The sequence below is a fragment of the Sphingobacterium humi genome (genome assembly GCF_009768885.1).
Taxonomy (GTDB): domain Bacteria; phylum Bacteroidota; class Bacteroidia; order Sphingobacteriales; family Sphingobacteriaceae; genus Sphingobacterium; species Sphingobacterium humi.
Map to the genome: position 1 here is coordinate 173,015 of NZ_WSQA01000006.1, position 115,343 is coordinate 288,357.

The following is a 115,343-nucleotide window of genomic DNA, read 5'->3' on the forward strand; positions in this document are numbered from 1 at the left end:
GATCTACCCACTATCAAAAGAGACCTTAAACTCTATTTACACAAAAGAGCACGCTATATAGATCAGTACCTGAGTACCTTAAAATAACAATAAAAAAAAGAAGGGGGGCCATGCCCCCTTTCCTAATTAAATTCGATCAGCACCTCCTTATCCCATGCTTCAACTAACTTGATCTCAAATCCAGCAACAGCAGTAGTTCGCGGTAGTAATTGCCCCCGAAAAACCAATTGCATATTATTTTTGGCTTCACCTTGCACATCAATTGTCCGCAATATCTTGTTGTCATCCCACACCTCCAGGATATAATGCAGCTTTTTACCCTGCACCTGTAATCCTAAAAACTGATTAAACACAATTTCCTTGTGCACATTAAAATCCTGCTCCACTTCCAAGCTATGGCTAGGTTCTTCGGCAGCTTTGCTTTCCCCAACAGGGCTGAAAGGGCGCCAGCGAACCGGCGGATGCTGGGGTTTTATTAACACACGCTTCACTTCCTTCAAGTCCCGACTGTCCGTAAATTCAAAACGAACTTGCCCATAGGCTCGACGTAAAGCAATTTCCTTCGCAAAAGATTTGCTCACCTCAATGGTATCGCAGGAAGCAAACATACGCCCCTCAAAACCGATATCATCAGGAAAGTGCAAATCTTCCAGCCGGCTAATCTGCCCGGTCCTTATGACGTCTTTATTGACATAATGATAAGTACTCATCAAGATATACTCGCCTAAGGGCAACTCCAGATTTAAGTGAGGATTTGCATCCTTCAACAGCACCTGCCCCGAGTCTACCAAGGCATGTGTCCCCTTCTGGAATAAGTAATACCTTAATTTACTTTTCATCCGTACATCCAGCGCCTTCTTGTAGCCCGTTAAACGGACATTATCAAACCTATAGGTCCCAAATTGCATCCGTCCGACTTCCTTATCCTCCTGACTCCGTCGGAAATGGACTTCAACCAACATCATCTGCTCCTGCTCGACAGGCAGACTGGATAGGTCAAATTTTATCCGAGTCTTCGCAAAATCATCCTTTTTATTTTCCATATCGATACGCACCGGAAAATTGGTTCTTTTGATGCCATCAGCAAAGCGATATTGAAATTCAACGGTCTTTCCGGCGAGGGAATCACTGCCCAAATCAAAGGAGAAGATTCCTAATTTTTTAAGCTCCGCAATCGGAAATTGAAGGCTTAAAAAAGTCATATGCTTCAATTGCAAGGCTTTATCGCCGAAAAAGCTGTTTTCAAAACTGGGAACAAAGGTTGCAGGGAAAGCCTTGGGAAAATGATCAAAACTAACCACAGGACCAAGCTGATAATCGCTTATTAACTTACCCGAATTGAAGTTCCAATTTAATACCGTTACAGGCGATTCATCGCCGGTTCCTAAGGAGCGAGCAGGGGAAGGTGCCGATATGCTGGGGGAGGCAGTTTCTTTCAGGGGCCGCAGGATGGTTTCAAATCCCGCATAGCCAATGTTCACCTGATATTTTTTCCCCGACTCTGCTTGCTGTTCCGGGAAACGCTTGCAAGCAAAAGTCAGTGGTATAAGCCAGATAAGGGCAGTTCCGACCCTCCATGCTTTGCTGAAAAACTTTTTCATATTCATATTCTTTGAAGCATATGCTTATGAAAAGATACAGGAAGCAGGGAAAATAAAGGCCTATTCAAAACCAATAAGCCTCCACAAAAAAGCCCGGTTTGTTCGGGAGTACCATACCGAACAAACCGGGCCATGCGGCGTTTGTAACAAATCTTATCGTCGACTTGCCACGATGTCTCTAAATTCACCGTTCAGCAAAACCTTAACAGGCTTTGCATCGGCGTTGAGCACCTTATAATGCTGCACTTTCCCATCCTTCCATTGAATATCTACAGTAAAATTACCACGGGCTTTTAAGCCCTTCACTTCGCCGTTTGGCCAATGACTTGGCAAGGCGGGCAGTAAATGAATATAACCATCATGGCTTTGCAACAGCATTTCAGCAATACCTGCCGAGCCGCCGAAATTCCCATCTATCTGAAAAGGAGGATGCGCACAGAATAAATTCGGATAGGTTCCGGCGCCAGCACCTGCATAGCTATTGGCACCAATGGCGGCCGGGCGCAGCAATTGCCGCAATATTTCTAAGGCATGGTCGCCATCGTGCAACCTGGCCCAGAATAACACTTTCCATGCCCGCGACCAGCCCGTTCCCTCATCCCCACGTACGGCCAAGGTTTTCTTCGCCGCCTCCGCCCATTCCGGACTACTTACCGGCGAGATAAAGGCCGCCGGATATAAGCCATACAAATGGGAAACATGGCGATGCTGCGGATCGGTTTCCTGGTAATCTTCCAACCATTCCATCACCCGCCCCGAAGGACTAATTTGAACCGCCGGAGGAACCTGCGTTAAATCCGCCTTTAACGAAGCCGCAAAATCAGCATCCGTATTCAATACCTGCGCGGCAGAAATCACCGACTCATACAATTCCCGAACAATCTGATTATCGATGGTAGGGCCCATCACCACCGAGGCACGCTTGCCGTTGGTCATAATAAAACCGTTCTCCGGTGATACAGATGGCGAAGTAACCAGCCATCCCGTTTTCGGATCTTTCACCAAAGTGGCTTTATAAAATGTGGCTGCACCTTTTAATATGGGGTAAATCTCTGCTAAATAAGTCTTATCCTGCGTAAATTGATAATGTTCCCAAAGGTGGTTGCACAACCATCCGGAGGCTGTGCTGGCGCCCCAAGACGCATGCTCGCCAGGAGCCGTATAGCCCCAGATATTTGTAATCATGTAAGACACCCATCCCGGCGCATTATAATAGGCTTTTGCTGTTTTCTTGCCCTCCTTCGCTAATCGTTTGATCAGCTCAATAAAGGGTTTATGATATTCTGAAAGATTACTCACCTCCACGCCCCAATGGTTCATTTGGGCATTGATATTCAAGTGATAGTCACCATTCCATGGGGTTTGAATTTCATGCGCCCATAAGCCCTGTAAATTTGGAGGCAATGCTTTGGCCACTTTTGGCGCGGTAGAGGCTAAACTCAAGTAGCGCCCAAACTGATAATACAAGGTCGCTAAGCCCGGATCGGAACTTGGCTTCTCGTAAAAATTAGCCAAGCGCTTGTCTGTAGGCAGCTTACTATAGCTTTGATCGCCTTCCAGTTTCAGGCTTACCCGATTGAAGAGGGGTTGATAGGCCTTTAGATGCGCCTTCGACAGGTTTTTAAAAGTCTTGGCGGTTAATTGTTGCATTTCCTTAGCCACATAAGCTTCCGGATCATGCCCATAATAATCGGTACTGGCCACAAATAAGATCGTCGCCTCATCCGCCTTCTTCAGTAAAATCTGATTATCGTAATTACTGATTTCCCCACCTTTGGCAAGCACTTTAATCTTGGCGGCAAAACGTATGCCCTGCCCGTCTTTGCCATCCGGTAACCAGCCCGAAATGCTAATTTCATTGCCATTAATACGATGCGATTTCACCTGCTCATCTCGGTAAAAATGAAGCGCAAAGCCAATGGACTTCCGTTTATCTGCCTGCAGCTGAATGACGCCTGCATTTTCCGCAAAGGATGTAAAATAGGTCCGCTCATAATTTACCCCATCCGATCGGAACCGGGTATGGGCTTGTGCCGTTTCCAAATCCAAGGTCCGCTCGTACTGCTCAATATCGCCCAAATCAAAATGCAGGATATTTAAAAAGCCAAAATTCTGATAACAGCCATAGGGCGCATTGGCACCCTTGCCACCAGCAGAACCAAGACCGGTACATACGAAGTTTTTATTCACCAAGGCTTCGGCCTGATCGTTTTTCCCCGCAAATAAAAGCGATTGAATTTCCGAAACACTGCGATGTGCCTGGTAATTATTGGCGTCTTGCGGACTGCCCGACCACATCGATATTTCATTTAAAATCACTTGTTCTTCCCCGGGGCCACCATTGGGCATCATACCGATTTGTCCATTCCCCAAGGGCATGGACTCCTCCCAGTATTCGCCATAATTATCGTACCTCAGCTTTAAGTCCTGCCCCAAAAGTGTACTGCTTAAGCCGAGTGCTAGTATTGTGCAAAAAATCCTCATATTAATCCATCAATAAATCAAACTCTGCCACTGAGAATTGCTTATCCCCACTTAAAATTTCCAAAGGTTCAAAACGGATGTAATGCGCCTCTATGGCTTTCGGAAAAGCAATCGTCTGTACCGTAGCATTTGCTTTAATATTCGAAAACTCACCGCTAGCCATCAACTCCCATTGCTTGCCGTCTACACTGGTATACAGCTTAAACTTCGTCGGGATGCCCTGCAATTTTCCATCTTGCCGAGGGACGTATTGCAACCCGGAAATCAATTGCGTTTTCGCCAAGCGCAATTCAATATACTTACTGCGACTAAGGCTACTTTGCCATATCGTTTGCAGGTTATCATCCAGCGCAAAATGGGCTTGCTTATCGGCCGAAATCAAAGTCAACTCTTTTTTGGCAACTCTTTTTCTGTCTATCGTTTGGCTCGCAAATACCGCATCGGCCTCTTTAAATAGGGCAAACTCACTTAAAGTCGGTGCTACCGGCGCAAAGAGCTTCACTTTTAAACGTTGCGCCGTCACCGGTTCTGCTAGCTTCAATATTCTATTAGCGCCGATGCTGCTAGCCTTCGCTAAGGACTGCCAACCTTGCCCATCCCAACGATAAACGGCTACACTATCCAGGCGTTGGCCAAGTTTAATGTTCTCTCGAATACGAATAAGATCAAATGTTTGCGACGAGCCCAAATCAATTTCCAGTTCCGGTTGCAATTCCAAATCGTCTGCCGCATAATAAGAATAGCGATCGGCATCGAACAGATTTGCCGTTCCGAAACGCTGATTATTGCCACGTACATTACTGGCTTTTGCTGTAGCCTGTGCCGCCAGGTTAACGCTAAATGTTTGTTTCAGTTTTTGGCCAAAAGCCTTCAGCGATAGGATATCGTTATCATGCAGGTATCCCTCCGGCATAGGTGCCAGCCCCAGGTTCATGCCTCCTCCGCGGCCCACCGATTTTAAATAGATCTCAAATAGCTGATCGGGGGTTTTCACTTTATCGTTCTCGCGTTCGTGGTAAAACCATCCTGGTCGCAGGGGCACGTCACATTCCGCCGGAATCCAGAATTTGCCATTACGGTCGCCCGTTCCGAGGTTGGCATTATCCACCTGTCCCGGCACCGGTTTCTGCCCGTCTAAGGTTCTTGGCGTAATGGTTGCCCAGCTGGTTTCCGGGGCAAATCCTTTCTCATTGCCTACCCAACGCATATCGGGACCCACATCCGAGAAAATCATTGCCATAGGCTGTAATTCTCGAACAATGGGCCATGTTTTTTCGTCCCATTCATAATAGCTGGTCCGGTCTATGGTTCTTTTTTCATTTTTACCCCCATAATAGCCATCGCCGCCATTGGCACCATCATGCCAAGAGGTAAACAGGTCGCCATAATTGCTCATCAATTCCCGCAACTGCGTGCGGTAAGCATCCGCATAGGCTTTGCTGCCATAGCGCACATCGTTCCGATCCCAGGCAGAGAGGTAAAGCCCAAATTTCAAACCCTGATCGTGCGATGCTTGCATAAATTCTTTAACCATATCGCCCTTGCCCTGCTTCCATGGCGAACTGGCCACAGAATAGTTAGTCGTGCTTGTTGGCCATAAACAAAACCCATCATGGTGCTTGGCCACGGAGATTAATCCTTTAAATCCACCAGCAACGCTGGCTTCCGCAATTTGGCGCGCATCGAAATGGCTCGGATTAAAAAGCTTCGGATCCGCGTCGCCAAATCCCCACTCTTTATCTTGAAAAGTGGTTGGCGTAAAGTGAATTAAGGTATACATTTCCATTTCGTGCCATTGCAGTTGTCTGGCGCTAGGCAAAGCTCCATAAGGAGCAGGTTCGCTCTGCGAAAAACCCAAAAATGGAGTTAAAAGTAATAAAGAAAATAGGCTTGATCTTTTCATAATGCAAATTGAAGGTTCAAGATAAAGATTATGTAAAGGATTTATGGAAAATAGAGGATGCTTATCATGTGATTTTGAATAGTTATAAAGGATTTATCCTTGGTTAGTAAAAGAAATTATCATTGTGTTATCATCATATTATAAAGTGTTGTCATCGTCTTGTCATCGTGAGCGGAGTCGAACGACTGGTACGTCAGTGCAATCCACCCTACTTAACAACTTTGTTACCAGAACTTTACAAAAATATTTTATTGGTAATTGTCATCAACTTCCAATAAGTTTTACAAACATTTTACCTGCTCACGATGACAGCATGTACCACAACTTTAAACAATGCGTGCCAACGCCTACAAATGACGAGCATTTATAAAGCGTTGTTAATAAAGTTGTGAAATAGGGTGGATTGCATTGACGTACCAGTCGTTCGTGGTTCGACTCCGCTCACCATGACAAATTGATGACAAAGTATTCTAACTACTAAATACTCCATACTAACTACTACGCTACCCCCTTCCTCACCCCTTTCTCACCCCTTTCACACCCGTATCAATCCCCTTTACAATTGGCTGTACAAGGGAACAGCAAGGAAATACCAAAGCCAAAAGAATGGCTAAAATAAAACGAATACCCCTTGAATTGCTGCGCATTACCCTTCGCTACAAGGCGGAAAAAAAATCTAAAATAAATGCTACAAGATTAGTAGTTTATCCATAAAAGTGAATAAATTTGTTTATCATGAATAACGAACAATCCAAGATTATCCGCGAACAGGCCGATCGTTCGGCACTTCGGGAACACTCGGTACCACTATACCTCACCTCTAGTTTTATTTTTGACTCTGCTGAACAAGGCCGGGCCGTTTTTGCCGAAGAGGAAGAAGGCATGGTCTACTCCAGATATGCCAATCCGAATACCACGGAATTTATCAACAAGGTTTGCCTGATGGAAGGTGCCGAAGCGGGCTTAGCCTTTTCTTCGGGCATGGCTGCCGTTTTTGCCTCCTTTGCGGCATTTATGCAAAGTGGCGATCATATTGTTTCCTCGCGTGCTATTTTTGGATCCACCCATCAGTTGTTTACCCAGTTATTTCCACGTTGGGGAGTAACCTGCACCTATGTAGATGCGATTCATCCGGAAGAATGGGAACAGGCCATTCAGGAAAATACGAAGTTTATCTTTTTAGAATCGCCTTCCAATCCGGGCTTAGAATTGGTAGACTTAGCGTGGTTGGGTAGCTTAAAACAGAAGTATCCGCATATCATTTTTGCAATTGATAATTGCTTTGCAACGCCTTACCTGCAAAAACCATTGCCCTTAGGATTTGACTTATCCATCCACTCGGCCACCAAGTATATGGATGGTCAGGGCAGGGTATTAGGCGGTGTTGTGGTCGGAAAAAAAGAATTGATGGATAAAATGATGTTCTTGATCCGGCATACAGGGCCATCGATGTCGCCATTTAACGCTTGGATTTTATCCAAGAGTATTGAAACCTTGGGGCTTCGCATGGATCGTCACTGTTCCAATGCCCTGGCCTTAGCGAAAGCTTTGGAAGCACATGCCGAAATTGCCGATGTTAAATATCCATTCCTCCCCTCGCATCCGCAGTATGAACTCGCGAAAAAACAGATGAAGGCTGGGGGCGGTATTGTGACTTTTGAAGTGAAAGGTGGCAAAGAAAGAGCTTTCCAATTCTTAGATGCCTTAAAGATGATTAAATATACCTCCAACTTGGGCGATGCGCGTAGTATTGCGACCCACCCGGCCACCACCACGCACTCGAAGCTGTCGGAAGCCGAGCGGGAAAAGTTAGGTATTCGCCAAGGTACCGTAAGGCTATCGGTTGGCATTGAAGAACAAGAAGATATTATACAAGATATTTTACAGGCCTTAGAAGCCAGTAAGTAAACGCATGTATAGCAAAAAAGCCTAAGTTGACCTTAGGCTTTTAACATCTTTATTTATCCGAGTGGCTTATAAACTAGCCAGAGCAGCCTCATAATTCGGCTCTTCTACGGTCTCTGCAACCTGCTCGTTATAAATTACTTTTCCGTTTTCGTCAATAACCACTACGGAACGGCTTAATAAGCCGGCTAAAGGGCCATCGCTGAACTTCACCCCATAGGCATCAGCAAAGCTATTATCCTTGAAGTCAGATAAGCTGACCACGTTTTCTAAGCCTTCGGCAGCACAAAAACGAGATTGTGCAAAAGGTAAGTCTTTGGAGATACAAAGCACCACGGTATTGTCTAATCCCGATGCTTCTTCGTTGAACTTACGTACCGATGCGGCACATACGCCAGTATCGATACTAGGGAATATATTTAAAATAACTTTCTTACCTTTGAAGTCGCTCAAGGACTTTGCGGAAAGGTCTCCGGATGTCAATGTAAAGTTTGGAGCAGTATCACCAACTTGAGGTAAATTCCCTTCGGTATGAACTGCATTTCCTTTAAATGTTATTTGTGCCATAATAATGAATAAGATTGTCTGTCCTAAAGATAACCAATAAATCGGCAAATATGTTTGGATGAAAATCAAATCCTTCATTATTATTAAAAATTGACAAAAATTTAAAAATTTAATAAAAAAATGCTATGTTAGCATATTAAATCTAGATTTGAAAAAACGCTAATCAATATTTATATGAAACGATTATTACTCAGTTTGTTATTAGCTTCCCCGTTGCTATTGCATGCTCAGGGTTCACAAGTGAATACGCAAAGCCAGAAAGCTGTTGGTATGGCCGGTGCGGGTTCAGCCTTGTTCATAGATGAAACATCTATATTCTACAATCCTGGAGCCTTAGTAAAGATGGATCATAATGCTGTACAAGTGGGCGCCAGCGCGGTGATGTACCGCTCGGCCTTCCGTGAAGCCGGAAGCAACCAAGTACACGATACTAAATTTCAAATATCGCCTCCATTTGGCGCATACGCGACTTTTGGCCCCAAAAATGCCTGGTGGAAAGCCGGTATTGGGGTTTATACACCTTTTGGTGGCGGCGTAGATTGGGGTAAAGAATGGCCAGGACGCTTTTCTTTAACGCATCTTTCCATGCGTGCTATTTACATTCAACCGACCTTAAGCTTTAAAATCACCGAGCAATTTAGTGTGGGTGGTGGTTTTGTCTATAACATCGGTTTGGTTGATTTGGGGCGTGCCCTTCCTGTCTTCTATCCAGATGGCTCGGCCGGTCAAGCAACCTTAAAAGGAACCGGAACAGGCATGGGATATAACTTAGGAGTACATTATAACCTGGAAGATCAGTTTGCTATTTCCTTGAGCTACCGTTCCAAAGTTGTTACAAAGTTGAAAGATGGCGATGCAACGTTTGAGGTACCCGGATCTTTAGCTGCTAATTTCCCGAATGGTAAATTTGACGCAGAATTACCCCTTCCTTCCACCTTTAATGTGGGCATCAGCTTCCCATTATCCGAGAAAGTAGATGCCGCTATGGATGCATCTTTCATTAATTATGACATCTACAAGGAACTGGTATTTGACTACGCAAACAACACCCCGGTATTGCAAGACACGCGTTCGGCGAAAAAATATCAGAATGCCTTCTCCGGAAAAGTAGGTGTCAATTACGATGTGAATGATAAATTGGCATTACGTGCAGGTGTGGGTTATGTATATACGCCGGTTCAAGGAAAATACGTATACCCGGAAACACCAGATAACAACCGCGCGATGGCGGCTGGAGGTGTAACCTATGCCTTCTCGCCAAAATGGGAAATGTCGGCCGCTTATGTATTCCAACATATCTTAGCCCGTACAACAACCAATGCGGAAACGCAATTACGCGGAACGTATCAAACCAATATTCACGCGCCAGGTATCTCGGTATCCTATAAGTGGTAAGCCTTAATTGAAAAACAATGAAAAAGAATTTTAAATACTATATAGGACTTGCAATTTTAGGAATTGTAAGTTCATGTAAGCCGGAACTTGAAACCAAAACATTCAGTAAAGGATCTGCCGATTTCTCCAGCTTTATTGCCGTGGGAAACTCCTTAACTTCTGGCTTTGCCGATGGCGGTTTATACCTTGAAGGTCAGCAAGTGGCTTTCCCGAACCTGATGGCGGCACAAATGAAAGCTGTTGGTGGCGGCGAATTTACCTCGCCATTCTTTAGCGTAGAGCAAGCAAACGGTTCAGGTTATATTCGTTTAGTTTCTTTAAAAGATGGCAACCCGGTTACTGAACCTGTGACCGATAAAGTAGCTGTTCGTGGAGCGAATCCGGCTGGAAAACCATTATACACGAAATTCACGAACCCGATTCAGAACTTAGGCGTACCAGGCATGCGTTTGGATATGGCCTTTGCGCCAGGCATTGGTACGGTAATGGGTAACCCCTATTTTGAGCGTCTTTTACCAGATAATACCCCAGCTACCTTAACCTATCAAGCTTATGCAGCTGGACATGCACATACCTTCTTCTCCTTTTGGTTAGGAAACAATGATGTATTGGGTTATGCCACAAATGGTGCGGTGAGTACCATAGACGTGAATGGTGTTCCTGTAGAGGACCCAACCAAAGCGTTAATCTCCCTACCGGTATTTACAAACCTGTATACCAAGTTTATTGAAAGCTTAACCCTTAAACAAGAAAAAGGAGTTGTAGCAACAGTGCCCGATGTAACAGCGGTTCCATTCTTCAATACGGTGACCACGGCACGTTTAAGCGCAGCCATTCAAGCGGGATCGCAGGGAAAGGCCAAAGATGTTTACATTAAAACGAAAACAACCGTACGCGCAGCTACAGATAAAGATCTATTCCCATTAACCTTCAATACAGCTATGCTGATGCAAGGCGTAGGTACTTCGCCTTTAAATCCGGTTCCGGATAAGGATGTATTGGATGCTGACGAGGTGAAATTGGTAGCCCAGCGCGTTGTTGATATCAACAAAGAAATCAAACGCATTGCCGCCAGCAAATCGCTTGCCGTAGCGGATGTTTATACCTTCTTAAACAAAGTGAAAACAGGCTATGTCTATAATGGCATCCTGATCAGTTCGGCCTTTATTACAGGAAATGCCTTCTCTTTAGATGGTATTCACTTAACGCCGATGGGAAATGCAATTGTAGCAAACCTATTTATCGATGCGATTAATAAAACCTATAGTTCATCGCTTCCAAAGGTAGATATCTCTTTATATAGAGGTGTGAAATACCCGAACTAAACATTAAAAATCATATAGGAATAGGGCTGCCCATTGGTAGCCCTATCTTTTTTTATTCGTATCTTTGACTATGCTGAAAAAAGATAGGTACAAAGCTTTTGTGGCGTATTTTTCGACCCATAACCCAGATGCCCAGACGGAGTTAAATTACGGGAATCCCTATGAATTACTCGTGGCGGTGATCTTATCGGCGCAATGCACCGACAAACGGATCAACCAGGTGACCCCGGCTCTTTTTGCGCGCTTTCCAGATCCGGAATCGCTGGCGGCAAGCTCGGTGGATGAGATATTTACCTACATCCGATCGGTGAGCTATCCGAACAATAAAGCCAAGCACTTACATGGCATGGCCCAGAAGCTATTGGCTGAATTTAATGGCGTGGTTCCAGAACAGGTAGACGATCTGATTAAACTTCCGGGGGTTGGGCGCAAAACAGCCAACGTTATTTCCTCCGTTGTTTACCATAATCCGGCGATGGCGGTAGATACGCATGTGTTTCGGGTGAGCAGACGCTTGGGCCTAACCTCCCGCGCCACGACGCCCCTAGCTGCGGAAAAACAATTGGTTAAAAACCTACCCAAAGATACCATTGCCATGGCCCATCATTGGCTGATTTTACATGGCCGCTATGTATGCTTGGCCCGCAAACCCAAATGTGAGGAATGCAAAATCAGTTATTTTTGTAAATACTATGCACAAACGCATAAAATTGTGGAGGTAGCAGAAGCCAAAGAAGCCTAGGCCTCTTTGAGATAGCGAACTAAGAAGACAAGCTAAAAACAAAATAAACTAATTTTTTTAGCATAAAATTTGGAGATAAGCAAACTATAAATTACTTTTGAATACGATATACTAAAAATATGAGCAACGCAGATAAATTAAAAGCATTACAGCTGACCTTAGATAAGCTAGAGAAATCCTACGGAAAAGGAACCATTATGAAATTGGGTGATTCAGCGGTTGAACCGATAGAATCTATTTCCACAGGATCTTTAGGCTTAGACATCGCCTTAGGTATTGGCGGTGTTCCTAAAGGACGTGTTATCGAAATCTATGGCCCTGAGTCTTCAGGTAAAACTACTTTAGCGACTCATATTGTTGCAGAAGCACAGAAAAAAGGAGGTATCGCCGCTATTATTGATGCGGAACATGCCTTTGATAAATATTACGCACAGAAATTAGGAGTTGATATCGAGAACCTTTTGATCTCGCAACCGGATAATGGTGAGCAAGCCTTAGAAATTGCCGACAACCTAATCCGTTCAGGTGCTATTGATGTAATCGTGATTGACTCGGTTGCCGCATTAGTACCTAAGGGTGAGATTGAAGGAGAAATGGGTGAGTCTAAAATGGGGCTTCAAGCACGATTGATGTCACAGGCGCTACGTAAATTAACTGGTACGATTGCAAAAACAAACTGTTGTTGTATTTTCATCAACCAGTTGCGCGAGAAGATTGGCGTGATGTTCGGAAATCCGGAAACCACTACCGGTGGTAATGCCTTGAAATTCTATGCTTCCGTTCGTTTAGACATCCGTCGTACTTCGCAGATTAAAGAGGCTGATGAAGTTGCCGGTAACCGCGTGAAAGTGAAGATCGTGAAAAACAAGGTCGCTCCTCCTTTCCGTATTGCTGAATTTGACATCATGTTTGGCGAGGGTATTTCCAAAGTTGGTGAAATCATCGACTTAGGTGTAGAATACGGCATCGTGAAAAAATCAGGTTCTTGGTTTAGCTATGGCGATACCAAATTAGGACAAGGCCGTGATGCAGTGAAAACCCTCTTGCTTGATAATCCGGATTTAATGGATGAATTAGAAGGGAAGATTCGCGCACAAGTATCAGGGGTTGATTTAGATCAGGCTCAAGTACAAGGAGAAGATTAATCTTTTTACAATCATATTCCCGCTAGGTTTCATAAAAAGGGAGAAAAACAGCAGTCGTTTCCGACTGTTGTTTTTTTTTTGCATAAAAAAAGGAGGCCGAGCCTCCTTCTTATAGGGTTAATTCTTAACGCCTTATTCAGCGGATAAGAAAGGATATCTGTAATCTGTATCTGGATTAAAGGTTTCTTTAATCGTTCTTGGCGATACCCAACGTAAAAGGTTGATCATCGATCCGGCTTTATCGTTTGTACCGGAACCACGTGCACCACCAAATGGTTGCTGACCTACCACGGCACCTGTACATTTATCGTTAATGTAGAAGTTACCTGCAGCATGACGTAAAGCTTGGCTAGCCTCTGCAATGGCGTAACGATCTTGCGAAATGATGGAACCTGTTAAGGCGTAGATGGATGTGCTATCTACCAATTTCAAGGTTTCTGCCCATTTCTTATCTTCATATACATAAACCGTTAATACCGGGCCAAATAACTCTTCCGATAGGGTTTCGTAATCACCAGTCTTGGCTTCAATAACCGTAGGCTCGATAAAGTAACCTGTCGATTTATCATAACCTCCACCAATAATCACTTCTGCATCTTTAGAATCTTTCGCTCTATCGATGTATTTGGTAATTTTATCAAAGGCTTTCTCGTCGATTACGGCATTGATAAAATTGCTGAAGTCTTCGGTTCCGCCCATTTTGAAAGATTTAATATCTTTCTCCATCATGGCTTTCAACTCTTTCCATAAGGACTTAGGCACATAGGCACGGGAAGCCGCTGAACATTTCTGACCTTGGAATTCGAAAGCACCACGCACTAGCGCAGTATTCAATACATTTAGATCAGCAGATGGGTGAGCTAAGATAAAATCCTTACCTCCTGTTTCACCAACAATACGTGGGTAAGTTTTGTAAAGATGGATGTTCTCGCCAATGGTTTTCCAAATGTCCTGGAATACGCCGGTAGAACCTGTAAAGTGGATACCTGCGAAATCAGGGTGTTTAAAAATTACATCGCCGGCATCAGGACCAGAAACATACACCAAGTTGATAACACCATCAGGTACACCTGCTTCTTGGAAGATCTCCATCAACACATTAGCCGAATAGATTTGTGCGTTGGATGGTTTCCATACCACCACATTCCCCATCATAGCTACCGAAGTAGGTAAGTTTCCGGCAATAGCGGTAAAGTTGAATGGCGTTAAAGCAAATACGAAACCTTCTAATGGGCGTTGCTCCACGCGGTTCCATACATTTTTAGGGCTGATTGGCGGTTGTTGTTCGTAGATTTCAGACATGTATTTCACGTTGAAACGTAAGAAGTCTGCAATCTCACATGCCGAGTCAATCTCTGCCTGGTAAGGGTTTTTCGACTGACCTAACATGGTCGCCGCATTCAATTTATAACGGTATTTGCTGGAAATTAATTCCGCAGCTTTTAAGAAAATAGCAGCACGTTGCTCCCACGCTAGGTTTTCCCAGTCTTCTTTGGCCGCTAATGCCGCATTGATGGCATCCGTCACATGAGCTTTTGTACCTTGGTGATAGTAACCTAATACATGTTTATGATCGTGCGGAGGGGTGATTTTCACTTTTTTATCGCTTCTCACCTCTTTCCCAGCAATATACATAGGAATATCAATTTCCGTTGCTCTGGCAGCAGCGATTGCTTCTTTCAACAAGCTTCTTTCTTTGGTTCCAGGAGCGTAGCTGTATACAGGCTCATTGGTAGGAACTGGAACATTAAAAAATCCTTTTAACATAATTAAATCTATTTTATGAGCTGGCTAACATTGCTTAAAAACCAATAGGGTTTAGGCTTAACCAGCGTTTCAATTACAAATTATTTCTTGGTAGCAGCACGTTCTATGGCGAAAAGGGTATTGGAATAACCTGGTCATAGTTAACGCATTTTATACCAGCACGAAATTACTTATTTTCCACAGGAGAATTAAAACTTATCTATCCCATTTACAAACATATATTGTCGTATTCGGGGCGGCTTACGCAGCATAAAACTTAATATCAGCATATAAAAAAAACGAACAAGGTTGCCCAAGTTCGTTTTTAATTAATTTTTAAAGCTAAAAAGCGAGTTGCTTATTTTGCTTGGGCGTAACGCTCAGCAACAGCATCCCAATCAATCACATTGAAGATGGCGTCTAAGTAGGCTGGGCGCTTGTTTTGGTATTTTAAGTAATACGCATGCTCCCAAACATCAATACCTAAGATTGGTGTTCCTTGTACTTCGGCCACATCCATTAATGGATTGTCTTGGTTTGGCGTAGATGTTACGGCTAATTTACCATCAGCACCAACAATTAACCAAGACCAACCTGAACCAAAGCGCGTAGCGCCTGCTTCTTGTAGTTTTTTCTTCAATTCATCAAAGGAACCGAATGTTTCATTAATTGCTGTTGCTAATTCACCCGTTGGCTCACCGCCTTTATTTGCACCTAACACCGTCCAGAACAATTTGTGGTTGTAGTGACCACCACCGTTGTTGCGAACTGCTGCTGGGTATTTGCTAATGTTTTTGATAATGTCTTCTAGAGAAGCATTTTCAGCATCAGTACCGGCAATAGCTTTGTTCAAGTTATCTACGTAAGCTTGGTGATGGCGATCGTGGTGGATTTCCATGGTTGCTTTATCGATATGTGGTTCTAATGCGTCTGCTGCGTAGGGTAACGCTTCTAATTGAAATGCCATAATTATATATATTTAATGAATGTTTATGATCATAAATAAGATACACGAAGATAACAAAATTGATAGAGTATAGTTTGGTAATTACGTAAAAATGTTAGTAATATCAGCGTTTATTACGAAAAAAAGACTTTATCAAGTTTGCACATTCGGCCTCTAAAACTCCGGGTACAACCGTGGTCTTGGGATGGATGATGGAACTGCCAATCGCGGAGTATCCTCGTTTCTCATCCCGGGCGCCATAGACGATTTTACTGACCTGCGTCCAGTAAGAAGCGCCGGCGCACATCACGCAGGGCTCAACGGTAACATAGAGGGTGCAATCTTTTAAATATTTGCCACCTAAGAAATTGGCTGCCGCCGTAAAGGCTTGCATTTCCGCATGCGCGGTGACATCGTTCAGGCGTTCGGTTAGGTTATAGCCTTTGCCGATAATTTTGCCTTGCGCAACGATGATGGCTCCTATGGGCACCTCATCTTCATCAAAGGCTTGCTGGGCCAGCTTTAGGGCTTCCCGCATATAGAGCTCATCTTGGTTGACCGGAAGTCCACCTGTTGACTCTTCAAATGTGTAAATCTTCATTATTTTAATTTGCAGCCATTGGGAACTGCGCGCTCTACTGTCGCTAAGACAATATCCCCATGCTCATCCTCATACCCGGTGACCAGGCATTCCGACATGAAATTGGCAATTTGCTTTTTCGGGAAGTTGACCACGGCCTGCACTTGCTTGCCGAGTAGTTCTTCCTGGGTATATAAGGCTGTAATTTGTGCACTGGAGCGAAGGATTCCGATTTCAGGACCAAAATCTACCTCCAATTGATAGGCGGGCTTGCGGGCCTTGGGAAAATCTTGAACCCCGACAATGGTGCCAACACGAAGATCGACTTGTTCAAAATCAGCCCAGCTGATCAACTGTTCCGACATGTTACAAACGATTAGAACTTAGATCGGCCATTTCTTTGGAGAGAGTAAACAATACATAGTCTACCTTACGATGCAGTCTTTTGGCTAAACGCTGCAATAATTCCTCTTCCTGGCCCTCGTTGAATTTCAAATCTTCATCCGTCAGGTGATTATATTTACGTTGTAATTTTAGTTTTAATACGGGCCAATCTTGCGATTGAATCTTGAAATTAATCATCTATCTTACGCTTTATGAATAAAAACTTCTAATTTAGTGCTTAGAAATAGTAAATATATAAATTTTTAACATGAAAAAAATTCTACTAGCTTTCGCTGCATTATTTCTTATGGTGCAGGCTTCACAAGCGCAATTGCTTCCTAGCTTTAAATTGGGGGTAAAAGGTGCATTAAACTTCTCGAGCTTGAAATCAGAAGGAAAATGGTTAAACTCTGACACCAAGACAGGTTATCAATTAGGCGTATGGGGTCGTATTGGCGCAGCTGGTTTCCACGTTCAGCCGGAGCTTTACTATTCACAGAAAAAAGCAGGTTTCGAACCGACCGAAGACAACGAGTCAGGTGAAGCAACTATCAAAAGTATGGACTTGCCTATCCTATTAGGTACGAAGATTGGATTAGGTCCTATCGGCTTCCGTATCCAAGCGGGTCCGGTGTTCTCTTTTGCACAAGACGGAAAAGTAACGGTAAAATCGGCAACGGATTTTGAAAACTATAAAAAATCATCGACTGGCATTATTGGCGGTATCGGTGCTGACATCCGCAACATCACTATCGATTTGCGTTATGAACACGGTTTAAACAATATTAGCAACAATAGCAACCAAAACCAAAAGATCAGTATGTGGTCTATTGGTGTAGGATATGCGATCCTGTAAGTACTAGAAAATAAAAAGATTAGGCCTGATTGAATAACAATCGGGCCTTTCTTTTTTAGGGACAGCTTAGAAAGATTCTAAATTAGCCATATTTTGTAGTTAAATCTCATAAAATTGTCATCAAATAGATAGATTTGCGGAACTAAATTAAATTCATAGTAATAATGAGTAAATCAAAGCCAGTATTAACATCTTCACTAGGGAAGAAACTAATCATGAGCTTGACAGGATTGTTCTTATGTACGTTCCTGATTGTTCACTTGATTGGAAACTTACAGCTCTTTAAAGATGATGCGGGGTATGCGTTCAACAATTACGCTTATTTTATGACCCACTTTACGCCGATAAAGGTAGTATCTTACTTACTTTACCTTTCCATTATTGTTCACGCGGTTTATGCTTTAATTTTAACGACGAAGAACAAAGCGGCCAGACCTGTTGGATACAACCAATACGATGGCAAAGCAAACAGCGCATGGAACTCTCGTAACATGGGAATTTTAGGTACCGTATTATTAGTTTTCATTGTTACCCACATGCAAAACTTCTGGTACCAGTACAAGTTTGGTTCTACGCCTTATGTAGAGTACCACACGGAACTTGCCACCGGCAATCAAGAAATCATTTCCTTGGATGAAATTCCGAATGACTACATCGGATATCAGTCCTTGAATGACGGCACCATTGAAACGGTGAAATCAAAAGATTTATACAGACAAGTTGCTGTAGCCTTCAAAAATCCTTTATTGGTTGGTTTATACCTATTGGGTATGGCAGCCTTAGCATTCCACTTAATCCACGGTTTCCAATCGGCCTTCCAAACCATTGGTTTCAACCACAAACGTTATGTTGGAATTATTAAATGGATCGGTATCTGGGTTTTCGGAATCCTGATTCCTATTGCCTTCGCCGCAATGCCATTGTATTTTTATTTTGTTAAATAGTTATTTACAGATTGAGCTCCGCGAGATCTACTAAATAAAAAAAGGATATGTTAGATTCAAAAGTACCTGCAGGCCCATTGGCCGAAAAATGGTCAAAACATAAATTTGATATGAAGCTGGTGAACCCAGCCAACAAACGTAAATTCACCATTATCGTTGTTGGAACTGGATTAGCTGGTGCATCTGCAGCTGCATCTTTAGCAGAACTAGGTTATAATGTAAAAACCTTCTGCTACCAAGATTCTCCGCGTCGTGCGCACTCCATCGCAGCACAAGGGGGTATCAATGCGGCAAAAAACTACCAAAATGACGGTGACTCCGTGTTCCGTTTATTTTATGACACCATTAAAGGTGGTGACTACCGCGCGCGTGAAGCGAACGTTTACCGTTTAGCGGAAGTTTCTGTAAATATTATCGACCAATGTGTGGCACAAGGTGTGCCTTTCGCACGTGAATACGGTGGTCTATTGGATAACCGCTCTTTCGGTGGTGCCCAAGTATCCCGTACTTTCTATGCACGTGGTCAAACAGGACAACAATTGTTGTTAGGTGCATACTCTGCACTAAACCGTCAGATTCAAAAAGGAAAAGTAAAATCTTACACCCGCCATGAAATGTTAGATCTTGTGAAGATCGATGGCGAAGCACGTGGTATCATTACCCGTGATATGGTAACCGGAAAAATTGAATCACACGAAGGACACGCCGTACTTTTATGTACTGGTGGTTATGGAAACGTGTTTTTCCTTTCTACGAATGCCATGGGATGTAACGTTACGGCAGCCTGGAGAGCGCACAAACGTGGTGCTTACTTCGCAAACCCTTGTTATACGCAAATTCACCCGACTTGTATCCCGGTTACCGGCGATCACCAGTCGAAATTAACCCTGATGTCAGAGTCATTACGTAATGATGGCCGCGTTTGGGTTCCTAAAACTATTGAATTAGCCGAGAAATTGCGTAAAGGTGAAATTAAACCGAAAGACATCAAAGAAGATGATCGCGATTACTTCCTAGAAAGAAAATACCCTTCATTCGGTAACTTAGTACCTCGTGACGTGGCTTCTCGTAACGCCAAAGAAATGGTAGACGAAGGTCGTGGTGTGGGAAAAACAGGTGTTGCTGTATTCTTAGACTTCGCTGAAGCCATCAACCGCTTAGGTAAAGATGTGGTAGAAGCGAAATATGGTAACTTGTTCGATATGTACTACCAGATTACCGACGAGAACCCTTATGAACAACCAATGCGTATCTACCCGGCCGTTCACTATACCATGGGTGGTGTATGGGTTGACTACAACTTAATGACTACAGTACCAGGTTTATACTGTTTAGGAGAAGCAAACTTCTCTGACCACGGTGCTAACCGCTTAGGTGCATCGGCATTGATGCAAGGTTTATCGGATGGTTACTTCGTAATCCCTTACACGGTAGGTGATTACCTAGCGAAAATCGGTAACTTCAAACCTGTCGATAAAAATCACCCAGCATTCGAAGAAACGCGTAAAGAGGTAGAAAATAAAATCAACCAATTATTAGCTTTAAAAGGTAGTAAAACCGTTGATGATATCCACAAGAAACTTGGCCACATCATGTGGGAGTACTGTGGTATGGCTCGTACTGCTGAAGGATTGACCAAAGCGAAAGGATTAATCCAGGATTTACGTAAAGAGTTCTGGTCTGATGCTTGTGTATTAGGTGAAAACGAAGAGATGAACATGTCGTTGGAAAAAGCAGGTCGTGTGGCCGACTTCCTAGAATTAGGGGAGTTAATGGTAGACGATGCCTTGAACCGCAACGAATCATGTGGTGGTCACTTCCGTTTGGAATCACAAACTGAAGAAGGAGAAGCAAAACGTGACGATGAAAACTATACATACGTAGCAGCTTGGGAATACAAAGGGGATAACCAACCGGAAGTATTGCACAAGGAAGAGTTAGTATTCGAAAACGTGAAGTTAACACAAAGAAGTTATAAATAAGCAATAGGCTAGCAATAGCCTATTGATACTCAATATTACAATTATGAGTGGACATATGAATTTAACGCTGAAAGTTTGGCGTCAAAAAAATATAAACGATAAAGGTCAATTCGTTACTTACCAAGCGAAAGATATCGCTGATGATATGTCGTTCCTAGAAATGCTTGACGTGGTAAACGAGGATATCACCCGCAAAGGTGAAGATCCTATTTACTTCGACCACGACTGTCGTGAAGGTATTTGTGGAATGTGTTCCTTGGTAATCAATGGCCGTCCTCATGGTCCTAAATACGGAATTACGACCTGTCAATTGCACATGCGCTCTTTCCACGATGGTCAAACCATCGTAATTGAACCTTGGCGTGCAGCTGCATTCCCGGTATTGAAAGACTTAGCGGTAGATAGAACTTCTTTCGACCGTATCCAACAGGCTGGTGGTTATGTAAATATCAACACAGGTGGTGTTCCTGATGCGAACACAATTCCTATTCCTAAGCGTGTTGCAGATGAGGCTTTCGAGTCGGCAACTTGTATCGGATGTGGTGCTTGTGTGGCGGCCTGTAAGAATGCTTCTGCGATGCTATTCGTATCGGCTAAGATTTCTCAATTCGCCTTACTTCCACAAGGTCAAACCGAGCGTTACGAACGTGCGCAAGCAATGGTTGACCAAATGGATGCAGAAGGTTTCGGAAACTGTACCAACACCGGTGCTTGTGAAGCAGAATGTCCGAAAGGAATTAAATTGACTAATATTGCAAGAATGAACCGCGAGTACTTCACGGCGAAATTCTTCCGTCAAGAAGATATCCACGCGTAAGCAAATACGCAAGCATAGAAAGTCCTCGTAATGATTAGTTGCGAGGACTTTTTTTTGTTTATATTTACTGCTATAAACTATTTTTAATGGGCAATAGGATCCGAATTCTTCTACTAATTCTTACTGTATCGTTTTTGGCAACCGCCATTACGATTAATAATATCGTCACGAAAGAGGATATGTTGGAGTTAGACACCAAGACGCTTTCTAACAATATCCATGACCATGAACAAATCGTCGATGAGATCTTTGCTGACTCCTCCTTAATGAAGGCTTTCAACAATGTGGAGATCTATTCCAGCCAAGTCCTCGATATCACCAAGAAGATTGCCGCTAAGAACAGGATTTTCTTCTTCATTTATAAGAATCACCAACCGATCTTCTGGAGCACCAACCTCTTTGTTCCCTTAACTGATGAGGGTTATCAATCGGATGTCAATTACATTAAAGAGGATAATCGGCATTTAATCGTCAAGAAGAAGCAGCTCAACGATGACACTTCTATCTTGGTGATTATCCCGGTGAAAGCCGACTTCCCCTATACCAACCAGTATCTCGAGAATATCTTCTCGACAACGCTTATGAAGTCGCAGAACTTGGCGATAGCGAACTATACCGATACAGAAAACATCAAGAACATCTATAGCCAGAACGGCACCTACCTCTTTTCGGTTAAATTAAGCGAAGGAAAACACGATAACATCTTTATCAATATACAGTTTATCTGCTGGATATTCGCTTCCTTCTTCTTCCTGCTTTTTGTGCATAATATCTGCTTTATGATGGCCAAGAGTGGTAAACCTTGGTTATCGATTGCCTTCTTTGCTTTTATCCTGATCCTGACGCGCTATGTGGATCTGCAGACCAACTGGCTGGCCAACCAGTCGAGTCTGGGTTTGTTCAATCCGAAGTACTATGCCTTCAGCCCTATCCTACCGAATCTCTGGGCCTTTATGATGACGACCTTCTTCGTCATCTGGCTGGTCTTTTACATTCGGTCGGTATTGAGCTACTTGCATATTCCGGCAGCCTTTAAGAAACCTAAGGTGGCTGGGATGCTATCCCTCTTGGCCATCCTGAGTATATACTTCATCAGTAACTTATTATTTTACCATCTCTCCACGCTGATCACCAACAGCTCGGAGGTCAGTCTGGATTTCACTCAGCTCCTCTCCTTTGATACCTACAGCTGGATTGACACGCTTATTTTCTGTGTCAACATGGTGGTGCTCTTGTATTTCATCGACACGATTGTGGGCTTCTTAAAGAGCTTACTTCCGAATACGACTTCCTTCCTGAACCTTCAACTGATAGCCTTGGTATCGGCTATTATATTGAATGCGCTATTGATTGGGGAGAATACCTTTTTCAATATCTTTCTGGCCGGTGTAATTATGCTCAGGGCATATAGCAATATGCGCCTTAGCCTGAATCTACCTACCTTTATCCTGACCTTGGTCTTCCTTGCGTTTATGGCCACATCGGTGTATATGCGGAGCATCCACGATAAAGAGGAGCGGGAAATGAAGATTACCCTCAACCAGTTGGAGGCAGAAGACGACCTTAATGCCCTCGCCTTATTTGTAGATATTGAGGATAAGATTGCCAAGGATCAACAGCTGAAGCAGCTTTTTGCCATCAGCTTGCCCAAGACGCAAACCAGCATCATCAATCAGTACCTTAAAACGAATTACTTCAGTGGCTACTTATCGAAGTTTGAGTTCAGTGGCTATTACTATTATAACGATTTGCCATTGGATAATTACCCCACCGATAAAATAGAAGAGTATCGGGAAAAGGTAATCAGCAAATCGACGAAGGTTCCCCAGACACAGAACTTCTACCGGGTAAGAAGCGACCTCGGTACGCACGAGTACTTCCTGCAGTTCGAAATACCTATTGGCGGCGCGGAGGACAACCTGGTGCAGGTTTTCTTAAACTTTAAAAACAAAGCCTTTGGCACATCTTTACATTATCCGGTGATCTTAGCCGATAGCAAGTCTGAATTTATCAATAAACAGAAGCGAAAGGAATCTACCTTCGCCTTATATCGCGATGGCTATCTTGTCACCCAGAATGGCGCATTTACCTATCCGAACCGAGATGACAGCTTTGCTGGGGAAATCGGTGAGTATATCAGCATTGATAATCTGAATGGTTATTTCCACATGCTCTACCGTCCGGATAGCCATACCAGCCTCATCGTAAGCTCGCCGCAGCTGAACATCTGGCAATCCATCGCCATCTTCTCTTTTCTGTTTTTAAGCTTGTACATCTTCATGATGTTCTTCAACGTCATCCGTTATTTTATCAATACGGTGACACGTCGCTCTTTTAACTTTACGGGTATAAAGTATCATTTCAAGCTTTTAGTCAATAGAATCCAATACAGTACGCGTATCCAGACAATGATTATCGGGGTGGTAATCTTTGCCATCATTATCTCCGGCTTGATTACCTTCGTGAGTATAAGCTACCAGTTAGAGAAAACAAGTATCGAGCAAAGACAAGCCTATATCCTAGATGTGGTGAATAAAATAGAGAGTTTGATGCAGGAAGCACCGGACCTTAACGAGACGAAGATTGCAGAGATTGTGCAGAAACTCTCGGAGACCTCTGTTACGGACTTTAACCTCTACAATAAAAACGGAAAGCTGGTCTACACCTCGCAGCCTCGTATCTATGACATGGGTTTAGTATCCACCTTCATCAACCCCTTTGCGTTCAATAACCTTAATATCCTGAAGAAAACGGATATTTTCCTGAAGGAAAAGCTGGTGAAGTTTGAATATAACTCCAGCTTTGCAGCCATTCGTAATAACGACTATAATACCTTGCTCTTTCTGAACATCCCCTACTTCACTTCCCAAGAAGAAGAAAATGCCAGCCAGAACCTCTTGCTGAATACCTTATTGAATATCTATACGATTATTATCCTAGCCTTTGGATTCTTTACCGTATTGGTGGCAAACTCGATCACCAAGCCATTGAATCTTATCGGTCGGAAATTATCTGAAACCATTTTCAGCAATAAGCCGAATGAGCCGCTCTATTGGGAGCGTGATGACGAGATTGGCGCATTGATTAAGGAATATAACTACATGATCGTCAAACTGGAGGAGAATGCCAAGCAGCTGATGAATGCGGAGCGGGAATATGCCTGGCGGGAAATGGCCAAGCAGATTGCCCATGAAATCAAGAACCCATTGACCCCGATGAAGCTGGGCATCCAACAGCTTTCACGTAGTTACCGCGAGAATGACCCACGCTTTGAAGAACGCTTCTTTAAGTTCTCCAACTCTTTTATTGAGCAAATCAACAGCTTATCGAAGATTGCAACGGAGTTCTCCAATTTCGCGAAACTACCGGATACCAACCTCGCCAAGATTAATATCATTGAGAAGATCAATAAGTCGGCGAACGTCTATCACAATACCCATAACACCTACATCAAGGTCATTAACAACACCGACCAGGAGAAGATATATGTATTGGGCGATAAGGATCAACTCTTGCGCACCTTTAACAACCTGATCAAGAACTCGATTGAGGCCTCCATCGGGCGTAAAAAGCACTTGATCTCCATCTTGGTAGACTATGCCGACGATAGCCATGTCCGTATCTTATTAAAAGATAATGGAATGGGGATCCCTGCAAATGTTCTCCCTAAGATATTCCAGCCTAACTTCACCACCAAAAGCTCCGGTACGGGCCTAGGCTTAGCCTTTGTGAAGAAAACCGTGGAATCCTTAAAAGGAACGATCAGCTTTACCACCTTCGAGGGAATAGGCACCACATTTACCATTATCCTGCCTTTGTATAATGAAGAGCAGATTCAAGAAGAGATGTTGTAAATCTCTTACAAGAACGATAGCAATGCGCTGCTTACAGGACTTCATTAAGGATGAGGACACCCATATACTCTTAAAAGAATTCATAGCCTATAAAGCGCTAAAACTAGCCCATAAAAAAAGACGTTGTTGCCAACGTCTTTTCTTTTATAGCTTATCGCCTGTTTTCGGCGCTTATTTCAATACAATAGAGGATCTACCCATAATGGCATTATCAGCGTATAACAACACGGTATAAGCGCCTTTTTGAAAGCGTTGACCATTATTGTCCCAAACCATTTGATATTCCTGCCCGTTATTCGTGAAGTTGATATCTTGTTTAAAACTGTACTGCAATTTCTCACCATGTACATAAAAAATATCCTCAGAGTTTGCTTCTAGATTTCCTTTCGGATTGATGATACGCACAAATACATTCTTCTTACCCATTTCTGCTAAAGGATTATCAGCGATGGTGAAGTTGATGTATAATTTATCAATACGTTTTGCTTTGGTTTCAATTTCCGTTGCCCCATTCTTCTTCTCTTCAATAGCGGCAATATGGATATTGGACACTTTAATAGAAGAAGCTTTGGCAATCTTATCGCTCAACACTTTGCGTTCTTTCGCAATCACTTCCGTTTTCTGGCGATTCTCTACAACTTCATCTTTTAAGTTGCTATTTGCTTCTGCCAGCAACTCATTCTTTATGCGAAGTTCCACCACCTCATCTTTCATTTTAGAAACCTGCGTCTTCAACTGGTAAACCTGTTGTTTCGCATTTTCCATTTGCTGATCGGTGATTTCACCATTTTCTAAGCTTGTACGTAATTCCTCGATCTGATGTCTGGCCTCCAATTCAGCGGCTTGGAACGTTTCATTAGCACCCATATTCTGGTTCTTAATGTTATCCAACTCCGCTTCAATGCGGTCAATTTCCGATTGAAGACTCTCCTTCTGCAACGTAACAGTATAAAGTTTCTCGCCGGAAGACTTAAACTTCACGTAGAAATAGATGTTCGTAGCCAATAAGGCTGCAATGGCTATAATGAAAAAATAAATCTTCGAGCTATCGCGTTTCACCGCAACTAACTCTTGATCTTCGTTCATTCCTGTATTTTGTACATTCGTTTTCATGATTCTAGCGCATCCGTTCCTAGCTAATCCCTTCTCAACCTGCAATAAGGCAACGTATGCTTAATATTGTATTAACATTTATTAAAATGCTGACGCAAAAACTGTTCCAAGTAATTATTACTCAAAGTAATTTAATATATCAAAGCCCCCTTTTTTCAGGTATTCTTCTTTTTGCATGAGTTTCAAATCAGACAATACCATCTCATTAACGAGCATTTCAAGGGAGTATTTAGGGGTCCACCCTAACTTTTCGTTTGCTTTTCTAGGATCGCCAATTAACAGGTCAACTTCTGTAGGACGATAATACTGCGGGTCAACTTTGACAACTGTTTGACCAAGTTTAATGTTTTCTGGGTTTAAACCCAATGCTTTTAAGCGTTCATCATCACGATCGATAATCACACCTTTTTCGGCTTCGCCCTTGCCGGAGAACTCAATTTCTACGCCCAATTCAGCAAAGGCCATACGTACGAATTCACGCACCGTAGTTGTTACGCCTGTTGCAATCACAAAATCTTCGGCTTGCTCTTGCTGCAGAATCAACCACATGGCTTCCACATAATCTTTCGCATGCCCCCAATCGCGTTGCGCTGAAAGGTTTCCTAAGTATAATTTATCCTGAAGGCCTAAGGCAATCTTTGCTGCAGCACGAGTAATCTTCCGGGTCACGAAAGTTTCTCCACGTACAGGGCTCTCGTGATTAAATAAAATACCGTTGCAAGCATACATGCCGTAGGCTTCCCGATAATTTACGGTAATCCAATAAGCATACATTTTAGCAACAGCATAAGGGCTACGCGGATAGAAAGGAGTCGTTTCACTTTGAGGCACTTGCTGCACCAAGCCATACAGCTCGGAAGTAGAAGCCTGATACACTTTACAATGATCGACCAAACCCAATAAGCGGACAGCTTCCAAGATACGCAAGGTACCCAAGCCATCGGCATTCGCTGTATATTCAGGCGTGTCGAAACTAACCTTCACATGCGATTGCGCAGCCAGGTTATAAATTTCATGGGGTTTTGTTTCCTGAATAATACGGATGAGGTTGGTAGAATCGGTCAAGTCGCCATAGTGCATCACGAAATTACGTCCTAATTGATGTGGATCCTGGTATAAATGGTCTATACGATCGGTATTAAATAGGGAACTTCTCCTTTTAAGACCATGTACCATGTATCCTTTTTTCAATAGAAACTCCGCTAAATAGGCCCCATCTTGGCCTGTTATTCCGGTAATTAACGCAACTTTAGAACTCTCTTGACTCATGCTCCTTGTAAAAACTAGGCAAATATATTTAAAATAAATGCAATCGGTTGATAATAATACAAGAAAGCCGCAGAAAAACTGCGGCTTTCAACTTAAATACGTTAGAATTAGTTGCTGCGTGTGAAATTAAACACCAAGTATCCTTGACCTTGGTTCAATGGAATTGGCATACGCATGGTTAAAGCATTCTCATCCGCGAAAGAAAGATCCAAGCGGTATCCGCTAGTTACATTAGCCGCTTTATCACCGGCATAGATTTTCTTAAACTGGAAGGAAGGCTCGCCACCTGATTTACCTGGGTTAAAGATGGACCATACAATGGTACGCACGGCACCATTGGCACATAAAGTACCATCGGCATTGAAGGTAATACTACCACGTTGGTTTCCACCTGGCAAATCCCAGATTGAACCAATGAAACAATCCACAGGCGCTTCATCGAAAATATTCTTGATGGTATAGCTACTTGGAATGTTCTCCCTTTGTACAGAATTCAACACCCATTTTCCTTTAACGCCACTACGCCATTGCGAAGCGGAAGGACCCTGCGATGTAGCAGCACCGCCATCATTCGATGTAGCTTTCTTCGGCGCACCACAACTCCCTAAAATTAACACCATGGTTAACAAGGACAAAAAGGATAAAATACGTTTATGCATATTACAAAGATTAAAATAGTATATTAAATGTATATTAGTAAACTCAAAAACTAAGCTATTTTTGATGAACAACACATCCAAAAATCATACCATAAGCAAAATTGTTGCCAAGGCTATCTTACGAATTGTCATGATCATCCTGATCTTAGGAATCGCCTACTCCTTCAGCAAAGATGCTAATTTATTGAAGAACATTTCATTATATTTTCCACATAAATGGGCTATATTTGCACCCGTTTCACTGTTTATTATATTTATTGTCTTGATGGTGATTATGTTGCGCGAAAAATATAAGCGTTCAGACATCAATTGGCTGTTTTCTCTAGCCGGTGGTTTTCTCTTCGTGTATCTGATGATGCTTTTTGCCAGGATATATCCCCTACTCTAACGCTTGCGCATGCAAAACTCGAACGTTTGGAACATCCTTAAAAACCTGTTGAAGGTGGTCATCACCTTGGGTGCCATTTATTGGGTTTCCACGAAGATATCCTTTACCGAGCTCAAGGATGTGCTCAAAGGCAGCAATCCCCTTTATTTATTCTTGGCCTTTGCGGCCTATTGCTGCTCCATATTAATGGCTTCATCCCGGCTAAACTCCTTTTTTAAGGCGATACAACTCAAGCTGACCGAACGCTACAACCTGCGGCTCTACCAGTTGGGCTTGCTATACAACTTCTTCCTGCCGGGAGGCATAGGAGGCGATGGCTATAAGATATTCTTCTTAAAGAAAACCTTTCATATTTCCCGCCGTCAGGTATTAGGCGCCGTGTTTTTCGACCGCCTGAGTGGCCTTTGGGCTTTAACCATTGTCGCTGGCGCTTTGGTCATCTTTATGCCTAGGCTGGCCATTCCCAATTACATTACCATCTCGGTATTGTTCCTGGGCACCATTTCTTACCTCTACATTCTACGAACTTTCTTTAAGCAGTTTTTAAACAACTTTATCATCACGCATTTTAAGGCGCTGGCAGTGCAAGGCTTTCAAACCTTGTCGGCCATCTTTATTTTATATGCCTTGAATTTTGATGGTAAATTTGCCCCCTACTTGTTAATCTTTATGGTGTCCTCCTTGGTGGCCATTATCCCTTCCATTGGCGGGGGTGCCGGTCTACGTGAAGGCGCCATGGTCAGCTTAGCGACCTATTTGCAGCTCGACCCACATTTGGGGGTTATCATCAGTATCATCTTTTATATCATCTCGTTACTGGTTGCATCCAGTGGCATTTATTATATTTTCCGCCCACAGGGCTTGGGAGCCGATAAGCTTCCCACCGCCAAAGAAGTGGAAGAAGAAATTGACAAAGACGAAGAATAATGGCGAATATTATTATTACAGGTGCCAGCAGTGGCATAGGCTTTGAAGCCGTATTAGATTTAACTGCAAACAAAGACAATAAGGTGATTGCCTTGGCGCGTTCTGCCGATAAACTACGGAAACTACACGAAATTGCAAGTTCCTTAAATCATGATGGAGGAGCCCTCTACCCGGCACAATTTGATATTGTCTTCGGTGAATATGAAACCTCATTGGTACCCTTTATCCAATCCAAATTCAAAAAGGTAGACATCCTGATTAATAATGCCGGTGAATTAATTAATAAGCCCTTCATGGAAACCAGCAATGAGGATTTTGGTCAAATGCTGCAATCCAACCTGATCGGTCATATCAATATGATTCGCCATGTCGTTCCTTTAATGTCGGTGGGCGGACATATCGTCAATGTAAGCAGTATGGGTGGTTTCCAAGGCTCGGCCAAGTTTGCTGGCCTATCGGCCTATTCCAGCAGTAAAGCGGCCTTAGCTGTGCTTACGGAATGCCTGGCAGAGGAATTCTCGGGCAGAGGGATCAAAGTGAACTGCTTAGCCCTAGGCTCCTCGCAAACAGAAATGTTTGAAGCCGCATTCCCGGGATTAGAAGCTGGAACCTTAGCGTTCGAAATGGGAAGATACCTTGCAGAATTTGCCCAAAATGGCAGTACATTCTATAATGGAAAAGTGTTACCAGTTTCCACCAGCACCCCTTAATCATAACTTACCTCTTATATAGCAGCCTTAGTGATACCCTAAGGCTGTTTCTTTTTCGAAACCTTTCAGCACAACCCCCGCAACATCCTGAAAACAACCTAGTTAACACCACTTTCTAGTCGTAGGTTTTTTTCAGGGCATCGCTACGAGTAATTGATTTTTTTTATACATTTACTTAACAGACCATTAATTCAAGCATACTTTAATTTCCTTATAAGCTAATTATTAATACAAGATAAATTACAAGTTCCTTGATGATTATTAATACGAACCCAATACAAGCATAGTTAACAATTAGGTGTAAAATCTGATGCACCTAAAATTTAATGACGACTAACTGATTTTCTTAATTTTATGAAAAAACACCTCCTCTTTTTCATGATGTTTTGCTGGTTGCCCCTATTCGCAATTGCGCAAGATAAAATCATAACGGGGACAGTTGTCGATGCCATTTCCAATAATAGCATCGCCGGCGTATCCGTTAAAACGCTTGCGGGCAACAATGCCGTACAAACCAATACAGATGGCAGCTACCGCATCAAAGTTCCGAACAACAGTACCGCCTTAATCTTTTCATTTATCGGCTATGCATCGCAGGAAATCAAAATAGCCGGCCACACCCAAATCAATGTACGTTTAGTGCCTACTTCAGATAACTTGGATGAGGTGTTGGTTGTAGGCTATGGCACTCAAATTAAGAAAGACTTAACCGGCGCGGTGACCAGCGTAAAGATGTCTGACCTGGAAGATGTTCCCTTAGCGACTATTGAAAGTGGCCTGCAGGGGCGCGCACCGGGCGTCTTTGTCAACAATAGCTCCGGCAAGCTGGGGCAAGCCTTACAGATTCGCGTGCGTGGTATCTCCTCCATTTCTGCTGGCAGCCAGCCCTTATTCGTTATTGATGGGGTGCCTATTATCACCGATAAGATGGGTACCTATTTAGAGGCCGACAACCCGCTCGCTGCCATCAACCAAAACGATATAGAATCGATGGAAGTCTTAAGTGATGCCATGGCATCGGCCATATATGGTGCCCGTGCGTCCAATGGTGTAGTCATTATCACGACCAAAAAAGGAAAAGCTGGCAAAACAAAAATAGACCTCGGCCTCTACACGGGCTACAGCGATCCGACGAAGAAAGGAGAATTCTTAAATGCCAGTCAATACCGCGAGTTGTTAACCGCCTCGGTGACCAATGCCGGACTGCTGGGCCCTGACCCGGTAGAGCAGTACCCCGATATGGCTACCTTTTGGTCAAAACTAACTGGAACCAATGACTGGAATGAAAACACGAACAGCAATTGGGTAAATGAAGGCCTACAGCAGGGCAGCATTTATAATGCGAACCTCAGCGTATCCGGAGGGGATGAGAAGACGCGTTTTATTGCTTCTGGTGGCTATAACGACACCAAAGGCATCATCGTCAGCAATCGATTAAAACGAACTTCAGGCCGCCTGGCCCTAGACCATAACGCCATGCCCTGGTTAGAAATTGGCGGTAGTATCAACATCAATAAATTAGATAACTACCGCATCGTCAGCGACAATGCCTTCGCCAATCCGATGCAGCTGAATGCCCTGCCGCCAATTCAACCCATTCGCCTGGCCGACGGTGCCTTAAACAACCGCACCATCTATTATAATAACCTCATTGATATTGAAGATGGTAAAAAGGTATCCAATACCTACCGCACCTTCGGAACAGCGTATGCTACAGCGAAATTAACCGATTACCTCAGCTTTAAAACAGAATATGGAATGGACTTCCAAAATATGGAAGAAGACTACTACCTCGGTGCTAGAACACAGAAGGGCGGAGAAACCAGTGGGTATGCCCTCAGTTATCAAGCCCGATCCATCAATTTCAACAGCAATAACGTCCTTTCCTTCCAAAAAACATTTAACAGCATCCATCAGCTATCCGGCTTAGTGGGAATGGCCTATCAGGAGGGACAATTAAGAACCACGGCAGCCGAAGGGAAATCTTTCCCCTCAGATAAGTTTATGAAAATAACATCCGCCGCCATCAAATCAGAATTAACAAGCTCGGAGGCTGAGAAATTTGCGTTTCTCTCCTACTTTGTCCGCGCCAATTACAAGCTGATGGATAAATACCTGTTGGAGGGTTCCATCCGCTGGGATGGCTCCAGCCGCTTCGGCGCAGATAATCGCTATGGCTCCTTTCCGGCCGCCGCTATTGGTTGGATCCTGTCCGAAGAAGACTTCCTGAAGGAAAGTCCGGTATTAAACTTTTTGAAAATACGCGCCAGCTATGGGCTCACGGGCAACGCCAATATCCGCAACTTCGCGGCCATGACCTTATACCAAGGAGCCAATTATGCCGGAACCGCCGGAACCGTAGGCTATCAGCTCGGCGATCCACGCTTAAGTTGGGAGAGCACTAAATCAGGCAATATTGGGATAGACTTTACCTTTTTCCATAGCCGCTTATCCGGAAAAGTGGATGTCTACCGTAAAAAGACCTCCGACCTGCTTTTAAATATGCCCATTCCTTCCACCACGGGCTATTCTGATATTTACAAAAACATTGGCGACCTGGAGAACAAAGGGCTTGAAATTTCCCTCAACTCGAGAAACCTCATCGGTGAATTCCGTTGGTCTAGTTCCTTTAATATTTCCTGGAACAAAAACAAAATCCTCCGATTGGTAGCTGGGCAACCCATCTATCCGGGCGACCGCTACCTCGGCCGCTTAGAAGAAGGAAAACCCTTTTCCTATTTCTATGGAAAGGCCTATGCAGGTGTTGACCCCAATACCGGCGATGCACTCTATTACTTGGATGCCAGTAAAACAAGCAGCACCAGCATCTATTCAGAGGCGGCCGATCAATATGTTGGCGACCCGAACCCCGACTTCTACGGAGGATTTGGGAATACCTTTAGCTATAAAAACTTCGACCTCGATATCCAGACGCAGTTCGTATATGGCAATGATCTTTATAATGTAGCCGGCGTCTATCAATCGGCAAATGGCGATTACTTTGATAACCAAACCGTCGATCAGCTAAGCTATTGGAAGAACCCAGGCGACATTACGCAAATTCCTCGCCCCCACTTCGGCGCCTCCAATGGCACAAGGCCCTCTTCCCGTTATGTACAAGATGGATCCTATTTCCGTGTCAAAAACGTCGTCCTGGGCTATCGGCTGCCAGAAGCCATGGCGAAGCATTTAAAAATGCAAAATGCAAGGCTCTACGTGTCGGCAACTAACCCTTTTACTATAACTAATTACGAAGGTTACGACCCGGAAATAAACGCCACCTTCACGGAAGATTTTCAATTGGGAACCGATTTTTACACCCCGCCACAAGCGCGTACCATCACCTTTGGTATTCAAGTGGGATTTTAATTTAAGAACGACGTTATGAACACGATTAAAAAAATAACATACGGATTGCTCTTCTTTTCCTTGGCGCTGGCTTCTTGTGCGGATAAGCTCAATATCAATCCGGAGAACGATATCTCTGCAGACCAAGCCCTAGAAACAGCCCACGACGTAAATAATGCCTTAGTTGGGGCCTATACCATTATTGCCCGCGGCTCTTTATATGGCACCAACCTCATCATGATTCCCGACCTCTTAGCCAGTTCGGGCTATGTCAATTGGACGGGATCTTTCACCACCTACCGCGATATTGCCCAGCAAGACATTATCGCCACCAACGAGGATGCCACCCGCACCTGGATGGATGCCTATCAGGCCATCAATGCCGCAAATGTGGTGATGGGCGCTTTAAACGTATTGAGCAACGAGGATGAGAAAAAAATAGTCGAAGGGAAAGCCCTATTTATCCGCGGCCTTATGCATTTTGAACTGGTTCGCCTCTATGCCCTGCCCTATGATGCCGCCGGCAATAACAGCCAGTTAGGGGTACCTATTATGCTGGAGGGCAACAAAAATTACGATGAAGCAAAAAGCAAAGTCGCGCGGAACAGCGTAGCAGAAGTATACCAACGCGTGGAAACAGACTTGAAAGACGCCATAAATCGCTTGCAGCAATCGCCAGAGGATTACTATGCTGCCAAAGCCATGTTATGCCGGGTATACCTACAGGAAGGCAAATTTGAACAAGCCCGAACAGAAGCCCATGACATTATTAGCAACGGAGGCTATAGCCTTTCTAGCAGCATTGCCGGCCCTTTCCGTACCGGCGGTGCTAAGGAAAATGTCTTTGAAATAAAACAAACCGAACAAAGCAATGCCGGCACAGTAAACGATGGCTTAGCGACTTTTTATTCCAGCTTCCTAAGCAGCACCGGCGGGCTGGTTGGCCGTGCCGACCTCAATATTGTTAAGTCTTTTGCCGATAGCTACCTGCCAAACGATAAGCGTAGAACAGAATTGATATACGATGGAACGGGGATTAAAGCAGGATTATTTAGCAAAAAATGGCTCAACTATTTCGACAACCTGCCTGTTATTCGATTGGCAGAACTGCACCTGATCCGTGCAGAATGCAACCTACGCTTAAACAGTAGCGTTGGAGAAACAGCACTTAAGGACGTCAACCTCATTCGCCGACGGGCGGGGATTCCTGACCTGCAACAGCTTAGCCTGCAAGATATCTTAAGTGAACGCGAGAAAGAACTCGCCTTTGAAGGTGTTCGTTTGCACGACCTGAAGAGAACAAAGCGAAATATGGGCAGTCTTCCCTACAACGCCGATAAGCTGGTATTCCCTATTCCCTACCGGGAAGTTTCTGTTAATGCCAACTTAAAACAAAACCCCGGCTATCAATAGCCGGGCCTGCATGCTTATAAAGCGAGAATCCATTGGGCCATATCTTTCATGACCTGCGGATTAAAGCTTTCTTCCAAATCTGCATATTCCAAGTGCGAACCCGTTTTCGCCGTTTGAAACAGGTGGTTCAGGTTCGGATAGATGTTGATGTTATTCTTTGGGTTCTTGGGCAAATGATCGCTCAGGCTTTCCATATTCGCTGCCGCCGGCACCTGCACATCTTTCCCGCCGAAGGCCGCAAAAACAGGAATCTTAATCTTTTTGATAAAAGGAGTCGGATCGATTTTCAAGAAATGTCGATACCAAGGTGTCACTAACACCGCCAATTCATCGCCAAAGCTTGCATTCTGACTCCCCGGCACGGTACTCATGTTCTTACGGATAGCCTCAAAGGCCTTATCGGCTGGCAAAGGGCCTTTTGCAATGGCATAATTCTTCTTGATCAACTGCCGATCTTTCGCCGATAACTCTTGTCCTTGCGCACGCATCACGGCTTCATTCTGCAACAGCATCAAGGAATCCATAGGCAAGGCTGGCCCAGCTAAATCCACGATAAAATTTAAGCCCGAAACGCCTTGTCCCGCTAAAATACTAGCGATCAATCCGCCTTCACTATGGCCAATAAAGCCCACCTTATTCCCGTTTACAGAACCCTGCTTGCGCAGAAACTCCAAAGCCGCCAGGGCATCCTTCCCAAAATCAGTCGTGGTCGCTTTGCTAAAGTCGCCGGTCGACTTGCCAATCCCACGATCGTCGTAGCGCAAAACCATCATCCCTTGCTTGGTTAAATAGTCGGCAATTACCTTAAATGGCTCATGGCCAAACATACTGGAATTGCGATCCTGGGGCCCGCTACCACTCAATAATACCACTGCGGGATAGTTTCCCGGCTCCGAAGGCATCGTCAGGGTACCGGACAACTTCACTTTATCCAAGGCATTTTCAAAACTCACTTCCTGCTGCTTATAAGCAACAGGTTCCTTTACTTCCTGTGGCCTGTTTAAGGCTTTTAGCGCGCCTTTGCTTAAATTCAGGTCGGCTAACATATTCCCTTGTTTTACCTTGCCTGTAATAGCCTGCTTATCGGCCGATAATTTGCCGGCATAACGAATACCAAAGGTGCTTAACTCCGCATGTATTGAATCGCCATTGGCCACAATCTTGGTAAAGGGCATCTTTTGTTTACTTTGCATCGGGCTCTGCATGGTCCCTTCCCACTGCCCGTTATAGGTAAATTCAAATACGGTAGGCAACTTGATACCCTGCACTTCTAAAGTGCCCGACCATTGTCCTTCGAACGATTGCGAACAGGCATGCAAGGAAAAACCTAAACTAATTAAGGTTAACAAGTAACAAGTAAACTTCATCATAAATATGGATTTGTAAATTTTAGGAGGCTATCCAACAACAGGGTTAACAACACGATGAGGATGACCTGATAGACCTTCTTGCTGTTCATGGCCAATTTCATGCCCAGCACCAGCAGGTGAAAAAAATAATAAAGCATGCCGATGGCAAAGAATCCGGCAATTCCTAACACGATAAGGTTTTGCTTGGGTACCGATTTCAATAAGATATCGCCTTCTAGAATGGCTTTCTCCACGGGCAGCAAGATATGGTTGGTCCAAGGGTTCAACAACACTAGGACAACCAATAACTGGGTAAAATTGGCGATCAGCACCACATTAAACACATCTATAAATCGGGTTTTCGCATAAGATAACTTCCCAAATAGAAACATCAGCAAGCTTAAGGAAAACAAATTGATGGACTGATTAATCAGCACCTTCCAAAGGGGCTTTGCCGGCGCATGATGCAACTGCACAATACCATCGGCCACAAACTCCCATTGCCAACCCAACAGCACCATGGCAGCAAATATCAACAGGCCATAACTAAGCAGTTGCCGATCGGTGAGCTGTTCGAACGGATTGATAAATAGATTGATCATGCCGTTTATTTTTTATTGTATAGATAATAGTCCAATACTGCTTGAACTTCCGCAGGTTTTTGAGTCCCAATCAAATATTTTTTCCCCTGCTGCAGCTCAATCGCTAATCCTTTATTCCCTTGGGTCGTAAAGGCAATACCCTGCGAACCGAAGCGATAGCCCCATCCGCCATAATCGGATAAGCTATATCGCTTTAACTCGGCAGCGTGTATTTCTTCCCATCGAAAAAGCTTCTTACGAATAAAAGGCAAAAAATGAACCAATACGCCTTGCTCATCTATTACCGTTTGTAAACGGATAGAAAATAAGGCCGCAAAGACCAACAGCACAATCCAAAAGGCGGGTGAATAAAGCAGTTTTTGGATGGGTTGCACCCCATAGGCCATGATACCTAAGGTAAGGAGCATAATGAGCAGGCTCCACTTACTCATAAATGATTGTGATTCTTTATAGACCTTCATGCGTTACGGCAATTAAAATGATTTCAACTTCTCGATTAATTCGTCCAATTTATTACGTACTGTAGGGTAACTTTTCCCCATTTTATTGGCCATTTCCTTTAAGCTGCCAGAATTCAGGAGAAACTCCAGTACAAACTCTTGCTCCTCGGGCTCCAAACGCATCAAGGCGGGGAAATTAAACTTCCCAGACACCTCGGTATGGCAGGATGAACAGCTTAATTTCACCACAGCCATCTCGGTATCGCAAGCCGGACAATGAATTGGAAACTTCATATTGTTAAAGTGTTTCTTAATATTGTTAATATCAAATTTAATAAAATTAAAACAAACTTGCAATATAGCACTGTAAAAACAATCCGCAGACCTCAATGCACAATTTTGTATATTTGCACAATTTAAATTTATCATGAGAAAAGTTTTAGGAATTATCCTGACCCCCATATTTTACCTATGTTTTGCCCTATCGCTCTTGATTTTCCACCCCATTCAGTGGTTATGCTTGAAATTAGGTGGCTATAAGGCGCATAAAAGAAGTGTAGATATCTTAAACGGTTTATTGGTTGCCTGCAACTATACCCTCTTCAATCGGACACGTTTTATCGACAATAAAAACCTACCATTGGGTAAACCGATTGTGTTTGTGGCCAATCACCAAAGCACTTATGATATCCCCCCATTGATTTACTTTTTACGCCGTTTCCATGGCAAGTTCATCTCCAAAATTGAGTTGATGACGGCCAATATCCCGAGTATTTCCTTCAATTTAAAGCACGGTGGGGCGGCAAATATAGACCGTAAGGATCCGAAGCAATCTATTGCCGAGATTTTGAAACTGGCCAACAACATGAAGCAGAACCATTGGTCGGCCTTTATTTTTCCGGAGGGCACCCGTACGAAAACAGGCTTAATGAAATCTTTTTCTGTAGGGGGCATTGCCACCCTCATCAAGAAGAATCCGGATGCTTTGGTAGTCCCTATCGTTATTAATGGTTCTTACAAGATGGTGCAATGGGGCATGTTTCCCTTACGTCCCTTTACCTCCATGTCTTGGGAAGTGTTGGACCCGATTGATACCAGCGGTTTGAACCCGGAAGAAATTGTAAAAAAAGCGGAAGATTTAATTCGTGCGAAGGTTATTGAAGAAAAAGCAAAAGCTATTTAACGCTTCTACCCTTCCAATCGTATTTACCCACATTCCCTAAAATACCGATATAAACCAGGTAAACGGAATGCAAAACGCTCAACATCGGGAGGTTGAACAACAAGGCTCGGCGGCCCGCAAAGCGCAGCACCGGGTATAAGAAAGCTAATTCTACCCCTATCTTCATCAGCACAGACAGTAGGATTAGTTTTTGGGCATCCAGATCGGCCCAGCAAAAGCAAAGTACATTGGCGACCAAGGCCAGGTTAAACAACCAAATAGACACCCCTAACACCACCACGCGTTTATCTTTATATTTGGTACTCTTTGAGGCCCAGCGACGGCGTTGATTAATAAAAGCAGCAAGATTTTCTTTCGCATCGGTATACACCATCGCTTCCTGCGCTTTACAGAAGCCTATGCGGTCGGCATATTTTTCGGCAACCTTATGCAAGAGCAATTCATCGTCGCCTGACGCTAAATCATCAATCCCTTTAAAGCCTCCCATTTCAAAAAATACAGATTTTCTGTAGGCCAGATTCGCACCATTGCAGGTGGTGGGGTTCCCATTCCCAATTCCGGCGGCTCCCAAGCCAATCAGATAGAGAAACTCCAGCGTCTGTAGGCGTTCGAAATAAGATTTCTCTTCGTTATAACTTACCGGACTGGACACCATATACAAATCATTGGCTTCCATAAAATGGACAATGGTCGATAGCCATTGTGGCCCCATGCGGCAATCTGCATCAGTGGTGATAATAATCTCACCTTCCGACGCATCAATGGCTTTGGCGATGGCAAATTTCTTATAGGAATTCAGTTTAGATCCCTCATCCAATTGAATGAGTTTAACGCCACGGTCGGCATAACTGCTGATGATTTCACCCGTACGGTCTGTAGAATGATCGTCAATCACGATAATTTCCAATAATTCCTTCGGGAAGTCCTGCGCCATCAGGCAGTCTAAGGTTCGCCCTATATTCTGTTCTTCATTACGTGCCGCAATAATAACGCTGACACTGCTGTGCACATCCACCAGCTTTGTCTTTATCACCGGCAGCTTCATCCAGCCGGCCCGCATGTAAAGCACTAGCACCACGTAAACGATGCACATAATAAAAAGAAACAAACTAAGACTTGTTATCACTGATGTAATTGACGTTAAAGACAAAAATAGACCCGATGATGGCTGGAAAGATCAAATTGACAAACCATACACAGGAAACAATGGCCATAACGGCCAACTCTTGCGTAGTGACATAGGCATAGAGGTTACTCGCCACAAAGCTACGGACACTAAAATCAAAAATATCCAACGAAGGTACGGCAGATTGGATAAAAAACAAGATAAATATCAGCAAAACCATGGAAAGCATGGGCAGCTCCGGCAGAAACACCTCCATTAAAATGATGTATTGGGAGGTAAAGATGGCAAATCGGCATGCCGATAGCCAGAGCACATAGGCCAACTCGCGGATGCTATAATCTTCCAATACCGCAAAAAAGGGCTTTATCTTCTCCAAAAACCTAATCTTACCCACCAAGTAATCTACCCAGGAAACATTAAAATATAAAATAATAAAACCTAAGGCATAGATTATGGCAATCATCCAGACCCCGAGGTCTACCGCGGCCGGCGTTTCAATAAAGGTGGTAATAAACCAGGCAATGCTGAGGGCGCCAAACACCGAGGTCAATACCAATTGGGCAAACAAACCTACCCCCATCGCTACCGCTCCAGTGGCCCGGTTTTCAGGCTTCAGCAGCATCACCCGACCGCCATATTCACCAATTCTATTCGGCGTAAAAATGGCCCAGGTGAGCCCACAAAAAACCGACTTAATGGCCTTCCATAGCCCCAATGGCTCAATGCGCCGACTTAAATAACGCCACTTCACCACTTCCAAAAACCAATTGATAAACATAAACAAAACAACCACAGCCAAAACCAGACGCAACAACATCGGGTCGATGGTTTGCATCAAATTCTTAAACTCCGCAAGGTTCTTCTGGTTATTCACCTTACTGACCACGAACCACATCGCTAACGCAACAATGGCAACTTTAATCAGCAGGTTGAGATATTTACGCTGTGTCTTTGTCAATTGCTAATTTGAAAGCACAATTTTAACAATTTTTTAATTAATAAAAGAGATTGGAGGAGTCTTGATATCTTTTTGCAATCAGTTTGTCTTCGTGCTGCCATCGTGCTGTCGTCGATTTGTCATCGTTTTGTCATGGTGAGCGGAGTCGAACCACGAACGACAGGTACGTCAGTGCAATCCATTATACCTAATCAGCTTTTTAAAAACAATTTGTTAAATGCTTTAGCAGGTGCTGTCATATCAGACCTGAAGGTCGAACAATTGATACATAGGTACTTGTAGAAAATGACAACCTGTTAATTAAGTGATTGATGTAAAACGTGTTATGTATGGTGGATAGCACTGACGTACCAGTCGTTCGACTCCGCTCACGATGACAATACCTCCAATTTGGTTTTATCTTAACCCCTTCCTCTCCCCTTGCTCTCCCCTTTCTCACCCGTATCAATCCCCTTTGCAATGGGCTTAGCAAGGGGGAAGCAAAGGGAGAGAAAAGCCGCAGAAAACAACCTTATTAAAAGGATTGCCTTTACAAAGGAAGCGATACCAAGCTATTGCCGATAAAATCGTAATATTGCATATGCAAAAGGAAAAAGCCAAGGAGCGTATTATTTTAGGGATTGACCCCGGCACAGTTGTACTGGGATATGGAATTGTGAAGGAGGTGAACCGCAAAATAACCTTGCTAACGATGGGGGTGATAAAAATGGGGCACTTGGATGACCATGGCTTAAAACTCCAGCGCATCTTCAAGAAAACATCGGCCTTGATTGCAGAATACCAACCCGACTGCGTGGCTTTAGAGGCACCCTTCTATGGCAAGAACATTCAGGTGATGTTAAAATTAGGGCGGGCCCAAGGCGTTGCTATGGCCGCTGCACTAAATCATGATATTCCTATTTTTGAGTATTCGCCACGGAAGATCAAACAATCGGTTACCGGCAGTGGGAACGCCAGCAAAGAACAGGTCGCAGCCATGTTGCAGACCTTACTGAGCTTTAAGGAAACCCCGGAGTTCCTGGATGCTACCGACGGCCTGGCGGTAGCAGTCTGTCATTCCTTTCAGCAAAATAGCTTGGGCAATAGCAAGTCATACTCGGGCTGGGAGGCCTTCGTGAAAGACAATCAAAAAAGAATTCGCTAGAGCTGCACCTGCCGAATTACATTCTTCACATTCAATTCAATAATATCGGTCATGGATTGGCAGTGGATATACTGCGCATTATCGTAAAACTTAGCATAGCCTTCGCGCAATTGCTCAATATGCGCGCGGGTGGAAAGTTGCTGCGTTTTAGAGGCATCCCGCAGGTCTTTAATGCGATGGCGTTCTGAACGAACCCGGTGCACAATGGACGAGCGCTCCTCCTGCTGGTATTGCAGGACTGTTTTTTCATTGAGATGTTCCATGGATAGCTTTACAAAAGGGTAGTTCTCTTTGAAAAACTGTGGCATATAGACTTTGATATTGCCTTCGTAAAATTGCTGATCGAAATCGATGGCACGGATGCGGAATTGGAAATCGTCAAAATCCGGCGTTATCTGCATCACAAAGTTATAGGCACGCATATCGCCGAGCAGGGAGATGACGCAGCGTTCATTAAATTTCACAAACTCCTTGGCAATCCGCGTCTGGTTATAATCGGGGGAGGACATATGGGTTTTGGCGAAAACATCTCCGGGTATACCTACAATATGCTCTTCCACCAGGGTATCCCGATCATACAGATAGTTCACTTGATTGGGCGATAAGATCTCCTCCAATTCCAAGCCATAGATACGGGAGGCATCGGCTTGCTTGATGTAGAAATAATCATAAACATCATTTAGCCTGTTGACGATCTTTACGCGAAAAGGCTTGGTGTTCCCAAAGGCACAAAATTCAATCTTTTCGATCACCTTATGCTGCACAATGCGGGTATTCCCGGACGCCTTCAGCTGGGCATAAACAATTTTCAATTGATCGTACAACTGATCTTGCACATGCGGTGGATATAAAGGGATTTCCCAATAGGTATCTTGCCCGTTTTTATCCATAACCGGCACGGTTTCCTGGAAGTTCAAAAGATCGGCATAGGCCAAGGGCAGTTTGCTATCCCGTTGGTACATTTTGAGGTACTTCAACAATCCTGATCCTACGGGGTATACCGGTTTCTTACGGGAAATTTTTACGTCTTCGATCTCCATGGCGCGCAATTATGTGATTAATCTAATGTACTAAATTTTAAATCAATTTAATACGGGAATTGAAATGTAAATATGTTAAAAAAAATGACGTAATTTTATCAATTAAATATTAAAATAACCCGAAAAGTTGTTATTTTTGAAAAATGCTTAAGCATGGGCGTATCGCTAATTGTTTAGAAATGGAAGAAGCTCCCCGGGCGAGGAGCTTCAACGCTAACCAATTATAAACCTATGTTATTTTGAGGGCAATATTTGTAAGAAACAGCAGGTTTTCTTGCTTTTCTTACATCAAATTTACATTTTACATCAAAAATTTGAAAATATTTTTTAATTTTTTTGATATTTTTAAAAATAAAACAAATTAAACAGTCAATAATACCATTTTTATGGAAAAAAACTATTCAAATTACGATTTAGACAACCTAGATGTTCAAATTTTATCCATTTTAATGGAGGATGCATCGATTCCCTACACAGAAATCGCTAAAAAACTAATAGTTTCTGGAGGAACCATTCATGTTCGCATGAAAAAAATGGAAGAATTGGGAATAATTAAAGGATCAAACCTGATTATCAACCCACAGAAAGTCGGATTTGACATCACTGCCTTCTTAGGCATCTATTTAGAGAAGGGTTCGCAGTATGCGGACGCTGTAGAACAGCTAAGACAGGTAAAAGAAGTGGTGGAATTGCATTATTGTACCGGTCAATACAGTATGTTTGCGAAAATTGTATGCCGTGACACCTCACATTTGCGCAAAGTATTGAACGAAGACATCCAAGGCTTGAAAGGCATTCAGCGCACAGAGACCATTATCTCGTTGGAGGAAAGTATTAAAAGACAGATTACGTTATAAGGTTAAGCCTGAAAATGTTAAGGTAGACTTCGCGAGCGGAATGCCTTTGCAAAGGCATCAGTGAGCCATAGGCTGTGGAATTTCCCTTCTGCAAACTATGGCTTTCTTTTTTAAGCGATAATGCCTTCCAGGAGTTTGATGTAGAAGGCCACACCGGCTTCAATTTCTTGCAGGTAGATATATTCATCGGCGCTATGGGAACGTGCTGAATCGCCGGGCCCTACTTTTAACGAAGGGATAGGCAACAGGGCCTGATCGCTCATGGTTGGGCTGCCGTAGACTTGCTTACCCAAACGTAAGCCTGCTTGCACAATAGGATGTTCTGGCGCGATAGTGGATGGATTTAAGCGGGTAGACCGCGGGCTCACGTCCGACTGCACATGGCTGCGAATGATATCCAGAATTTCTAAGTTGCTGTAGCAATCGGTGCTGCGCACATCCACTACATACTGGCAGCGTGCGGGCACGACATTATGCTGAGAACCGGCTTCAATCATAGTGACGCTCATTTTCACCGGCCCTAAGAAGGCAGACTCTTTAGGAAACTGAAACGTTCGGAACCAGGCTATATCGTCCATGGCAGCGTAGATGGCATTGACACCTTCATTGCGGGCGGCATGCCCAGATTCACCATGGGCCACACAATCAAGCACCATCAATCCCTTTTCGGCAATGGCCAGATCGAGTAAGGTCGGTTCGCCAACAATAGCGAAAGAACAGGCTGGCACATGTTTGTAGGCTTCTTCAATGCCATTTTTACCCGACACCTCCTCTTCCGCAGAGGCGATGAGACAGAGGTTAAAAGGCAGATCTTCCCGCGCGTAGAAATAACGAAAAGCAGCAATTAAAGAAACCAAGCAACCGCCGGCATCGTTACTGCCCAAACCATAGAGTTTCCCATCGGCCACGATAGGATCGAAAGGATCTTTGCTATAGGCCGGATTGGGCTTCACGGTGTCGTGATGCGAATTCAGCAGGATATAGGGTTTTTCGGGGTCTTCTGCTTTATTAAAAGCGATGATATTATGGCCCACCTGCTGCACAGGAATGCCAAATTGGGTAAAAAACTGAGCGATTTGAGCGGCCGTTTGCCCCTCTTCCCTACTGAAAGAGGGGATACGGATTAACTCGGTTAACAGCGCAATACTATCGCTTGTCAGTTTTTCCATATCAATCATTATAGAGGCCTCCCGCTTTTTTAGCCGACAATTTAATGCCTTTGATAAAAGCGGAGCTAAAGCCGTTGTGCTCCATTTCATTGAGACCGGCAATGGTACAACCTTTTGGCGATGTTACCTTATCGATTTCACTTTCGGGGTGGCTTTGCATCTGCAAGAGCAGATCTGCGGCACCTTTGGCGGTTTGTATGGCCATTTTTAAGGCATCATGGGCATGGAATCCTATTTCCACCCCACCTTGGGATGCGGCACGAATACTGCGCAAGAAGAAGGCAATGCCGCAAGCGCATAAGGCGGTAGCTGAAGTCATGAGGTCTTCATTGATGACCACCACAGCACCTACCGTTTCGAACATATGGCTTACGGCTTGGATTTGGTTTTCATCGGCTTTATCGGTGGCAATACAGGTCATGGATTGGCCGATGGCGATGGCGGTATTTGGCATCACGCGGATCACGGTTTTATCTTGTCCGATTACCTCTTTGATATCGGCACAAGTAACACCGGACACCACCGATATTACAATTTGATGGGGTTTCAAGCTGGGGCTGATTTCATCCAACACCTTGCGAACTTGCTGCGGAAGAATAGCCAATACGATGTAAGAAGCAGAAGTTACGGCTTCCACATTGTTTTCACTCACTTGATAACCTGCCGCTTTTTCTTCTTCTAGGGAAGCTAAAGAGCGGCGGGTGATGCAGATATCCTGCGCACGGCAATAATCAGCCTTTACTAAGCCCTTGGCTAGGGAAAGTCCGATATTACCACCACCAATAATTGTAATTTTATGCATTTGTATAGATTTAGGCAATTAAACAAGTGCCAAACTTACGCTGTTGATACAGGTGTAAGTTATTGGCATTGCCAATATACACATTGCTAACTCCCTTTGCAATAGCATCAAAGGCGTTTTGCAGCTTCGGGATCATCCCATCGTGGATCACCTGATTGTCTTTTAGCTGTTGAAATTCCTGGGCACGGATGGTTTCAATAACTGATTGATCGTTATTGACATCCAAGAGCACGCCGTTCTTTTCAAAACAGTAGATCAGGGATACCTCGTATACTTGCGACAGGGCCACGGCTAGGGAAGAAGCGATGGTATCGGCATTGGTATTTAGCAATTGGCCAAGGCCGTTATGGGTAATCGCGGAGAAAACCGGCGTAAATTCGGCTTCCAAAAGTTTTTTGATGGCCAGGGTATTGATGGAATCCGCTAGGATATCACCTGCGAAGCCATAATCGATTTCGCGTACCGGTCTTTTTACGGCTTTGATGACGTTGGCATCGGCACCACAGAGGCCAATGGCATCGCAATTATGCTTTTGCAATTGGGCAACGACATTTTTATTGGTCAATCCAGCATAGACCATAGTTACCACATCGAGCATCGGTGCGTCGGTAATGCGACGTCCTTCGACCATTTTGGCTTCTATACCCAGGTCGGCAGCGATACGGGTTGCGATTTTGCCACCTCCGTGCACCAGAATCTTACGGCCGGAGAGGGCGGAGAATTTTTCGAGGAAAGCATCCAGCTGCACCGGGTCATCGATTATATTTCCCCCAATTTTAATAATGTTTAACACAGACATTTTTTTATTTCAAGGCCTCCAACATTCTTTTCAACACCACTTGCGCAGCCCATACTCTATTGCTGGCTTCTTTGATTACTAAGGAATTTGGACCATCCAATATTTCGGATGAAAGCTCCAGATCACGGCGCACCGGAAGGCAGTGCATCACCTTAGCATCATTGGTTAATTTTAATTTTTCATTATCTAATAGCCAGTTCTCATTTACGGGATATACTTGGCCATAATCTTTAAACGAAGACCAGTTTTTCACATACACAAAATCGGCATCGGCCAGGGCTTCATCCAGGTTATGGCTAAGCGCGGCACCCTGGGTAAACTCATCTGAAAGTTCGTAACCTTCCGGATGGGCAATGGTGAAATCGACCAAGCCTTCTTCCTGTGCTTTGCACATCCATTCGGAGAAGGAATTCGGCACGGCTTGCGGCAATGCTTTAACGTGCGGCGCCCAAGCTAATACCACTTTTGGTTTTGCTTTTTGCTTGTATTCGGTAATGGTAATTAAGTCGGTCAAGCTTTGAAGCGGGTGACGGGTAGCACTCTCTAGCGATACCACAGGAACACCTGCAAACTTTACAAACTTATTGAAGAGGTCTTCGGTATAATCAGCTTCCTTATCTTTTAACGAGGGGAAGGAACGCAGGCCTAAAATATCGCAATACTCGCCCATAACAGCCGCAGCTTCACGAATGTGTTCTACGGTAGTGCCGTTCATAATAACGCCGTCACGGGTCTCTAAAGCCCAGCCATCTTTATCCATGTTCATAACGATGACCTGCATCCCTAAATTCATGGCTGCTTTCTGTGTACTTAAGCGCGTACGCAAGCTAGGATTCAGGAATACCAATCCGATGGTTTTATGTTTACCGAGTTGTTCATGGTCAAAAGGCCCTGCTTTTAGAGACAGTGCTTCTTGTACGATGCCTTCCAGGTTATCGACATCCGCTACGGAAAAAAAATTCTTCATTTATTGGTTATTAGGCTTTTAAACGCTCCTCTAAAGCGGTCAAGAAGCGGTCTGCAATTTCTTTAGTTATGTTTAGGGCTGGCAATATACGAATTACATTAGGTTTCGCTTCGCCCGTGAAAATTTTATGTATAGAAAGTAGCTCTTTTTTTACGTTGGCATACTCTTCCGGCAGGTCAATTCCGATCATCAATCCACGTCCTCTAACGTCCAATACCTTATCGAATTTTTTCAACTCTTCAATGAGGTAAGTTCCGACTTCGCGTGCATTGGCTAATAGTTGTTCTTGCTTGATGATATCCAACACCGCTACAGCAGCAGCACAAGCTAAGTGGTTACCGCCGAAGGTGGTACCCAGCAAGCCGTATGAAGCTTTGAATTTAGGCGCAATGGCAATCCCTCCGATCGGGAAACCGTTGCCCATGCCTTTGGCCATGGAATAGATATCGGCAGCTACGCCGGCATAGTCATGCGAGTAGAAATCACCGGTACGGCCATAGCCACATTGTACCGAGTCGGCAATATATACGGCTCCGTATTGATCACAAAGGGAGCGGATTAATTGTAAGAATGGAATAGACGCTTCGCGAATCCCCCCTACCCCTTGGATTCCTTCAATAATAACGGCTGCAATTTCATCGCCATACTCTTGGAAAGCATTAACCAAGGCATCCTCATCATTGAACGGTAGAAACACGACATTATCCGTTTCGTTCACCGGTGCTACAATGTTTGGATTATCCGTTGCCGCTACGGCCAGGGATGTACGTCCGTGGAAGGCCTTGCTAAAGGCGATGATTTTCTTTCTGCCGGTATGGAAGGAAGCTAATTTTAACGCATTCTCGTTGGCTTCAGCTCCGGAGTTACATAAGAACAGGGTATAGTCTACTTTACCGGAAACCTCGCCCAATTGTCGGGCCAATTGTTGTTGCAATGGAATTAACACTGAGTTGGAATAGAATCCAATCTTATTTAATTGTTGTGTTAGGCTTTCTACGTAATGAGGATGCGTATGCCCGATAGAAATTACGGCATGCCCGCCGTATAAATCCAGATACTCATTTCCTTGTTCATCCCATACCAACGATCCCTTAGCTTTTACGATGTTGATAGGGTTGACAGGATAAACATTAAAAAGTTCCATGTATAAAGATTGCGTAATATGTGAACTACAAATATATGTAGTAATAACATAGCAAACAGGATAAAATAAAAAAAGTCCTCTTTTTCAAGAGGACTTTTCGTATCGTTAAAGTAGCTTATTCGTCTACTTTTTTACCGCCGTCTAATTCAGCTTTTAATTTTTCTAATTCTTCGAATTTACCGTCAGCTGCTAATTGTGCTTGTTCAGCCCAAGTAGTAGGATCTGCCGTATTGAAGTTAGAACCAGCTTCAGTTAAGATTTCCTTCACTTTTTCAGCGTCGGTTTTTGCTAACTCAGCGTAAGTAGCGATACCTGCAGCAGCTAATACTTCTGCAATTTTAGGACCGATACCTTCAACGATGGTTAAATCGTCGCCTTGAGCAGTTTCAGCTTTCGCTTCTTTTGCTTCAGCAGCTGGAGTAGCTTTTTTCTTAGCAGCACCACGACGACGCGTAGCTTTTTTCTCAGTTTTAGCAGTTTTGCCGTAAACTTCGTTGTAATCTACTAATTCGATAAATGCCATTTCCGCGTTATCACCTAATCTGTTTTCTAATTTGATGATACGTGTGTAACCACCTGGACGGGAAGCAACTTTTTCAGATACTTCGCGGAACAAGATCGTAACAGCGTCTTTATCTTTCAAGTAAGCGAATACCGTACGACGAGAGTGAGTCGTATCGTTTTTAGATTTAGTAATCAAAGGCTCTACGTAAGTACGTAATGCTTTAGCTTTGGCTAAAGTGGTAGTAATACGTTTGTGTTTAATTAATGAAGTCGCCATATTAGCTAACATCGCCTTACGGTGACTGTCAGTGCGGCCTAAGTGATTAACTTTTTTTCCGTGTCTCATTTTTTAATTTGTTTTTGTGCGTACCGTTCTTTCTTTCAAGCTTGTATCGTATAATAAGATGACTTATTCTCTACTCCCAAGAGGAATTACGCAACAGGTCGCTTAATGTATTGTAATGTTGATTATTCTTCGTCTAGCTTGTACTTAGACAAGTTCATACCGAAAGATAAACCTTTAGATTTTACGAGTTCCTGAATTTCAGATAATGATTTCTTACCGAAGTTGCGGAATTTCAACATATCGGCCACATCGTAAGTTACCAATTCTGCTAAAGTACGGATGTCTGCTGCTTTTAAACAGTTTAATGCACGTACAGAAAGATCAAGATCTACTAATTCTGTTTTCAAGATCTTACGCATGTGTAAGATTTCCTCGTCAACAACTTTTGTTTCTTCTTTGGTTTGCGATTCTAACAACATGTTTTCATCAGAGAATAACATGAAGTGTTGAATTAAGATTTTCGCTGCTTCTTTCAAAGCATCTTCTGGATGAATAGAACCATCCGTAGAGATATCTAACAACAATTTCTCGTAGTCAGTTTTTTGCTCTACACGATAGTTTTCAATGGTATATTTTACATTTTTGATCGGCGTGTAGATGGAGTCGATAGCGATTAAGCCTACAGGTCCGTCTACCACTTTGTTCTCTTCTGCATTCACATAACCACGACCTTTTCCTACAGAAATTTCAACCTCTACAGTCACGGAGTTATCCATATTACAGATAACCATGTCTGGGTTTAAAACGGTGAAGTTGTTGGAAAACTTAGTAATGTCTCCTGCTGTAAATTGATCTTGGCCATTGATAACTACAAAGATTTTCTCATTATCGCCTTGCTCACCAGTCTTTTTGAAACGTACTTGTTTCAAGTTAAGAATGATTTCCGTAACATCTTCTACCACGCCTTTAATCGTAGAGAATTCGTGCGAAACGCCTGAAAATCTTACCGACGTAATTGCATATCCTTCTAGAGAGGACAATAAAATACGGCGTAAAGCATTACCAATAGTTACACCAAATCCTGGCTCTAATGGACGAAATTCGAAGGTACCATCAAAATCGGTAGATTTTTGCATGATAACTTTATCCGGTCTTTGAAATGCTAAAATTGCCATTTATGTTCTTTTAAGTTTTAGTACTTGTTATGATACAATAATAACATGCAGCCCCATTGGAGATGCATGTTATCATTATTTATTATTTAGAGTATAACTCTACAATTAAGTTCTCTTTGATATTCTCTGGAATGTCAGCTCTTTCAGGATAATTCACGAAAGTACCTTTCAATGCATTTGCATCCCACTCTAACCAGCTGAATTTATTGATTTTTCTGCCAGCAACCGAGTTAGCAATTGCTTCTAAAGTTTTAGATTGTTCGCGAACTTCCACAACATCACCAGGGCGTATGCTATATGATGGAATGTTAACTAATGATCCGTTAACTGTAATATGCTTGTGGGAAACTAATTGACGCGCAGCTGCACGAGTAGGTGCAATTCCTAAACGGTACACGATGTTATCTAAACGAGCTTCTAATAATTTCAAGAAGTTCTCACCTGTAATACCTTGTTTAGCGGCTGCTTTTACGAATAGATTAGAGAATTGACGCTCTAAAACACCGTACGTATATTTAGCTTTTTGTTTTTCTAACAACTGAATAGCGTATTCAGACTGTTTCCCTCTTCTTTTAGATGGACCATGTTGTCCAGGAGGGTAATTTTTCTTTTCTAGCGCTTTATCTGGGCCGAAAATGGGCTCTCTAAATTTACGAGCTATTTTGGACTTAGGTCCTGTATATCTTGCCATTTCTTATTTCTGTTTGAAGTATCATTCAGCCTTTAGCTGAAGAATCTTATCTTAAACAATTCTGTTATTAAACTCTTCTGCGTTTTGGAGGACGACAACCGTTGTGAGGAAGTGGAGTAATATCCTTGATGGTAGTCACATCGATTCCAATACCTTGTAAAGAACGGATTGCAGACTCACGTCCAGCACCAGGTCCTTTTACAAAAACTTCAACTTTACGCAATCCTAAGTCGTATGCCACTTTTCCACAGTCGTTTGCAGCTTGTCCGGCAGCATATGGGGTGTTCTTTTTCGAACCTTTGAAGCCCATTTTACCAGCTGATGACCATGAAATTGTTTGACCTTGATTGTTAGTCAAAGTTACAATGATGTTGTTAAAAGTAGCATTGATATGAGCTTGACCAACAGGCTCGATAACAACGATACGTTTTTTAGTAACTTTTTTACTTTTAGCCATTTCTTACTTATTATTTAGTAGCTTTTTTCTTGTTTGCAACTGTCTTACGTTTTCCTTTACGCGTACGGGAGTTATTTTTCGTACGTTGTCCACGAACTGGTAAGTGTTTACGGTGGCGTAGTCCACGGTAACAACCAATATCCATCAAACGTTTAATGTTCAATTGTACTTCTGAACGTAACGCACCTTCAACTTTGATTTCATCGTTGATGATGGTACGAATTGCTGCCAATTGATCATCATTCCATTCCTGAACTTTCACGTTCTGATCGATACCTGCTTTTTCCAAGATATAAGCAGCAGTGGAACGACCAATACCGAAAATATAGGTAAGGCCAATAACACCTCTTTTGTTTTTAGGTAAATCTATACCTGATATCCTTGCCATATAATACTTTAAGCGATTATGTTAATAACTAACCCTGACGTTGTTTAAACTTTGGGTTCTTTTTGTTAATTACAAAAACTTTTCCTTTGCGACGGATGATTTTGCAATCCGCACTGCGTTTTTTAATTGATGCTCTAACTTTCATTTTTATAAGTTTTTTTAATACTGCTACAAATGCGTTATTCGACTTATTTATAGCGGTATGTAATTCTTCCTTTGGTTAAATCATATGGAGACATTTCCAACTTCACCTTATCACCTGGCAGAATTTTAATGTAGTGCATACGCATTTTGCCGGAAATATGGGCAATAATCTCATGACCATTTTCCAACTCTACACGAAACATCGCGTTTGAAAGCGCTTCCTTAATGATACCGTCTTGTTCTATCGAGGCTTGTTTAGCCATATAAGCTCTATTTTTATGTATAAATTCGCAAAACAGGAGTGCAAAGATAAATAAAAATAATTGAATACCAACTACTTTTTACTTAAAACTTTCTCTATTGCCTCAAAATTCAATAACACGTCTGGTTTTCCTTTTCGGATGGCCACCATTTGCTCAAAGTGTGCAGAAAGCTTCCCATCGATGGTACTTACCGTCCAACCATCATCCCAAAACTTCACCCCACCTTTTCCGGCATTGATCATCGGTTCGATACAGATCACCAAGCCCTCTTCTAATTTTGGTCCGGATCCACGCTTGCCGTAGTTTGGCACTTCTGGTTTTTCATGCAAATGAAAACCAACACCATGACCTACTAACTCGCGTACAATACCGTAGTTATAGCGTGTTACATATTCTTGAATAGCAGAGGAAATATCACCTACACGTTTTCCAGCAACGGCTTCTTCGATACCTGCGTATAATGACGCTTTAGTAACATCCAATAATTGCTGTGCTTCGGCAGAGATTTCGCCTACCCCAAATGTATAAGCGGAGTCGCTAATAAAACCATTTAAATTTACCCCACCATCTACGGAGACAATATCTCCTTCTTTCAATTCATACACACTTGGAAACCCGTGTACAATCTGGTCATTTACGGAAATGCACAGGGAATACGGGAAACCGTGGTAATTTAAAAAAGCCGGCGTACCTTTATGATCTTTAATAAAATCGAAAGCGAACTTATCTAAGGATAAAGTCGTAATCCCGGGCTTAATCAACGAAGCGATTTCAGCAAGCAATTGCGAGAGTACATTTGCTGACTCCCGCACCTGCTCAATTTCTTCGTCTGTTTTATAATATACTTTGGACATTCAAAAATTAAATTGCTGATTGGTCGTAACCTTCAACACTAGTTGCAGTACTACGGCCTTTAACACGACCTGTTTTCATTAAACCATCATAGTGGCGCATCAACAAATGACTTTCGATCTGCTGAATGGTATCCAATACCACACCTACTAAGATTAATAATGAAGTACCGCCATAGAAATGTGCAAACTGATTGTTTACACCGAACAAAGTAGCAATTGCCGGTAAGATGGCAATAATAGCTACAAAGACCGCTCCTGGGAAGGTAATGTGAGAAATCACATTATCGATAAACAAATTGGTGTCATAACCAGGTTTAATACCCGGAATGAAACCACCGTTTTTCTTCATGTCTTCTGACATCTGCTGCGGGTTCACCATAATCGCTGTATAGAAGAAGGTAAATGCAATAATCAATAGAGCAAAGACCACATTATACGTTACGGAAGTATAGTTACTCAACGAGTTTAAGAAGTCAGACTGCACGTTCGGGAAGAACTGCGTTAATGACATCGGCAAGAACATAATGGCTTGCGCGAAGATGATAGGCATTACCCCAGCGGCATTCACTTTCAAAGGAATGTACTGACGAACACCACCGATTTGTTTATTTCCAACGATTTTCTTAGCGTATTGTACTGGAATTTTACGAACTCCTTGAACAACAAGAATAGTAAAGATTACAACGAAGAATAAGGCAACAAACTCTAACAACAATGGAATAGGACCACCACCGCTAGGGCTCATTCTAGATCCCCATTCTGCTGTAATACCTGCAGGAAGCTGCGCGATAATTCCTGCCATGATAATCAGTGAAATACCATTACCGATACCTTTATCAGTAATCTTTTCACCTAGCCACATCACAAACAATGTACCTGCTGTCAATACAATAGCCGCTAAAATAGAGAACATTGGATCGGCAATAGTTTTAGCTTCCGGGCCAATTTGTGTCTTTACGTAAGCTACAGACTGTACCAAAGTAATCGCTACGGTTAGGTAACGGGTAATTTGGGTCATCTTCTTACGACCAGACTCTCCCTCTTTTTGCATCTTTTGAAACGCAGGCACAGCTATCCCCAATAACTGCACAACGATAGATGCGGAGATGTATGGCATTACGCCTAATGCAAAAATGGCTGCACGCGAGAATGACCCGCCGGCAAACATATTGATTAGGTTCATAATATCATTACCACCTTCTCTGTTTACTACCAATGCATCCGGATTCACACCTGGCAATACCACGTGACATCCTATGCGGTATATTAAAAGAAATAGTAACGTATTTAAGATACGATTACGTAATTCTTCAATCTTCCATATATTGGTTAAGGTTGTGATTAGTTTCTTCATGTATTATTACATTTTTACGATAGAACCACCTGCTGCTTCAATAGCTTTTTGAGCTGAGGCAGAAAACGCATGGGCTTTAACTTCAACTTTCGCTGTAAACTCGCCACGACCTAAGATTTTCACTTTGTCGTTTTTAGAAACTAAACCATGAACGTTTAATGTTTCGAAGTCTACGGAAGTTAAATTGTGCTTCTCAACTAATCCTTGTAATACATCTAAGTTTACACTAGTGTATTCTACACGATTGATGTTTTTGAAACCAAACTTAGGCACACGACGTTGTAAAGGCATCTGACCACCTTCAAAACCGATTTTCGTAGAAGTACCGGAACGAGATCCTGCACCTTTATGACCACGGGTTGAAGTACCGCCACGTCCTGAACCTTGACCACGACCGATACGTTTTTTACTCTTGGTTGAACCAACTGCTGGTTTTAAATTACTTAAGTTCATTTTAAAATGAATTGTGTTACTCCTTCGCTCTCACTAAACAGGAGGTAACATTTTAATATTTAATGAATAAACAGAATGGAAAGGACTGTGAGAAATCCTTTCCATCGTTATTTTTAAACAGTTTCTACAGCTACCAAATGGTTCACTTTGCGAACCATGCCAATAATGGCTGGAGTAGCTTCAACTTCTACTGAGTGGTTGATTTTTTTCAATCCTAAAGCCTCAATAGTTTTCTTTTGGCGCTCGCTTCTGTCGATAACGCTCTTTATCTGGGTGATTTTAATTTTTGCCATGATATTAACCGTTAAATACTTTATTTAAATCGACACCGCGTGTTTGCGCTACGGTATAAGCATCACGCATGTTTGCTAATGCATCAATCGTTGCTTTTACTACGTTATGCGGGTTAGAAGAACCTAATGATTTTGCTAACACGTCAGTGATACCAGCAGACTCTAATACGGCACGCATCGCACCACCTGCTAATACTCCTGTACCGTGTACCGCTGGTTTGATCAATACTGAACCACCAGAGTACTTACCGTACTGCTCGTGAGGAACCGTACCTTTAATGATAGGAACCTTCACTAAGTTTTTCTTCGCGTCGTCAATACCTTTAGTAATCGCTTCAGTAACCTCTTTAGCTTTACCTAATCCGTATCCTACGATGCCGTTTTCATCACCAACAACCACGATAGCTGAGAAACTGAAGGTACGACCACCTTTAGTAACTTTGGCAACGCGTTGGATGCTTACTAAGCGATCTTTTAATTCAATTTCGCTTGATTTTACTCTTTTAATATTGCTTAATGCCATTTTCTTTCTTGATTAAAAGTCTAAACCGCCTTCGCGAGCACCTTCAGCCAATGATTTGATACGGCCATGGTATAGATACCCATTACGGTCAAAAACTACTTTGCTAATTCCTGCTGCTACGGCTTTCTCCGCAACTAATTTACCTACAGCTTTCGATTGCTCTACTTTATTGCCTGATGCAGCAAATTCTTTAGACGAAGAAGAGGCAGACACTAAAGTCTTACCAATGGTATCGTCGATAATTTGTGCGTAGATTCCTTTGTTACTTCTAAAAACGGTTAAACGAGGACGTTCTGTCGATCCAGCCAGGTGTTTTCTAATTCCTTTTTTGATTCTCGCTCTACGAGTTGATTTAATTCCTGCCATGGTTATTATTTTTTAGCTGATTTACCTGCTTTTCTTCTTAATACTTCACCCGCGAATTTAATACCTTTTCCTTTGTAAGGCTCTGGCTTACGGAAGCTACGGATTTTCGCGGCAACCTGTCCGATTAATTGTTTGTCGGTAGACTCCAAGGTAATCGTTGGGTTTTTCCCTTTCTCTGCAGTAGTTGTTACTTTAATTTCCGCTGGCAAAACAAAAACAATCTGGTGAGAGAATCCTAAAGTCAACTCTAATGTATTACCGTTGTTTGAAGCACGGTAACCAACACCCACTAATTCTTGTGTAGTTTTATACCCTTCTGTTACACCTACAACCATGTTGTTAAGCAAGGCGCGGTACAAACCGTGTAATGCTTTGTGTTTCTTTTGTTCAGTCGGACGAGATACGACAATATTACCGTCTTCTTCTTTAACAGTAATGTCGCGGTCCACTTGCTGTGTTAATTCGCCTTTAGGGCCTTTCACAGTGATCAGATTTTTATCTGACACGGAAATTGATACTCCCGAAGGAATGGCAATAGGCGCTTTTCCAATTCTTGACATTTCTTTGTGTTTTTTCCTAGATTAATAAACGTAACATAAAACTTCACCGCCAACATTTTGAACGCTAGCTTCTTTATCCGACATCACACCTTTCGATGTAGATAGGATAGCAATGCCTAAACCGTTCAATACGCGAGGAATGCTGTCAACACTTGCATACTTTCTTAAACCAGGTTTACTCACACGTGTCAAAGTGCGAATAGCCGGTACCTTGCTAATTGGGTGGTATTTCAATGCAATCTTGATGATGCCTTGAGGACCTTCCTCAACAAATTTGTAATTAGCAATGTAACCTTTGTCAAAAAGAACTTTGGTGATTTCTTTCTTTAGGTTCGATGCAGGAATTTCAACAACCCTGTGGTTGGCCTTAATGGCATTCCTTACTCGTGTAAGGTAATCCGCTATTGGATCTGTATTCATTATGATATAAAATTATGATAATGGTTTCCGGTTATCTCCTTGACGACCAGACCTATTATCGGTTAATACTATTTGCAATGCAAAAAAAACCCGATAAATCGTTTTCACGATTTATCCGGGCAAAAGTAAATATTTTTTTTTGTTTACCAAGAAGCTTTTTTCACCCCTGGGATTTTTCCGTCTAAAGCCATCTCACGGAATGTTACACGAGAGATACCAAATTGACGCATATATCCTTTAGGACGGCCTGTTAATTTACAACGATTGTGCAAACGTACAGGGGAAGCATTCTTAGGCAATTTGTCTAAGGCTGCATAATCACCAGCTGCTTTAAGGGCAGCACGTTTTTCTGCAAACTTAGCTACTAATTTCTGACGCTTTACTTCGCGTGCTTTTAATCCTTCTTTAGCCATTGTTGTTCGAATTTTGATTTTTGAATGGTAAACCGAATTGTTTCAATAACTCTAAAGCTTCGATATCGTTCTTAGCTGATGTTACGAAAGTGATATCCATACCTTGGATCTTGTTGATTTTGTCAATGTTGATCTCTGGGAAGATAATTTGCTCCGTAATCCCTAAGTTGTAGTTTCCGTGTCCATCGAAACCTTTATCGTTGATACCGCGGAAGTCACGGATACGTGGTAATGAAACAGCGATTAAACGATCTAAGAATTCAAACATATTGTTGTCGCGTAAGGTTACACGAGCTCCAATAGGCATTCCTTTACGCAATTTGAAGTTAGAGATATCTTTCTTAGATTTCGTAGGAACAGCTTGTTGACCGGTAATCAAAGTTAACTCGCCAATTGCATTGTCAATTAACTTCTTGTCAGCTGTTGCAGCACCGATACCTTGAGATACAATAATCTTCTCCAGTTTAGGAACTTGCATCACGCTTTTGTACTGAAACTTTTCTTTAAGCGCTGAGCGGATTTCTTCCGCATATTTCGCTTTTAATCTTGGTGCGTAAGTCATTATTTAATTTCCTCCCCTGATTTTTTAGCGTAACGAACGATTTTACCTTCTGCATTAACTTTACGACCAACACGTGTCGGAGCACCTGTTTTAGGGTCAATTAAAGCTAAATTAGAGATATTGATAGCAGCTTCTTTCTCAATGATACCACCATTAGGGTTAGCTGCGCTAGGTTTAGTGTGTTTTTTAACAAGGTTAGCGCCTTCAACGATAGCTCTGTTTGCATCCACTAAAACTTGCAATACTTTTCCTTGAACACCTTTAGAGTTACCAGCGATAACTTTCACTAAATCACCTTTTTTAATTTTGATTTTGTGCGTAGTTGTTTTTGTTTTCTGTGCCATAATTATAAAACCTCCGGTGCTAGTGATACAATTTTCATGAACTGCTTCTCACGTAATTCTCTGGCAACAGGGCCGAAAATACGCGTTCCACGAGGCTCATCGTTATTATTTAATAATACTGCTGCATTGTCATCGAAACGAATGTAAGAACCATCTTTACGACGGATTTCTTTTTTCGTACGTACGACTACTGCTTTAGAAACGGATCCTTTTTTCACGTTTCCTGAAGGTAAAGCGCTCTTTACGGTAACAACGATCTTATCACCGATAGATGCATAACGCTTACGCGTACCGCCCAATACACGGATTACTAAAACTTCTTTAGCTCCGCTATTGTCCGCTACATTTAATCTTGATTCCTGTTGTACCATCTTATTTAGCCCTTTCTAAAATTTCAACTAATCTCCAGTTTTTTGTCTTACTCAGCGGACGAGTTTCCATAATTAATACCGTATCGCCGATACCGCAGGTATTCTCTTCGTCATGAGCTTTGAATTTAGTAGTTTTTTTCACGAACTTACCATAGATAGGGTGTTTTACTTTACGTTCAACCGCTACAGTAATGGATTTGTCCATTTTGTTGCTAACTACTAAGCCGATTCTTGTTTTTCTTAAATTTCTTTCCATTTCGACTTTAATTTTTATGCCTCAGCGGCTGTTTCAGATTGCGCTGCATTCTTACGGTTCGATACCTCAGTAGCGATACGAGCGATAGTTTTGCGAGCTGCTTTGATCACGTTAGGGTTCTCAATAGCAGAAACAGCATGTGCAAATTTCAATTTGTTTAAGGCAGCTTTCTCTTCAGCAAGACGAGCTGTTAAATCCTTCGTTGATAATTCTACGATTTCTGAATTTTTCATTTTTTTCCAGTGTTGATGTTGGGTTATCCTTAATTTTTAAATATGGCCTTACTGGTAACGGCAGTAAGGCTAAATTTTAGACATTACCAACGATTATTATGCTTCAACGTAATCTCTACGTATCACAAACTTCGTTTGAACCGGTAATTTTTGTGCGGCAAGACGTAAGGCTTCTTTAGCAATTTCTAAAGGCACCCCTTCTGCTTCAAATAACATCCGGCCTGGGCGCACTACCGCTACCCAGTATTCTGGAGCACCCTTACCCTTACCCATACGTACCTCTGCAGGTTTTTTCGTAACAGGTTTGTCAGGGAAGATGCGGATCCACACTTGACCTTCACGTTTCATGTAACGTGTTACGGCGATACGTGCTGCCTCAATTTGACGGCTAGTGATCCATGCTGACTCCAGTGATTTGATACCGAAAGAACCGAAAGCTAATTCTGCTCCACGAGTAGCATTACCTTTCATGCGGCCCTTCTGCATCTTTCTGAACTTCGTTCTTTTTGGCTGTAACATGTTCGTATTTTGTTAAAATCTGTTCTTACAGATAGTTTTAAATCTTAATTAATTAATCTCTTTTTCCACCACGGTTGTTATCACGACGACCACCACCACGGTTGTTATCACGACGGCCACCGCCACGGTTGTCACGACGGTCTGAACCACCTTCGTTTCCACCACGAGATTTTACGCCTGACGCTTGACCGATGTTTGGAGATAAGTCACGTTTACCGTAAACTTCACCTTTACAGATCCAAACTTTAACACCGATCTTACCGTAAGTAGTTAATGCTTCTGCTAAAGCATAGTCGATATCTGCGCGTAATGTGTGTAAAGGAGTTCTTCCTTCTTTGTATTGTTCAGTACGTGCCATCTCAGCACCACCTAAACGACCTGAACACATTACTTTGATACCTTCAGCACCCATACGCATGGTTGTAGCGATAGCGGTTTTCATTGCACGACGGAAAGAGATACGAGCCTCTAATTGTTTTGCAATACCTTCAGCTACTAATTTAGCGTCAAGTTCTGGACGTTTGATCTCGAAAATGTTGATTTGAACATCTTTTTTAGTCAGTTTCTTCAACTCTTCTTTAATCTTGTCAACCTCTTGACCACCTTTACCAATAACGATACCTGGACGTGCTGTGTGGATTGTAACAGTAATACGTTTTAATGTTCTTTCAATTACAACTTTTGCTACACCGCCTTTTGCGATACGTACAGAAAGATATTTTCTTATTTTTTCGTCCTCAACCAACTTATCAGAATAGTTGTTGCCTCCGAACCAGTTAGAATCCCATCCTTTGATGATCCCTAATCTGCTACCTATTGGATTTGCTTTTTGTCCCATTCTTATTAATATTAGTTGTTAACGTTGTTAATACTATCTACGATCAAAGTAACATGGTTTGAACGCTTACGAATTCTATAACCACGACCTTGAGGAGCTGGACGCAATCTCTTCAATTGACGACCACCACCAACAGATACTTCTTTTACATACAAGCCACCATCTTCAACTGAAGCGCCTTCATTTTTAGCTTCCCAGTTTTTAATTGCTGACAACAATAATTTCTCAACACGGATTGCAGCTTCTTTTCCTGTATGTTTTAGAATATATAGCGCATTTTCTACTTTCTGACCACGGATAAGATCCACTACTAAACGCATTTTGCGCGGAGACGTAGGGCAGTTCAATAATTTGGCAGTAGAAGCTCCTCCTACCTGAGCTTTTTCCTGCTCTTTGCGCTGTTTTACTAAAACAGATTTTTTAAGTTTTTTTGTTGCTTCCATTACCTATTATTTTTTCTTTTCTGCGTGGCCTCTGAAAGTACGCGTAGGCGCAAATTCACCAAGCTTGTGACCAACCATATTCTCTGTTACATAAACCGGAATAAATTTATTCCCGTTGTGCACTGCGAAGGTATGACCAACAAAATCAGGTGAAATCATTGATCTACGAGACCAAGTCTTAATTACTGACTTTTTGTTTGTTTCATTCATAGAAAGAACTTTTCTTTCTAGGTTGTGATCGATATAAGGACCTTTTTTAATTGAACGAGCCATTATTTTTTCCTTCTCTCAATGATGTAACGATTCGATGTTTTCTTCTTGTAGCGAGTTTTGTAACCTTTCGCTAATACTCCTGTACGTGAGCGTGGGTGACCTCCGGATGAACGGCCTTCACCACCACCCATAGGGTGATCTACTGGGTTCATAGCCACACCACGAACGCGAGGACGACGACCTAACCAACGCTTACGACCAGCTTTACCTAACACTTGGTTAGATTTCTCCGAGTTAGACACGGAACCAATCGTTGCAACACAGGTTAATAAGATCATACGAGTCTCACCCGATGGCAATTTGATAATGGCATACTTTCCATCACGTGCAGATAACTGCGCGTAAGTCCCAGCCGAACGAGCGATTGAACCACCTTGACCAGGGTTCAACTCAATGTTGTGGATGATAGAACCTAGTGGAATGCTCGCTAGAGGCATTGTATTACCAACTTCTGGGGCTACTGATTCGCCAGCAATTACAACTTGTCCTACTGTTAATCCAGCTGGAGCAATGATGTAACGTTTCTCACCATCAGCGTAGTGCAATAAAGCAATACGAGCTGTACGATTCGGATCGTACTCGATAGTAGCAACTGTTGCAGGGATATCTTTTTTATCGCGTTTGAAATCAATTAATCGGTATGCTTTTTTATGTCCCCCACCGATGTAACGCATAGTCATTTTACCGGATTTATTACGACCACCTGAACGCTTGTTGGTGCCAACAACTAATGATTTCTCAGGAACGTTAGTAGTAACGTCTGAATAATCAGCACCTACTCTGAAGCGAGTACCAGGGGTAACCGGTTTGAATCTTTTAACTGCCATTTCTTATTATAGTGTACTGTAAAAGTCAATAGTTTCACCATCTTTCACCGTGATGATGGCTTTTTTATACTTAGGGCTTCTTCCAGAAACGAAACCAGCTTTCGTGTAACGGCTTTTTGATTTTCCCGCAACAACTGCAGTATTTACTGCAACAACTGATACGCCAAACATTTGCTCAACAGCTTGTTTGATCTGGATTTTGTTTGCTCTGTGATCTACTTTGAAAGCGTAACGGTTAGATTTTTCCGTTAATAAAGAAGCTTTCTCAGTTAAGATAGGTTTTTTAATAATTTCCATATTACTTAGCGAATGCTTCCTCCAAAGATTTAACAGAATCTGCAGTTAACAATAATTTTGTAGCGTTTAATACATCATATGTACTTAACTCTGCTGCTACAACAACTTTTGCTTTCTTCAAGTTTCTGCTTGATAAATAAACATTGTTATTATATGCTGATAACACTAATAATGTTTTCTCATCAGCACAGTTCAACGCATTTACTAATGACACATAGTTTTTCGTTTTGATGCTATCGAAGTTTACTTCGTCTAACACCAATACATTGTTCTCTTGTGCTTTATAGCTTAACGCTGATTTACGAGCTAATTGCTTTAATTTTTTGTTTAATTTAAAGCTGTAGTCTCTTGGTTGAGGACCGAATACACGACCACCACCATTAAACAATGGAGATTTGATAGAACCCGCACGAGCACCACCAGTACCTTTTTGTTTGTGTAATTTACGAGTAGATCCCGCAATCTCATTACGTTGTTTTGATTTGTGAGTTCCTTGGCGTTGGTTCGCTAAGTATTGTTTCACATCCAAATAGATCGCATGGTCGTTTGGCTCTACACCGAATACTGCTTCAGGAAGTTGCACCTTGGCACCTGTTTCTTTACCTGATAAATTTAATACGTTAACTTCCATCTCTACTATTTGTCTACGATTACATAAGAACCTTTAGCTCCTGGAATGGAACCACTAACAACGATTAGGTTTTGCTCAGGGTAAACTTTCAATACTTGTAAGTTTTGAATCTTTACACGCTCGCCACCTGTACGACCCGCCATACGCATTCCTTTGAATACGCGAGAAGGCCATGATGAAGCACCTAAGGAACCTGGAGCACGTAGTCTGTTGTGCTGACCGTGAGTCGCACCACCTACACCACCAAATCCGTGACGCTTCATTACGCCTTGGAATCCTTTACCTTTTGAAGTACCAACCACATCAACGTACTCGCCTTCTTCAAATAATGTAACATCCACGACGTCACCTAGTTGTTTCTCATCCTCGAAAGTTTTGAATTCAACTAGCTTACGCTTAGGACTAACGTTTGCTTTCGCAAAGTGTCCTTTTAAAGGTGCGCTTGTGTTTTTCTCCTTGGCATCGTCAAAACCAAGTTGAATCGCAGCGTAGCCATCCTTTTCTACCGTACGTATATGCGTTACCACGCACGGCCCAGCCTCGATTACTGTACATGGGATGTTCTTCCCATCAGCGTTGAACAGGCTGGTCATTCCTACTTTTTTACCAATAATTCCTGACATGTTATAAATTAATTAATTAAACGTCCATCGAAGCAGTAGGGCTTCGCTCAAGACACAATATCCCCATAAAGGGATTGCAAAAGTACAAACTATTTTATAACTATCAAATAATTAGTGCATTATTTTTTTTCAAAATAAAGAATGGGAAAGCCGCAATTCGAGAAAATTAGGATTGTATCATTTTTTTGCCCGCAAGAAGACGCTGATAACGTAGCAATGCCTCGATATAATAATAGTCGGCATAACTCAAAGGCACATCCACCTCCGAGTTTATGGGCAAGGCGCCCACACTATGCTGTAATATGAAGCCCCCATTGCTGCCATAGCTCGCAAAATAAGGTGCAGAAGATAAGTTCTTTAGCAGGGTTTCCGCTTGCCGGAAGTAGAATTCCCCTTGTTTTCCGCGGCTATAATCGGCCAGTTCCAATAAGGCCGACGCCATTAAGGCCCCAGCAGAAGCATCACGCAAAGTCCTTTTGCCATACATTTTACTGCCTTCCGGAATCTTGTCGTAATCAAAATCCCAAACCGGAACCAAATCCGATGGTAAGTTTGGATGATGGAGGATATACTGCGCAATGCGCTGCGCCTGCTTTAAGTATGCTTTATCCTTGGTTTCCCTATACATCATGGTATAGCCATATAAGGCCCAAGCTTGTCCCCTCGCCCATGCCGATTCATCTGCCGTTCCCTGATGGGTTTTGCGCCCCAGGACGGCACCCGTTTCCGGATCATAGTCTATTACATGGTAAGAACTGTAGTCTTTTCTGAAATGATGTTTAAGGGTTGTATTGGCATGGCTACGGGCAATATCCGCATACTTACGGTTCCCTGTTTGCTTGCTCATCTCCTCAAGAAACTCCAGGTTCATCATATTATCAATAATAACCGGATATTTCCATTTGCCATGATCCCAGGAACGTATCGTCTTGGTTACGGGGCTATATCGCGAGGCCAAGGATTCGGCACCATTGACCAAGATGGGTTTGTAACTGGCACTATCGCCGGTGATGCGCAAAGCATTTCCAAAACTGCAGAACAACATAAAGCCTAGGTCATGCGTACGTTTATTATATTGTTCCTTTTCCAGGTGTTTTAGCTTATCCAATCCCAATTGCTTCAATTCCGCATCTCCCGTAGCTTCCGACAGCAACAAGAGGGTGCCAGGATAGAAGCCCGAACACCACCAGGAGGAATTTGAAAACTTATGTTTCCCCTGCTCAAAATTCTGCGGAAACTTATCGGCCGGCGTGGCAGCCGCCAACAGCTTAATTTGTTTGGCAGATTGTTGCAATCTATCTTCGATAAATGATTGATCCAAATGAAGTGCATGTTTGGTTTGGGCAAAGGCAACAGTACCGCTCAATCCTAAAACATAACAGGTAAATACAATCAACATATTCCGCATAGCGATGGAGATATAAAAGGTTTATGAATTGCTATTCCAATAAATTAAACACTCAATTTAAGCATTCCATTTTATTTGCCGGCGCGAAACTATCGAAAACGATTTCGCCTAGGCACAAAAAAAAGATGTGAAGCATCTACTTCACATCTTTCCTTATGTTGTTCGGTTTAGTACTGCCCGGTGTTTAACATCACCAAGGTGCAGGCCTCAACCACTTCAATACCCTGCGCTTTGGCCTTCTCTGCCAGTTCCGCATTCTCTGCACCTGGATTGAAGATAATACGCTTCGGGTTGGTTTTTAAAATATAGTCGTAGTAAGGTGCCTGATTCTGCGGACCAACATACAGGGTAATCGTATCGATATCCTGATGAATAGCCTCCGCAGGCTCAATTTCTGCACCAGCAACAGTGCCAACCTTCCGACCCACGTTTACAATAGGGTAACCTTTTCTGACTAATTTATTCGCCACTAAATAAGAGTATCTTGCTGGATTAGTACTCGCTCCCAAAATCAAGGTTTTTTTCATATGTTGCCTTTATATATTACTGAACAAATTCACCATTTGCGTTGTACGCATTTTGTCTCAAAATAGGAATTTCTAAGATTTTATACAAATTATCTAGATGATTCAAGCTACCATTGGCCATATTGGTCAACAGTACTATGGTCACATCGTTCGTCAAATCACGTACATATAAGCTCTTAAAACCGTGCCACCATCCCGTATGATAAACAACCGGATTGTTCGGCGGACTAAACGTACGCCAACCATAGCCATAACTAAATAAACTGCGCTTAGCATCGCTGCGCGGAATAAAGGAAGAATCCTGCAAGGCCTTTCCTAAGACACGGCCATCACGTAAGGCTAAATCCAAGGCATATAAGTCGCGCACCGTACTGTAGATCCCCTTATCGCCTACGGGGCCATCCAGGTAATTCTGTACCACAGAACGACGCCATACCTTATCATGGCCGATCACCTTTGTCGGAATCTTATCATACACCGCCTTGGAATACACATTGGTATTTTTCATACCTGCCGGATCAAAGACATTTTCCTTCATATACACCGCAAAGTCTTTCCCGGTCACTTTCTCAACAATAGATGCCAGCACCATAAAGTTCGAGTTGTTGTAGTGAAAACGGCCATCGGGTGCACCATAGCGACCCGGATGGTGCTGAATCAATAAGCTCATCGCATCCTGGTTGGTCATCCCCTTCTTCCGATCGGGCCATACCGTTTCTGCGAAGTACACATAATTCGGAAGTCCGGAACGATGCGATAATAATTGCTTAATGGTAATTCCCTTATACGGAAAATCCGGATAGAACCGCTCGACCGAATCAGCTAAACTCACCTTCCCCTGCTCCACCAATTGCAACATGGCAATGGCCGTCATCGGTTTAGATACCGAAGCCAATTCAAACTGCGAATCGATTTGCAAACTATCCTTTAACAGGTAATCCGCCCAACCAAAAGAATTCTGGTAAAGGATCTTTCCTTTCTTAGCCACCAACACATTGCCATTAAATCCCGCTTTCTTATGCAAGTTCTGCATAAAGGAATCAATCTGCGGGTCGGCTTCCGCAGGATTATATACTAAACTGATGCTATCTTTTTTTTCTTGTTTTGCCCGTTCTTTGAGCTGCTTGGCCTCTGGCGAGCCACAAGACACGAAAACCAATGCACTAATTCCTAGTGCGAAAATCGACTGTTTAAAACTCACTCCTTAATTCTTGATCTATGCTGTACAATGATGATGTACAAATTACTACATATTGCGTATAAATCCAATAAGAAAATGGCAGGAATTGGTATTATTCAGGATACATGTGTAAGGTACCAAAGCCAATACGAAGCCCTATTCCACAAAAAAAGAGGCCATCCGATTGGATGGCCTCTTCCTATGCGTATGGAAAGCTTATGCCAATAAACGAATCGGCGCTTCTAACAATGCTTTTAATGTTTGTAAGAATTGTGCACCTGTTGCACCATCCACCACACGGTGGTCACAACCTAGCGACAATTTCATGATATTTCCAGGTACTACAGCTCCGTTTTTCACGACAGGAACTTGTTGAATAGCACCTACAGAAAGGATAGCACCGTCTGGCGAGTTGATAATCGATGTAAACTCATCGATACCGAACATACCTAAGTTAGATACGGTGAAGGTAGATCCTTCCCAATCAGCAGGCTGCAATTTCTTCGCTTTCGCTTTCTGTGCAAAGTCTTTCACCTCTGCAGAGATGTGCGATAAGGATTTACCATCTGCAAAACGAACAACAGGAACCAATAAACCATCTTCAACAGCCATCGCAACACCGATGTTGGTATGCTCGTTATATCTGATTTTATCACCTAACCAAGACGAGTTCACGTTAGGGTGTTGTTTCAAGGCAATGGCAACCGCTTTGATCACGATATCGTTGAAAGAAACTTTTACTGGAGCCACTTCGTTAATTTGCGCACGTGCAGCAATCGCATTGTCCATGTCGATGCTTACGGTCAAATAGAAGTGTGGCGCGGTAAACAAAGATTCCGATAAACGACGCGCAATGGTTTTACGCATTTGGTTCACTGGTTTCTCCGTGAAACGCTCTTCACCGATATATTGTGGCAAGCTAACAGTTTTCACCTCTCCTTCGGCTGCTTTAGCAGGCGCGGATGCCGCTGCTGCTGCAGGAGCTGCTGATGGTGTAAAGTTCTCTACGTCTTTCTTCACGATACGACCGCCTTCGGCAGATCCTTTTACTTGAGAAAGATCGATTCCTTTTTCTTTCGCGATTTTCTTCGCTAAAGGCGAAGCTTTCACACGCGCATCCGATGCTGCCGCTGCAGGTGTTTCTGCTGCTGCCTCAGCCGGAGCTGCTGCTGTTGCTTCTTTTTTATCCTCAGCTTTTGCTTCCGCTTTCGCTGCTGGTTTCTGGTTTAACAATGGGGTAACATCTGTTCCTGCAGGACCAACGATTGCAATAATATCGTTTACTTTCGCTGCTTGGCCAGCTTCTACACCAACGTACAATAATGTACCATCTGCATAAGCAGTTACTTCCATGGTTGCCTTATCGGTTTCCACGTCCGCAATAGCATCGTCAGATTTAATGGTATCACCCACTTTAAAGTTCCACTGCGCAATAACACCTTCAGTCATAGTATCGCTCAATAAAGGCATGGTAATTACCGTTACGCCTAAATCTTCTGCCGATACCTGTTCACCTGCAGGCTCTTCCGCTGCTTCTTCTTTTGCAGGCTCGCTTTTTTCTTCCTTAGCCGGTGCTGCTGCAGATGCTTCACCACCTTCTAATAAAGCCTTATAATCTTCGCCTTCTTCCCCAAGTACCGCAATAACAGCATCAATAGCTACTGCTTCGCCTTCCTTCGGGCCAATATACAACAAGGTTCCTTCCTGGTAGGATTCGAAATCCATTGTTGCTTTATCTGTTTCAATCTCGGCAACTAAATCGCCAGAGTTTACTTTATCACCAACTTTTTTGTGCCATTTAGCGATAACACCTTCCGTCATGGTGTCGCTCATTTTCGGCATTCTTACTACTTCAGCCATTGTTTAGGTATCTTCTATTTTAGTTAAAGTAATTTCCTTATTAATCCATTACAAAAGGATAATCCTCTTGTACATAAACGTCTTTGTAAATATCCTCAGCTGCCGGATATGGAGACTCCTCTGCAAACTTCACAGACTCATCTACAATTTTCTTAATCTCCGCGTCTACAGCTTCGAACCACGCATCATCAGCATATTTATTTTCTACAATAGCATGTTTGGTCGATAACAAAGGGTCTCTGCCTTTGTACTCTTCCAATTCTTCTTTCGTACGGTATTTAGCCGGGTCAGACATCGAGTGTCCTTTATAACGATATGTACGGATCTCTAAGAAGGTAGGTCCTTCACCCGCACGAGCACGTTGTACCGCCTCATCCATCGCGTTGTGAACAGCAACCACGTCCATACCATCCACTGGTGCACATGGCATATCAAAGCCAAGACCCATTTTGTAGATGTCTGTCATGTTTGTTGTACGTTGTACGGAAGTACCCATCGCATAACCGTTGTTCTCACACACGAAAATTACAGGTAGTTTCCACAACATCGCCATGTTTAAGGTTTCGTTAAAGGCACCCTGACGCACCGCGCCATCACCCATATAACAAATATTAACGTTGTCGGTTCCTAGGTATTTCTCCGCAAAGGCAATACCAGCCCCCAAAGGAATCTGGCCACCTACGATACCGTGTCCACCCATAAATTTATGCTCTTTGGAGAAGAAGTGCATCGAACCACCTTTACCTTTGGAACAGCCTGTTACTTTACCGAACAATTCTGCCATACAAGCATCCGCCGATACCCCTTTTGCTAATGCATGGGCGTGATCACGGTAAGCCGTAATTAAAGAATCTTCCGGTTTGATTACCGACATGGTGCCGGCAACTACGGCCTCTTGTCCAATGTATAAGTGACAAAATCCGCGTATCTTTTGCTGTCCATATAGCTGGCCAGACTTCTCTTCAAATTTGCGCATGAGTAGCATTGATTTATACCACTCTAAATAGGTCTCTTTTGTTATAGGTGTTGAACTCATTTGTACGAATTGAATTTCTTTACTTAACTGACTACAAATCTAATCAATATTAACGAGATTTCGGATAAAATTTAGTGTACATTTAACGCTTTGTGTCATCTGAGCAACAAAATTTCCGACCGATATAAATAATGAACGACCTGCAAGAGGTCGTTCGTTAAATTTATGCCATTAGGGTTAAGAGTCGGTCAGCACTAACTTTCTGCTGCTCCCCACTCTGCATATTTTTCAAACTCAGCTGCCCGCTTTGGACTTCCTCCTCGCCTACCAGCAAGACATACGGAATCCGCTTGGCATCCGCATAGCCCATCTGCTTTTTCAACTTCAGCGCCTTCGGATACAGCTCCACGGCAATGCCCGCTTCGCGCAAGCGCTGCAATAAAGGCAGCGTATAGGATTCGATGGTTTCATCGAAATTTATAATCAACAATTTGGTCTGCGCGGCAGCACTTTCCGGAAACAGGTTCAGCTCTTCCAACACATCGTAAATACGGTCGGCACCAAAGGATACCCCCGCTCCGGTCATGTCTTTTAGCCCAAACATGCCCGTTAAGTCATCATAACGGCCTCCGCCACCAATACTTCCCATTTGCACTTCATTGGTCTTCACCTCAAAAATACAACCGGTATAATAGTTTAACCCACGCGCCAGGGTTACGTCCAGTTCCACAATATGCTCCAATAAAGCCCCTTTGCCCAACTTGGTCAAATACGCAAACACTTCTTCGATTTCTGCAAGCCCTTTCAAGCCGATCTCCGAATTAGCCAATACCGACTTCAGGGAATTGATTTTCTCCGTATTCGATCCGCTTAACAGAATGATAGGTTTCAACACTTCCAGATCCGCATCCACAAATCCACGATCCAACAATTCCTTGTTCACTCCTTCCAAACCGATCTTGTCCAGTTTGTCGATGGCGACAGTCATGTCAACAATTAATTCTGGTTTACCGATTACCTCGGCAATACCCGATAATATTTTACGGTTGTTTAGCTTGATATTGAAGTCGCGCAAGCCTAAATCCAATAGCGCTTCATGGTAAATCAAGACGAACTCGGCCTCATTCAATAGGGAATCCGAACCGACAACATCCACATCGCATTGGAAGAATTCCCGATAGCGACCACGCTGTGGCTTATCAGCCCGCCAAACCGGCTGAATCTGAAAACGCTTAAAAGGAAAAGCTATATCGTTCTGGTGCATCACTACATAACGCGCAAAAGGCACCGTTAAATCATAACGTAAGGCCTTCTCCGAAATCTGAGGCACCAACTTCAAGGAGTTCTTCTCGGCCAATAATTCCGCCGAAGCTTTGCTTAAGTAATCTCCCGAATTTAAAATCTTAAAAATAAGGCGATCCCCCTCCTCTCCATACTTGCCCGTAAGGGTGCTTAGGTTCTCAAACGATGGAGTCTGAATTTCATTATAACCATACTTCCGAAAAACACGCTTCAGCGTGTTGAAAATAAAATTCCTTTTCTCCATTTCTGCAGGAGAAAAATCACGCGTTCCTTTGACTAGAGAGGGTTTTATACTTGCCATGGGGGCAAAGGTAAGAAAATTAGTAGAGAGTATTTAGAAGGGAGTAGTTAGTATTTAGTAGTTAGTATTTAGACCTAGGGTGTACAACAAACTTATTAGCTTGGCTTAGTTGGGTTAGCCTAGGTTGTACAACTAAGTTATTAGCTTGGCTTAGTAATATTTGCTTTTAAGTAATAAAGTTGGATAAGTACTTAGAATGATAGGCATTTAGTAAATACTGTACCCCCAGTCTTTGTGCATAACAAAGTAGACCAAAATAAAGAGGACTACAAGCAATTAGTATTCCGCCCAAGGTCTAAATACTAACTACTAAATACTAAGTACTCCAGACTAATTACTAACTACTAACTACTAAATACTAAATACTAAATACTCCCTCAGATATTGAGGTACTCACACGCCTTTTCGGCGGCCATTTTCTCGGCGCTCTTTTTATTAAAGTCGCGGCCTATGCCACAGTCTTCGCCATCTACGACTACTTTAACGGAGAACATTTTCGCCGATTCGCCTTCGGGGTTATCGATTTGCACAAACAGCACATCCTTGCTGTTATGTTGGCACCATTCGATCAGGCGGCTCTTGAAGTTGGTTTCTGTGATTTCCAGGGTATGGATATCGATATGGGGTTTTATTATCCGCGAGAGGAGGAACTCCCGGGTAAAGCGGTATCCCTTGTCCAGGTATACGGCTCCAATTAAGGCTTCGAAGGCATCCCCCAATAAGGAGCCTTGTTTATTCGGATAGCTGATCATCCGTGCATCAAACTCTATCAGCTCGTTAAAGCCCAATTTGCGGGACAGCTGGTTTAAGTTGGCACGTGAAACAATCTTGGAACGCATCTCCGTTAAAAAGCCTTCGTCTTTATAGGGGTAAAGTTTGAAGAGCAGTTCAGCAATCACCGAACCCAATACGGCATCGCCTAAAAACTCCAAACGCTCGTTGCTGTTCTTCACGCCCTCTTTAATGGGCTTGGCCACCGATTTGTGGCGGAAGGCCATCTGGTATAAGCGAATATTTCCCGGAACAAAGCCCAAGATATTCTTCAACTTCTTAAAGTAAGCTTTTTGAGGAGAAAAATACAGTTTATAAACACTTATCGGCATACCAGCAACGTTAAGAAGAAATAGGTAGTTTTTGGAGAAAACTACCTATTCAATTCCTTTATTTTTACTTGCTAACAATTAGGCGTTGTATTTCTTTACGATTAAGGAAGCGTTGTGTCCACCAAAGCCAAATGTATTGCTTAATGCGGCGTTCACTACCCGTTTCTGTGCCTTATTGAAAGTAAAGTTCAATCGATTATCAATTTCCGGATCGTCTGTAAAATGATTGATTGTAGGAGGTACAATATCATTCTTCACCGCTAAAATGGAAGCAATGGATTCCACCGCTCCGGCAGCACCTAACAGGTGACCTGTCATTGATTTGGTCGAACTGATGTTCAATTTGTATGCATGATCTCCAAATTGCTCAATAATAGCTTTGGTCTCACTCACATCGCCTACTGGAGTCGATGTACCATGCACGTTAATATAATCGATAGCTGTGGCATCTAATTGCGCATCAGCCAACGCTTTGCTCATGGCTAAACGGGCACCTAGGCCTTCCGGATGGGAAGCCGTGATATGGTAGGCGTCTGCACTCATGCCCCCACCAGCAATCTCAGCATAAATCTTAGCACCACGCGCCAAGGCATGCTCTAAGCTTTCTAAGATAATGGCGCCCGAACCTTCACCGGAAACAAAACCATCACGATCCTTATCGAAAGGACGAGAAGCTGTTTTAGGATCATCGTTACGGGTAGACAGGGCGTGCATTGCATTGAACCCTCCGATACCTGCTTCGTTAATCGTAGCTTCTGAACCACCCGAGATAATGACATCAGCTAAACCCATACGGATATAGTTGAAGGCATCAATCATGGCGTTGGTTGCCGAAGCACATGCCGAAACAGCCGAAAAGTTAGGACCTCTCAAGCCATGACGCATTGAAATATGTCCCGGAGCTAAGTCGATCAACATTTTAGGAATAAAGAAAGGGTTGAAACGAGGCGTTCCATCACCTTTGGCAAAATTTGCTACTTCATCTAAAAATGTTGTCAAGCCCCCAATACCTGATCCCCAAATAACACCAATGCGGTTGGTGTCTAGTTTATCAAATTCTAATCCAGCATCTTTTACTGCTTCATCGGTAGATGCAATAGCATATTGAACGAAAGGGTCGATTTTTCGCGCCTCTTTTCGGTCCATATAATTATGTGGATCAAAACCCTTTACTTCACAAGCAAACTGGGTTTTAAACTTTGACGCATCAAAATGCGTAATAGGAGCGGCTCCACTTACACCATTAATTAACCCGTCCCAGTATTCTGAAACGGTATTACCTAGGGGTGTAAGTGCACCCAATCCTGTTACAACTACTCTTTTAAGCTCCATTAATATGTTTGGCCTAATAAAATTAGTTAGTTAACGTTTTTTTCTAAATAAGCAATCGCTTGACCTACTGTACTGATGTTTTCAGCTTGGTCGTCTGGAATAGCAACGTTGAATTCTTTTTCAAATTCCATGATCAACTCCACTGTATCAAGTGAGTCTGCACCTAAATCATTCGTGAAAGAAGCTTCTGGTGTTACTTCATTTTCATCTACACCTAACTTTTCAACGATAATAGCTTTTACTCTTGATGCGATATCTGACATGATTTTCTAGTTTAATTGTTTAATAAATCTGTGCAAAGAAAAAATAAATTTCCCCAAAAATCAAATCTTTTTGACTTTTGAAAACAAATAAAGAACAAAGTTAGCCCTAGAATGGTTTTTCAACCCCCTAAAAACTAACTGTATTCAATAATAACAAAAGAAATATAGTTTTACAAACTTAATACCTTTTTAATCTTTTTTTTACGTGAACTCCCCCCTTTAATCGGTAAAAAACCGTATTTTTGTTGGAAAATCGAAAGGTACCCGACTTGAGTAAGATCACTTTTAAACTGGAAACTGACTTTGACCTAGAGCTGGATTTTATCCTGATTGGCATCAGTACCGTTCTTCGGGATTACCGACTTTGTCACTTTATCAATAAAGCAACCGGCCTCCAATTTGTCCATGGCAAGGAAGATTACATCGACCATAACGGCAATAAAAAGGAAAAACCGCAAGACGAACTCGACTACCACATCCTCTACGAAAGCAAAAAAAACAAACCCAGCATACAACATCATTTCATTACCTATCGTTATAACAATCAGACCTACGATTTCGAATTTTACCTGCTCAGCAATAAATCGATTGAAGGAGGAACCTTGATACCTGAAATTATGAGCTTCGATTATTTCCTACTCATAAAACATTATATCGACGAGGAAGACCTGGAGGCCTTAATGGACAACATTAAAAACATCCCGGAAGTCCTCTTGGTAAAAGAAATCGATCCAACTGTATTGAAATCTAAAGAAAATCTGATATTTTAGCGGATTATTTTTAGATAGTGTAGAAAATACACATAAACCTAAGTCAACTAGCTTTGGGGAGAAGCCTAGAAGAATGATTAATTAAAATTGAATTAAAACATTAAAAACACACATTTACATGGATAAACTAAAAAAGCGTACCAAGATAGTAGCTACTTTAGGACCCGCTTCCTCTAAAAAAGACGTTTTAACCCGTATGATTGCCAAAGGCGTTGATGTATGCCGCTTAAACTTCTCACACGGAAGTCAAGAAGACCACTTGAAAGTAATCAACACCATCAACGAAATCAACCAAGAAAACCCATTCAACGTAGGTATCTTAGCCGATTTACAAGGCCCGAAAATCCGTATCGGAAAAATGAAAGAAGGTGGTGCCATCCTTGTAAATGGTAGCCAGGTAGAAATTACAACGGAAGAGTTAATCGGTGATGAAAAACGTATTTACATCACTTACGACAACTTCCCGAACGACGTAAAAGAAGAAGAAATTATCTTATTAGACGACGGAAAACTACAACTGCGTGTATTAACAACCAACCATAAAGACACCGTAACTTGTGAAGTGGTGCACGGCGGTATTTTAACCTCTCGTAAAGGCGTGAATCTTCCGAACACCAAAGTTTCTATCCCTTCCTTAACCGAAGAGGACTTAGACAACTTAAACTTCGCCTTAGACCACGGTGCCGACTGGATTGCCATGTCTTTCGTGCGTTCTGCCGAAGACATCTACCAGTGTAAAGCCATCATCAAAGAAAAAGGATCGCACGCTCGCGTCATTGCTAAAATCGAGAAGCCTGAGGCTATCGATAATATCGACGCCATTATCGAAGCGACGGACGCCATCATGGTTGCCCGTGGTGACCTGGGTGTGGAAATGCCAATGGAAGAAGTACCGGGCTTGCAGAAAATTATCGTACAGAAATGTCGTAACCTTGCAAAACCTGTAATCATCGCAACCCAAATGTTGGAAAGCATGATCACCACCCCACGCCCAACTCGCGCAGAGGTGAACGACGTGGCCAACTCGGTAATCGACGGTGCTGACGCCGTAATGCTAAGTGGCGAAACTTCCGTAGGTGAATTCCCGGAAATCGTAATCGAAACGATGGCCAAAGTAATTACCCACGTTGAAAGCACTTCTTACCCTTACTACAGCGAAAAAGAAGCCCTAGGAACCGTGGAAGTAACACGTATACCTGATGCAATCTGTAGCTCATCCATCTTCTTGGCCGAGAAAACAAAAGCATCCGCCATCGCTGTCATGACCGCATCCGGTTATACCGCCATGGAAATCTCTTCCTACCGCCCGAATGCCGATATCTACGTATTCACAGGTAACAGAAACCTTTTGAAACAATTGAGCCTAGTATGGGGTGTGAATACCTTCATCTATGAAAAATACGAAAGTACCGACGGAACCATCCAAGATGTAAACGGCTTATTAAAGCAATACCACTTGGTAGAACCTGGACAAATCGTAATCAATACGTCCTCAACACCTTTGCACGCCAAAGGAAGAACCAATACCATCCGCGTATCGGAAGTAATGTAAGACGACATATAGCACAAGAAAGCCCCTCCGGAACCGGAGGGGCTTTTTTTTTAGATGTGAGATATGAGAGCGTGGGTGCGTGCTGCCATCGTTTTGCCATCGTGCTGTCATCGTGCTGTCATCGTGAGCTGTCATCCTGAGCGAAGTCGAAGGACGAACGACTGGTACGTCAATGCAATCCGCTATATGGAAAACCTTACTAACAGTGTAAAACAAAAGAAGTTTTTGGAAGCGGAGAAGTACGACACGCTTGTACAATGTGTTGATATAAAATTTTTTAGACATGATTGATTGCATTGACGTACCAGTCGTTCGACTCCGCTCACGATGACAAAACGATGGCAAAATGATGACAAAACGATGATAGCACGATAACAGCACGCTAAACCTCCCTTCCAGCTTCCCCCTTCCTCCTCCCTTTCTCTCCCCTTTCTCTCCCCTTTCTCTCCCCTTTCAACCCCCTTGGCAAAGGCTTAAGATAGGGCTGCACAAGGCCAGAACAAAAGCCTTGCAAATAACCGTCTCAAGACTATATTTAGCTAGTTTCCGGTTTGTTCAGACGAAGTATTTTTCTTACTTTGTGATAAGGATAAAAAATGCAGCAGATGCCGCACATTAAGAAGCAAACCAATCATCGAACGGCGAAAAAAGCCTGATAAGGGCTGTTAAATTGTGTTAAATGCCAAAAACAGCATGTTTCCCTTATTATTTTTGTAACAAATGAAAAAAAGAAGTATTACGTTAATTATTGGGTTGATGTCCATCGCGCTATTGGGGGTGATGGCCATGCAGTATTACTTCATCCAGGAATCCTTTAAGCAGAAATCGCAAATCTTTGACGAGGCTGTTAAAGCTTCCTTGACGGCGGTGGCCACGAAAATAGAGCGCATAGAGATCTATGAATTCGCGCGGGAACAAGAACGGATCAACCAGGAAAAATACCGCTTAAATCAGAAAAGACAGCAGCAAAAAGAATTGTTGCTGGCGCGGCAGGTGAACATACAGGAGGAAATTAAAAAACTACAGCAGGAAGCCTTCCTCTATCAGCAGGCCTTCAACCGCCTGGAGAAAAACTTGAATGAAACCTTCCCCAACGTGCCAATCGAGAACAGTTTCTTTGAAACCTATGTTCGGCGCAAGGAATACCGTCACCTCATCTCCATTACCAAGGAACAAGGGGTTACTCCCGACAACCGCTATCAGGAATTTGTAAACGTGGAAGCCACCAAGGAAATTCCGCCGGTGGCCCCGAAGGACGACAGCTCCAGATTTATCATCCCGGAGTTTGGTCCTTTCTTCAATACGGCAACCAGCTTCCGCTGGGTGACCTTACCACCGCGGGTAAACTATAAACTTGCCATCCGGATTGTGAATCTGGAGCAACAATTGGCCAAGCTGAACGAGCGAAAGCTCGATGGCGCCACCACCCTCTTTGATTCCATTGCGATGATGGGCGGCAAGCAAAGTGCCATTATTGAAGATGTAGCCATCGGGCGCGAACTATCAAAACGCCCCCTCGAGCAGCGTTTGAATAAGGAAAGAACGCTGGAATTACTGATCGAAGAACTCGACCAACGCGGCATCAGCTCCTCTTTTGTGATGCAGGTTCGCAATGCCAAGAACAGTCCTTTGGTGTTTCAGGGCATCTACCAATTGAACGACGAAGAAATTAAAGAAACAAAGAACCCAACCATCTATAAGGCTCGCCTATTTCAGGGGGACGAAGGTAAATCGCCGGGCGAACTGAGTGTTTACTTCCCCAACAAGGGTTCCATTATTGCCAACACCATGGGCTATTGGTTGTTCCCGATTATTGCCCTCTTAGCGCTATTGATCGGTTGTTTCGCCTATACCCTAAGCATTATCTTCCGACAGAAGAAGATATCGGAAATGAAAACCGACTTTATCAATAACATGACCCACGAGTTCAAGACGCCCGTGGCGACTATCATGATTGCCTCGGAATCTTTAAAAGATCCGGAGATATCGGCCGATGAGAAAAGAGTCAGCAAATTGGCGAATATTATTTATGATGAAAACGTTCGGTTAGGTTCGCATATAGAACGGGTATTGAATATTGCACGTTTGGAAAAAGAAAACCTGAAGATTGAACGGGTGAATGTTCAAATCAACAGCCTGGCGAATGCCGTGCTGGAAAGCATGAAATTGCAGCTGGAGAAAGCCGAGGGCAGCCTGAACATCAGCTTGGATGCCAGCCAGGATCTGGTTATCGGCGATGAGTTGCACCTGTCCAATGTGATGTACAACTTGGTGGATAATGCCATCAAATACAGCAAAGAAAAACCGGAAATTACCTTCAAAACCTTCAACCGTGGAAAAAATGTTGTAATTTCTGTATCCGATAAAGGAATCGGGATGACCAAGGATCAGCAAGAGAAGATATTCGACCAGTTTTACCGGATTCCAACGGGAAATATCCATAACGTCAAAGGTTTCGGACTCGGCCTTAGCTATGTCAACGATATCATCAAGCGCCTCAATGGAAGGATCACCGTGAAAAGTGAGAAAGATAAAGGCACACAATTTGAAGTAACATTACCATTAAAGCATGCCTCCCAAGAGGTAGCTTAACATAAAGCGTAAAAGAATATATGAATCAAAAAATATTATTAGCAGAGGATGACCCTAATTTAGGGGATCTTTTGAAAGATTATCTGGAACTGAAGGGGAAGTTTGATGTGGTGCTCTGCAAAGACGGACAGGAAGCCTTGGATGCCTTCCGCAAAGATAATTTTGACTTGTGTATATTGGATGTGATGATGCCCAAAAAGGATGGCTTCTCCCTAGGAAAAGATATCCGAAAGATCAACCTGACCATCCCGATTATCTATGCTACCGCCAAAGGAATGATGGAGGATAAAACCCAAGCCTTCGAGCTGGGGGGCGATGATTACATCACCAAACCCTTCCGCGTGGAAGAGCTCTTGCTGCGCATTAACGCCCTGCTGAAACGCGCCGCAAAAGACAAAGAAGAAGAGATTGCTGACAAGTTTGAAATCGGCGACTACTTCTTCGACTACACCAGCCAGATCATCTCCTTCAAAGGCCAACAGCAAAAGCTGTCGACCAAAGAAGCCGAGCTCCTGCGCCTCTTATGCCTCAAGAAAAATGATGTCCTCACCCGCGAGGAAGCCCTCGTTAAAATATGGCACGACGATAATTACTTCACCGGACGCAGCATGGACGTATTCCTCAGCAAACTCCGCAAATACCTCAAAGAAGACCCGAACGTGGAAATCGTGAATGTGCATGGGAAGGGGTATAAGTTGTTGGTGAGTTGAGTTTGAGAAAGTAGTTAGTATTGAGTATTTAGTAGTTAGACCTATGTCGTCAAACTGTCATCGTGAACTGTCATCGTGAACTGTCATCCTGAGCTGTCATCCTGAGCGAAGTCGAAGGACGAACGACTGGTACGTCAATGCAATCATCCATACTTAGCTAGCTTATTAAAAGGGTTTTACACAATCATATCATTGTTACCGAAGTTGAAGCACGAACGATTAGATCGCTAATACAAACATCATAGCTTATCAACTACCCACACCTTATTTTAAACAGTTAATTATCACAACATAACACTTATTAATTGTACTGACGTACCAATCGTTCGTCCTTCAACTTCGCTCAGGATGACAACTCAGGATGACAACTCAGGATGACAGCTCACGATGACAGCACTTCGCAAAACGATGACAGCACTTCGCAAAACGATGGCAGAGCAATGGAAAGCGCCCCAGAAAGTCTCCATAGGTCTAATTACTAACTACTCAATACTAAATACTAGCAATAGATTTCTAAAAAAATTCTTTTTTTAGAAATCTATTGCTTACCTTAGCTTCCGCTTATAGAGAAAGGCAGAGGGAATAGACCCGATGAAGCCTTAGCAACCTGTCCCTTGACAAGGTGCTAAATTCTACCTTCAGATTCTGAGGAAAGATAAGCCGAGATCACTAGACCTAGTGGCCTTCTCTTAGCAAAGTAATTTAGTGTAAAAAATTTTATTTCAATACTGTATGTTATTAACGAACAACTTAGGTTACCCACGTGTGGGCGCTTTCCGCGAATTGAAAAAAGCTAATGAGGCTTACTGGGCAAAGAAAATCAGCGCGGAAGAATTATTGCAAGCTGGACTGAAAATCCGTGAAGGCAACTGGAAGACACAAAAAGATGCGGGCATCGATTTAATCCCTTCCAACGATTTCTCTTTCTACGATCAAGTATTAGACTTATCCTTAACGGTAGGTGCAATCCCTGCGCGTTACAATTCCCTATTAGATAAAATTGACCGCCAGTATAACTTAGACTTATACTTCGCCATGGCGCGTGGTTTCCAAGAAGGTGGCGTGGATGTAACAGCCATGGAAATGACGAAATGGTTCGATACAAACTACCACTACATCGTTCCTGAGTTTGTAAAAAATCAAGAATTTAAATTGACCTCTGAGAAATTCCTAAGCGAATACAACGAGGCTAAAGCATTTGGCATTGAAACCAAACCGGTAATCATTGGCCCAATCTCTTACTTATTATTAGGTAAAGAAAAAGAAGCTGGTTTCAACCGTATCGACTTAATCGATAACTTATTACCAGTTTACGAAGAAATTTTAGCGAAGTTGGCCGCAGCAGGTGCACAATATGTACAAATTGACGAGCCGTACTTAGCATTAGATATCGACGATGCTACACGTGCGTTATATGGCAAAGTATTCGAGAAATTAGCCGCAGCAGCACAACAAACTAAATTAGTTGTTGCTACTTATTTCGAAGCATTAGGCGATAACGAAGATACCGCTGTTAGCCTTCCGGTACATGCCCTTCACCTTGACCTTGTTCGTGGTGAAAACCAATTGGATAGCATCCTAGCGAAAGTTCCAGCTTCCCTAACCCTTTCTTTAGGTATTGTGGAAGGAAGAAACATCTGGAAAAACGATTACGAAAACTCCTTAGTAAAAATCAAACAAGCCGTTGATGCTTTAGGAAAAGACCGCGTATGGATTGCGCCTTCTTCCTCCCTATTACACGTGCCGTTCGATTTAGACAACGAAAATAACGAAGAGTCCCTACCTGCAGAAGTGAAAAACTGGTTGGCATTTGCTAAACAGAAACTTGCTGAGGTAAAAGACTTAGCCGTATTAGCAGAAGGTGAAGTAGACGCTACAACTGCTGAGCGCTATGAAGCCAATAAAGCTGCTGCAGAAAGCCGCCGCACATCGCCATTGATTCACCGTCCGGAAGTGAAAGAACGCGTGAACAACATTACGGATGATGATGCGAAACGTACTTCCACATTCAACGACCGTAAAGCTGCGCAACAAGCGAAATTCAACTTGCCGGCCTTCGCCACAACTACAATCGGTTCCTTCCCACAAACAAAAGATGTGCGTAAATGGAGAGCTGACTTGAAAAAAGGCGCCATCAGCCAAGCGGAATACGATAAAGAAATTGCAGAAGAAACAGAAAGAACAATCCGTTTACAAGAGCAATTGGATATCGATGTATTAGTACACGGTGAATTCGAACGTAACGACATGGTGGAATACTTCGGTGAGCAATTGGCAGGATACGCATTCACACAAAACGGATGGGTACAATCTTACGGTTCTCGTTGTGTAAAACCTCCGGTTATTTATGGTGATGTGTACCGTCCAGAAGATATGACTGTACGTTGGTCTTCTTACGCACAATCCTTAACCAACCGTCCGGTAAAAGGGATGTTAACAGGTCCTGTTACCATCTTACAATGGTCTTTCGTACGTAACGACCAGCCTCGTTCTACCACGACTTACCAAATTGCATTAGCGATTTTAGATGAGGTTCAAGCCTTAGAAAAAGCGGGTATTAAAATTATCCAGATCGATGAGCCTGCAATCCGTGAGGGTCTTCCATTGCGTAAAGCAGATCAACAAAACTACTTGGATTGGGCGGTACGTTCATTCCGTGTATCTTCTTCAAACGTAGATGATGATACGCAGATCCACACGCACATGTGTTACTCGGAGTTCAATGATATTATCCAAGATATCGCAGCGATGGATGCTGACGTAATTACCATCGAGACTTCACGTTCTCAAATGGAATTATTAGATGCATTTGCTGACTTTAAATATCCAAACGATATTGGTCCTGGTGTTTATGACATCCACTCGCCACGTGTGCCTAGCACCGAAGAGATGGTTCACTTATTGCGTAAAGCAAAAGCTGTAGTGCCTTCTGAGCAACTGTGGGTAAACCCTGACTGTGGTTTGAAAACTCGTGCTTGGCCAGAAACCAAAGCGGCCTTAGAATCGATGGTGGAAGCCGCGAAGATTTTAAGAGCTGAGTAAGCTTGCTGTAGTATTATAAAAATTTCGTATAAAAGGCCTGTGCAGATGCACAGGCCTTTGTTTTTAGCTTCTTTTCCGACCCAGGTAATAAATGGGGATGCCGGCCAGGATCAGGATAAATCCGGGCCAAGTATATTGGGGTTTAAACAAGATCAGCAGCACACAGAATACCGTGCCAATAAGGAGGTAAAGCAGGGGCGTTAGCGGGTATAAAAAGGTTTTGTAAGGCCTTTCTAAATCGGGCTTCTTCCAGCGCAGCACCATAACGCCTAATACGGTAATCATGTAAAAGATAACGATGACGAAGGAAACCATGTCTAAGAGGTTGCCATACTGCCCGCTTAAACACAAAAGGGAAGCCCAAATGCCCTGCATCCACAGTGATTTTTCAGGTACATCATGCTTGTTATTGGGAATGGCTTGCTTCAAAAACAGCCCATCTTTGGCCATGGTTTGAAACACGCGTGCCCCGGACAATACGATGCCATTGACGCAGCCGAAGGTAGAGATCATGACCAGCACAGCCATGGCAATAGTTCCGGCATGGCCCAGCAACTTCTCTGCGGCGGCAACGGCTACCCGATCGTTACTGGCAAAGGCAATTTCCTCGCGACTTAAAGCCGAGAGGTACACAAAGTTGCAGAGCAGGTATAATCCCATCACCAAGCTTGTCCCAATCACCATGGAGCGCACAATATTACGCTGCGGATTCTTCACCTCACCGGCAATAAAGGTGACATTCTCCCAAGCGACACTGCTAAAAATAGACCCTACCATGGCCGCAGCTATGCCGCCCAATAAGGCCGTTCCGGAAATGGAGGTCCAGCCCTCTCCTTTCAGGTTTTGAAAAGCGGCCCATCCGTAGGCTAAGTTCTCCTGGAAATAATCTTGTTTGATGAGGTAAATGCCCCCGACTGCCAACAAAAACAAGGCGATGATCTTGGAGGAGGTAAACACAAATTGCACAACCTTCCCATGTTGGATGCCTTTGGTATTGATGTAGGTCAGGATCAGGATAACCGCTATGGCGAGAACCTGCATCCAGGTAATCATAAAGCTTCCATTCTGATACAGCGCCTCCGCATTGTTGAGCTCCGGAAAGAGATAGCCCGTAAACTTGCCGAAGGCCACCGCAACAGCAGCGATCGTGCCGGTCTGGATGACGGCAAAGAGGCTCCAGCCATACAGAAAGCCGGTCATCTTCCCGAAGACTTCCGTTAAATAGGTATACTGCCCGCCGGCTTTTGGAAATAAGGAGGATAATTCGCCATAGCAGATGGCGGCGGCTACGGTGGCCAAGGTGGTAATCAGCCATACCGCCAACACCCAATAACCTGATCCTAATTGCCGCATCATATCGGAGGAAACGATAAAGATCCCGCTACCAATCATAGAACCCATGACGATCATCGTAGCGTCCCATAGGCTGAGTTGTTTTTTCATAATTTAGGAATTGATGGTTAAACGTACGAATAAATTAGTATTCATAATTAACTATCCTAAAAAAATAACCCACTCACTGCCTATCACTTAGCAGCTGGCTTAGGTAAAAAGGGCTTCACTGTATATTTCCGCCACAAACTATTTGGCAATTGCATTGTTTAGAAAAGAAAGATCAGACTATGAATAGAATCGCACTCGGATTAATGGTAGTTTTAGGGGCATCCTTGTTAGGAAGTTGCTCTGTTATCGAAGGAATTTTTAAAGCTGGCGTATGGTCAGGAATCATCATGGTGGTATTAGTCGTGGTACTCATCATCTGGTTGATTGCTAAATTTGCCGGCCGCGGAGGTCGTGATTAAGATTTTAACATAATTTTACTTTGGCTTAATAATATTAGCTGTAATTTAACAGCAAATTATTATCGAATGAGAGTTGTTGTAATGCTGTGTTGCCTGCTTGGCAGCATCCTTCCGGCTTTAGGACAGTCGGGCTATCCGAAACCTACGCAAATGAAGAATGTGCTCTTTTACATTCAGCACAACCGCAATACAAACACCTATATTTACGAGCTTCGCAAAACCATGCTAGGCGATGTAGATGCCGAAAATCCCATTAAAGTATACCGGCAGATGTTTGAAGAGAACGCAGAAATTAAAGCCTTATCTGTCGTTCAACGGAACTTTGCCTACGGTATCTCCAGTACCCCTCTGGATAAGAACACCTACGAAGCGACCATCGTATCCCTACCTTCCCAGAAGTTTTACCTCCGCGTCAAATCGAAGACTAATTTCTATGTAGAGACCACCGTAAATGGCAATACATTCAAGCTTGACCGCATCTTCTTGCACCTCAAAGAGGGAACATCCGGCCTAAGCACTAAAACCGACTACATTATTTTCTACGGCAGAAAAGACAATAAGCCCGTTGCAGAAAGAATGGAGATAGAATAAGTGCAGGAAACTCTTCTTGCGCTACAGCCATCAAAGTACAGGATGGTAAAATCTTATTTTTACCCTAACTTAGGCTGTGGAAACTAAACCTCCTATTATATCATCCATGAGCAAGAAAATAGTATTTAAATACAATCCTCAATATCCCTCTGTAGTCGATTTAAAGCGAAAAGCTAAATCGCGCATTCCGAAGTTTGCCTTCGATTACCTCGAAGGAGGCTGCAACGAAGAGTTGAACCTCGCCCGCAATGAAAACGACTTCGATGATATCCTCCTGAAACCGCAGTACATGCACGTGGGTGGAGATATCGATATGTCGGTAGAATTATTCGGCCGTCGTTACTCGGCGCCATTCGGAGTGTCGCCAATCGGCTTGCAGGGTCTGATGTGGCCCAATGCGCCGGAGATTCTCGCGAAAGCCGCCGCCAAACACGATATCCCTTATACGCTGAGTACCGTATCGACCAGTTCCATCGAACGCATTGCGGAAGTCTCCGATGGGAAAGCCTGGTTTCAGCTGTATCACCCGACGGAAGATCGCCTTCGCGATGATATCCTACGTCGCTTACAAGCCGTGGAATGCCCGGTGCTAGTCGTATTGGTGGATGTACCTTCCTTCGGTCTCCGTTACAGAGAGATTAAAAGCGGCCTTTCGATGCCGCCAAAAATGAATATACAGAATATCTTACAGGCGATGGTTTGCCCAACATGGGGAATTAAGACCCTACAGCATGGCATCCCTTCTTTTGCTACCCTGAAGCCCTACATGGAAAAAGGACTCGACCTGGCGCAGCTAGGACAGTTTATGAACCGTACCTTCACCGGGAAGGTCAATGTTGAAAAGGTGAAAGCCATCCGTGATATCTGGAAGGGTCCTTTGGTGTTAAAAGGCATTACCACCGATGAAGATATGGAAGCGGCTATCCAAGTGGGTGCCGATGGCGTTATTGTTTCTAATCACGGGGGAAGACAAATCGACGCTGGGGAATCTTCTATCCACTCCCTAATGCGACTTGCTTCCAACCCGAGCTATAAGAGTAAATTAAAAATCATGTTGGATGGTGGGATACGTTCTGGCGTAGATCTTGGCCGCGCACATGCCGTGGGTTCTGATTTCAACTTTATGGGAAGACCCTTTATGTATGGCGTCGGTGCCCTTGGCGATGAAGGTGGCGACCATACCATTACGATGTTTAAAGCCCAGCTATACCAAGTGATGCAGCAATTGACTTTGGATAATATATCGCAATTCCCTGGACGCTTATTACGCTAAGCGTATAGGTTTATCCAGTCTTATCTAAAAAGAAAGGGAGCATGGCCTTATGATCATGCTCCCTTTCTTATAGTTATTGTTCTTATGTATTTACTAGGGGAAGCTATATTGCTTAATACAGTAAAGGAATTTCTTTATTATGCCTCTTTACCAAACTTATCGGTATACGCTTTTTCCAAGGCAAACATTTCATCCCTTAGCTTGGCAGCTTCCAGGAATTCCATTTCTTTCGCAGCTTTCTCCATGCGTTTCCGTACCGTTTCTATGGCTTTCTTCATTTCCTTATCGCTCATATACTCGATTAATGGATCAGAGGCAACAGCCGCAGCTGCATCCGGCTCTATATAAGCCTTTGGCCCTACGCCCATATCGGCTACAGAGGTTTGCTCCATAATCTCCTCACGGGTCTTGCCTACGGTTCTTGGTGTAATGCCATGTTCCGTATTGTAGGCCATTTGTTTATCGCGTCTTCTGTTGGTTTCATCGATGGTAATGCGCATACTGTCGGTCATCTTATCGGCATACATAATCACCCGTCCCTTATCGTTACGCGCCGCACGGCCTATGGTCTGGATTAAAGACCGTTCCGATCGCAGGAAGCCTTCCTTATCAGCGTCCAGGATAGCGACAAGGGTAACCTCCGGCAAGTCCAGTCCTTCCCGCAGTAAGTTAACTCCGACAAGCACATCAAACTCACCCAAGCGCAATCCCCGTAAGATTTCAACACGCTCCAAGGTTTTCACTTCCGAGTGAATATAGCGTACTTTAATATTCAGACGGCTCATGTATTTGGTCAATTCCTCGGCCATTCGCTTGGTCAATGTCGTCGCTAATACACGTCCGCCCTCCTTGATGGTTTTGTCTACCTCTTCTAAGAAGTCATCGACTTGATTGATCGCTGGCCGCACTTCAATGATAGGATCCAACAGCCCTGTCGGACGGATTACCTGCTCTACCACAACGCCTTCCGTTTGCTGCAATTCAAAATCTCCGGGAGTTGCAGACACGTAAATGGTCTGATTGGTGAGGGATTCAAACTCCGGGAAGTTCAATGGACGGTTATCCAAGGCAGCAGGCAGGCGGAAGCCATGCTCTACCAGGGAGATCTTCCTAGAGCGGTCGCCACCATACATCGCCCGCAATTGAGGGACCGTCACGTGGCTTTCATCAATCACCATCAGGTAGTCATCGGGGAAGTAATCGATTAAACAGAAAGGACGCATCCCCGGTTGTCTGCCATCGAAGAATCGAGAGTAGTTCTCAATACCGGAACAGTAGCCTAGTTCGCGCATCATTTCCAAATCATAGTTCACCCGTTCTTCGAGTCTTTTGGCTTCCAACATCTTTCCTTCTTCTTCCAATTGAGTTTTCCGATGAACGAGTTCTTCCTGGATTCCCCAGATGGACTGGGTAAATTTCTCCTTCGGCGTTACGAAGAGATTTGCCGGGAAGAGTGCCAGGCTTTCATGCTTTTCGATGGTTTTCCCGGATACGGGATCAATTTCTGTGAGCTCTTCGATCTCATCGCCGAAGAAGGAAATCCGGTAAGCGTTATCCAAGTAAGCCGGATACACATCCACGGTATCTCCTTTCACACGGAAGGTACCGCGTTTAAATTCTGCTGTTGTTCGGGAGTAGAGAATCTCCACCAGCTTATGCAAGAAGGCATTGCGGCTGATGGTAGTTCCTACGCCGAAGCGAAAGATAGATCTGGAGAAGTCTTCGGGATTTCCCATACCGTAGATACAGGATACGGAGGATACGACGATGACATCTCTTCTTCCGGACATTAAGGCCGATGTGGTGGCCAGTCTTAGTTTTTCGATTTCCTCATTAATAGCGAGGTCTTTCTCGATATAGGTATTGCTGGAAGCGATGAAGGCTTCCGGCTGGTAATAATCGTAATAGGACACGAAATAATGGACGGCATTATTCGGGAAGAATTGCTTAAACTCGCCATAGAGTTGTGCTGCGAGGGTCTTATTGTGGCTGAGGATCAGGGTTGGTTTTTGCGTTTCCTGAATCACATTCGCGATGGTAAATGTCTTCCCTGAGCCTGTCACCCCGAGTAGCGTCTGGTGGGTCTCCCCTTGGTCTACGGCGGCAACAAGTTCTTTAATAGCCTGCGGCTGATCACCAGTAGGCTTATACTCAGATGTTAGTTCGAATTTCATGGGATACCTTTCAAGGGCTAATCTAACAAATATTATTCCTATCTCGACAATCTACTATTCGGAAGGCCACAATCGTTAGCAATAGCGTTTAATTGCAGAAAAAAATTATTAAATTGCTATACAACAAGACTTTTTGTCATGATAACTATTTTAACCAAACAGAACAGCATTGCCAATCACTTTCTCGCGGAGTTGCGAGACGTACGGATTCAGAAAGATCGCATGCGCTTTCGTCGGAATTTAGAGCGTATTGGCGAGATGATGGCCTATGAGATCAGCAAGACGATGGAGTACCACAATACCGAGGTGGAGACGCCTCTTGGCGTGGCCAATACGCATGTGCTGACAGAGCAACCGGTTATTGCGACCATTATCCGTGCGGGTCTACCCTTTCATCAAGGATTTCTAAACATCTTCGACCGGGCCGATAGCGCCTTTATTGCCGCCTATCGCCATACCAAAAAGAGTGGCGAGTTTGAGATCCACAAGAAGTATCAGAACACGCCGAATCTGGATGACAAGATTGTTATTATGGCCGATCCGATGTTAGCTACCGGGAAGAGTCTGGTCTTATGTTGCAAGGATCTGCTGAGTGAATACAACATCAAGGAGCTACATATCGCGACGGTTATTGCCTCTGAGGAGGGCATACAACATGTGCAGGCATTTTTGCCGGAGGTGCAGATCTGGGTTGGCGCGGTCGATAACGAGCTGACGAGTAAGTCTTACATTGTTCCGGGTTTAGGCGATGCCGGCGACCTTGCTTACGGTAACAAAGAATAGGAAATAAACATAAACTTATTAATTTAATAACAATTAACAAAAAGATAATGAGTGCTTTATCGATAATTTTATATAACAAAAGTATGATCTATGGAATGGCAAAAATACAACGGCGAGCTCGTCAAGCTCCCTATCCTATCCGCAGTTGAGGATACGATTATCCGTGAACACAATTTAGGCAATCGTTTAAAGGTTTATATCGGCACCGATTCGCAGGTTAAACGAGGCATTGTTGAGTTCGCGACGGTTATTGTTTTCTTACGGGAACACCGTGGCGGCTTTATGTTTATCCGCAAAGACCGCAAAAACCATAACATGAGCATTAAAGAACGGATGCTCTTGGAAGTTCAGCACTCTATTGAGACGGCTTATGAACTTTGCCCCCTACTCGAGCAATACCAAGTTGATCTCGAAGTCCATGCGGACATCAATACCAACCCTAATTTCCAATCCAACACGGCCTTAAAGGAAGCCATGGGCTATATCTTAGGCATGGGCTTTATCTTTAAAGCAAAACCAGAGTCATTTGCCAGTACAAATTGTGCCAACAAGCTTGTACAGTAAGTAAAAAGGACTTCTTCCACCTAGCAATTGCCTTCTTTAATTACCGCCTGTAATTGAAGAATGAAAGGTTTACTCCTCATTTATCCGCCCTCGGCTCTTTCCTGAACCCCTTAAAAACTTCCCCATATTGGGTAATTTCTGTGTTGTTTATAGCAAAAAGAGGCTTTGTCTTCTTAAATTTTCCTTAATATTGCGCTACTATGCAGTATCCAGAAAGTCGCCCCTTCAAGATTGCCGTTGTAGGCCCTGAATCGACAGGGAAATCAACGATGGCCAATTATTTGGCTGCGCAATTAGACAGTTTTGCTGTGCCCGAATATGCGCGCTACTATTGCCAGCATTTGAATCGGGAATACAGCTTACAAGATGAGGTCAATATGTTCTATGGGCAGGTGGCGTTGGAGGAAGCTTTTCTGATCCGCAATCCGCAGGTCTTGGTTTGCGACACCACCATTCTTACGGTTAAAATCTGGTGCGATCATTTATTTCAACATACGCCTGCTGAGGTAACCGATGAAATCCAACGCCGGCCATACGACCTGTATCTGCTGATGGATATCGATCTTCCTTGGGAGGATGATCCACTTCGGGACTTCCCGAACGAGCGGGCGCATTTTATGAACATCTGGAAGCAGGAACTCAATTCCTTACATGCCCGCTATGAGATTATTTCGGGAACCGGCGAACAACGCTTGGAAAACGGCCTGCAAGCGGTACAGAAAATCATGCAAGGCTAGTCCTGTACCAAACGTATAAACATAAAAAAGTCCGGAATTGCTTCCGGACTTTTTCTATTTATTATACGCTTATTGCTAGCTAAGAACTAGTAACGGTACGCTTCCGCTTTGTATGGGCCTTCCACCGTTACGCCGATGTATTCCGCTTGTTCCTGGGTCAACTCATCCAATTCCACACCGATATGCGCTAAGTGCAAACGAGCTACCTTTTCATCCAAATGCTTAGGCAGGGTGTATACTTTTTTCTCATACTGATCAGTATTTGTCCAAAGTTCCAATTGTGCTAAAGTTTGGTTGGTGAAGGAGTTTGACATCACGAAAGATGGGTGTCCAGTCGCACAACCTAAGTTCACCAAACGGCCTTCTGCCAACAAGATGATATCTTTTCCGTCGATGGTATATTTATCCACCTGCGGTTTGATTTCTACCTTGCTTGCGCCGTAGTTATTGTTTAACCAAGATACATCGATTTCATTATCGAAGTGTCCGATATTACACACCACAGTTTTATCTTTCATGGCCAAGAAATGCTCAGGGCGCACGATATCTTTATTTCCTGTAGTTGTCACCACGATGTTCGCTTCTTTCACGGCATCGTTCATTTTCTTCACTTCAAAGCCTTCCATAGCAGCTTGCAAGGCACAGATTGGGTCAATTTCTGTAACAATTACCCGTACCCCTGCAGATCGTAACGATTCTGCCGAACCTTTACCCACATCACCGTAACCAGCAACGACAGCCACTTTACCTGCCAACATCAAATCAGTTGCACGACGGATGGCATCCACTAAAGATTCACGACAGCCGTATTTATTATCGAATTTCGATTTGGTAACCGAGTCATTTACGTTAATAGCCGGTAAGTGCAGGGTTCCGTTTTTCATACGTTCGTACAAACGGTGCACCCCGGTAGTTGTTTCTTCAGAAAGTCCTTTAATGCCGTCAATCAATTCCGGGAACTGATCGAACACCATGTTGGTTAAGTCACCACCATCATCTAAAATCATGTTCAATGGCTGACGATCTTCACCGAAGAATAAGGTTTGTTCGATACACCAGTTGAATTCTTCCTCGTTCATACCTTTCCAAGCATACACTGGAATACCTGCTGCGGCGATTGCGGCAGCGGCATGATCTTGCGTCGAGAAGATGTTACAAGAAGACCAAGATACATCAGCACCAAGCTCCACAAGTGTTTCGATTAATACCGCCGTTTGGATGGTCATGTGTAAACATCCGGCAATACGTGCTCCTTTTAGGGGTTTGGCGGCGCCAAACTCGGTACGCAAGCTCATTAATCCGGGCATCTCCGCTTCAGCAAGTTCTATTTCTTTACGACCCCATTCGGCTAAGGAAATATCCTTTACCTTGTATGGTACGTAGGTAGTTTCTAATGATGACATATATACTCTTTAATTTAGTTTTTCGGTTACAAAATTACTTGATAGCCAAATCAATTCAAAATATTAGGGCTAGTATACGCCATAAATTGACATTTCCTTGAGGATAAGTGCTTGACGGGGGCCGCTATTAAACTTATATTTGCATAAATCATTTAAAGGAAAAGAAAGATGTACCCAGAATATCTAGTAGCGCCAATGCGTCAGGAATTAACCGATGCAGGCTTTCAAGAATTAAAAACTGTAGAAGAAGTAGATTCGGCTATCCCATCTGAAGGAACTGTATTTGTTGTTGTCAACTCGGTATGTGGTTGTGCTGCAGCAAATGCACGTCCTGCGGCAAAATTTGCAGTGAAGAACGAGAAACATCCCGACAAATTGGTTACTGTATTTGCCGGCATGGAAAAAGAGGCGGTTGACAAAGCACGTCAATACATGTTGCCTTACCCTCCATCTTCACCAGCAATGGCCTTATTTAAAGATGGCAAATTAGTCCACATGATAGAAAGACATATGATTGAAGGCCGTCCGGCTCAAATGATTGCAGACAATTTAGTTGCAGCATTTGACGAGTACTGCTAACAATTATTGTATTTTGAATTTTTGAATACCGAAAAAGCTTCTTTTAAATAAAAGAAGCTTTTTCTTCTTGTAGACAATTCTTTGTATTTTTAGCCATCAACCCTACATTATGAGACACCTTATACCCCGCATCGTTGGCATTTGTTGTTTATTATCACTTATTGCCTGTACCACGAATCAACAGATTGACCTTATTGTTTACAATGCAAAGGTTTATACGGTAGATTCCTCTTTTCGTACCGTCGAGGCTGTGGCGATCAATAATGGGGTATTCATCGATTTGGGGAATAGCCAGGACCTACTGCAAAAATACAAAGCCAAAGAATTGTTAGATGCCAAGGGCAAATACATCTATCCCGGTTTTTACGATTCCCATGGCCATTTCTTCCTGTTGGCCGATGCCATGGAAGAGGTCAGCTTATTAGGCACGAGGTCCTATGACGAGCTGTTGGAACGCCTGAAAGATTACGTAGCTAAAAACCCCGATAAAAGCTGGATCATCGGCAATGGTTGGGATCAAAACCTATGGCCCGACAAGGAGTTCCCGACCAAGGACTCCCTGGACAAATACTTTCCGGACATTCCGATTTTCCTCTCCCGTGTCGATTACCATGCCGCTCTGGTCAATTCCCAAGCCTTAAAGCAAGCCTCCATTGATACGGTTTTCCATATTGAGGGCGGGTTGATCTCCTCGGATGAAGAAGGCAAGCTGGATGGAATCCTCCTCGACAATGCTATGAAATTGGTGAGCGACCATATCCCCATGGAAGACACGAAAGTGTTGGCTCGCATGCTTAAACGCACGCAAGACTCCCTGTTTGCTGTCGGCTTAACCAGCATCGTTGATGCCGGCCTAACCGAGCAGCAGATTGAGTCGTTAAAAATCTTGTATAATGCCGACTCCTTACAGATTCGCAACTACGCCATGGTACGTGCTACGCCAAAAAGCGTAAAAAACTACCTTCGTGCCGGCACCTTTGAATCGGAACGATTAACCGTCCGTTCCTTTAAGCTGATGGCCGATGGCGCCTTAGGCTCACGTGGAGCATGTTTATTGCATCCTTACCACGATGCCCCAACCAGTGGTTTTCTCTTGGAGAAACCGGAAGAGTTCGACCAGCTGATCAAGCAGTTGGCGGCGAGTAATTTTCAGGTAAATACCCATGCGATCGGCGACTCCGCGAACCGCATCATTTTAGACAGCTATGGTCGGCATCTGAAAAATCCGCACGATCGTCGCTGGCGGATTGAGCATGCGCAAATTATTGCACCTTCTGATTTTCATAAGTTTGCCCAATATGCCATTATCCCTTCGGTACAACCCACGCATGCCACTTCCGACATGTATTGGGCCAAAGACCGCCTGGGTGCCGAGCGCTTAAAGGGCGCCTATGCCTATAAAGAATTACTGGAGCAGTATGGTCTGTTAGCCTTAGGCAGCGATTTTCCCGTGGAACATTACAATCCGCTGTACGGATTTCACGCCGCGGTGGCCCGTGTCGATAAAACAGGCTTTCCAAAGGGTGGTTTTCAGATGGAGAATGCCATCAGCCGCGAACAAGCCTTACGCGGCATGACCATCTGGGCAGCTTATGCTTGTTTCCAGGAGAAAAAGCGCGGAAGTATAGAAAAGGGAAAAGATGCAGACTTCGTGATCTTGGAGGATGATATCATGATGGCAAAACCGGAAGCACTGCGGGATATTAAAACCATCCGCACCGTCGTGGCTGGCGAAACCGTATTTAAACGATAAATCGAATTTCTACAGCAGCTTTTTTGCTTTCAGTAATACATAGATCAAGCCGCAGGCCAGTAGACTCACTGGCAAGCCAATAAGAAACAGCAAGAAAAAACTATATTTTAAATAATACAGCGACAATACGTCGCGCTCCACCTGCTGCCCTAAATACACATTGCTATATTCACTTTTATAATAGCTATGGTTCAGCGCCATGGCCTGTAAAATTTCCCCGCCTTGGCTTCGAGGCATCGCTTCCAGGTAATTAAAATCACGCACATTGATTTTACTAAAGTGCCCGATGGAACTATTAATATGTTCACGCTCCTTTTGAATCCTTTTCGCCCTATACTCGCTTATGGAAATATAATCGCTATAGCGGAAGCCCAACCAGGCTTTGGCGGCTGTGGCATAGGCGTCTTTTCGCGCAAAGATGGGCACAATAAGCAGGGTGTTCAATTCTATCTTACCGATTTGGCTTCCCGAACCCAATTCGTAATAATGGAAGGGAATCACCCGCATCCGATCGACATACCAATCGTCGGCTTCCAAGAAATCAGTCGTTTGATAGGGCTTTAGTTCATTGATCGATTTTAAGCGCAATACATGCCCGAAATTATAACGTAGACTTTTGGCCAGGGGTTGAAAACAAATCACAGCTAATACAGCCAGCGACACAAAGGTTAGGAATACTTCAGGGGTAAAGAGCTGCAATAAGCGCTGACTAAAGGAGAATCCACGAAACAGGCGCTGGCCAATCACATGCAATAAGAGGTAGCTTAAGCCAATCGGTAACCCCCATAAGGCCCAGGTAGGCCAATTGCTGGCGCCGCTGATCACAAAAAAATAATAGACCAATACCGATGCGGCGAGAATGGCTAGAAGAATTAACCCATATGGAAATAAGATTTTTTGCAGAAATACCTTCATGGGCCGTTCAGTGCTGATCTTCCTAAAAATAAAAAATCCCTGGTGCTAAACCAAGGATCTTTATTCTTTATTGCATATCAAACAGGTGTTTTTCAGCATGGTAGGAAGATCGAACCAGCGGTCCCGATTCCACATACCTAAAGCCCATTTTCAAGCCTATTTCTTTATATTTTTCAAATTGCTCCGGTGTCACCCACTCCACCACAGGATGGTGTGCTTTGGTCGGTTGCAGGTATTGGCCGATGGTTAACACATGCACGCCTACATTGTATAAGTCTTGCATGGTTTCAACCACATCTTCCTCAGTTTCGCCAAAGCCTAGCATAATGCCCGACTTGGTGCGCAAGCCTGCCTCCGAAATACGACGTAAACATTCTAATGAACGGTCATATTTTGCTTGGATACGAACCTCACGGGTTAAACGGCGAACGGTTTCAATATTATGCGATACCACTTCCGGGCGTACAGCAATTAAGCGATCTAAGTTGTCCCATTGTCCTTTAAAATCAGGAATTAGGGTTTCTAAGGTTGTTTGCGGGCTTTCCCGACGGATAGCCTTGATGGTTTCCGCCCAAATAATGGAGCCCCCATCTTTTAAATCATCACGGTCCACCGAAGTAATTACACAGTGTTTCACCTGCATCAGCTTCACAGAATTGGCTACACGATTCGGTTCATCCATGTCCACCGCCATTGGTCGGCCGGTTGCTACGGCACAAAAGGAACAAGAGCGTGTACAGATATTTCCTAGAATCATGAAAGTCGCCGTTCCTGCTCCCCAACATTCTCCCATGTTCGGGCAGTTTCCACTTTCACAGATGGTATGTAATTTATGTTCGTCTACCAAACCCCGCACATGACGGTACTCTTTTCCCACCGGAAGCTTTACACGTAGCCAATCGGGCTTACGCTGAGTCTGGTTTGCTGGTATAACCGGAAGTTCAATCATGCTACAAAGGTAAACATATTTAGGTTATTCCTTTCTATACTTTGTTTGGATATTATCATAAAAAGGCTAGTTCTTTTGCAAATGATTATATCCTCAAGAAAATTAAGATATTTGTAATCTAAATCCTTTCCAACGCCATATGAAGTTTAACTACTACCTCCTATTTGTGTTCTTTAGTTATTTTTCGTTGTGTGCGAACGCCCAAGAGGCCCGCACTGCCCTGATTCCCAGACCAGCAAGCTTGCAAGTGCAGCAGGGTGAATTAGACCTCACGAAAGAACGCACCCCTATCTATCAGATGGAAGAGTTTTCGCAGGTTGCTAGCCTGCTGCTCGAAATCCCCGGCTTCCAAGCAGGCCCCACGGAGACGATTAAGAAAATCAAAAAAAACCAACAACAGGGCATTCGCTTGTATAAGGCGAGCGATGCCGATAAAATAGATCCGAATGGCTACAGCTTGTTGATCGATGAGTCTGGTATCATCTTGAAGGCGCATAAGCCTGAGGGGATGATCAACGGCATCTATTCCCTTGTTCAATTAAGCTATTTAAATGGCCTCAACCAATTGCCATACCTCACGATAGTTGACAAACCTCGATTTGCCTATCGTGGCATGCACCTGGATGTGTCGCGTCATTTTATGCCCTTTCCCTTCTTGAAGAAATATATTGATCTGTTGGCCTTCTATAAATTCAATTATTTTCACTGGCATCTCACCGATGGTGCCGGTTGGCGTTTGGAAATCAACCGCTATCCGGAACTTACCCAGAAAGCAGCCTGGCGCACGCATAGCAGCTGGAAAGACTGGTGGAATAATGGCCGTCAATATGTAGATCAAGGCAGCCCGAACGCTAGCGGTGGCTTCTATACCCAGGCCGAAGCCCGCGAACTGGTGGCCTATGCTGCACAAAAGGGAATTACCATTATTCCGGAGATTGAAATGCCGGGACATTCCGAAGAAGTACTGGCGGTTTATCCGGAGCTCTCCTGTACCGGAAAACCCTATACCCAGGGTGAATTCTGCCTGGGCAACCCAGAAAGCTATACCTTTTTAAAAAATGTATTGGAGGAAGTGCTGGCTATTTTCCCCTCCCCTTATATTCATATCGGCGGCGATGAAGCCGAGAAGAAGCATTGGAAAAATTGCGCCAAGTGCCAGGAGCTGATGAAAAAAGAAGGGTTGAAGTCGGAAGAAGAGCTGCAGAGCTACGCTATTCAGCAAATGGATAAATACTTGCAGTCGAAAGGTCGTAAACTTATCGGATGGGACGAGATTTTACAAGGAGGTCTTTCTGCCGGTGCAACAGTGATGAGCTGGCGTGGAGAACAAGGTGGCATCGATGCTGCGAATGCAGGCCATGATGTTATTATGACGCCGGGCGGCTATCTATATTTTGATGGCTACCAAAGCGATCCCAGAACCCAACCGGAATCTATTGGTGGCTACCTGCCCATTGAAAAGGTATACAGCTACAATCCGGTGCCTGCCGCTATTGCCAATGATAAAAAGAAACATATCCTGGGCGCCCAAGCCAATGTATGGACCGAATATATCCCCACCTATCAACAGGTAGAATACATGGCCTTTCCACGTGCCCTGGCCCTTTCCGAAGTGGTATGGACAGCACAGGAGGCCCGCAGCTGGCCGGATTTTCATACCCGATTACAGGCCCACTACCCTATTTTACAACAATTACAGGTAAACTATTACCGCCCATCCTATACCGTTAGCCATCAGGTGAAGTTTGATTCGGTTAGCATGAAAAATACCGTGGCCTTCCATTCTGAGCAATTCTATCCACAAATCCGATATACGGTAGATGGTAGCGAACCTAGCATCAGCTCCAGCTTATACAGCTTGCCGGTGGAATTATCGAAAAGTGCCGTGCTAAAAGCGGCATCTTTCCTGAACGAAGCGAAGGTGAGCCCGACCGAAGTGGTGGAACTGGATGTGCATAAAGCCATCGGCAAAACGGTAATCTACAAGAATAAATGGGAAGGCTATCCGGCACAGGAAGCGCGAACCCTAACCAACGGCATCAAAGGCGGCCTAACCTATAACGATGGGCAATGGCAAGGATTTATCCGCAATTTCGATGTCATAGTCGACTTCGAACGCCGCGAGGAAATTCAATCCGTAGCCCTCAACTTTATGCAACTGCCCGGCCCAGGGGTTTATTTCCCTGGAGAATATACCGTTTTGATATCAGATAACGGAAAAAACTACCGCGAAATCGGAACCGTGAAGAACCAGGAAAGCCGTACAGACCCGACTTTAAAATTCCACAAATTTGAAGTGAAGCTCCCTAAGCCGGTCATGGCAAGGTATATTCAAATCAAAGCGACAAACCCCATGAAGGGGTATCTGTTCGCAGATGAGATTGTGGTGTATTAGATTATTACAAAGAACTTTTTGATAAATCCTCATAGCCTGCTATGGGGATTTTTTTATGCTGGGCTTTTTTAATGCCTTTTAACAAGCCTTGCTAAGCCCTTTGCAAAGGGGTTTGAAAGGGGAGAGAAAGGGGTTTGAAAGGGGAGAGAAAGGGGAGAGTGTGGAAGGGGGGTGGAGGCGGAGGTAGTTAGTATTGAGTAGTTAGTATTTAGAGCCTGCTGTCATCGTTTTGTCATCGTTTTGTCATCGTGAGCGGAGTCGAACGACTGGTACGTCAATGCAATCAGCAATACCTAAAACACTTAATATTAATATCTTTAACAAAAAAATGATAGCGGAGCTGAACGATTGGAAGCAACAATGTGATTGTATAAATTGATTGCACTGGCGTACCAATCGTTCGTGGTTCGACTCCGCTCACCATGACAGGACGATGACAACATCATGACAAGGCGATGACAGCACGATGACAGCACGATGACAATACGATGAAAGCAATTGCCAACAGCATCTTATCACCCCCCCTCCTTCCAAAATCATTGTTCTTTTTTATCAACAATTATTCCTCCATTATTAAAATAAAAATGTAACTTTGCACTCCGACAAAGCAGTCGGAATTCCTTCTCATAGACAGGCTCTTTCGCGTCTGATTTGTCATCAAAGTTTTTGTATTTAACAATTGAAATAAATAATAATGCCTAGAAACACCTCCATTAATTCGGTATTAATCATTGGATCGGGACCTATTGTCATCGGTCAGGCCTGTGAATTTGATTACTCAGGATCTCAAGCAGCCTTATCTTTAAAAGAAGAGGGTATTTCAGTTTCCATCATCAACTCGAACCCGGCAACCATTATGACGGATAACGTCGTTGCCGATCATGTCTATTTATTACCCTTAACGTGCGAAAGTATCGAGCAGATTCTTCAAGAGCGTGATATTGATGCGGTATTGCCTACCATGGGTGGTCAAACGGCGTTAAACTTATGTATTGAAGCGTCTAACCGCGGTATTTGGGACAAGTACAATGTTAAGGTAATCGGCGTGGATGTTGCGGCGATCGAAAAGACTGAAAACCGGGAGGAATTCCGCCAACTGATGGTTGACATCGGCGTTGGTGTGGCAAAATCAAAAATCGCAAACTCCTTCTTAGAAGGGAAAGAAGCGGCGCAGATTATTGGATACCCTTTAGTTATTCGTCCTTCCTACACCTTAGCAGGAACCGGAGGTGGTTTCGTGCACAAGAAAGAGGATTTTGACGCAGCCTTAAACCGTGGATTACACGCCTCTCCTACCCACGAGGTATTGGTAGAGCAAGCGGTATTAGGCTGGAAAGAATTTGAGTTGGAATTACTACGTGATACCAACGATAATGTGATTATTATCTGTACGATTGAGAACTTTGACCCGATGGGTATCCATACTGGTGACTCGATTACCGTTGCACCAGGAATGACCTTATCAGACAAGTGTTACCAAGACATGCGTAATCAAGCGATCAAGATGATGCGTTCGATCGGTAATTTTGCGGGTGGCTGTAACGTGCAGTTCTCTGTGAATCCGGAGAACGAAGATATTATCGCTATCGAGATTAACCCACGTGTTTCGCGCTCATCGGCCTTAGCTTCCAAAGCAACAGGTTATCCGATTGCGAAAATCGCTGCTAAACTAGCGATTGGCTACAACTTGGATGAGTTACAAAACCAAATTACAAAAACAACATCGGCTTACTTTGAGCCTACCTTAGACTATGTTATTGTTAAGGTTCCACGCTTTAACTTCGACAAGTTTAAAGGTGCCAATAAAGAATTAGGCTTACAGATGAAAGCTGTAGGTGAAGTAATGGCCATCGGCCGTACCTTTATCGAGGCTTTACAAAAAGCAGCACAGTCTTTAGAAACAGGTCGTGCAGGCTTAGGTGCTGACGGACGTCAATCCAGAAACCTGGAAGAGATTATGTACAGCTTGGAGCATCCTAGTGCCGATCGTTTATTCCATATTAAAGATGCCTTTGAATTGGGCGTACCATTGGAATCCATCCGTAAGGCTACCCTAATCGACAAATGGTTCTTAGTACAGATTCAAGAATTAGTACAATTGGAAGGGGAATTACGCCGCTACCAATTAAATAATATACCACGTGATTTCTTCATGACCCTTAAACAAAAAGGATACTCTGACTATCAGATTGCCTGGTTATTAGGAAATACTACCGAGGATGATGTTTATGCACGTCGTAAAGAATTAGGTATCCACCGCGTTTATAAAATGGTAGATACATGTGCAGCAGAATTCCCGGCGCATACGCCATACTACTACTCTACTTTCGAAGACGAAAATGAGTCGGTAGTGAGCGATCGCAAGAAAATCATCGTATTAGGCTCTGGCCCGAACCGTATCGGTCAAGGTATTGAGTTTGATTACTCTTGTGTGCACGGCTTATTAGCAGCGAAAGAATGTGGTTACGAAGCTATCATGGTGAACTGTAACCCAGAGACGGTGTCTACAGACTTTAACATGGCCGACAAGCTTTACTTCGAGCCTGTATTCTGGGAGCATGTACGTGAGATTATCGAGTTAGAGAAACCAGAAGGTGTTATCGTTCAGTTAGGTGGTCAAACGGCCTTAAAAATGGCTGAGCGCTTAGAAGCCTTAGGTGTGAAAATTATCGGTACATCGTTTAGCGACATGGACCTTGCGGAAGATCGTGGAAGCTTCTCTGACTTATTGAAAGAATTAGGTATCCCTTACCCGAAATACGGTGTGGCAACTTCTGCTGAGGAAGCGATTAAAGTGGCGAACGAAGTAGGTTACCCAGTATTGGTTCGTCCTTCCTATGTGTTGGGTGGACAAGGCATGAGCATCGTTATTAACGATGAAGACTTAGAAAAAGCTGTAGTTAACTTACTGAAGAATCTTCCGGGCAACCAGATCTTAATTGACCACTTCTTGGATCGTGCTGAAGAAGCGGAGTCTGACTCCATCTGCGACGGTGAAGATGTGCATATCATCGGTATGATGGAACATATTGAGCCTGCCGGTATTCACTCGGGTGACTCTTCTGCCGTACTTCCTCCATTCAGCTTATCGGAAACTGTGCAACAGAAAATGGAAGAATATTCGATTAAATTGGCAAAAGCACTTAATGTAATCGGATTATTAAATATTCAGTTTGCGATTAAAGATGAGAACGTTTATGTGATCGAGGCCAACCCTCGTGCATCCCGTACGGTTCCATTTATCGCTAAAGCATACGACGTTCCTTATATCAATATTGCAACGAAAGTAATGCTAGGTGAGAATAAGTTGAAAGACTTCAGCATCGAGCGTAAATTACAAGGCTATGCTATCAAAGAACCTGTGTTCTCCTTCTCGAAATTCCCGGAAGTAGATAAACAGTTAGGCCCTGAGATGAAGTCTACAGGTGAGGCCATTCGCTTTATCAAAGATTTGAATGATCCGCACTTTAGAGAACTTTACAAACAGAAGTCGATGTTCTTGAATGCGCAGTAGGGGTTAGATGTGAGATATGAGATGTGAGATGTGAGATGTGAGAACTGTCATCCACTTTGTCATCCACTTTGTCATCCACTTTGTCATCCTGAGCGGAGTCGAAGGACGAACCACGAACCATTGGTACGTCAGTGCAATCCACCATATCTAACAACAGTTTAAAACAAGATAACTAGTAAATAAAATAAAGAGGGCCGGAAATTTCCGGTCCTCTTTATTTTATTTACTAGTTGTTTTTTTGCTGTAAACAATTATTAATAAAGTTATTAGATGTGATTGATTGTATTGACGTACCAGTCGTTCGACTACGCTCACGATGACAGCCACGTCAAACGAAGCGTCCTTAACCGCAAATCTTCTACCCCCTGCCTTCCTACTTACTCTTCACACAGCGGAAACCCACGTTATTTGTTGGAGAGTTCACCTCTCCTTTTCCGCGGCTGCCGGCTTTGTAGCGTTCGCAGTATTGGTCGTTGCAGAGGAAGGATCCGCCGCGTTGTACGCGTTTGATGGCGCCGGGTTCTTGCGGGTCATAGGAATCCTTTGGCCCTTGTGGGTTATTTTTAGGGCTTTGCTGGTAATAATCGGGTCGGTAGAAGTCGGAACACCATTCCCATACATTGCCTTCCATATCGTAAAGGCCATAGGCATTTGCGGGGAAGGACTTCACGGGGGCGGTGGTTTCAAAACCATCGGCTTTTGTATTGCTTGTTGGGAAGGTCCCTTGAAAGATATTAGCCATCCACTTGCCATCCTTTAGTTTCTCAGTTCCCCAGTAATAGGTTTCCTCGGTATGTGTTCCAGCTTTAGCAGCAAATTCCCATTCGGCTTCGGTAGGCAATCTTTTTCCGGCCCATTTGGCATAGGCTTCGGCATCTTCATAGGCCAATTGGGTGACCGGATGATCCATTTTATCGGCAATGCTGCTGGCAGGGCCTTGCGGATGCCGCCAGTTGGCTCCTGCAACATAATCCCACCATTGCAGGTGGTTTTGCATACCCTGTATTGCTGTTGGTGCGGTAAACACGGCCGAGCCAGGCACCAATACGGCAGGATCTACACCGGGAAAATCTTTGGGATCTAGTGGTCTTTCTGCAACCGTTACGTAGCCTGTTGCTTCCACAAAGGCAGCATATTGGGCATTGGTAACCTCATGTTCATCGATGTAAAAAGGGGCAACTTCGACCTCGTGGATGGGTTGCGCATCGGGAAAGTCTTTAGCACCCATGCGGAATGTTCCGCCAGGCACAAGAACCATCTTTACCGCATCACTGCCCTTGCTTTTTAAACCAGCCTGTTTCACCTTAGCAAAGCGCGAGGGAATTGCTTCTGTATGGCATACCATGGCAGAATCGGGGCTATGTTGTTTATGCTCTTGTGCTGTTGCCGGTACGCTGAGCAGGAGTCCAAGGCTAAGGCTAAGAAAGTAAGATCGTTTCATTGGTTCTTGTTTACGTGGTCAATATACAAAAATTATTGCAGGGGCTATTGTCACAAAAAAGAGCTATTCAGTTGAATAGCTCTTTAAAAAGTATAGGTAAGATTTTAATTATTGAACATTCAACTGAACATCTTTCTTTGTATCGACTTTCGGGCGGATTTTCGTGTTACCACCACCGTTCAACGTTAAATCGTGTGGTTTATTGGTTTTCCAATTTCCACGGGTGAAGTCAGGAATATCTACCGTTCTGCTGTTTTTCGCCACAGATTGTACGCTTAACGGTACTACTGCAGACCAAGAAGCTCCATCGTATACTGTTTGATCCAATGGCAAGCCATTGCGTAGACAGTCGATTAAACGCCAGTCCATAATGAAGTCCATACCACCGTGACCACCTACTTGCTTAGCTTGCTGGCCGATGAATTTGATCAATTCCGGTGCGTATTTATCGAATAACTTTTGTAATTCAGCATCTTTCACGGCCTCGTGTCCAAAAGCAATGGTTTCTTTCGGATACTTCTGCGCATAGGCTTTGGTACCACTCAATAAGTGAATACGTGAGTATGGACGCGGCGAAGTGACATCGTGCTGAATCATCATGGTTTTCCCTTTTTCGGTTTTGATTAAGGTAATGTCCATATTTCCTCTAAAGCGTTTTCCCACAAATTCATTGTAGAAAGCATCTGTAGACGCTAGTTGTCTGGCATGGTCGCCCATCATAAAGTCATTGGATTGCATGGCTACCAAGTGATTCATTTTATCACCACAGTTGATGTTCATACAATGCGCAATTGGCCCTAAACCGTGGGTTGGGTATAAGTTACCATTCATTTTGATGTTTTCGCGCAGGCGCCACATTCTATCGTATCCTGTTTTGGAGAAGTTTAAGTCTAACAAATCGTGGATATAAGCACCTTCAGCGTGAATAAGCTCGCCAAATAAACCTTGGCGCACCATGTTTAAGGTAATCATCTCGAAATCGCCGTAGTTACAGTTTTCCAACATCATGCAGTGCTTTTTGGTTGCTTCTGATGTTTTCACCACTTCCCAGATTTCCGATACGGTAAGTCCCATCGGAACTTCTGTAGCTGCATGCGCCCCCGACTTCATGGCCTCGATGGCCATTGGTGCGTGGTATTCCCAAGGTGTACAGATATAGACTAAATCGAGTTCTTCATTTTTCAGCATGGTTTTCCAGCCATCTTCGCCAGAATAGGCTGTTGCTTCCTTCAAGCCTTTGCGGGTTAAAATGGATTGCGCCTTTGTTACGCGTTCCGGATGGCGATCACATAGGGCCACAATGTCGGCACCTTCGATATAGGAAATGCGATCTACGGCACCCGGACCACGTTGTCCTAAGCCGATGATAGCGACTTTCACTTTATCAATTTTTGGGGCGGCAAAACCGGCCATATTAAAATTTGGAGAAGCAAACACTTCATTTTGCAAGGCTGGCAAGGTTATAGCCGCACTTGACAATAGGCCTGCTTTCTTCAGAAAATCTCTACGTGAATTATTCATGGTATATAATTATTATTCTAGCTAATATACTAATTTACGGGTTTACAAAGTTAAGGGGGATATCACATCCCCCTTTAAATCACCTATTTTAAAACAAACTAAACAGTCAAAATCGAAATGTTATCAAATTAATGAACGTTATAATTTGGTTATGGGGCTTTCAAATCGCTCCATATACAATAATAAAACGAATTTTGAAAAAACAGAAATGATTTGGGCATGCAAACGTTTGTCCAATTTACACAACCGATTGCTTTTCTGTCATATTCTTGTTATAAAGCCAGTTAGGTGGAATATTTAAGGATTTTGATGGGAATAAAGAGGCTTTAGGCGGGGCATTTTCCAAGGCTTACGCCTGTTCTCGGGGCTTTTTTTTGTAGCTTTGTTAGACAAGATAAAACGATATGAAAGTAGCATTACAACGTAAAAACCAGGCTGTTCATTTTGAAGCTTCGGCGGCTTCTTCTACAGTTAAAGTAAATATTGACGGTCCGGAATCTATTGGTGGCGAAGGAAAAGGCGTACGTCCCATGGAGTTGGTATTGGTGGCCTTAGGCTCCTGCAGCGCCTTTGACTTGACGACTATTTTGCAGAAGCAACGTCAGGAGATTGAGGACATGCAAGTGGAGGTGGAAGGTGAGCGCCGGGATGAAGTGCCTAACATCTTTACCAAGATCCATATTTCCTTCAAGCTGAAAGGTCCGATCGATGAGGTTAAAGCGCATAAAGCAGCTGAGCTAGCGGTAAAGAAATACTGCTCGGTACATGATATGTTGGTAGCCGGTGGGGTAGAAATTACCTACAGCATTCAGATCAACTAATTATTTCAGCACTAATTTAGAAGGGAAAATGACTTCTTGCGCTTGCTCGACAGCTTCCTTTTTATCGATACAGTCGAATAATATCTCGGCGGCACGCTGCGCTTGCTGATCGGGATATTGTTCGATACTTCCCATAGGCGGATTATCCATGTACTTCCATAGTGGATAATTGGCATAACTGATAAAATACATATCCTGATTCATGACAATCCCTCTTTGTTTCGCATAGCGAATCAAATCTAGGGTGACAAAATCATTAAAGGAGACCACTGCCGAAGGGCGATCTGCCAAGGCACATAGGCTTTCCATGGCGTCTTCATTGCCCTGTTCGGTTAGATCGGTGTGCACGATGTAGTTGGTATCGACAGCAAGTCCACGTTGCTTTAAAGCCTTGATAAAGTACTCAGAGCGTTGTTTTGAAGCTAATAGAGATTCTGGCCCATTGATCAGGGCGATTTTATGATGCCCCCGATCGATGAATGCGTCAATAGCCTCCATCATTCCCGTGGAAAGGTCGCTATAGACTTTATGTACATTGGGCAAATCGGGCACACAATCAAAGAATACAATAGGAATTTCTGTTTTCGCCAGGATATCTAAATAGTCCATATTGGCGGTGTTCTTGCCCAAGGACATTAGGATGCCATCGACCCGATGTTTTTTAAAGGATTGCACAATGTTCAATTCCCGTTGTTCATTGTCTAAGGACTGCCCAAGCAATACGGTGTATTTCTTCTCTTCGGCTACCGTTTCGATGGTTGAAATGGCATCGGAGAAAAAAGGTTCAGAAAGTTTCGGTAAAATGACCCCGATGGTAAATGTCTTACGTTGTTTAAAGAAGATGGCGGTTTGATTGGGCTCATAGGCCATTTCTTCTGCTATTTTACGGACTCTATCTTTGGTGACATCGCCAATGCTGGGATGGTCATTTAAGGCCCGTGAAACGGTAGAAGGGGAAATCTTTAGCTTTCGTGCGATTTCTTTTATCGTGGTCGGTTTATTTCCTGACATGCAGTAAAGTTAAGAATTTAATAATGAAGTTTTAATTCTTTATTAAATCCCTTTCCTTCGGCTGATTTATCCGCTGCAATTTCTGGATGCTTGAGCTAGAAGTCCGCGTAGAGGCCTTTCCAGCCACACTAACCTTAATTAAAGCGCCCGTTTTAATATAGTTCAGTGCCGATGCGATCATATTCTCTTTAGGATCTTTAAAATCCAGGGTAATATTATCGGTTACATTTTTCAAATCGCCCGGAATACCATCCCAATAGTCCGTAAAGCCATCTTTATTGATAATCTTGAAGGAGGCCGTCCATAAGCCTACTTTCCCCATGATATCTTGGCGGAAGAAGCCTACAGGTTTACCAAAGGTAGCATCTTTTTCAGCAATTAATTTGACGTCCATATAAGGTTTTAGGGCAGAAATGACGATCTCACTGGCCGATGCTGTTTCATTTGAGACTAGAAATACGACTTTTTGGATATTGGTTGAATTTTCACGCTGGAAGAGTACATCCGAAAACTCCGGATTCAAGCGACCATTCGGCAGGTATTTCAAATTCTTATTGACATCGTATTTAAACATCACTTGGCCATTCCCGCTACTGTTGATTATTTTGTTCGCGAAGTGTACAGCGGTGCTCACATAGCCGCCCACATTATAGCGTAAATCGACAATGATATCGCCGATATTTTTAGCGCCGAAGTTATCGAAAACCCGTTGCAGGTCTTTATACATTTGGGTTTGTCGCCCGCCATCGTCATACATTTCTTCAAAAGATGACATCGCGATATAGCCTACATTTTTGTTGTTGATGGAATATACGGTATCAGCGATGACAGGATTGATATTGTAAGTGGTATATGCCATCTTAAAACTAATCTCCTTTCCTGCGCGCAACACTTTCATGTCCAGGTTATTCCCATCGATAGCATTCTGAATAAAGTTGACATTTCCTTGGCTCATGTCAGTGTTTTTATTCATTTCTATAATACGGTCGCCCCGTTTGACGCCTTGCTCTGCCGCAGGTGATCCTCCCTCCACAAAATAGACATACAACTGCGTTGTTGCGCCTGCCCTCACAAATTCAAGGTACATGCCATACCCATCGGCGAGGTCTGCTTTAGCGCGGCCGGAACCACTGCTGATATCTTCCAATCTGGAAAAACGATCGAATGGGCCGTTATAGCCGGCATGAAAAGGGGTTTGCTTCTTTAAAGCGGCCAATACATCTTCCGGACTGGAATATTGATCGGTAAATGTTGAAATAGGGTTATATACTTTTATAGCATCAGTCCAATAGGAATCTTTTTGGTAATAGAAATAGACACTATCGCGTATTTTTTGCGCTTCAGTACGGTTACTTACCGGTGGTTCCGGCTTTGGCGGAGGTGCAAGTTTATTTACATCTTTCTCACAGCTTACAAACCATAGTAAGGCAATAAGGGGCAGTAATCTTCTCATGGATGTTTTCTGTACGTTCTTAATTTATAATTGCACACTATGCAAGGCTTCACCAAATCTCAGACCAATCCATCTGGCAAAAGATTAATGCGCTGTAAAAATTATTTTACAGCTTTGCATTTTTTCGATCGGAAAATTTAAACATCCCCAAAACAGAGCTATTAGATCCTGGAATATTTAAAGATACCGGGCTTATGCTTTCGCCTGATTTTCCAATTCGGGTACTGGCTCTTGCACTTTGATAGCTACCGCTTGCAATATGATAGAGTGCATCTTTGAACATCTGTTCGTTGGTATCGCCTAATTGATGCGCGATATCATCGTATGAATCTTTTTTCGTTCCTATTAAGCCGTTAAAATAGCCGCCTTGGCCGCTACTGTTTAAGGTTTCAAAGGAAGTGATATACAGGTCTGCATACTTGTCCATGACGGAGAAGCCAAAGAAACCTACAGGCTTACCATAACTTCCGCGGTCGTTAATGGAAATTAACTCCACCTGCATATGCGGGCGTAGGTTATTGATAAGTAATTCACTGGCCGAAGCGGTGCTGCGGGTCACAAGAAAATAGATTTTAGCTAAGTTCAAGCTGTTCTTTTTATTAAATTTAATCGGAGCAAATGGGGCACCTTCGACTGTAGGATCGTCAAATCGCCATCTTTTGAACGTGTCATTTACTTTATGGGTATACATCACGCTTGTTCCCACCTTAGTAGGCGCCAATAGATTGGTAAATAACTCTGCAGCATTGGTTGAACCGCCACCATTATAGCGTAGATCGACAACCAGTTCCTGAATACCTTGATCTTCCAGGCTCTTTACCGCATTCTCCAAACCTGCGTAATAATCCGTATGCGATCCGTCTCTTTTAAAAATCTCGACAAAGGAGGTATAAGCCAGATACCCTATTTTCTTATTGTTGAGCGTGACCACCTTGTTCTCAAAAAAGGGCTCGATATGATATTCTCCAGCTTGTAGGGTTACCTCAGACTCTTTATTAGTATTGAGGTCTTTAACCTTGATTTTAATACTTTCTGGCCCACCAAATAATTTATTGACCAAGGCAAAATCTTTAGGCTCTTGGGAGAGATAATCTATTTTAGTATCCCCGTCGATACTTAATACGCGCATGCCTCGTTTTATCCCGGCTTTCTCTGCCGGCGAGTTTTTCTGAACCAATTTAATATACAGGTCGGCGTTGCTGGCATTCGCCGAAGACAAGAAATAATCGGGGATAATACCAAATTCCTTATGTAGACCCTCACCAATTTCTTCCCCTACAACACCTTTCCTATCGATAAAGCTAAAGCGATCATCGTTGGCATAAAGGGTTTTAATTTTTGCCAAGACCTCTTCGCCTGTACTTAGGTTTCCGGTGTGGGCCGATCTTATCTTCTCTAATATGGAAGGTTCGATAATGGGCTTGTCTGCAAAGACCTGCTCGTAGTTTTTATTTTGAGCGATTAATTTGGAATCCGGGATTTTATCTGCCCAGAGCGAAAACATACCGGAGTAGTAATAGGTAAGATCCCGCAGTTGGGTTTCTTTATCCTGGTTTTGTTGATCTGGTTTGTTATTATCCTTTTTACAGGCTGTAAAGGCTACGACAAATGAAAGGAGCGCAAGAAGAAATCTGGATTTCATAAAGGTTAAATTAATTTTGACTGGATGTAGTATATATCATCTGCTGACACTGTATGTTCAGAAGCAATATAGGTAAAAGGATCAATATTTCGGAAGCGCAATTCATCGGTAAAATAAACCTTCAACTTTTTATCATAGCCCATCCAGTCTATGTGCCTTAATTTATTGAGTTGCAGGGCGGGATTGCCTGCCGTCAAGACGGCTATTTGAGCTCCTTGCTCGTTTAGCTTTTTGAACAGAGTCTGTACGTTTTCAAAGAGAAACAATTTGAGGGGTAAATGTCCATTTGCTTGCAAACGTTCAAAGTTTTCGCGATAATCGGCTTTAAGCGCAAACTTCTTGACCGTGGCCTCATAAACAGCATCTTCCCCTTCGGCTAGCAGGGTATCTTTCATAAAAGCCACCATTTCTGCAGCAACAGGGCGTGCTTCTGTAAATTCTATAAATTGTGCAAATAGATAATAGACTTGTAACAGAAAATCTTGCTTTGGATACAATACATCGTCTAATTCAAACAGATACAGCTTTTTGGTATCGGGTAATTCTTGGATCTTCATGTTGGTATTAAACTGTGCAAAGGGCAAATTCCTCGCCTTCATCGGAGAAGGCCAGCAAGCCGGAGCCGGGATAAGCCACGTCTTGCTGATTGAGGAGATTCTTGCCTAGGGCGATAATTTGGATTTCTACTTCTTTGGCCGGGTTCGGCAGGACAAATAAGGCTTTTAGCTCGTCCAAGGTAGGACTCAGCAATTGAATGCCATATTCCTCAAATAAAAGAGCAGCTTCGGCGAGGCTTTCCATTTCGCGAAAACCTAGCGGCAAGAGGTAGTTGGCCTGCTGATCGAGGCAGCATTTCAACAATTCGTGGGCAAAGGTAGGGTTTGCTGCTGTTGGTATCTGCAGGTATTTTGCCTGCAAAATGCTTGGCACCTGCTCGGAAGTGGCAAACTGCACCTGCAACTGTTCGCCTATTGCTTGGGCGACGCGCTGTGCCAAGGGCCGCGTGCCATAGGTAATGATAATTTTCTGCATATTAATAGATTAAGCCATCGCGCATATGGATAGTACGATCGGAAATCCGTGCCAATTCTTCGTTGTGGGTGACAATCACAAAGGTTTGTTGCATCTTATCCCTTAGGTCAAAGAACAGCTGATGCAGGGATGCTGCATTTTCGGAATCTAGGTTACCTGAAGGTTCGTCGGCCAGAATGATGGTTGGGTTATTGATCAAGGCACGCGCAACGGAAACTCGCTGCTGCTCGCCCCCCGACATGGCACCAGGCTTATGCTTGGCCCGGTGGGCAACACCCAAGATATCCAATAATTCCATGCCACGCCGCTCGGCTTCCACTTTATCCATTCCGGCAATAAAGGCTGGAATACACACATTCTCGAGGGCAGTAAATTCCGGAAGGAGGTGGTGAAATTGAAAAACAAAACCAATATGCTTGTTTCTGAAATCGCTAAGTTGCTTTTCACTGAGTGCAAAAACATCCTGCCCTTCCATCATCAAGGTTCCCTTATCGGGTTTATCCAAGGTGCCCATGATATGCAGGAGCGTACTTTTTCCGGCGCCTGATGCACCTACGATGGAGACGATTTCCCCCTTATTGACCGACACACTTACCCCTTTGAGGATAGCGAGGTCGCCATAGGATTTGAAAATATTATTGGCTTTTAAGATCATATTGCGAAAATAACAAAAAAAACAGCAGCATAATCCATCCATAAGGGGTAAACTTAATGGATAATTCACGATTTTATCAAAATAATAACTTGTCCCTTCCGAATAAATACGCTATTTTTACAGCAAATTTTTTTATCAATGAACATTCACGAATATCAAGGAAAAGAAATACTTAAGAGTTTCGGAGTAAGAGTACAGGAAGGTATTGTTGCCGAAACCCCGGAGCAAGCTGTTGAGGCTGCGAAAAGAATGAAAGAAGAATTCAACTCGGATTGGGTAGTGGTAAAAGCACAAATCCATGCGGGTGGCCGTGGTAAAGGTGGTGGTGTAAAATTAGCGAAAAACCATGATGAAGTATTGCAACGCGCAACAGACATCATCGGTATGCAATTGGTAACACCGCAGACTGGTCCAGAAGGTAAAAAAGTTAATAAGGTTTTAGTTGCTCAGGATGTTTACTACCCTGGCGATAGCGAAACCAAAGAATTCTACATGTCTGTATTATTAGACCGTGCTACTGGTCGTAACATCATCATGTACTCTACAGAAGGTGGTATGGACATCGAGGAAGTTGCTGAAAAAACACCTCACTTAATTTTCAAAGAAGAAATTGACCCTAAAGTTGGCCTTCAAGGTTTCCAAGCGCGTAAAATTGCGTTCAACTTAGGTTTATCAGGTGCTGCACACAAAGACATGGTTAAATTTGTGGCTGCCCTTTATAAAGCATACGATTCTATTGATGCATCGATGTTCGAAATCAACCCGGTATTAAAAACTTCTGACGATAAGATCTTAGCGGTAGACGCGAAAGTAAACTTAGATGAGAATGCTTTATACCGTCATGCTGATATCGCTGCTTTGCGCGACATCACTGAGGAAGATCCGACAGAAGTTGAAGCTGGTGAGTCTAACCTAAACTACGTGAAATTAGATGGTAACGTAGGCTGTATGGTGAATGGTGCTGGTTTAGCTATGGCGACTATGGACATCATTAAATTAGCCGGTGGTGAGCCCGCAAACTTCCTAGACGTTGGTGGTACAGCAAATGCTGAGACCGTAAAAGCAGGTTTCAACATCATCTTGAAAGATCCTAACGTAAAAGCAATCTTAATTAATATCTTCGGTGGTATCGTTCGTTGTGACCGTGTTGCCCAAGGTGTTATTGATGCTTACAACGAAATCGGCAATATTCCAGTGCCAATTATCGTTCGTCTTCAAGGAACAAATGCCAAAGAAGCAAAAGAATTAATCGACCAATCTGGTTTACAAGTTTACTCAGCGATCTTGTTGAAAGAAGCTGCCGAGCTAGTAACGAAAGTATTGGAAGAAGGAAAATAGTACTTTCCGCGTCATAAAAAAAGCGAGCTTTTGGGAAAAGCTCGCTTTTTTTATGACGCGGAAAGAGTATATAGTATTTAGTACTTAGTAGTTAGACCTATGATCGCCTTTTAGGTTTGTACATTAAACTTGAACAGCAACAAGTTACCTTTTTGTGCTTGCCCATGAAACCCTAACACTAACAAATTACGGTCATATTCGTATTAATAACACATCTGCAAGGGTCTTTATACTAAATACTATCTACTAAATACTAACTTTGCACTAAACAATCTTTATACATACTATGACAACATCAGTTTCAGATATTTCACGGAAGCAATCGGCGGAGTTATTTGAAAAAGCGAAGCAATATTTTCCGGGTGGAGTGAACTCTCCGGTTCGTGCTTTTAAATCGGTGTATGGCACACCTTTATTTATTGAGCGTGGCGATCAGGCGCACCTTTGGGATGCCGACGGCAATGAATTTATTGACTTCTGCTGTTCTTGGGGGCCTTTGATTTTAGGGCATAATAATGCTGAAATTCGGGAGGCTGTGCAAGAGCAATTGGGGAAAGGCTTAAGCTTTGGTGCTCCAACAAAATTGGAGAATGACCTTGCCGAGCTGATCTTAACCCATAATAAGAAGATTGAGAAAATCCGTTTTGTAAGCTCGGGTACAGAAGCTGTGATGTCGGCGATTCGCTTGGCACGCGGCTATACCAAACGTGATAAAATCGTGAAGTTTGAAGGTTGTTATCATGGCCACTCCGACTCCTTATTGGTGAAAGCAGGATCGGGCTTGGTTACTTTTGGGGAAACCTCCTCTGCAGGTGTACCAAAAGCCTTTGCGGATGAAACAATTGTGATTGCCCTAAATGATAAACAAGCCTTAGAGCAGGTGTTTGTTGATTTTAAAGATCAAATTGCTGCCGTGATCATCGAAGGTGTTCCAGCGAATAACGGCTTGTTAATTCAAGATAAAGACTATATCCATTTCCTACGCGATATTACTAAAGCCAATGGCGCACTGATGATCTTCGATGAGGTGATTACAGGATTCCGCCTGGGCTTTGAAGGTGCCGCAAAATACTATGATATTCAACCTGATATCCTTACCTATGGCAAGATCATCGGTGGTGGTATGCCTGTTGGTGCGTATGGCGCATCCAAAGAATTGATGGCCTGCATCTCACCAGATGGATCCGTATATCAGGCTGGTACTTTATCTGGAAATCCAGTAGCGATGGCCGCAGGTATTGCTGCGCTGTCGATTCTGGCAAGACCTGGCTTTTACGAGCAATTAGAGAAAACAACACAAGCTTTTGTTGACGAGTTACGTGCGCACATCGCAGAAAAAGGATATGGGGTTCGTATTTTTACGATAGGTTCTATTTTCTGGTTTGCCTTCAGCAACGAAAATATTCAACGTGCTGATCAAATCGATCCGGCATCGATGGAGAATTACAAGAAAATGCACCGTGAATTATTGAACCGCGGGGTTTACTTCGGTCCATCGGGTTATGAGGTAGGATTCATCTCTGCAGCACATACAGAAGCTGATTTAACCAAGAGCTTAGCTGTTATTAAAGAGGCACTTGATATTGTATTTCAATAAGGTAAAACATTTATCCTTTATATTTGTTTGATACTGTATAAACATTAATCGACTAAATATCAAAAGATGAGAACAATGAAATCAGCATTTGCAATAGTAGCGGCAGCAGCCCTACTGGCATCATGTAATAATACCCCGACGAAGAATAAAGATGGCGAGATTCGTGACTCGACCGCTTTAGCTGACTCCGTGGGTGCCATTGCCGTTAATCCCCTACAGCATGCCAAAGAGTTTCCGGGAGCCAGCTTAAAAATTGCTTCCCTAACGGCAGAGAAAGTAGGTGCTGACTCGGCAAAAATTACCGTGAAGTACAATGTAGAGAACTTTAAGCTTACAGAGCAGACGGAGCATACACATCATATGGCGAACTCTCACGATGGGCAGCATATTCACTTTATTTTGGATAATACCCCTTATGTGGCGCTCTATAAACCGGAGCATACCTTTACGGTTCCTGTAAACTCAGAGCATTACCTGCTTTCCTTCTTATCGCGTTCTTTCCATGAATCGATTAAGACTGCGGAAGCGGCTAAATTGA

Annotated in this window: 113 protein-coding genes and 1 riboswitch (2 of these 114 running past the window's edge); of the genes, 38 read left to right on the top strand and 75 right to left on the bottom strand. The window is 43.3% G+C overall.

The annotated features are described in order from the left end of the window. Positions 1-87, top strand: partial view of a CotH kinase family protein gene (locus GQF63_RS09935; protein ID WP_160369076.1) — the end only. Its footprint begins 1,167 nt before the window's first position; the window shows 87 of its 1,254 coding nt (coding positions 1,168-1,254); its start codon lies off the left edge, out of view; its stop codon occupies positions 85-87. Between the two features lie 35 nt (positions 88-122). Here GQF63_RS09935 and GQF63_RS09940 read toward each other — a convergent pair whose 3' ends face one another. The 3 genes from GQF63_RS09940 to GQF63_RS09950 form a co-directional block, all read right to left on the bottom strand. Next, on the bottom strand, positions 123-1,601 hold the full coding sequence (locus GQF63_RS09940) for a hypothetical protein (RefSeq protein WP_160369077.1): 1,479 nt from the start codon (positions 1,599-1,601) through the stop codon (positions 123-125). Positions 1,602-1,754: 153 nt separating this feature from the next. Then, positions 1,755-4,085 carry a glycoside hydrolase family 95 protein gene (locus GQF63_RS09945; RefSeq protein WP_160369078.1) on the bottom strand — a complete coding sequence of 777 codons (2,331 nt, stop codon included), beginning with the start codon at positions 4,083-4,085 and terminating at the stop codon, positions 1,755-1,757. 1 nt (position 4,086) lies between these two features. Continuing rightward, the gene (locus tag GQF63_RS09950; RefSeq protein WP_160369079.1) at positions 4,087-5,988 is read right to left on the bottom strand and encodes an alpha-L-fucosidase; all 1,902 of its coding nucleotides are present in this window, start codon (positions 5,986-5,988) and stop codon (positions 4,087-4,089) included. A 735-nt stretch (positions 5,989-6,723) separates the two neighbouring features. On the opposite strand from GQF63_RS09950, the gene GQF63_RS09955 reads away from it, so the two are divergent. Next, a complete protein-coding gene (locus tag GQF63_RS09955; RefSeq protein WP_160369080.1) occupies positions 6,724-7,896 on the top strand; it encodes a trans-sulfuration enzyme family protein in 1,173 nt (390 codons plus the stop codon). A 66-nt stretch (positions 7,897-7,962) separates the two neighbouring features. On the opposite strand, the gene tpx is transcribed toward GQF63_RS09955, so the two are convergent. Further along, entirely contained in the window at positions 7,963-8,460 is a 498-nt protein-coding gene (tpx, locus tag GQF63_RS09960) for a thiol peroxidase (protein ID WP_160369081.1), read from the bottom strand. Positions 8,461-8,634: 174 nt separating this feature from the next. Between tpx and GQF63_RS09965 the strand changes: the two genes are divergently transcribed. From GQF63_RS09965 to recA, 4 genes are all read left to right on the top strand, one after another. Then, positions 8,635-9,855: an OmpP1/FadL family transporter gene (locus GQF63_RS09965; RefSeq protein ID WP_160369082.1), complete on the top strand. Its 1,221-nt coding sequence runs from the start codon at positions 8,635-8,637 to the stop codon at positions 9,853-9,855. A gap of 17 nt (positions 9,856-9,872) precedes the next feature. Then, positions 9,873-11,180 carry an SGNH/GDSL hydrolase family protein gene (locus tag GQF63_RS09970; RefSeq protein ID WP_160369083.1) on the top strand — a complete coding sequence of 436 codons (1,308 nt, stop codon included), beginning with the start codon at positions 9,873-9,875 and terminating at the stop codon, positions 11,178-11,180. Between the two features lie 70 nt (positions 11,181-11,250). Beyond that, positions 11,251-11,922, top strand: coding sequence for an endonuclease III (gene nth / locus GQF63_RS09975; protein ID WP_160369084.1), 672 nt, complete (start codon positions 11,251-11,253; stop codon positions 11,920-11,922). 119 nt (positions 11,923-12,041) lie between these two features. After that, positions 12,042-13,067 carry a recombinase RecA gene (gene recA, locus GQF63_RS09980; protein WP_160369085.1) on the top strand — a complete coding sequence of 342 codons (1,026 nt, stop codon included), beginning with the start codon at positions 12,042-12,044 and terminating at the stop codon, positions 13,065-13,067. A 132-nt stretch (positions 13,068-13,199) separates the two neighbouring features. Here the strand turns inward: recA and pruA are convergent, their stop codons facing one another. The 5 genes from pruA to GQF63_RS10005 form a co-directional block, all read right to left on the bottom strand. Further along, entirely contained in the window at positions 13,200-14,834 is a 1,635-nt protein-coding gene (gene pruA / locus GQF63_RS09985) for an L-glutamate gamma-semialdehyde dehydrogenase (protein ID WP_160369086.1), read from the bottom strand. A 337-nt stretch (positions 14,835-15,171) separates the two neighbouring features. After that, a complete protein-coding gene (locus GQF63_RS09990; RefSeq protein WP_160369087.1) occupies positions 15,172-15,780 on the bottom strand; it encodes a superoxide dismutase in 609 nt (202 codons plus the stop codon). Positions 15,781-15,883: 103 nt separating this feature from the next. Continuing rightward, a complete protein-coding gene (locus GQF63_RS09995; protein ID WP_160369088.1) occupies positions 15,884-16,360 on the bottom strand; it encodes a nucleoside deaminase in 477 nt (158 codons plus the stop codon). After that, positions 16,360-16,704, bottom strand: a complete 345-nt coding sequence (locus GQF63_RS10000) for a tRNA-binding protein (RefSeq protein WP_160369089.1) — start codon at positions 16,702-16,704, stop codon at positions 16,360-16,362. The genes GQF63_RS09995 and GQF63_RS10000 overlap by 1 nt, the downstream gene beginning before the upstream one ends. A 1-nt stretch (position 16,705) precedes the next feature. Then, a complete protein-coding gene (locus GQF63_RS10005; RefSeq protein ID WP_160369090.1) occupies positions 16,706-16,921 on the bottom strand; it encodes a hypothetical protein in 216 nt (71 codons plus the stop codon). 70 nt (positions 16,922-16,991) lie between these two features. Here GQF63_RS10005 and GQF63_RS10010 point away from each other — a divergent pair, with 70 nt between their 5' ends. The 5 genes from GQF63_RS10010 (at position 16,992) to GQF63_RS10030 (ending at position 25,176) form a co-directional block, all read left to right on the top strand. Then, the gene (locus tag GQF63_RS10010; RefSeq protein WP_160369091.1) at positions 16,992-17,579 is read left to right on the top strand and encodes a porin family protein; all 588 of its coding nucleotides are present in this window, start codon (positions 16,992-16,994) and stop codon (positions 17,577-17,579) included. 164 nt (positions 17,580-17,743) lie between these two features. Beyond that, on the top strand, positions 17,744-18,523 hold the full coding sequence (locus GQF63_RS10015; RefSeq protein ID WP_160369092.1) for a succinate dehydrogenase cytochrome b subunit: 780 nt from the start codon (positions 17,744-17,746) through the stop codon (positions 18,521-18,523). A 47-nt stretch (positions 18,524-18,570) separates the two neighbouring features. Beyond that, on the top strand, positions 18,571-20,505 hold the full coding sequence (locus GQF63_RS10020) for a fumarate reductase/succinate dehydrogenase flavoprotein subunit (RefSeq protein WP_160369093.1): 1,935 nt from the start codon (positions 18,571-18,573) through the stop codon (positions 20,503-20,505). Positions 20,506-20,548: 43 nt separating this feature from the next. Beyond that, a complete protein-coding gene (locus tag GQF63_RS10025) occupies positions 20,549-21,322 on the top strand; it encodes a succinate dehydrogenase/fumarate reductase iron-sulfur subunit (RefSeq protein WP_212592529.1) in 774 nt (257 codons plus the stop codon). Between the two features lie 134 nt (positions 21,323-21,456). Then, the gene (locus GQF63_RS10030) at positions 21,457-25,176 is read left to right on the top strand and encodes an ATP-binding protein (protein ID WP_160369196.1); all 3,720 of its coding nucleotides are present in this window, start codon (positions 21,457-21,459) and stop codon (positions 25,174-25,176) included. Positions 25,177-25,347: 171 nt separating this feature from the next. Here GQF63_RS10030 and GQF63_RS10035 read toward each other — a convergent pair whose 3' ends face one another. The 3 genes from GQF63_RS10035 to GQF63_RS10045 all read right to left on the bottom strand — a co-directional run bounded on the left by GQF63_RS10035 (position 25,348) and on the right by GQF63_RS10045 (position 28,217). Beyond that, positions 25,348-26,289, bottom strand: a complete 942-nt coding sequence (locus GQF63_RS10035) for a hypothetical protein (protein ID WP_246163455.1) — start codon at positions 26,287-26,289, stop codon at positions 25,348-25,350. Positions 26,290-26,406: 117 nt separating this feature from the next. Further along, positions 26,407-27,558, bottom strand: coding sequence for a GDP-mannose 4,6-dehydratase (gene gmd / locus GQF63_RS10040; RefSeq protein ID WP_160369094.1), 1,152 nt, complete (start codon positions 27,556-27,558; stop codon positions 26,407-26,409). Between the two features lie 107 nt (positions 27,559-27,665). Beyond that, the gene (locus GQF63_RS10045; protein ID WP_160369095.1) at positions 27,666-28,217 is read right to left on the bottom strand and encodes a hypothetical protein; all 552 of its coding nucleotides are present in this window, start codon (positions 28,215-28,217) and stop codon (positions 27,666-27,668) included. Positions 28,218-28,281: 64 nt separating this feature from the next. Here GQF63_RS10045 and GQF63_RS10050 point away from each other — a divergent pair, with 64 nt between their 5' ends. The 5 genes from GQF63_RS10050 (at position 28,282) to GQF63_RS10070 (ending at position 35,003) form a co-directional block, all read left to right on the top strand. Continuing rightward, positions 28,282-28,605, top strand: a complete 324-nt coding sequence (locus GQF63_RS10050; protein ID WP_160369096.1) for a hypothetical protein — start codon at positions 28,282-28,284, stop codon at positions 28,603-28,605. A 9-nt stretch (positions 28,606-28,614) separates the two neighbouring features. Next, entirely contained in the window at positions 28,615-29,532 is a 918-nt protein-coding gene (locus tag GQF63_RS10055) for a lysylphosphatidylglycerol synthase transmembrane domain-containing protein (protein ID WP_160369097.1), read from the top strand. Then, a complete protein-coding gene (locus GQF63_RS10060) occupies positions 29,532-30,242 on the top strand; it encodes an SDR family NAD(P)-dependent oxidoreductase (protein ID WP_160369098.1) in 711 nt (236 codons plus the stop codon). The genes GQF63_RS10055 and GQF63_RS10060 overlap by 1 nt, the downstream gene beginning before the upstream one ends. 354 nt (positions 30,243-30,596) lie before the next feature. Next, positions 30,597-33,611, top strand: a complete 3,015-nt coding sequence (locus GQF63_RS10065) for a SusC/RagA family TonB-linked outer membrane protein (protein ID WP_160369099.1) — start codon at positions 30,597-30,599, stop codon at positions 33,609-33,611. 15 nt (positions 33,612-33,626) lie between these two features. Continuing rightward, positions 33,627-35,003 (top strand): RagB/SusD family nutrient uptake outer membrane protein, encoded by a 1,377-nt coding sequence (locus tag GQF63_RS10070; protein WP_160369100.1) that lies wholly within the window; start codon positions 33,627-33,629, stop codon positions 35,001-35,003. Between the two features lie 14 nt (positions 35,004-35,017). On the opposite strand, the gene GQF63_RS10075 is transcribed toward GQF63_RS10070, so the two are convergent. From GQF63_RS10075 to GQF63_RS10090, 4 genes are read right to left on the bottom strand one after another with little or no spacing between them, the layout of a single operon-like run. Next, a complete protein-coding gene (locus GQF63_RS10075; protein WP_160369101.1) occupies positions 35,018-36,373 on the bottom strand; it encodes an alpha/beta hydrolase family protein in 1,356 nt (451 codons plus the stop codon). Next, the gene (locus tag GQF63_RS10080; RefSeq protein ID WP_160369102.1) at positions 36,370-36,954 is read right to left on the bottom strand and encodes a hypothetical protein; all 585 of its coding nucleotides are present in this window, start codon (positions 36,952-36,954) and stop codon (positions 36,370-36,372) included. Before GQF63_RS10080 ends, GQF63_RS10075 begins: the two co-directional genes overlap by 4 nt. A gap of 5 nt (positions 36,955-36,959) precedes the next feature. Then, on the bottom strand, positions 36,960-37,385 hold the full coding sequence (locus GQF63_RS10085; RefSeq protein WP_160369103.1) for a hypothetical protein: 426 nt from the start codon (positions 37,383-37,385) through the stop codon (positions 36,960-36,962). Positions 37,386-37,427: 42 nt separating this feature from the next. Beyond that, positions 37,428-37,688, bottom strand: coding sequence for a DUF2089 family protein (locus GQF63_RS10090; RefSeq protein ID WP_160369104.1), 261 nt, complete (start codon positions 37,686-37,688; stop codon positions 37,428-37,430). 133 nt (positions 37,689-37,821) lie between these two features. On the opposite strand from GQF63_RS10090, the gene GQF63_RS10095 reads away from it, so the two are divergent. After that, the gene (locus GQF63_RS10095) at positions 37,822-38,577 is read left to right on the top strand and encodes a lysophospholipid acyltransferase family protein (protein ID WP_160369105.1); all 756 of its coding nucleotides are present in this window, start codon (positions 37,822-37,824) and stop codon (positions 38,575-38,577) included. On the opposite strand, the gene GQF63_RS10100 is transcribed toward GQF63_RS10095, so the two are convergent. Together GQF63_RS10100 and GQF63_RS10105 are read right to left on the bottom strand one after the other, a co-directional pair. Further along, positions 38,570-39,670: a glycosyltransferase family 2 protein gene (locus tag GQF63_RS10100; RefSeq protein WP_160369106.1), complete on the bottom strand. Its 1,101-nt coding sequence runs from the start codon at positions 39,668-39,670 to the stop codon at positions 38,570-38,572. The two genes, GQF63_RS10095 and GQF63_RS10100, sit on opposite strands and share 8 nt — an antisense overlap. Before the next feature lie 16 nt (positions 39,671-39,686). Beyond that, positions 39,687-40,661, bottom strand: a complete 975-nt coding sequence (locus tag GQF63_RS10105; protein WP_160369107.1) for a lysylphosphatidylglycerol synthase domain-containing protein — start codon at positions 40,659-40,661, stop codon at positions 39,687-39,689. Positions 40,662-41,241: 580 nt separating this feature from the next. On the opposite strand from GQF63_RS10105, the gene ruvC reads away from it, so the two are divergent. Then, entirely contained in the window at positions 41,242-41,805 is a 564-nt protein-coding gene (ruvC, locus tag GQF63_RS10110) for a crossover junction endodeoxyribonuclease RuvC (protein ID WP_160369108.1), read from the top strand. Here the strand turns inward: ruvC and GQF63_RS10115 are convergent. Continuing rightward, positions 41,802-42,845, bottom strand: a complete 1,044-nt coding sequence (locus GQF63_RS10115) for a hypothetical protein (protein WP_160369109.1) — start codon at positions 42,843-42,845, stop codon at positions 41,802-41,804. The two genes, ruvC and GQF63_RS10115, sit on opposite strands and share 4 nt — an antisense overlap. 386 nt (positions 42,846-43,231) lie before the next feature. On the opposite strand from GQF63_RS10115, the gene GQF63_RS10120 reads away from it, so the two are divergent. Then, positions 43,232-43,702, top strand: coding sequence for an Lrp/AsnC ligand binding domain-containing protein (locus GQF63_RS10120; protein WP_160369110.1), 471 nt, complete (start codon positions 43,232-43,234; stop codon positions 43,700-43,702). Positions 43,703-43,812: 110 nt separating this feature from the next. Here GQF63_RS10120 and GQF63_RS10125 read toward each other — a convergent pair whose 3' ends face one another. From GQF63_RS10125 to GQF63_RS10335, 43 genes are all read right to left on the bottom strand, one after another. Beyond that, the gene (locus GQF63_RS10125; protein WP_212592530.1) at positions 43,813-44,880 is read right to left on the bottom strand and encodes a M20 family metallo-hydrolase; all 1,068 of its coding nucleotides are present in this window, start codon (positions 44,878-44,880) and stop codon (positions 43,813-43,815) included. After that, positions 44,873-45,673 (bottom strand): pyrroline-5-carboxylate reductase, encoded by an 801-nt coding sequence (gene proC / locus GQF63_RS10130; RefSeq protein WP_160369112.1) that lies wholly within the window; start codon positions 45,671-45,673, stop codon positions 44,873-44,875. The genes GQF63_RS10125 and proC overlap by 8 nt, the downstream gene beginning before the upstream one ends. A 10-nt stretch (positions 45,674-45,683) precedes the next feature. Next, the gene (gene argB, locus GQF63_RS10135) at positions 45,684-46,472 is read right to left on the bottom strand and encodes an acetylglutamate kinase (RefSeq protein WP_160369113.1); all 789 of its coding nucleotides are present in this window, start codon (positions 46,470-46,472) and stop codon (positions 45,684-45,686) included. A 4-nt stretch (positions 46,473-46,476) separates the two neighbouring features. Continuing rightward, complete coding sequence (locus GQF63_RS10140; protein WP_160369114.1) at positions 46,477-47,439, bottom strand: Rossmann-fold NAD(P)-binding domain-containing protein; 963 nt, start codon at positions 47,437-47,439, stop codon at positions 46,477-46,479. A gap of 10 nt (positions 47,440-47,449) precedes the next feature. Beyond that, complete coding sequence (locus tag GQF63_RS10145; RefSeq protein WP_160369115.1) at positions 47,450-48,583, bottom strand: aspartate aminotransferase family protein; 1,134 nt, start codon at positions 48,581-48,583, stop codon at positions 47,450-47,452. Positions 48,584-48,698: 115 nt separating this feature from the next. After that, positions 48,699-49,433 (bottom strand): 50S ribosomal protein L17, encoded by a 735-nt coding sequence (gene rplQ, locus GQF63_RS19955; RefSeq protein ID WP_160369116.1) that lies wholly within the window; start codon positions 49,431-49,433, stop codon positions 48,699-48,701. A gap of 122 nt (positions 49,434-49,555) precedes the next feature. After that, complete coding sequence (locus tag GQF63_RS10155; protein ID WP_160369117.1) at positions 49,556-50,548, bottom strand: DNA-directed RNA polymerase subunit alpha; 993 nt, start codon at positions 50,546-50,548, stop codon at positions 49,556-49,558. An 82-nt stretch (positions 50,549-50,630) separates the two neighbouring features. Next, on the bottom strand, positions 50,631-51,239 hold the full coding sequence (rpsD, locus tag GQF63_RS10160; protein WP_160369118.1) for a 30S ribosomal protein S4: 609 nt from the start codon (positions 51,237-51,239) through the stop codon (positions 50,631-50,633). A 67-nt stretch (positions 51,240-51,306) separates the two neighbouring features. Further along, positions 51,307-51,696: a 30S ribosomal protein S11 gene (rpsK, locus tag GQF63_RS10165; RefSeq protein WP_160369119.1), complete on the bottom strand. Its 390-nt coding sequence runs from the start codon at positions 51,694-51,696 to the stop codon at positions 51,307-51,309. A 10-nt stretch (positions 51,697-51,706) separates the two neighbouring features. Continuing rightward, positions 51,707-52,084: a 30S ribosomal protein S13 gene (rpsM, locus tag GQF63_RS10170; RefSeq protein WP_160369120.1), complete on the bottom strand. Its 378-nt coding sequence runs from the start codon at positions 52,082-52,084 to the stop codon at positions 51,707-51,709. Positions 52,085-52,112: 28 nt separating this feature from the next. Further along, on the bottom strand, positions 52,113-52,229 hold the full coding sequence (ykgO, locus tag GQF63_RS10175) for a type B 50S ribosomal protein L36 (protein WP_013665024.1): 117 nt from the start codon (positions 52,227-52,229) through the stop codon (positions 52,113-52,115). 43 nt (positions 52,230-52,272) lie between these two features. Continuing rightward, positions 52,273-52,491, bottom strand: a complete 219-nt coding sequence (infA, locus tag GQF63_RS10180; protein WP_021071231.1) for a translation initiation factor IF-1 — start codon at positions 52,489-52,491, stop codon at positions 52,273-52,275. Between the two features lie 71 nt (positions 52,492-52,562). After that, entirely contained in the window at positions 52,563-53,345 is a 783-nt protein-coding gene (gene map, locus GQF63_RS10185) for a type I methionyl aminopeptidase (protein ID WP_160369121.1), read from the bottom strand. 7 nt (positions 53,346-53,352) lie between these two features. Beyond that, the gene (gene secY / locus GQF63_RS10190) at positions 53,353-54,699 is read right to left on the bottom strand and encodes a preprotein translocase subunit SecY (RefSeq protein WP_160369122.1); all 1,347 of its coding nucleotides are present in this window, start codon (positions 54,697-54,699) and stop codon (positions 53,353-53,355) included. Positions 54,700-54,705: 6 nt separating this feature from the next. Further along, positions 54,706-55,152 (bottom strand): 50S ribosomal protein L15, encoded by a 447-nt coding sequence (gene rplO / locus GQF63_RS10195; RefSeq protein WP_160369123.1) that lies wholly within the window; start codon positions 55,150-55,152, stop codon positions 54,706-54,708. 113 nt (positions 55,153-55,265) lie between these two features. After that, positions 55,266-55,445, bottom strand: a complete 180-nt coding sequence (gene rpmD, locus GQF63_RS10200) for a 50S ribosomal protein L30 (RefSeq protein WP_149524841.1) — start codon at positions 55,443-55,445, stop codon at positions 55,266-55,268. 4 nt (positions 55,446-55,449) lie between these two features. Further along, complete coding sequence (gene rpsE / locus GQF63_RS10205; protein ID WP_149524840.1) at positions 55,450-55,968, bottom strand: 30S ribosomal protein S5; 519 nt, start codon at positions 55,966-55,968, stop codon at positions 55,450-55,452. Positions 55,969-55,980: 12 nt separating this feature from the next. Further along, positions 55,981-56,334: a 50S ribosomal protein L18 gene (rplR, locus tag GQF63_RS10210; protein WP_160369124.1), complete on the bottom strand. Its 354-nt coding sequence runs from the start codon at positions 56,332-56,334 to the stop codon at positions 55,981-55,983. A gap of 5 nt (positions 56,335-56,339) precedes the next feature. Further along, on the bottom strand, positions 56,340-56,894 hold the full coding sequence (gene rplF / locus GQF63_RS10215; RefSeq protein ID WP_160369125.1) for a 50S ribosomal protein L6: 555 nt from the start codon (positions 56,892-56,894) through the stop codon (positions 56,340-56,342). Between the two features lie 21 nt (positions 56,895-56,915). Continuing rightward, positions 56,916-57,314, bottom strand: coding sequence for a 30S ribosomal protein S8 (gene rpsH, locus GQF63_RS10220; RefSeq protein ID WP_160369126.1), 399 nt, complete (start codon positions 57,312-57,314; stop codon positions 56,916-56,918). Between the two features lie 143 nt (positions 57,315-57,457). Next, positions 57,458-57,727: a 30S ribosomal protein S14 gene (gene rpsN / locus GQF63_RS10225; RefSeq protein WP_093100399.1), complete on the bottom strand. Its 270-nt coding sequence runs from the start codon at positions 57,725-57,727 to the stop codon at positions 57,458-57,460. Beyond that, positions 57,720-58,289 carry a 50S ribosomal protein L5 gene (gene rplE / locus GQF63_RS10230; RefSeq protein WP_160369127.1) on the bottom strand — a complete coding sequence of 190 codons (570 nt, stop codon included), beginning with the start codon at positions 58,287-58,289 and terminating at the stop codon, positions 57,720-57,722. Before rplE ends, rpsN begins: the two co-directional genes overlap by 8 nt. Continuing rightward, complete coding sequence (rplX, locus tag GQF63_RS10235) at positions 58,289-58,633, bottom strand: 50S ribosomal protein L24 (RefSeq protein ID WP_160369128.1); 345 nt, start codon at positions 58,631-58,633, stop codon at positions 58,289-58,291. Before rplX ends, rplE begins: the two co-directional genes overlap by 1 nt. Positions 58,634-58,635: 2 nt before the next feature. Beyond that, the gene (gene rplN / locus GQF63_RS10240) at positions 58,636-59,004 is read right to left on the bottom strand and encodes a 50S ribosomal protein L14 (protein ID WP_002997484.1); all 369 of its coding nucleotides are present in this window, start codon (positions 59,002-59,004) and stop codon (positions 58,636-58,638) included. Between the two features lies 1 nt (position 59,005). Then, the gene (gene rpsQ / locus GQF63_RS10245) at positions 59,006-59,260 is read right to left on the bottom strand and encodes a 30S ribosomal protein S17 (protein ID WP_149524834.1); all 255 of its coding nucleotides are present in this window, start codon (positions 59,258-59,260) and stop codon (positions 59,006-59,008) included. Positions 59,261-59,274: 14 nt separating this feature from the next. Continuing rightward, the gene (gene rpmC, locus GQF63_RS10250) at positions 59,275-59,493 is read right to left on the bottom strand and encodes a 50S ribosomal protein L29 (protein WP_160369129.1); all 219 of its coding nucleotides are present in this window, start codon (positions 59,491-59,493) and stop codon (positions 59,275-59,277) included. Between the two features lie 96 nt (positions 59,494-59,589). After that, complete coding sequence (gene rplP / locus GQF63_RS10255) at positions 59,590-60,012, bottom strand: 50S ribosomal protein L16 (RefSeq protein ID WP_160369130.1); 423 nt, start codon at positions 60,010-60,012, stop codon at positions 59,590-59,592. A 52-nt stretch (positions 60,013-60,064) separates the two neighbouring features. Next, a complete protein-coding gene (rpsC, locus tag GQF63_RS10260; RefSeq protein ID WP_160369131.1) occupies positions 60,065-60,850 on the bottom strand; it encodes a 30S ribosomal protein S3 in 786 nt (261 codons plus the stop codon). Between the two features lie 11 nt (positions 60,851-60,861). Further along, the gene (rplV, locus tag GQF63_RS10265) at positions 60,862-61,293 is read right to left on the bottom strand and encodes a 50S ribosomal protein L22 (RefSeq protein ID WP_160369132.1); all 432 of its coding nucleotides are present in this window, start codon (positions 61,291-61,293) and stop codon (positions 60,862-60,864) included. Positions 61,294-61,299: 6 nt separating this feature from the next. After that, on the bottom strand, positions 61,300-61,566 hold the full coding sequence (rpsS, locus tag GQF63_RS10270; RefSeq protein ID WP_002997495.1) for a 30S ribosomal protein S19: 267 nt from the start codon (positions 61,564-61,566) through the stop codon (positions 61,300-61,302). Beyond that, positions 61,566-62,393, bottom strand: a complete 828-nt coding sequence (gene rplB / locus GQF63_RS10275) for a 50S ribosomal protein L2 (RefSeq protein ID WP_160369133.1) — start codon at positions 62,391-62,393, stop codon at positions 61,566-61,568. Before rplB ends, rpsS begins: the two co-directional genes overlap by 1 nt. 6 nt (positions 62,394-62,399) lie before the next feature. Beyond that, on the bottom strand, positions 62,400-62,690 hold the full coding sequence (gene rplW / locus GQF63_RS10280) for a 50S ribosomal protein L23 (RefSeq protein WP_160369134.1): 291 nt from the start codon (positions 62,688-62,690) through the stop codon (positions 62,400-62,402). A gap of 1 nt (position 62,691) precedes the next feature. Continuing rightward, positions 62,692-63,321, bottom strand: coding sequence for a 50S ribosomal protein L4 (rplD, locus tag GQF63_RS10285; RefSeq protein ID WP_160369135.1), 630 nt, complete (start codon positions 63,319-63,321; stop codon positions 62,692-62,694). Positions 63,322-63,326: 5 nt separating this feature from the next. Continuing rightward, positions 63,327-63,944 carry a 50S ribosomal protein L3 gene (gene rplC, locus GQF63_RS10290; RefSeq protein WP_160369136.1) on the bottom strand — a complete coding sequence of 206 codons (618 nt, stop codon included), beginning with the start codon at positions 63,942-63,944 and terminating at the stop codon, positions 63,327-63,329. A gap of 166 nt (positions 63,945-64,110) precedes the next feature. Then, a complete protein-coding gene (locus tag GQF63_RS10295; RefSeq protein ID WP_212592531.1) occupies positions 64,111-65,343 on the bottom strand; it encodes a glycoside hydrolase family 88 protein in 1,233 nt (410 codons plus the stop codon). 176 nt (positions 65,344-65,519) lie between these two features. After that, a complete protein-coding gene (locus GQF63_RS10300; protein ID WP_160369138.1) occupies positions 65,520-65,879 on the bottom strand; it encodes a CoA-binding protein in 360 nt (119 codons plus the stop codon). A gap of 16 nt (positions 65,880-65,895) precedes the next feature. Beyond that, on the bottom strand, positions 65,896-67,080 hold the full coding sequence (locus tag GQF63_RS10305; RefSeq protein ID WP_160369139.1) for a serine hydrolase: 1,185 nt from the start codon (positions 67,078-67,080) through the stop codon (positions 65,896-65,898). 195 nt (positions 67,081-67,275) lie between these two features. Beyond that, complete coding sequence (locus GQF63_RS10310) at positions 67,276-68,919, bottom strand: dihydrolipoamide acetyltransferase family protein (RefSeq protein WP_160369140.1); 1,644 nt, start codon at positions 68,917-68,919, stop codon at positions 67,276-67,278. Positions 68,920-68,959: 40 nt separating this feature from the next. After that, entirely contained in the window at positions 68,960-69,955 is a 996-nt protein-coding gene (gene pdhA / locus GQF63_RS10315) for a pyruvate dehydrogenase (acetyl-transferring) E1 component subunit alpha (protein ID WP_160369141.1), read from the bottom strand. Between the two features lie 163 nt (positions 69,956-70,118). Then, the gene (gene hisS, locus GQF63_RS10320) at positions 70,119-71,498 is read right to left on the bottom strand and encodes a histidine--tRNA ligase (RefSeq protein WP_160369142.1); all 1,380 of its coding nucleotides are present in this window, start codon (positions 71,496-71,498) and stop codon (positions 70,119-70,121) included. Between the two features lie 377 nt (positions 71,499-71,875). Then, on the bottom strand, positions 71,876-72,601 hold the full coding sequence (gene rnc / locus GQF63_RS10325; RefSeq protein WP_160369143.1) for a ribonuclease III: 726 nt from the start codon (positions 72,599-72,601) through the stop codon (positions 71,876-71,878). A 78-nt stretch (positions 72,602-72,679) separates the two neighbouring features. Next, complete coding sequence (gene fabF, locus GQF63_RS10330; protein WP_160369144.1) at positions 72,680-73,933, bottom strand: beta-ketoacyl-ACP synthase II; 1,254 nt, start codon at positions 73,931-73,933, stop codon at positions 72,680-72,682. 26 nt (positions 73,934-73,959) lie between these two features. Then, positions 73,960-74,196, bottom strand: coding sequence for an acyl carrier protein (locus GQF63_RS10335; RefSeq protein ID WP_079643602.1), 237 nt, complete (start codon positions 74,194-74,196; stop codon positions 73,960-73,962). A 245-nt stretch (positions 74,197-74,441) separates the two neighbouring features. Between GQF63_RS10335 and GQF63_RS10340 the strand changes: the two genes are divergently transcribed. The 5 genes from GQF63_RS10340 to metE all read left to right on the top strand — a co-directional run bounded on the left by GQF63_RS10340 (position 74,442) and on the right by metE (position 82,862). After that, the gene (locus GQF63_RS10340; protein ID WP_246163457.1) at positions 74,442-74,966 is read left to right on the top strand and encodes an IPExxxVDY family protein; all 525 of its coding nucleotides are present in this window, start codon (positions 74,442-74,444) and stop codon (positions 74,964-74,966) included. 118 nt (positions 74,967-75,084) lie between these two features. Then, positions 75,085-76,518: a pyruvate kinase gene (gene pyk, locus GQF63_RS10345; protein ID WP_160369145.1), complete on the top strand. Its 1,434-nt coding sequence runs from the start codon at positions 75,085-75,087 to the stop codon at positions 76,516-76,518. A gap of 720 nt (positions 76,519-77,238) precedes the next feature. Then, positions 77,239-79,110 (top strand): sensor histidine kinase, encoded by a 1,872-nt coding sequence (locus GQF63_RS10350; RefSeq protein WP_160369146.1) that lies wholly within the window; start codon positions 77,239-77,241, stop codon positions 79,108-79,110. A 20-nt stretch (positions 79,111-79,130) separates the two neighbouring features. Next, positions 79,131-79,820, top strand: coding sequence for a response regulator transcription factor (locus GQF63_RS10355; RefSeq protein ID WP_160369147.1), 690 nt, complete (start codon positions 79,131-79,133; stop codon positions 79,818-79,820). 558 nt (positions 79,821-80,378) lie between these two features. Next, positions 80,379-80,482: riboswitch (SAM riboswitch) on the top strand. 70 nt (positions 80,483-80,552) lie between these two features. After that, on the top strand, positions 80,553-82,862 hold the full coding sequence (gene metE / locus GQF63_RS10360; RefSeq protein WP_160369148.1) for a 5-methyltetrahydropteroyltriglutamate--homocysteine S-methyltransferase: 2,310 nt from the start codon (positions 80,553-80,555) through the stop codon (positions 82,860-82,862). A gap of 63 nt (positions 82,863-82,925) precedes the next feature. Here the strand turns inward: metE and GQF63_RS10365 are convergent, their stop codons facing one another. Then, positions 82,926-84,305 carry an APC family permease gene (locus GQF63_RS10365; RefSeq protein WP_160369149.1) on the bottom strand — a complete coding sequence of 460 codons (1,380 nt, stop codon included), beginning with the start codon at positions 84,303-84,305 and terminating at the stop codon, positions 82,926-82,928. Between the two features lie 179 nt (positions 84,306-84,484). Between GQF63_RS10365 and GQF63_RS10370 the strand changes: the two genes are divergently transcribed. From GQF63_RS10370 to GQF63_RS10380, 3 genes are all read left to right on the top strand, one after another. Then, positions 84,485-84,664 (top strand): hypothetical protein, encoded by a 180-nt coding sequence (locus GQF63_RS10370; RefSeq protein ID WP_160369150.1) that lies wholly within the window; start codon positions 84,485-84,487, stop codon positions 84,662-84,664. A 66-nt stretch (positions 84,665-84,730) separates the two neighbouring features. Next, a complete protein-coding gene (locus GQF63_RS10375) occupies positions 84,731-85,255 on the top strand; it encodes a DUF4833 domain-containing protein (RefSeq protein WP_160369151.1) in 525 nt (174 codons plus the stop codon). 106 nt (positions 85,256-85,361) lie between these two features. Further along, entirely contained in the window at positions 85,362-86,528 is a 1,167-nt protein-coding gene (locus tag GQF63_RS10380) for an alpha-hydroxy acid oxidase (RefSeq protein WP_160369152.1), read from the top strand. Positions 86,529-86,665: 137 nt separating this feature from the next. On the opposite strand, the gene uvrB is transcribed toward GQF63_RS10380, so the two are convergent. Continuing rightward, on the bottom strand, positions 86,666-88,702 hold the full coding sequence (uvrB, locus tag GQF63_RS10385) for an excinuclease ABC subunit UvrB (RefSeq protein WP_160369153.1): 2,037 nt from the start codon (positions 88,700-88,702) through the stop codon (positions 86,666-86,668). A gap of 138 nt (positions 88,703-88,840) precedes the next feature. Here uvrB and upp point away from each other — a divergent pair, with 138 nt between their 5' ends. From upp to GQF63_RS10400, 3 genes are all read left to right on the top strand, one after another. Then, the gene (upp, locus tag GQF63_RS10390; RefSeq protein WP_160369154.1) at positions 88,841-89,485 is read left to right on the top strand and encodes a uracil phosphoribosyltransferase; all 645 of its coding nucleotides are present in this window, start codon (positions 88,841-88,843) and stop codon (positions 89,483-89,485) included. Between the two features lie 90 nt (positions 89,486-89,575). Next, the gene (locus GQF63_RS10395) at positions 89,576-90,049 is read left to right on the top strand and encodes a ribonuclease H-like YkuK family protein (RefSeq protein WP_160369155.1); all 474 of its coding nucleotides are present in this window, start codon (positions 89,576-89,578) and stop codon (positions 90,047-90,049) included. Between the two features lie 200 nt (positions 90,050-90,249). After that, the gene (locus tag GQF63_RS10400) at positions 90,250-90,786 is read left to right on the top strand and encodes an AAA family ATPase (RefSeq protein ID WP_160369156.1); all 537 of its coding nucleotides are present in this window, start codon (positions 90,250-90,252) and stop codon (positions 90,784-90,786) included. Positions 90,787-90,872: 86 nt separating this feature from the next. Here GQF63_RS10400 and ahcY read toward each other — a convergent pair whose 3' ends face one another. Continuing rightward, positions 90,873-92,189 carry an adenosylhomocysteinase gene (gene ahcY, locus GQF63_RS10405; RefSeq protein WP_160369157.1) on the bottom strand — a complete coding sequence of 439 codons (1,317 nt, stop codon included), beginning with the start codon at positions 92,187-92,189 and terminating at the stop codon, positions 90,873-90,875. Positions 92,190-92,357: 168 nt separating this feature from the next. Between ahcY and GQF63_RS10410 the strand changes: the two genes are divergently transcribed. Further along, the gene (locus GQF63_RS10410; protein WP_160369158.1) at positions 92,358-92,768 is read left to right on the top strand and encodes a BrxA/BrxB family bacilliredoxin; all 411 of its coding nucleotides are present in this window, start codon (positions 92,358-92,360) and stop codon (positions 92,766-92,768) included. A gap of 109 nt (positions 92,769-92,877) precedes the next feature. After that, positions 92,878-94,521 carry an amidohydrolase gene (locus GQF63_RS10415; RefSeq protein ID WP_160369159.1) on the top strand — a complete coding sequence of 548 codons (1,644 nt, stop codon included), beginning with the start codon at positions 92,878-92,880 and terminating at the stop codon, positions 94,519-94,521. A gap of 9 nt (positions 94,522-94,530) precedes the next feature. Here GQF63_RS10415 and GQF63_RS10420 read toward each other — a convergent pair whose 3' ends face one another. After that, entirely contained in the window at positions 94,531-95,436 is a 906-nt protein-coding gene (locus tag GQF63_RS10420) for a hypothetical protein (protein ID WP_160369160.1), read from the bottom strand. Between the two features lie 67 nt (positions 95,437-95,503). Further along, entirely contained in the window at positions 95,504-96,385 is an 882-nt protein-coding gene (gene lipA / locus GQF63_RS10425; protein WP_160369161.1) for a lipoyl synthase, read from the bottom strand. Positions 96,386-96,524: 139 nt separating this feature from the next. Here lipA and GQF63_RS10430 point away from each other — a divergent pair, with 139 nt between their 5' ends. Together GQF63_RS10430 and carB are read left to right on the top strand one after the other, a co-directional pair. Then, positions 96,525-98,780: a glycoside hydrolase family 20 protein gene (locus GQF63_RS10430; protein ID WP_160369162.1), complete on the top strand. Its 2,256-nt coding sequence runs from the start codon at positions 96,525-96,527 to the stop codon at positions 98,778-98,780. A gap of 694 nt (positions 98,781-99,474) precedes the next feature. After that, positions 99,475-102,294 carry a carbamoyl-phosphate synthase large subunit gene (gene carB, locus GQF63_RS10435; RefSeq protein WP_160369163.1) on the top strand — a complete coding sequence of 940 codons (2,820 nt, stop codon included), beginning with the start codon at positions 99,475-99,477 and terminating at the stop codon, positions 102,292-102,294. A 373-nt stretch (positions 102,295-102,667) separates the two neighbouring features. On the opposite strand, the gene GQF63_RS10440 is transcribed toward carB, so the two are convergent. Both GQF63_RS10440 and GQF63_RS10445 read right to left on the bottom strand, forming a co-directional pair. Beyond that, positions 102,668-103,735: a formylglycine-generating enzyme family protein gene (locus GQF63_RS10440; protein WP_160369164.1), complete on the bottom strand. Its 1,068-nt coding sequence runs from the start codon at positions 103,733-103,735 to the stop codon at positions 102,668-102,670. Between the two features lie 108 nt (positions 103,736-103,843). Further along, positions 103,844-105,256 (bottom strand): Gfo/Idh/MocA family protein, encoded by a 1,413-nt coding sequence (locus GQF63_RS10445; protein WP_160369165.1) that lies wholly within the window; start codon positions 105,254-105,256, stop codon positions 103,844-103,846. A gap of 404 nt (positions 105,257-105,660) precedes the next feature. On the opposite strand from GQF63_RS10445, the gene GQF63_RS10450 reads away from it, so the two are divergent. After that, positions 105,661-106,077 (top strand): OsmC family protein, encoded by a 417-nt coding sequence (locus tag GQF63_RS10450; protein WP_160369166.1) that lies wholly within the window; start codon positions 105,661-105,663, stop codon positions 106,075-106,077. Here GQF63_RS10450 and GQF63_RS10455 read toward each other — a convergent pair whose 3' ends face one another. The 6 genes from GQF63_RS10455 to GQF63_RS10480 form a co-directional block, all read right to left on the bottom strand. Next, positions 106,078-107,088, bottom strand: coding sequence for a LacI family DNA-binding transcriptional regulator (locus tag GQF63_RS10455; protein ID WP_160369167.1), 1,011 nt, complete (start codon positions 107,086-107,088; stop codon positions 106,078-106,080). It abuts the gene before it with no gap. 31 nt (positions 107,089-107,119) lie between these two features. After that, entirely contained in the window at positions 107,120-108,541 is a 1,422-nt protein-coding gene (locus GQF63_RS10460) for a S41 family peptidase (protein WP_160369168.1), read from the bottom strand. A 106-nt stretch (positions 108,542-108,647) separates the two neighbouring features. Beyond that, positions 108,648-110,183, bottom strand: coding sequence for a S41 family peptidase (locus GQF63_RS10465; protein WP_160369169.1), 1,536 nt, complete (start codon positions 110,181-110,183; stop codon positions 108,648-108,650). A 5-nt stretch (positions 110,184-110,188) separates the two neighbouring features. Continuing rightward, positions 110,189-110,740 (bottom strand): HAD family hydrolase, encoded by a 552-nt coding sequence (locus tag GQF63_RS10470; protein ID WP_160369170.1) that lies wholly within the window; start codon positions 110,738-110,740, stop codon positions 110,189-110,191. Between the two features lie 7 nt (positions 110,741-110,747). Next, entirely contained in the window at positions 110,748-111,215 is a 468-nt protein-coding gene (locus tag GQF63_RS10475; protein WP_160369171.1) for a hypothetical protein, read from the bottom strand. A 1-nt stretch (position 111,216) separates the two neighbouring features. Continuing rightward, positions 111,217-111,870: an ABC transporter ATP-binding protein gene (locus GQF63_RS10480; protein WP_160369172.1), complete on the bottom strand. Its 654-nt coding sequence runs from the start codon at positions 111,868-111,870 to the stop codon at positions 111,217-111,219. Between the two features lie 138 nt (positions 111,871-112,008). Between GQF63_RS10480 and sucC the strand changes: the two genes are divergently transcribed. The 3 genes from sucC to GQF63_RS10495 form a co-directional block, all read left to right on the top strand. Further along, positions 112,009-113,208 carry an ADP-forming succinate--CoA ligase subunit beta gene (sucC, locus tag GQF63_RS10485; protein WP_160369173.1) on the top strand — a complete coding sequence of 400 codons (1,200 nt, stop codon included), beginning with the start codon at positions 112,009-112,011 and terminating at the stop codon, positions 113,206-113,208. Between the two features lie 286 nt (positions 113,209-113,494). Next, a complete protein-coding gene (gene hemL, locus GQF63_RS10490; RefSeq protein ID WP_160369174.1) occupies positions 113,495-114,805 on the top strand; it encodes a glutamate-1-semialdehyde 2,1-aminomutase in 1,311 nt (436 codons plus the stop codon). A 75-nt stretch (positions 114,806-114,880) separates the two neighbouring features. Then, positions 114,881-115,343 carry the 5' portion of a hypothetical protein gene (locus tag GQF63_RS10495; RefSeq protein WP_246163458.1) on the top strand. 344 nt of this gene lie beyond the right edge of the window, so the window shows 463 of its 807 coding nt (coding positions 1-463); the start codon lies at positions 114,881-114,883; its stop codon lies off the right edge, out of view.

Coding starts and splice junctions, on each gene's coding strand:
- GQF63_RS09940 (WP_160369077.1), bottom strand. CDS start 1,601: ATGAAAAAGTTTTTCAGCAAAGCATGGAGGGTCGGAACTGCCCTTATC.
- GQF63_RS09945 (WP_160369078.1), bottom strand. CDS start 4,085: ATGAGGATTTTTTGCACAATACTAGCACTCGGCTTAAGCAGTACACTT.
- GQF63_RS09950 (WP_160369079.1), bottom strand. CDS start 5,988: ATGAAAAGATCAAGCCTATTTTCTTTATTACTTTTAACTCCATTTTTG.
- GQF63_RS09955 (WP_160369080.1), top strand. CDS start 6,724: ATGAATAACGAACAATCCAAGATTATCCGCGAACAGGCCGATCGTTCG.
- tpx (WP_160369081.1), bottom strand. CDS start 8,460: ATGGCACAAATAACATTTAAAGGAAATGCAGTTCATACCGAAGGGAAT.
- GQF63_RS09965 (WP_160369082.1), top strand. CDS start 8,635: ATGAAACGATTATTACTCAGTTTGTTATTAGCTTCCCCGTTGCTATTG.
- GQF63_RS09970 (WP_160369083.1), top strand. CDS start 9,873: ATGAAAAAGAATTTTAAATACTATATAGGACTTGCAATTTTAGGAATT.
- nth (WP_160369084.1), top strand. CDS start 11,251: ATGCTGAAAAAAGATAGGTACAAAGCTTTTGTGGCGTATTTTTCGACC.
- recA (WP_160369085.1), top strand. CDS start 12,042: ATGAGCAACGCAGATAAATTAAAAGCATTACAGCTGACCTTAGATAAG.
- pruA (WP_160369086.1), bottom strand. CDS start 14,834: ATGTTAAAAGGATTTTTTAATGTTCCAGTTCCTACCAATGAGCCTGTA.
- GQF63_RS09990 (WP_160369087.1), bottom strand. CDS start 15,780: ATGGCATTTCAATTAGAAGCGTTACCCTACGCAGCAGACGCATTAGAA.
- GQF63_RS09995 (WP_160369088.1), bottom strand. CDS start 16,360: ATGAAGATTTACACATTTGAAGAGTCAACAGGTGGACTTCCGGTCAAC.
- GQF63_RS10000 (WP_160369089.1), bottom strand. CDS start 16,704: ATGTCGGAACAGTTGATCAGCTGGGCTGATTTTGAACAAGTCGATCTT.
- GQF63_RS10005 (WP_160369090.1), bottom strand. CDS start 16,921: ATGATTAATTTCAAGATTCAATCGCAAGATTGGCCCGTATTAAAACTA.
- GQF63_RS10010 (WP_160369091.1), top strand. CDS start 16,992: ATGAAAAAAATTCTACTAGCTTTCGCTGCATTATTTCTTATGGTGCAG.
- GQF63_RS10015 (WP_160369092.1), top strand. CDS start 17,744: ATGAGTAAATCAAAGCCAGTATTAACATCTTCACTAGGGAAGAAACTA.
- GQF63_RS10020 (WP_160369093.1), top strand. CDS start 18,571: ATGTTAGATTCAAAAGTACCTGCAGGCCCATTGGCCGAAAAATGGTCA.
- GQF63_RS10025 (WP_212592529.1), top strand. CDS start 20,549: ATGAGTGGACATATGAATTTAACGCTGAAAGTTTGGCGTCAAAAAAAT.
- GQF63_RS10035 (WP_246163455.1), bottom strand. CDS start 26,289: ATGAAAACGAATGTACAAAATACAGGAATGAACGAAGATCAAGAGTTA.
- gmd (WP_160369094.1), bottom strand. CDS start 27,558: ATGAGTCAAGAGAGTTCTAAAGTTGCGTTAATTACCGGAATAACAGGC.
- GQF63_RS10045 (WP_160369095.1), bottom strand. CDS start 28,217: ATGCATAAACGTATTTTATCCTTTTTGTCCTTGTTAACCATGGTGTTA.
- GQF63_RS10050 (WP_160369096.1), top strand. CDS start 28,282: ATGAACAACACATCCAAAAATCATACCATAAGCAAAATTGTTGCCAAG.
- GQF63_RS10055 (WP_160369097.1), top strand. CDS start 28,615: ATGCAAAACTCGAACGTTTGGAACATCCTTAAAAACCTGTTGAAGGTG.
- GQF63_RS10060 (WP_160369098.1), top strand. CDS start 29,532: ATGGCGAATATTATTATTACAGGTGCCAGCAGTGGCATAGGCTTTGAA.
- GQF63_RS10065 (WP_160369099.1), top strand. CDS start 30,597: ATGAAAAAACACCTCCTCTTTTTCATGATGTTTTGCTGGTTGCCCCTA.
- GQF63_RS10070 (WP_160369100.1), top strand. CDS start 33,627: ATGAACACGATTAAAAAAATAACATACGGATTGCTCTTCTTTTCCTTG.
- GQF63_RS10075 (WP_160369101.1), bottom strand. CDS start 36,373: ATGATGAAGTTTACTTGTTACTTGTTAACCTTAATTAGTTTAGGTTTT.
- GQF63_RS10080 (WP_160369102.1), bottom strand. CDS start 36,954: ATGATCAATCTATTTATCAATCCGTTCGAACAGCTCACCGATCGGCAA.
- GQF63_RS10085 (WP_160369103.1), bottom strand. CDS start 37,385: ATGAGTAAGTGGAGCCTGCTCATTATGCTCCTTACCTTAGGTATCATG.
- GQF63_RS10090 (WP_160369104.1), bottom strand. CDS start 37,688: ATGAAGTTTCCAATTCATTGTCCGGCTTGCGATACCGAGATGGCTGTG.
- GQF63_RS10095 (WP_160369105.1), top strand. CDS start 37,822: ATGAGAAAAGTTTTAGGAATTATCCTGACCCCCATATTTTACCTATGT.
- GQF63_RS10100 (WP_160369106.1), bottom strand. CDS start 39,670: ATGTGCATCGTTTACGTGGTGCTAGTGCTTTACATGCGGGCCGGCTGG.
- ruvC (WP_160369108.1), top strand. CDS start 41,242: ATGCAAAAGGAAAAAGCCAAGGAGCGTATTATTTTAGGGATTGACCCC.
- GQF63_RS10115 (WP_160369109.1), bottom strand. CDS start 42,845: ATGGAGATCGAAGACGTAAAAATTTCCCGTAAGAAACCGGTATACCCC.
- GQF63_RS10120 (WP_160369110.1), top strand. CDS start 43,232: ATGGAAAAAAACTATTCAAATTACGATTTAGACAACCTAGATGTTCAA.
- GQF63_RS10125 (WP_212592530.1), bottom strand. CDS start 44,880: ATGATTGATATGGAAAAACTGACAAGCGATAGTATTGCGCTGTTAACC.
- proC (WP_160369112.1), bottom strand. CDS start 45,673: ATGCATAAAATTACAATTATTGGTGGTGGTAATATCGGACTTTCCCTA.
- argB (WP_160369113.1), bottom strand. CDS start 46,472: ATGTCTGTGTTAAACATTATTAAAATTGGGGGAAATATAATCGATGAC.
- GQF63_RS10140 (WP_160369114.1), bottom strand. CDS start 47,439: ATGAAGAATTTTTTTTCCGTAGCGGATGTCGATAACCTGGAAGGCATC.
- GQF63_RS10145 (WP_160369115.1), bottom strand. CDS start 48,583: ATGGAACTTTTTAATGTTTATCCTGTCAACCCTATCAACATCGTAAAA.
- rplQ (WP_160369116.1), bottom strand. CDS start 49,433: ATGAGACACGGAAAAAAAGTTAATCACTTAGGCCGCACTGACAGTCAC.
- GQF63_RS10155 (WP_160369117.1), bottom strand. CDS start 50,548: ATGGCAATTTTAGCATTTCAAAGACCGGATAAAGTTATCATGCAAAAA.
- rpsD (WP_160369118.1), bottom strand. CDS start 51,239: ATGGCAAGATATACAGGACCTAAGTCCAAAATAGCTCGTAAATTTAGA.
- rpsK (WP_160369119.1), bottom strand. CDS start 51,696: ATGGCTAAAAGTAAAAAAGTTACTAAAAAACGTATCGTTGTTATCGAG.
- rpsM (WP_160369120.1), bottom strand. CDS start 52,084: ATGGCAAGGATATCAGGTATAGATTTACCTAAAAACAAAAGAGGTGTT.
- ykgO (WP_013665024.1), bottom strand. CDS start 52,229: ATGAAAGTTAGAGCATCAATTAAAAAACGCAGTGCGGATTGCAAAATC.
- infA (WP_021071231.1), bottom strand. CDS start 52,491: ATGGCTAAACAAGCCTCGATAGAACAAGACGGTATCATTAAGGAAGCG.
- map (WP_160369121.1), bottom strand. CDS start 53,345: ATGTCCAAAGTATATTATAAAACAGACGAAGAAATTGAGCAGGTGCGG.
- secY (WP_160369122.1), bottom strand. CDS start 54,699: ATGAAGAAACTAATCACAACCTTAACCAATATATGGAAGATTGAAGAA.
- rplO (WP_160369123.1), bottom strand. CDS start 55,152: ATGAACTTAAGTAATTTAAAACCAGCAGTTGGTTCAACCAAGAGTAAA.
- rpmD (WP_149524841.1), bottom strand. CDS start 55,445: ATGGCAAAAATTAAAATCACCCAGATAAAGAGCGTTATCGACAGAAGC.
- rpsE (WP_149524840.1), bottom strand. CDS start 55,968: ATGGCATTAAGCAATATTAAAAGAGTAAAATCAAGCGAAATTGAATTA.
- rplR (WP_160369124.1), bottom strand. CDS start 56,334: ATGGCAGGAATTAAATCAACTCGTAGAGCGAGAATCAAAAAAGGAATT.
- rplF (WP_160369125.1), bottom strand. CDS start 56,894: ATGTCAAGAATTGGAAAAGCGCCTATTGCCATTCCTTCGGGAGTATCA.
- rpsH (WP_160369126.1), bottom strand. CDS start 57,314: ATGAATACAGATCCAATAGCGGATTACCTTACACGAGTAAGGAATGCC.
- rpsN (WP_093100399.1), bottom strand. CDS start 57,727: ATGGCTAAAGAAGGATTAAAAGCACGCGAAGTAAAGCGTCAGAAATTA.
- rplE (WP_160369127.1), bottom strand. CDS start 58,289: ATGACTTACGCACCAAGATTAAAAGCGAAATATGCGGAAGAAATCCGC.
- rplX (WP_160369128.1), bottom strand. CDS start 58,633: ATGGCACAGAAAACAAAAACAACTACGCACAAAATCAAAATTAAAAAA.
- rplN (WP_002997484.1), bottom strand. CDS start 59,004: ATGGTACAACAGGAATCAAGATTAAATGTAGCGGACAATAGCGGAGCT.
- rpsQ (WP_149524834.1), bottom strand. CDS start 59,260: ATGGAAAGAAATTTAAGAAAAACAAGAATCGGCTTAGTAGTTAGCAAC.
- rpmC (WP_160369129.1), bottom strand. CDS start 59,493: ATGAAAAATTCAGAAATCGTAGAATTATCAACGAAGGATTTAACAGCT.
- rplP (WP_160369130.1), bottom strand. CDS start 60,012: ATGTTACAGCCAAAAAGAACGAAGTTCAGAAAGATGCAGAAGGGCCGC.
- rpsC (WP_160369131.1), bottom strand. CDS start 60,850: ATGGGACAAAAAGCAAATCCAATAGGTAGCAGATTAGGGATCATCAAA.
- rplV (WP_160369132.1), bottom strand. CDS start 61,293: ATGGAAGCAACAAAAAAACTTAAAAAATCTGTTTTAGTAAAACAGCGC.
- rpsS (WP_002997495.1), bottom strand. CDS start 61,566: ATGGCTCGTTCAATTAAAAAAGGTCCTTATATCGATCACAACCTAGAA.
- rplB (WP_160369133.1), bottom strand. CDS start 62,393: ATGGCAGTTAAAAGATTCAAACCGGTTACCCCTGGTACTCGCTTCAGA.
- rplW (WP_160369134.1), bottom strand. CDS start 62,690: ATGGAAATTATTAAAAAACCTATCTTAACTGAGAAAGCTTCTTTATTA.
- rplD (WP_160369135.1), bottom strand. CDS start 63,321: ATGGAAGTTAACGTATTAAATTTATCAGGTAAAGAAACAGGTGCCAAG.
- rplC (WP_160369136.1), bottom strand. CDS start 63,944: ATGTCAGGAATTATTGGTAAAAAAGTAGGAATGACCAGCCTGTTCAAC.
- GQF63_RS10295 (WP_212592531.1), bottom strand. CDS start 65,343: ATGTTGATTGTATTTACCTGTTATGTTTTAGGATTGAGCGGTACTGTT.
- GQF63_RS10300 (WP_160369138.1), bottom strand. CDS start 65,879: ATGAAAAAAACCTTGATTTTGGGAGCGAGTACTAATCCAGCAAGATAC.
- GQF63_RS10310 (WP_160369140.1), bottom strand. CDS start 68,919: ATGGCTGAAGTAGTAAGAATGCCGAAAATGAGCGACACCATGACGGAA.
- pdhA (WP_160369141.1), bottom strand. CDS start 69,955: ATGAGTTCAACACCTATAACAAAAGAGACCTATTTAGAGTGGTATAAA.
- hisS (WP_160369142.1), bottom strand. CDS start 71,498: ATGGCAAGTATAAAACCCTCTCTAGTCAAAGGAACGCGTGATTTTTCT.
- rnc (WP_160369143.1), bottom strand. CDS start 72,601: ATGCCGATAAGTGTTTATAAACTGTATTTTTCTCCTCAAAAAGCTTAC.
- fabF (WP_160369144.1), bottom strand. CDS start 73,933: ATGGAGCTTAAAAGAGTAGTTGTAACAGGATTGGGTGCACTTACACCC.
- GQF63_RS10335 (WP_079643602.1), bottom strand. CDS start 74,196: ATGTCAGATATCGCATCAAGAGTAAAAGCTATTATCGTTGAAAAGTTA.
- pyk (WP_160369145.1), top strand. CDS start 75,085: ATGGATAAACTAAAAAAGCGTACCAAGATAGTAGCTACTTTAGGACCC.
- GQF63_RS10350 (WP_160369146.1), top strand. CDS start 77,239: ATGAAAAAAAGAAGTATTACGTTAATTATTGGGTTGATGTCCATCGCG.
- GQF63_RS10355 (WP_160369147.1), top strand. CDS start 79,131: ATGAATCAAAAAATATTATTAGCAGAGGATGACCCTAATTTAGGGGAT.
- metE (WP_160369148.1), top strand. CDS start 80,553: ATGTTATTAACGAACAACTTAGGTTACCCACGTGTGGGCGCTTTCCGC.
- GQF63_RS10365 (WP_160369149.1), bottom strand. CDS start 84,305: ATGAAAAAACAACTCAGCCTATGGGACGCTACGATGATCGTCATGGGT.
- GQF63_RS10370 (WP_160369150.1), top strand. CDS start 84,485: ATGAATAGAATCGCACTCGGATTAATGGTAGTTTTAGGGGCATCCTTG.
- GQF63_RS10375 (WP_160369151.1), top strand. CDS start 84,731: ATGAGAGTTGTTGTAATGCTGTGTTGCCTGCTTGGCAGCATCCTTCCG.
- GQF63_RS10380 (WP_160369152.1), top strand. CDS start 85,362: ATGAGCAAGAAAATAGTATTTAAATACAATCCTCAATATCCCTCTGTA.
- uvrB (WP_160369153.1), bottom strand. CDS start 88,702: ATGAAATTCGAACTAACATCTGAGTATAAGCCTACTGGTGATCAGCCG.
- upp (WP_160369154.1), top strand. CDS start 88,841: ATGATAACTATTTTAACCAAACAGAACAGCATTGCCAATCACTTTCTC.
- GQF63_RS10395 (WP_160369155.1), top strand. CDS start 89,576: ATGGAATGGCAAAAATACAACGGCGAGCTCGTCAAGCTCCCTATCCTA.
- GQF63_RS10400 (WP_160369156.1), top strand. CDS start 90,250: ATGCAGTATCCAGAAAGTCGCCCCTTCAAGATTGCCGTTGTAGGCCCT.
- ahcY (WP_160369157.1), bottom strand. CDS start 92,189: ATGTCATCATTAGAAACTACCTACGTACCATACAAGGTAAAGGATATT.
- GQF63_RS10410 (WP_160369158.1), top strand. CDS start 92,358: ATGTACCCAGAATATCTAGTAGCGCCAATGCGTCAGGAATTAACCGAT.
- GQF63_RS10415 (WP_160369159.1), top strand. CDS start 92,878: ATGAGACACCTTATACCCCGCATCGTTGGCATTTGTTGTTTATTATCA.
- GQF63_RS10420 (WP_160369160.1), bottom strand. CDS start 95,436: ATGAAGGTATTTCTGCAAAAAATCTTATTTCCATATGGGTTAATTCTT.
- lipA (WP_160369161.1), bottom strand. CDS start 96,385: ATGATTGAACTTCCGGTTATACCAGCAAACCAGACTCAGCGTAAGCCC.
- GQF63_RS10430 (WP_160369162.1), top strand. CDS start 96,525: ATGAAGTTTAACTACTACCTCCTATTTGTGTTCTTTAGTTATTTTTCG.
- carB (WP_160369163.1), top strand. CDS start 99,475: ATGCCTAGAAACACCTCCATTAATTCGGTATTAATCATTGGATCGGGA.
- GQF63_RS10440 (WP_160369164.1), bottom strand. CDS start 103,735: ATGAAACGATCTTACTTTCTTAGCCTTAGCCTTGGACTCCTGCTCAGC.
- GQF63_RS10445 (WP_160369165.1), bottom strand. CDS start 105,256: ATGAATAATTCACGTAGAGATTTTCTGAAGAAAGCAGGCCTATTGTCA.
- GQF63_RS10450 (WP_160369166.1), top strand. CDS start 105,661: ATGAAAGTAGCATTACAACGTAAAAACCAGGCTGTTCATTTTGAAGCT.
- GQF63_RS10455 (WP_160369167.1), bottom strand. CDS start 107,088: ATGTCAGGAAATAAACCGACCACGATAAAAGAAATCGCACGAAAGCTA.
- GQF63_RS10460 (WP_160369168.1), bottom strand. CDS start 108,541: ATGAGAAGATTACTGCCCCTTATTGCCTTACTATGGTTTGTAAGCTGT.
- GQF63_RS10465 (WP_160369169.1), bottom strand. CDS start 110,183: ATGAAATCCAGATTTCTTCTTGCGCTCCTTTCATTTGTCGTAGCCTTT.
- GQF63_RS10470 (WP_160369170.1), bottom strand. CDS start 110,740: ATGAAGATCCAAGAATTACCCGATACCAAAAAGCTGTATCTGTTTGAA.
- GQF63_RS10475 (WP_160369171.1), bottom strand. CDS start 111,215: ATGCAGAAAATTATCATTACCTATGGCACGCGGCCCTTGGCACAGCGC.
- GQF63_RS10480 (WP_160369172.1), bottom strand. CDS start 111,870: ATGATCTTAAAAGCCAATAATATTTTCAAATCCTATGGCGACCTCGCT.
- sucC (WP_160369173.1), top strand. CDS start 112,009: ATGAACATTCACGAATATCAAGGAAAAGAAATACTTAAGAGTTTCGGA.
- hemL (WP_160369174.1), top strand. CDS start 113,495: ATGACAACATCAGTTTCAGATATTTCACGGAAGCAATCGGCGGAGTTA.